We start from the raw sequence: 115,343 nt of genomic DNA, 5'->3' as shown, positions 1-115,343 counted from the left end.
GGGGAAGAGGGGGCGCAGCACGATGAGCACCGATTCAGCGGCAACGCCGGCGAGCCGGATCGCGGACGGCTACGCCGTCGACGGCCAGGCACTGGAATTGGGCACCGTCGTGGTCGACGGCGCCGCCGATCCGACGGCGCAGATCCGCATTCCGCTGGCGACCGTGAACAGGCACGGGCTGGTGGCCGGCGCCACCGGAACCGGCAAGACCAAGACGCTGCAGCTGATCGCCGAACAGCTCAGCGCCGCGGGTGTACCCGTGCTGATGGCCGACGTGAAGGGCGACCTGTCCGGGTTGTCCGCACCGGGGAAGGGCGACGACAAAACCGCCGCGCGTGCCCGCGACACGGGAGACGACTGGACTCCGACGGGCTTCCCGGTTGAGTTCCTGTCGCTGGGCACCGGTGGGCTCGGCGTGCCGGTTCGGGCCACCGTCGACAGCTTCGGCCCGGTTCTGCTGTCAAAGGTGTTGGGGCTCAACGCCACTCAAGAGTCCACCCTGGGCCTGATCTTCCACTGGGCCAAGGAATCGAATTACCAGCTGGTCACCCTGGCCAACCTGCGTGATGCCATCACTCACCTGACCAGCGACGAGGGCAAGGCCGACCTGAAATCCCTTGGCGGTGTGTCGTCCACGACGGCCGGCGTCATCCTGCGCGCGCTGGTGAACCTCGAGGGCGAGGGCGGCGACACGTTCTTCGGCGAGCCGAAGCTCGACCCGAACGACCTGCTGCGCGTCGAGGGCGGCCGCGGCATCATCTCGCTGCTGGAGTTCGGCGGACAGTCGTTGCGCCCGGTCATCTTCTCCACCTTCCTGATGTGGTTGCTGGCCGACCTGTTCACCGTCCTGGACGAGGTCGGCGACATCGACAAGCCCAAGCTGGTCTTCTTCTTCGACGAGGCGCACCTGTTGTTCGCCGATGCGTCCAAGGCCTTCCTCGAGCAGGTCGAGCAGACCGTCAAGCTGATCCGCTCGAAGGGCGTCGGGGTGTTTTTCTGCACCCAGTTGCCCACCGACCTGCCAAACGACGTGCTGTCCCAGTTGGGCGCGCGGATTCAGCACGCGCTGCGGGCGTTCACGCCCGACGACCAGAAGGCCCTGTCCAAGACCGTGCGCACCTACCCGAAAACCGATGTCTACGACCTGGAGTCGGCGTTGACGTCGCTCGGGATCGGCGAGGCCGTCGTGACCGTGCTCTCCGAGAAGGGCTCGCCCACCCCCGTCGCGTGGACCCGCATGCGGGTGCCCCGCTCGCTGATGGCGTCGATCGGCAACGAGGCCATCGGGGCCGCGGCCAAAGACAGTCCGCTGCAGGAAAAGTATGGCCACACGGCTGAGCCCCCGGCGCGACCCCAGCCGTCCCCCCAGGATCCGCAGGCGCCCCAAGCCCAGTCCGACTACCCGCCCGTCCCCTCGAACGAACCCGTCCCGCCGATGCCGGAGCCGGCGGAACCCAAGGGGGAAAAGGGGCCGTCGATGTGGGAGGAAGTGCTGCAGAACCCGACGGTGAAAAGCGGCATCAACACGGCGATACGCGAAGCGGTGAGAAGCATTTTCGGTGGCACCGGCGGTCGCCGCCGCCGGAAGTAGTGGGGTGCCTCCGTCGCCGTCGATCGCGGGCGTAACGCCACGGCGAAGAATCGCGCGCAAAACCGCCGCTGCGTTACGACCGTGAGCGGAGGGGCCGGCCCGAACCGTGAGCGGAGGGCCAGCACGACCGTGAGAGGAGGGCTGCCCAACCCGCCCCGCGCTTAGCCGCCGCCGAGCTTTTTGTAGAACGCGCCCACGATGGGCGCCACGATGGCGCGCGGGGCGTACCCGCTCGCCACCGACATGGCCTTGGACGTCAGGCCGGGAACGACGCGCATTTTGTTGCGGTCCAACGCATCCAGCGACACCCGGGCGGTGTGCTCCGTCGAGATCCACAGGAAGTCCGGCACCAGCCGCTCCACGATCGACGCTTCGGTGTCGGCGGGCAGGTCGGTGCGCACCGGGCCGGGGGCGAGCAGCGTCACGTTGACCCCCGACCCGCGCAACTCGCCGCGCAGCGATTCGGTGAAGGTATTCACGAACGCCTTGGTGGCGGCGTAGGTGGCGTTGTAGGGGATCGGCGAATTGCCCGCGGCCGAACCGGAAATGAGGATGCCCCCGGCCCTGCGTTCGACCATGCCGGGCAGCACCGCCAACGTAAGGTCATGCACCCCTAGGACATTCAGCTGCAATTGGGCCTTCTCGCCGGCCGGATCGAGCGTCGCCACCGGACCGAACGTCGCGGTGCCCGCATTGGCGCACAGGATCGAGATGGGGCGGGCGGCCAGCTCGTCGCACAGTTTCGCGCGGTCGCCCGGGTCGGCCAGGTCGGCGGGTCGCACGTCGACGGTGACGTGATACTGGTCGCTCAGGCGGGCGGCCAGATTCTTCAGCAGGTCCTCGCGTCGCGCGGTGACGATCAGATTGTGTCCGCGGGCGGCGAGTTCGGTGGCCAGCGCTTCACCGATGTTCTGCGAAGCTCCGGTGACAACTGCGCGCGCCTCGGGGCTTGGAGCGGGTACCGGCATGCGCCAATCGTAGACAGCCGACGAAAGGCGATCCGCAGCCGATCGGTGGCGCCGCTAGAGTGCCGGGCATGAGTCAGCCGGAGTTGCGTTCCGCCGCCCCCGTGCGATCTCGCGTCGTCGCGTGGGCGCTGTGGGACTGCGGCTCGACCGGCCTGAACGCGATCGTGGCCACCTTCGTCTTCGCCGTGTATCTGACCAGCAGCGTCGGGGTGGGCATCGGGGGCAGCACCACGCCGGCGAGCTGGCTGGGCCGGGCCGCGGCCATCGCCGGGCTGACCGTCGCGATATTGGCGCCCGCCGTCGGCGTGTGGGTGGAGTCACCGCATCGCAGGCGGGTCGCCCTGAGCGTGCTGACGGCCGCGGCGGTGACGCTGACCGCCTCGATGTTCTTCATCCGCGACCGGCCCGGCTACCTGTGGGCCGGCCTGGTGCTGCTGGGGGCGACGGCGGCCTGCGGCGACTTGGCCAGCGTCCCGTACAACGCCATGCTGCGCCAGCTTTCGACACCGCAGACCGCCGGCCGGATATCGGGATTCGGCTGGGCGGCGGGCTACGGCGGCAGCGTCCTGCTGTTGCTGGTGATCTACACCGGATTCATCTCGGGATCGGACTCGGGACCGGGCGCGACGCGCGGACTGCTGCGAATTCCCTTGCAGGACGGGCTTTATGTCCGCGAGGCGATGCTGGTGGCGGCGGCCTGGCTGGCGGTGTTCGCGCTGCCGTTGCTGTTCGTGGCGCAACGGCTGAGCGGGCCGGCCGAGCTGTATCAGCCCACGAGCATGCTGGGCGGTTACCGCAAGCTGTGGACCGAGGTTTCCGCGGAATGGCGCCGCGACCGCAACCTGGTGTACTTCCTGGTCGCCAGCGCGCTGTTCCGGGATGGGCTGGCGGCGATCTTCGCGTTCGGCGCGGTGCTCGGCGTCAACGTGTACGGCATCTCCCAGGCGGACGTGCTGATCTTCGGGGTGGCGGCGTGCGTCGTCGCCGCGGTGGGCGCCGTGCTGGGCGGGTTCGTCGACCACCGGGTCGGATCGAAGCCCGTCATCGTGGCCTCGCTGGCCGCGATCATCACCCTGGGACTGACCCTGATGGCGTCGGCGGGCCCGGCGGCCTTCTGGGTGTGCGGGCTGCTGCTGTGCATGTTCATCGGGCCGACGCAGTCGTCGTCGCGCGCCCTGCTGCTGCAGATGGCCAAACACGGCCGGGAAGGCGTCGCGTTCGGCCTCTACACCATGACCGGGCGGGCGGTGGCGTTCCTGGCGCCGTGGCTGTTCTCGGTGTTCGTCGACGTGTTCGGCGCCGTGCGCGCCGGCCTGGGCGGGATTTCGCTGGTCTTGATCGCCGGGTTGGTGGCGATGCTGGTGGTCCGCGTCCCGCAGCGCGGGGTCCCGGTCACCGAAGCCGTGTGACGGGTTCGCCTCGAGCGGGCCTCAGCCCCGAGCGTCGCAGATCGTCAGCCCCCCGCCGACGCGCTTGCTCACCTGAACCCCGTTGACGGTGACGGTGCAGGTGACGCTGTGCCCGATGTTGACGATCGTGACGTTGGCCGGGTGCGCGGCCGACTTCGCCAGGCTGACCTGCTTGCTCCACGGCAGCTCGACGTTGAATTCGGTCTGGATGAGGTCGCCGGTGTCGATGTACATGATGCTGATCGCGCGGCCTTCGCCCGTGACGGTGTAGACGACGTCTTGCATTGCCGCCGGACCCGTCGTCGAGGTGGGCAGCTCGGGGCCGCTCGTCGGGGGTATCGGCGCCGGGATGAGGGTCGGCGACTTACGCGCCGACGGGGTCGGGCTCTCCGGCGTCGTTTCTGGCATCGCCGGCAACGGCGGAACGGCGGTCTGGGTCTTGATCGCGTCGTTGGCGAGCGCCAGCGCAATCACCAAGGCGACGACCAGCAGCACCGCGGCACCGGCGGCGATCCACAGCCAGCGCGGCGATTTCGGCCCCTCGGGGGGTGGGGGAGCCATGCCCCGCGAGTGCGGGTCGTCCGACGGCGGCAGGTCTTGCTGCCAATACGCCGGTAACCGCTTTGTCGTGTTCGTCTCGTTGGCGGTGGCCGCCCAGGGCGGCATCGTCCCGCCATAGGTGGGCGCGTACGGCGTCTGATCGGCGTACGCGGGGTCGGCGGGCGGCGCGTACCCGCGCTGTTGCGGCCCCGGTAGCGATGGACTAAACCGCTCGGTGGGACGTGAATCGTTCATGTCCACCTCATGGCTTGCAGGGTACCTGTGCGGGGCGCTGAAGCGCTTACTCACCTTGTGGCGGGGAGCTCAGGGGCACTGGTTTCCGGCCTCGAGCGCGGCGATCGTCATCGCCCGCATGACTGCGCGCGATCGTGCGGCGCGCGCGCCCTTGCTGCGCGACGTATCGGGGGATTTCATGCTGTGCGGCGTCGAATTCAGCAGGCCGAACACGGCGTGCGCGGTCAGCCGGGCGTCGGTCTCGGCCAGCTCGGGGTTCAGTTCGCGCAGGACCCCGACCCAGACCTCGACGTATTGACGCTGCGCCTTGCGCACCTGCTTCTCGGCCGCCCCGGGCAGGTACGCCAGGTCGCGGTCCTGGATGCGGATCAGGTCGGGTTCGGTCAGGGCGAAGTCGAGGTGGAAGTCGATCAGGCCGTCCAGCGCGGCGGAAGCATCGGAGTTTCGGGCGCGCACCTGCCGGGCGCCGGCGAGCAGCCGGGTGCTGATGCCCACCAGCAATTCGACCAGAAGCGATTCCTTATTGGGGAAATGCCGGTAGATGGCGGGACCGCTGACGCCGGCCGCGGCGCCGATGTCCTCCAGTCGGACCGCGAGAAATCCGCGCTCGGCGAACAGCCGCTCGGCGGCGGACAGCAATTGTAGGCGGCGGTCGGATTTCAACTGGCTCCGACGATTTGGGGCCTCAGCGCCAGCGGCGTGGCCGTCGGAGGTAGACGTTGTCATGACGGACCTCCGTGTGGTGAATCGTCACCAACGTAGCACGAGTTATTCGCTATTAACTCGCGTTATTCGCCGGGGACGGTGCCCCCTGGACCGGCAACGCCGGCAATGGTATTCTCAGGCCCCGAGTTAATGATCATTAACTCAAAAGCTGGACCGCCCGACGGCAAGGAGGCTGCTGCGGCGATGGACAAGGTGATGACCTCGCCCGCGAAGGCTCCCGAGGCGTCGTTCGCCGATGAGCACCGCCGGCTGGTCGGCGAGCTGAACACCAGGCTGGCCGCGGCCGCGCTCGGCGGCAACGAGCGCGCGCGGGAACGCCACGTCAGCCGCGGGAAGCTGTTGCCGCGCGAACGGGTGGACCGGCTGCTCGACCCCGGCAGCCCGTTCTTGGAGCTCTCACCGCTGGCCGCCGACGGCATGTACGACGACGAATCTCCCGGCGCCGGCATCATCACCGGGATCGGCCGGGTGTCGGAGCGCGAGTGCGTGATCGTCGCCAACGACGCGACGGTCAAGGGCGGCACCTACTACCCGATGACCGTCAAGAAGCACCTGCGCGCGCAGGAGGTGGCGCTGCAGAACCGGCTGCCGTGCATCTACCTGGTGGACTCCGGCGGGGCCTTCCTGCCGCGCCAGGACGAGGTCTTTCCCGACCGCGAGCACTTCGGCCGCATCTTCTTCAACCAGGCGACCATGAGCGCCAAGGGAATTCCGCAAGTCGCCGCGGTGCTGGGTTCGTGCACCGCGGGCGGCGCCTACGTGCCGGCGATGAGCGACGAGGCCGTCATCGTGCGCGAGCAGGGCACGATCTTTTTGGGCGGCCCGCCACTGGTCAAGGCGGCGACCGGCGAGATCGTGTCGGCTGAGGAACTCGGCGGCGGCGACCTGCACTCCCGGGTGTCCGGTGTCACCGACCACCTCGCCGACGACGATGAACATGCGTTGCGGATCGTTCGCTCGATCGCGGCCACCTTCGGCCCGCGCGAGCCCAGCCCGTGGCAGGTGCGATCCCCGGTCCCGCCGCCGTGCGCGCAGACGGAGCTCTACGACGTGGTGCCGCCGGACCCGCGGGTGCCCTACGACGTGCATGAGGTCATCGTGCGCCTGGTCGACGGCGGCGAATTCAGCGAATTCAAGGCCAACTACGGCAAGACCCTGGTGACCGCGTTCGCCCACATCCACGGCCACCCGGTGGGGATCGTGGCCAACAACGGGGTGCTCTTCAGCGAATCCGCTTTGAAGGGCGCGCATTTCATCGAATTGTGCGACAAGCGCAAGATCCCGCTGCTGTTCCTGCAGAACATCGCCGGGTTCATGGTCGGCCGGGACTACGAGGCCGGCGGCATCGCCAAGCATGGCGCCAAGATGGTCACCGCCGTCGCCTGCGCCCGGGTGCCCAAACTGACCATCGTGATCGGCGGATCCTATGGGGCCGGCAACTATTCGATGTGCGGACGGGCGTACTCGCCGCGGTTCTTGTGGATGTGGCCCAACGCCCGGATCTCGGTCATGGGCGGCGAGCAGGCCGCCTCCGTGCTGGCCACCGTGCGCGGTGAGCAGCTCAGCGCGGCGGGCAAACCATGGTCGGCCGACGAGGAAGAGGCGTTCAAGGCGCCCATCCGCGGGCAGTACGAGGACCAGGGCAACCCGTACTATTCGACGGCCCGGCTGTGGGATGACGGGATCATCGACCCGGCCGACACGAGAACATTTGTCGGGCTTGCCCTTTCGGTGTGCGCCCAAGCACCGTTGGAACCCGTCTCCTACGGCGTCTTCCGGATGTGAGTGCAGTGTTCGAGACAGTATTAGTGGCCAACCGCGGCGAGATCGCCGTGCGGGTGATCCGGACGCTGCGCCGCCTGGGCATCCGTTCGGTGGCCGTCTACAGCGATCCCGACGCCGGCGCGCGGCACGTCCTCGAGGCCGACGAGGCCGTCCGATTGGGACCGGCCGCGGCGCGCGAGAGCTACCTGAACATCGACAAGGTCGTCGAGGCGGCCGTGCGCACCGGATCTCAAGCGATCCACCCGGGGTACGGATTCCTCTCCGAGAACGCCGATTTCGCGGCCGCCTGCGAGCGGGCCGGTGTGGTGTTCCTGGGGCCTCCCGCCCAGGCGATTCAGGTGATGGGCGACAAGATCACCGCCAAGAACGCGGTCGCCGCCTTCGACGTGCCGGTGGTCCCCGGCGTGGCCAAACCGGGGCTGAACGACGACGCGCTGGTCGCGGCCGCCGACGACGTCGGATACCCGGTCTTGATCAAGCCCTCGGCGGGCGGCGGTGGCAAGGGCATGCGCCTGGTCGAGGAGCCGGCCAAGCTGCGCGAGGCACTCGTCAGCGCCCGCCGCGAGGCCGCCTCCGCGTTTGGCGACGACACCTTGTTTTTGGAGCGGTTCGTGTTGCGCCCCAGGCACATCGAAGTGCAGGTGCTCGCCGACACGCACGGCAACGTCGTGCACCTCGGCGAGCGGGAGTGCAGCCTGCAGCGGCGCCACCAAAAGGTCATCGAGGAGGCGCCCTCGCCGCTGCTCGACGAGGCCACCCGGGCGCGCATCGGCGCGGCCGCCTGTAACACCGCGCGCAGCGTCGACTACGTCGGCGCGGGCACGGTCGAGTTCATCGTCTCCGCCGAGCGTCCCGACGAGTTCTTCTTCATGGAGATGAACACCCGCCTGCAGGTGGAGCATCCGGTCACCGAGGCCGTCACCGGGCTGGACCTGGTGGAGTGGCAGCTGCGGGTCGCCGCCGGCGAGAAGCTGACGTTCGCCCAGGACGACATCGAACTGCGCGGGCACGCGATCGAGGCGCGGGTGTACGCCGAGGATCCGGCGCGCGGATTCCTGCCCACCGGAGGCCGGGCGCTGCGGGTCTTCGAACCCTCCGGCGACGGCGTGCGGGTCGACTCGTCGCTGCTGCCCGGCACGCTGGTCGGCAGCGACTACGACCCGATGCTGAGCAAGGTGATCGCCCACGGGGCCGACCGGGACGAGGCGCTGGCGACACTCGACCGGGCGCTGAGCCAAACCGCGATCCTGGGCGTGCAAACCAACATCGAATTTCTGCGGTTCCTGCTCGCCGACGAGCGGGTACGCGCCGGCGACCTGGACACCGCCCTCCTGGACGAGCGATTGGCGGACTTCGCGCCGCTGCCCGCCCCCGACGACGTGCTCGCGGCGGCCGGGCTCTATCGGCAATCGGCCCTGGCGTCGCGGGCGCGCCACTTCGCCGGCAATCCCTGGGCGGCGCCCACGGGATGGCGCGTGGGCGGCAGCGCGGCGCCGGTTCGCACCGACATGCGCACCCCGCTGCGCAGCGAGACCGTGTCGGTGTGGGGGCTTCCCGAGGCCGCCACGGTGCAGGTCGGCGACGGGGAAACCTGTTCGGCCGCTGTGCAAGTCGAGCCGGCACGAATGAGCGCGGTGATCGACGGCCTGCGCCGCGACTACCGGTGGGCCGAAGCCGACCGGCACCTGTGGATCGCCGACGAGCGGGGCACCTGGCACCTGCGCGAGGCCGAGGAGAACAAGATCCATCGCGCCGCGGGCGCGCAGCGGGCCGAGATCCTCAGTCCGATGCCGGGCAGCGTGATCGCCGTCCAAACCCCCTCCGGCACCGACGTTTCCGAAGGCGACGTGGTGGTCGTCGTCGAGGCGATGAAGATGGAACACTCGCTGGCCGCACCCGTTTCCGGGCAGGTGGAGGTGCTGGTCTCCGTGGGTGATCAGGTGACCGTGGATCAGGTGCTGGCCCGGCTGATCCCGGAAGAAGAAAGCAAGGACGAGACATGACCACATCCATAACCGCGGGGACCCTCCCCAAGGAATACGAGGACCTGCGCGACACGGTCGCCGAGTTCGCGCGCACCGTGGTGGCCCCGGTGTCGGCCAAACACGATGAGGAGCACAGCTTTCCGTACGAGGTCGTCGCGAAGATGGGGGAGATGGGCCTGTTTGGCCTGCCGTTCCCCGAGGAGTACGGCGGCATGGGCGGCGACTACTTCGCGCTGTCGCTGGCGCTCGAGGAACTCGGCAAGGTCGACCAGTCGGTGGCGATCACGCTCGAAGCCGGTGTGGGTTTGGGCTCGATGCCCATCTACCGGTTCGGTACCGAGGAGCAGAAGACCAGGTGGCTGCCGGACCTGACAGCCGGCCGGGCGCTGGCCGGCTTCGGGCTCACCGAGCCCGGCGCGGGCTCCGACGCGGGCGCGACCCGCACCACCGCCCGCCTCGAGGGCGGTGAGTGGGTGATCAACGGCAGCAAGCAGTTCATCACCAACTCGGGCACCGACATCACCTCACTGGTCACGGTCACCGCGGTCACCGGCAGCGTCGGGGGAGACAAGAAAGAGATCTCGACGATCATCGTGCCCAGCGGCACACCGGGTTTCACCGTCGAACCGGTCTATAGCAAGGTGGGCTGGAACGCGTCGGACACTCATCCGCTGAGCTTTGCCGACGCCCGGGTCCCGGAGGAGAACCTGCTGGGCGAGCGTGGACGGGGCTATGCGAACTTCCTGTCGATCCTGGACGAGGGCCGCATCGCGATCGCCGCGCTGGCGACGGGGGCGGCGCAGGGCTGCGTCGACGAGAGCGTCAAGTATTCCAAGGAACGTCAGTCGTTCGGCCAGCCGATCGGCTCGTACCAGGCGATCAGCTTCAAGATCGCGCGAATGGAAGCGCGTGCCCACGTCGCCCGCACGGCGTATTACGATGCCGCTGCAAAGATGTTGGCGGGCAAGCCCTTCAAGAAGGAGGCGGCCATCGCGAAGATGATCGCGTCGGAAGCGGCGATGGACAACGCCCGCGACGCAACGCAGATCCACGGAGGCTATGGCTTCATGAACGAGTACCCGGTGGCGCGTCACTACCGCGACAGCAAGATCCTCGAAATCGGTGAGGGCACCACCGAGGTGCAGCTGATGCTCATCGCGCGATCGCTCGGACTGTCATGACGGACGGCAACGAGGGCGGCAAGTCGGTTGTCCAGCGGGGCTTGTGGTTTGAAGAGTTCGAGATCGGCACCACGTACCTGCACCGCCCCGGCCGCACGGTCACCGAAGCCGACAACGTCTTGTTCACCACGCTGACCATGAACACCCAGTCGCTGCACCTCGACGCGGCCTGGGCGGCCGAGCAGCCGGGCTTTCGGGGCGAGCGCCTGGTGAACTCCATGTTCACCCTCTCCACCGTGGTCGGACTGTCGGTGTCGCAGCTGACGCTCGGCACCATCGTGGCCAATCTCGGCTTCTCCGAGGTGTCCTTCCCCAAACCCGTCTTCCACGGCGACACCCTGTACGCCGAAACCGTGTGCACGGCCAAGCGGGAATCGAAGAGCCGGCCCGGCGAGGGCATCGTCACCCTCGAGCACACCGGACGCAACCAGCACGGCGACGTCGTCGCGCGCGCCGCGCGCACCACGCTGGTCCAGAAGCGCCCGTCCAACCAGGAGGCCAAGTGAACCTGCACGCCGCCGGTCCCGCATGGCTGTTCTGCCCGGCCGACCGGCCCGAACGTTTCGCGAAGGCCGCGGCCGCGGCCGACGTGGTGATCCTCGACCTCGAGGACGGGGTGGCCGAGGCGGACAAGCCCGCCGCCCGCAAGGCGTTGCAGGAGACGCCGCTGGACCCCCAGCGCACCGTCGTGCGCATCAACGCCGCCGACACCGACGAATACCCCCGCGACCTCGAGGCCCTGGCCGCGACCGCCTACACCACGGTGATGCTGTCCAAGACGGAATCGGCGGCGCAGGTGGAAGCGTTGGCGCCGCGCGAGGTGATCGCGCTGCTGGAGACGCCGCGCGGCGCGGTCTTCGCCACCGAAATCGCGGCGGCCCGGGGCACGGTTGCGCTGATGTGGGGCGCCGAGGACCTGGTCGCCACGCTCGGTGGTAGCTCCAGCCGCCGGGCCGACGGCACGTACCGGGACGTCGCCCACCATGTGCGGTCGACGGCGCTGCTCAACGCGTCCGCCTTCGGCCGGGTGGCGCTCGACGCGGTCCACCTGGATATCCGCGACCTCGACGGCTTGCGGGCCGAGGCCGAGGACGCCGTCGCGCTGGGGTTCGGCGGGACCGTGTGTATCCACCCGAGCCAGATCCCGGTGGTGCGCGAGGCGTATCGCCCCAGCGAGGACCGGCTGGACTGGGCGCGACGGGTGCTGGCGGCCGCGCGCAGCGAGCGCGGGGTCTTCGCCTTCGAAGGACAGATGGTCGACTCGCCGGTGCTCAAGCACGCGCAGATGACGTTGCGCAGGGCGGGTGAGACCGCCCCCGGCTGACCGTTTGATGGCTGTGCAGCGACACGTCGTTTGGGGCTCGCGCGACACGCTCCGCAGTCTTCGCAATCAACGCGGTGTCTTCTCATTTGAGGGCATAATGGGAAATACGCCAGTGTCGCGGCGAGCGAAGCCTTTCGTGTAGCTGGCGATCGACTTCCGCTCGCGGTAGGTCTCGGCTGACCGTTTGCTGTGACCCGCTGTGGCTCGCGGGGCCACGCGGCACCCAGCGAGGGAGGCGGTGTGGCGCAGATGTCTTCGATGCGCATGGCGGTCGACCTCGAGCCGGTCCAACTCGTGGCCGCCGATGGCTCGCCGACACCCGAACGCCGTTATGGCCGCGACCTTCCCGCGGAGACGCTGAGTTGGCTCTACGAGCTGATGGTGATCACCCGGGAACTCGACGCCGAATTCGTGAACCTCAAGCGCCAAGGCGAACTGGCGCTCTTTGCGTCGTGCCGCGGTCAGGAAGCCGCCCAGATCGGTGCGGCGGCGTGCCTGCGCAAAACCGACTGGTTGTTCCCTCAATATCGCGAGCTGGGCGCCTTTTTGGTGCGCGGCATCCCGCCCGGGCACGTCGGGGCCGTGTGGCGCGGAACCTGGCATGGCGGCCTGGAATTCACCAAGAAGTGCTGCGCCCCGCTCTCGATTCCGATCGGCACCCAGACCCTGCACGCCGTGGGCGCCGCGATGGCCGCGCAACGGCTGGGCGAAGATTCGGTGACGCTGGCCTTTCTCGGTGACGGCGCCACCAGCACGGGAGACGTGCACGAGGCGCTGAACTTCGCCGCCGTGTTCACCACGCCCTGCGTGTTCCTCGTGCAGAACAACCAGTGGGCGATCTCGACGCCGATCCACAAACAGACCGCCGCACCGTCGCTGGCGCACAAGGCGATTGGTTACGGCATGCCCGGAGTCCGGGTAGACGGAAATGACGTCTTGGCCTGCTACGCCGTGACGGCCGAGGCCGCCGCCCGTGCCCGCGCCGGCGGCGGCCCGACATTGATCGAGGCGATCACCTACCGGATGGGCCCACACACCACCTCCGATGACCCGAGTCGATACCGGACGCAGGACGAGGTCGATCACTGGGCGGCGCTGGACCCGATCGCGCGGTACCGCTGCTACCTGCGGGCCCAGGGCCTGTGGTCGGAACGCTTGGAGGAACGGGTCATTGGCCGCGCACAGCGGATGCGCACCGAATTGCGCGACGCGGTGGTCGATGCGCCCGATTTCGACATCGACGAGGTGTTCACCTCGGTGTACGCCGAAATCACGCCGGGACTGCAGGCACAGCGACAGCAGCTTCGGGCCGAACTCGACCGAAGCGATTGAGAGGCGTCAATGACTCAGCTCGCTGATCGTCCCACCGGCCATGACGAAACACTCACCGCGGCAGTGGAAAACGTTGCCCTCGGTGCGCAGTCGCTGACCATGGTCCAAGCGCTCAACCGGGCCCTGCACGACGCAATGGCGGCCGACGACCGGGTGTTGGTGTTCGGCGAGGACGTCTCCGTCGCCGGTGGGGTGTTCCGGGCCACCGAGGGACTGGCCGAGGCGTTCGGCGAGAGCCGCTGCTTCGACACGCCGCTGGCGGAGTCCGCCATCATCGGGATCGCGGTGGGGCTGGCGCTGCGCGGATTCGTGCCCGTGCCCGAGATTCAGTTCGACGGGTTTTCCTATGCGGCCTTCGACCAGGTGGTCAGCCACCTGGCGAAGTACCGCACCCGCACCCGCGGCGAGATTAATATGCCGGTGACCGTCCGCATCCCTTCGTTCGGGGGAATCGGTGCCGCAGAGCATCATTCGGATTCCACCGAGTCGTACTGGGCGCACACCGCCGGATTGAAGGTGGTGGTGCCCTCCAGCCCCGCCGATGCGTATTGGCTGCTGCGCCACGCGATCGCCTGCCCGGATCCGGTCATGTACCTGGAACCGAAGCGACGCTACCAGGGCCGCGGCTTGGTCGACGCCTCCCGGCCCGAACCACCGATCGGGCGAGCGATGGTGCGCCGGCAGGGCACCGATGTCACCGTCGTGACCTACGGCAGCCTGGTCGGCACCGCCGTGGTCGCGGCAGAAGAGGCTCAGCGCCAACGCGGTTGGAGCCTGGAGGTCATCGACCTGCGCTCGTTGGTGCCCCTGGACTTCGACACCGTCGCCGCGTCGATCCACCGGACCGGGCGCTGCGTGGTGATGCACGAGGGACCCCGCAGCCTGGGGTTCGGCGCGGAGCTGGCCGCCCGCATCCAGGAGGAGATGTTCTACGAGCTGGAGGCGCCGGTGTTGCGCGCGTGCGGATTTGACACCCCCTATCCGCCTGCGCGGTTGGAGAAGTGGTGGCTGCCCGGCCCCGACCGGCTGCTGGACTGCGTCGAGCGCGCGTTGGAACAGCCGTGAGCGCCCCGTCCGCGCAGGAGCGGGTCAAGCCGTTTCGGGTCCCCGACCTCGGCGAGGGGCTGGAAGAGGTGACGGTGACGCATTGGAACGTCGCGGTGGGTGACGACGTCGAGCTCAACCAGGTGTTGTGCACGGTGGAGACCGCCAAGGCCGAGGTCGAGATCCCCAGCCCGCACGCCGGACGGGTCGTCGAAACCAACGGCGCCGAAGGCGATGTGCTCAAGGTGGGGGAGGTGCTGGTGCAGATCGACACGACACCGCGCAGCGACGACCCACCGGCGGCTGAAACGGCGCCGCCCACACTGGTCGGCTATGGCGCCGATGCCGGCGTCGACAGCAGCCGGCGGAGCGGCCGCCCGCTGGCCGCCCCTCCGGTGCGCAAACTGGCCAAAGAATTGATGGTCGACCTGGCCTCGTTACCGCACCGCCCCGGTGCCGTCATCACCCGCGAGGACGTGCTGTCGGCGGCCGGCGGGACCGGGAACGGCGCCGATGTCCGATCGGTTCGTGGCGTGCAGGCCCGGATGGCAGAGAAAATGGCCCTGTCGCACAAGGAGATTCCGCCGGCGAACGTCACCGTCGAGGTGGACTGCACCGAGTTGGTGCGGCTGTCCGATCGACTCGGCGCGACGGACCAGAAGATCACACCCTTCGTGCTGACCTTGCGGCTGCTGGTCATCGCGTTGCGGCACAACGAGATCCTGAATTCGGCCTGGGTGGAGTCCCCGCAGGGTCCGCAGCTGCGCGTCGAACACCGAGTGCATTTGGGCATCGCCACGGCCACCGAACGCGGTCTACTCGTCCCGGTCCTCGCCGACGCCCACGCCAAGACCACCCGCGAATTGGCCGCTCGCGCAGCAGAATTGGTCGCCGGCGCGCGTGCGGGCACCCTGACGCCGGGTGAGTTGCGGGGCTCGACGTTCACCGTCTCGAACTTTGGGGCGCTGGGTGTGGACGATGGCGTACCAATGATCAACCACCCCGAAGCGGCCATCCTCGGGATGGGAGCGATCAAGCCGCGACCGGTGGCCCTCGGCGCCGAGATCGTGGTGCGCCCGACGATGTCGCTGACCTGTGTGTTCGACCATCGCATCGCCGATGGCGCACAGGCGGCCCGATTCGTCTGCGAGTTACGGGATCTGATCGAGTCACCCGAAATCGCGCTGCTCGATTTGTGACCCGTCGGTCCGCCGGCTACCTGCGTTGCGCGGCGGCCAATCGCTGTGCGAATTCGGGTGATTGGATCGAGTGCGCCTGCGGCCCAAGCTCGGCGCGCATGGCTTGCTGGTGTTGCTCGTGGTCCAGCGAACCCGGACTGATGGTGGCGCGCATGGTCGCCTTGGTCGCCAGCACGACCTCGCGCGGCGCGCCCGCCGGCCCGGCGGCGAGCTCCAGCGCCGCGGCCACCGGATCGTCGGCGACACTGAGCGCCAGGCCATGGCGCACCGCGGCCTCGGCGTCGAAGCGCATGCCGAACAGCAGGGCCGCGCGGGCGGCCTGCGGCCCGACCGCGCGCTGCAACATCCACGTCGCACCGCCGCCCGGGTGGAGCCCCAGCTTCTGGAACCGCGCATCGAACAGCGCCGCGGGTCCGGCGATGCGCACGTCGGCGGCCAGGGCCAGATTCAGACCGGCGCCGACGGCCGCCCCGTTGACGGCGGCGATGGTGGGCAGCCGGCAACTACCGATGGCCATGAAGCCGTCGTACAGCTGCTGCAGGCCGGTTTCGGCCGCCCCGCCGCCGGCGGCGCCCAGGGCGCTGAGGTCGGCTCCCGCGCAGAACGCCTTGCCGGCCCCCGTGACCACCACCGCGTGCACGTCGTTATCGGCTTCGACCCGCTCGACGGCGTCGCGCAGCAGCCCCGACATCTCGGCGGTCACCGCGTTGCGCCGGTCGGGATCGTTGACCGTGATGAGCGCGACGCGGTTGTCGATATCGAGCAACACCAGATCGGACTGGGCCATGTCGGGCACCTCCGGCTTGGGGTTTGGTTTGCGGGACCGTCTGCCCGCCGGTTCGTTCGGCGGCGGAGTGACGGGCGAGGTAAGGGTACTGCGCGGCCGGTTGTCCGGCTCGGCCGGTGTGAGCGCGATTAGCGAAGGATGCGCGAGAAAGCGCGCTACGAAGAACATCGGCCACCGGCCTTATTGGACATCTCCCCGGCCGAACGCCATTCACGGCTCGCCTGAGTACGTGCAGCCCGAAGTGGCGGTAACCCGCCAATCTTTGCGGGTGCACAAGGGGAGTCGGAATCTACAACTAATGCTGTGTTTATGAAATCGTTATCTGCAACTTTTGGGACTCTTCGTCTAGTCTCCGGAAAGACCAGCGCATACGCATGACCTGCCGGCCCTGCGGCAGACCGGGGGTAGCGGCCGTCACCGGCCCGCCCGGCACCGCGCGGACTTGCGGAAACCTAAGACTCGGGTTTCGCCAACTTCTTAGCTAGCTCATCGAGTTCGGCCTGACGCTCACGCACCGCACACGCCCGCTTATCGAAGCCCGCCCCCTGGAGGACGGTCCTCGGCATGGCATCGCTACGCAACTTGAGGTTGGCGTAATGGATTGCGGCGTCGATCATTTCGATGTAACGCTCCGCTTCATGCTCTGGGCAGGAGCCCTCGATGCGCTGAACTTCGTCCCAGCAAGGATAGGCGGAGTACCGGGCATCAAGTTGTTGCTGTGATACCTGCGATCCGAAATAACATCGCCAGTCCCGGCTCAGCCATCCCCTTGTCTTCACTTCGACTTTGATCCGACTACCGACGCCAGCTATGAACCTCGGCTCTCCGACGCGGACTACCGGCTGCCAGTCATTCACCGCCATAATTCGCCAACCCCTCGAAGAGAAGACGCCCTAACTAATGATCTCCCCGAGGGCGTCAACTGCTCGTCGTGACACGCTGTGCCTAGAATACTGAATCGGCAAACTTTTGGAAGTCACTTCGACTTCTTCGGGCGACTGCACGGTATGGGAAGCGACCGGAAAGCCATTACCGCCGGTCCCGTGCATCCGCTTTGCGGTCCGTGATTTCCGTCGGAAGTATCGCCGTTGACCTGCGTCACCACGCCGTTTGGAGCGCGTGGGCGAAGGTGTGTCGGACGGCGGTGACGAGGCCGGGCGGAGTGGATGGCCCTGGCCGGGCGACGCCCGCGACCAATGGTCCATGCAGAATCCACCAAGGCCGACTCCGCAAACTTACCTCGGCTCGGAAGAGCGCCCATTCGGTCTGACGCGGGAAGCGCCTCGTGCGAATGCTCTGAAGGTCGTTCGCCAAGCGAGCTCGCGTAGTTGCCTCCGACCGCGGCAACTAGACGGCAATTGCAGGGCCTCGACACGGGACGGACTAGTCCGAGGGCTCCCGAGGGTTCGTTACGACTTCGTGCCTTGGCCGGTCGACCGTCGTGCCTGAAACAGCCTCGTTCGGCCTCGGACGCCCTTGAGTCGTGGTGCTCCGATAAAAGACCACGCGAACGTCTCCGCATCGCCGACCGCGTCTTGCGCAGATCCTGCTACCAGCACAGAGCCCGGTAGGGCAACCTGTGTGACGCGGCTGGCAACATTGACTGGACTGCCGAACCAGTCCCGGGCGCGGCTCACCGCCCAGCCCGACGCAATACCGATCCGCAGTGCCGGCAGGGTCTTGTCGCGGTCGGCCGCGTCCGACAATTCCAGCATCGCGTCGATCAACTTTGCAGGATCCGGACAGACCAGCATCACCGCGTCGCCGATCGTCTTAACCAATCGCACTGGGGGGTTGACGATTTCGCGTGCCAAATCAGCCAGCCGTTCAACCAGTCGGACCAGTTCCTCCGGCGGCACAGCCTCGCCCAGGCGAGTGAATCCAACCATGTCAGCGAACGCGACGGCAAGGTGACGAGCCCCGGGGAGCGCCGTGCCTTCCGCGCGTTCGTTGGCGTTGAGCTCTTCACCTTCCACTGCGCGGCGCAGCTGTACGAACAGGATGTCGCAAATCATCGGTCCTAGGAGCGGTGCGATCTGGCGCGTTAACGCCTCGTGCGCTTTGGCAACCTGAAGCTCGGTGATTCCGGGATACAGGACCGCCGACATCGCGCCGTATCGCATTGCCGGGACCGCGCGCGAAAGCCCCTCAGCGATCCTGCGAACAATTAAGACCACGCGGTCGGGATCGAGACCAATTTCAATAAGCTGCTGCTGGCGTGCCGCGGCCTCAACATCCGCGCTCAGGTAGACAGCCGCATCTGGATCGTCCATCCGGGGCAGCCCTAATGCCCGCATGATGCGCTGCAGCAGCTCCATGTTGACGCCGTGAGCTTCGCTGATTGCGCGGGCCGACACGCGGCTGCCGTCATCGCCCAGCGCCCGGCGTGCCGGCAGCAGCATCGGAGCGGCCTCACTTCGGATCTGCTCGACGTCAAAGCCTCGCTCCAGTAGCCAGGCGATGAGTTCAGACCGCTCGATGCGGATGCTGTCGTCCAAACCCTCCAATAGGCCCGTTTCCTCTATTGCGTCGATATCGCTCACCGCGTCATCATCGTTCGTGTCGCAGAGGGCTACCTACAGAACGCTGTTCGGATTTTTCACCGAGTACGAGGGCACTCGGTAAAGACCCGGACGCCGCCTATGTGGCCGCGGTCTGACAGCGCTCTGCCGAGACGTAATGAACCTTAAAACCATAGCATCACACCACATTTCATGCGTAGTGCCGACCGAAGGTTGCCAACCGACTATCCCAAGTTCCGGTATTATCTGCGCGCCTGAGATCGGCTAGCTAGGTTTTCTGGTCAGTCGAGCTGGCGCAGCCGCAGGCGAAGTTGCAACAGATCCAGCCACGCAGATAGGTGACCGTGGATGTTCTAGATCGCCTGCGCTGTCCCTGTGCATCGTCGAGTTCGTTGACCTCCTGGGCAGTTCACGCTTTTGAATGCAGACAAGTGGGTGGCGACTCCGCGTTAGCCGCAGGGCGGCCCAGGTAAACCACCGGCCGCCGAGCGGATTACGATCAGGGTTTGAGAATGAGCTTGCCTATCGATGAACCGCTTTCGAGAAGGCGATGTGCTTCAGCCGCATCGGTCAGCGGCATGGTGTGGATCTTGGGACCGGTGATCCTGCCCTCGGCGACCCAGCCGATCAGCCGCCCCAGACCGCCGATCGCCGTTTCAGGGCGCCGCGCAAACCACACGCCGAGGTTGAACCCAGTGAGCGACTGTCCGGGTGCGGGGTCGTAGATCAGGGGAATCAGGGCGTCACCATCAAGGTGATGCCCTTCTAAACCGGCGACCGCTCCATAGGTGATCAGCCGACCGAAGGGTGCGAGCGCTGCCAGCGTTGTCGGGATGTGCTTCGGGCCGATCATCTCCAAGGCCACGTCGACGCCCTTGCCGTCGGTCAACTCGCGAACCTGATCAGGCCAATTCTGGTGGTGGTAGTCGATGGCGTGGTGAGCGCCCTTGTTTCGGGCGATTTCACGTTTCGCCGGCGTTGATGCACCAGCGATGATCGTCTTGGCGCCGAGCGCTTTTGCGATCTGGACGGCATAGCTGCCCACCCCGCCGGCGGCAGCCGGGATGAATACAGTCTCCCCGTCGGTAAGTTTGGCCGCTTCAGTCAGGATCAGTGTCGCGGTCAATCCGACAGCCAACAGACCGGCCGCCAGATCGAGATCAACTCCAGGGGGGAGCGGGATCACATTGGTCTGCTGCGCCAGTGCCAACTCCGCGTAGCCACCGTTGGCATAGTGTCCTACTGTGCCGAATACGGGTGCCCCGATCTCGTACCCTACGACGCCGTCGCCGACGCTGGCGATGGTGCCGGCCACTTCGATCCCTGGAGTGAATGGCATTGGCGTAGGGTCGGGATACCGATCGCCACGCCGACGTGCGACGTCGGCGAAATTCACCGCAGCCGACTGGACGTGGATTACCACCTCGCCGGCTGCCGGAACCGGGTCCGGGAGTTCGACGTACTTCAGCACGTCGGCCGCACCGGTCTCGGTCATCTGGATTGCCTTCATGGTCATACTCCTCTTCGTGTTAATAGTCCACTCTGGTGGCTAGCCACAGATATTATGTGGCTAGCCACGTACTTAGCCAACGTTCGTCGCGAGTCATTCATTCCAGGAGGTACGGTGCGGACGAATCAGTCACCCATCGAGGCCATTCGGCGTGCCGACACGGTGAAGCGAGCGCCGATCGCATTCGGCATGTTCGCGATGTTCCGCGCATTTCACGGATACGGAGCTGAGTTGCTTCTCGATCTGGGCTTGCATCCCGGGCAAGAGCTCATCCTGATGCAGCTCTACGACCGGGATGGTCAGAATCAGACAGAGCTGCAACAGGCTCTCGGCCTGGATCATTCGACGATCTCCCGGGCTATCAAACGCATGCAGCAAAGCGATCTGGTCGCCCGGGCGGCTTCCGATACCGATCGCCGCGCCAAAGAGGTGTGGCTGACCGACAAGGGCGCCGCGTTGCGCAAGCCTCTTGAACGGCTGTGGATGTCGCTCGAACATTGTGCCGAAGAAGCCGTTCCGCCTAGTAGGCGCGCCGAATTCATAAAGACGGTCAACAAACTCGAGCAGACGTATGGGTCCGCACGCCGCACTCGAGAGCGCTAGCAGTCAAGCTCAAATTCGCATCAGCTCCTCTGCGTTGCGGTGACCGATCGCATGGCGCTGGTCGTCGGTGAGGTCGGCTTGAATTAGGAAGTCCGACACATCCTCGCGCACGAGGTAGGGGAAATCTTCGGAGTGAATGATCCGATCGGCTCCGACTTCGGCCAGCATGAAGTTCAGCTGATTGTGGGAGTACATGCCTGATGGCGTCACCCAAACGTGGTCGCGGTAATAGTCACTCACCCTGCGCTCGAGATATTTGGTCTTCGCAAAGGTCCCGTCGAGGCGGTCGAGCCATCCCGCCGCGAACTCGCCCCAGTGGCCGCTCAACAGCTTCAGATTCGGGTGACGGTCCAGCGCTCCCGACAGGATGAGTCGCAGTACATGGATGCCTGCTTCCATATGCCAGCCGAAGGCATGGGTTGCAAACGTGAAATGCACTGCCGCCGGCCAATTTCCGGCGTAGTAGTTCGGCGATGCGGGATTTCCTGGCATGCCTGGGTGAACATAGATCGGGAGATCCACCTCTTCGGCGGCGGCCAGGACCGGGTCGAAGCGCGTGTCATCGAGGAAGCGTCCACCGCAGGCGCCCGTGATCAAGGTTCCCACGAAACCGAGTTCGTTCACACATCGCTTCATCTCGTCAGCCGCCGCGACTGGATCGTGCAGGGGTATGGTGGCGAACCCGCGAAACCGCGTGGGATGCTCTGAAATCTGCTGGGCAAGACGGTCGTTCACCCGACGGCAGAGATCGACTGCCTCGGGCCGGTCAAGGTTGTTGGGACTGAAAGCTCCATGCGACACAACCTGGACGTCGATTCCAACCTTGTCCATATGGGCAAGCCGTCTTCCGCCGAGCAGCTCGGCGGAATCCTGGTCGGGTAGGAACTCTTCTTGGATGAACGTGGCGAAGCCGTCATCAGGGGCCACCGGCAACGGTCCCGATAACGCCAGCACTTCGGCGCTGACCTCAGGATGGTGGAAGTGCTCCTCGACAGTGATGACTCGCAGCGCTTTCATGGTTGATAGGATAATCAAGAATATTGATTATGCAAACAACCATTCCGGGAGCTGGCCTTCGCTTGCATGCCAAACTGTCGCCGCGCCCTCGGCTCTGCCATTCTGAGAAGGCCTGAACCGAGGAGGAGATCGATGTCAGCTGCATCGTCACGGAGCGGCCGCGGCGGCAAACTGGCAAAGTCGACAGAACCGTCGCAGCGCGGCACCGCAACCCGAGACGCGATCTTGGAGACTGCCATCGACTGTTTCGCGCGCTCTGGCTACGAAGGCACCTCCATGTCCGCCGTGGCGCGCAGCGCCGGCGTCGCGCAACCGCTGATGCACTATTACTTCACGTCGAAGGATGATCTCTGGCGAGCCGCGATCAGCAAGGCGTTCAGCGAGATGCTGGTGCAGCAAGAACTCAATCACGAACTCCAGGAGCTAGACCCGATATCGGCATTACAGGTGCTAATCCGACGGCACATCTCCTTCCTCACCAGACATCCCAATGTCGCGCCACTGCTTGCGAGCGAATCCCAATTCGCGACGGACCGGGTGAACTGGCTGTGCGACACCTACATCGCGCCCCTCGAGGAGCACCTGGCGAAGTTAATCAAGCTCGGACAGCAGGAGGGCCGCATCCGCGACGACCTTCCGATCCCATTCGTGGCACGCTTCATCATCGGCAGCGCGACGGCGTTCTTCATGACCGGTGCATTGATGCAGCGGATGTACGGTATCGACACCACGGACGCCACCGCCGTGGAGACCTACACGCGGACCACGATCGACCTGACGCTGGAAGGCCTGTTGAATACCGGGCAGGGTTGATCACGGTGCCGCGACCGGGTCGCCGATCGAGTGGTACGCGACCACCCGGTTACTTAGCGTCCCGATACCCTCGACCTCGATTTCGACGACGTCGCCCGGCGTCAGGAAGCGGCCAGCCGCCGCCCCGACCCCAGACGGTGTGCCCGTGCAGATCAGATCTCCCGGTAGCAATGTGACCATCCGCGAGACCGCCGACACGAGTGTGGGGACGTCGAAGATCAAGTCGGTTGTCCTGCACTGTTGTTGAATCTCTCCGTTCACTGTGGTCGTCAGGCCGATATCCAGTGGTAGGGAGAACGAATCCGTCGTCACGACCGCGGGGCCGATCGGCTTGAACGTGTCCATTGCCTTCGAGAAACCAAGGCCTGCCGATCCGGCTTCGCTCAGAGCGGCCGCCTGTAAATCTCGCGCGGACACGTCGTTGGCACACGTCAACCCGCCGACGAAATTCCAGGCGTCTTCGACTGGCACGTTGTAGGCGGCGCGTCCGATCACCACACCGACCTCGCCTTCGTAGTCGACATAGTCCGGCGCCGCCGGCGGAAGGATGATCGGGTCGCCCGGCCCAACCACTGGTCCACCGTCAACGCAGAAGAACGTCGGCTCAGCGGGAATCTCGGCACCGGTCTCTGCGGCATGGGCGCGATAGTTGAGCCCCACCACGACTACGCGGCACGGTTTATCAACTGGCGCAAGCAAATCGACTTCATCGAATGTGGTGCGTGCTCTGACGGGCGCCGTCAAAGCGCACTCAAGGCCCGCTTTGAACAGGGCCGCAACATCCGGATAGGGCAGGTCGAGCAACAGCAAGCCGTCCCCGTCGTTGCGAGCGAGTCCTTGAGACGTTCTGTAGAGGTGCATGTCGTCCTTGCCTTCCAAGCGAGTCCAGATGGGCGGCTTTCTGCGACGCAACCCTCTCCGGGCCTTGACGCAGATATCGATGCCCCCTAGATTGATAGATCTATCAGAAAAAATGATACAGTAAACAAATTCCACACAGAACAGGAGGCCGCGTGCCAGAGGACGCTCCACCGCAACCCGTGGGGGCCAACGCACCCATCCGTCCCGCACGGCTCGCTCACGTCGTTTTGCGGACGAGGCAATACGAGGCAATGGTCACTTGGTACAAGACGGTGCTGTGTGCTTGGTCGACCTTCGAAGCCCCAGGGGCCCTTTGCTTTCTGACCTATGACGACGAGCACCACCGCATCGCGGTCGCCAACGTCCCGACGTTGGCGGAACGCCCAGCCATGGCCGTCGGTCTCGAGCACATAGCGTTCACCTACGCCACACTCGGAGATCTCGTAGCGACCTACGAGAGGCTGAAGGCACTGGGGGTCGAACCGTACTGGACGATCAATCACGGCCCGACAATTTCGTTTTACTACCGCGACCCAGACAACAATCAGATCGAACTGCAGGTCGACAACTTCGCCACGATCGAAGCGACCAACGCCTTTCTCGCCGCAGAATTTCCCAAGAATCCCATTGGTGTAGAGATCGACCCCGGTGACTTCGTGCGCAGATTTCACGAGGGGGCGCCCGAATCCGAGCTGCGCAAGCGGCCCGGTACCGGACCGGTCAGGCTCGACGCCGTCCGCACGATGTGAGGAGTAACCGTATGCGCGCCGACCTTAACCCCGGCATCGACGACGAAACGCGCCGCGCGATCGAGGCTCTGTCCACCGAATACTCGTGGCTCGTCGACCATGGGTACGCCGACCAAGCGGCAGACCTGTTCACCGATGACGCAGTCCTGTCGGCCGGGGGAAGTGAGGTCAGCGGGATCGCAGGCATTCGCCGCCATTTGGAGGAGCGGGCGCAAAATCGCGACATCCGGTCTCGCCATGTCGTGACCAACGTCCGGTTGCGCAGTGAAAGTCCCGACCAGGTACGCGGGACGACCATCATGACGATCTACCGAAGTATCGGCGAATCCGTCCGGCCTCAGTTGATCGTCGGCGACGTCGAGGACCTGTACCGACTCGGAGCCGACGGACGTTGGCGGCTGGCTCAACGCAAGCTTGTGCCAGCTTTTCTCATCAACGAACTCTAGCGCCGACGATCGGCCCAAAACCTATATATCCATGCTATTTCGGCGTCTCAAAAGGAGATTGCGGTGGCGCACTTTGATGTACCCGTACTAATCGTTGGCGGCGGCGGTACCGGTCTGATGGCATCAATTATGTTGTCAGACTACGGAATTGACCACGTATTGCTAGAGCGCCACGGTTCGACGTCGGAACTTCCCAAAGCGCATTATCTGAATCCGCGCACCATGGAGATCTTCCGGCAGTTCGGCATCGCCGATGCGGTCTACGCACAAGGCATCCCGCTCGAACACATGTCAAAGGTCGAGTGGCGCACAACGCTGACCGGCGCGGGCCCATTCGACGGCAGACAACTCTTCGAGATGGAGTGCTTCGGCGCCGGCGGCTCCACGGCAGAGTACCGGCGCAATTCTGTATGCCCGCCCACGAATCTCCCGCAACTGCGCCTCGAGCCAGTGTTGCGTGCTGCAGCGCAGTCCCGTAACGCAGGCGCGGTGAAGTTCGGGCACGAGCTGGTGAACTTGACCCACGACGATCAGGGCGTCAACGCATCGGTGCGCGAGCTCGACAGCGGCGAAATCCACTCCGTACACGCGGAATATGTGGTCGGCGCCGATGGTGGCAAGACGCTCGGTCAACTTCTCGGAATAGAAATGGTGGGTCCGTCCAAGATCTTCGAGACGATCACTGCGCACATCTGTGCAGATCTCTCGCCATGGTGGAACGAGGGCGTCATCATCTCCCACTTCCTGCCGAGCGGTGGACGCTTGGTTCCGATGGGACCGACCTGGGGGCCGAGTTCGCAGGAGTGGACGGCGCACTTCGCCGTACTTCCTGGCGAACCCGTGCCCGACGACGTGGCGATCGTGTCGAAAATCGGCGAGTTGATCGGGGCCGACGTCGACATCGCGGTGAAGAAGATCAGCCACTGGTGGGCCGAGTCCGTGATCGCGGAGCGCTATCAGGACGGTCGCATTTTCCTGGTTGGCGATTCCGCTCATCGTCTCCCGCCAACGACCGGCCTCGGTCTCAACACCGGTATCCAGGACGTGCATAACCTCGCCTGGAAACTCGCCACTGTCATTCGAGGGGACGCGCCGCCACGGCTCCTGGACAGCTATACAAGCGAACGTCAGCCGGTCGGCCTGCGCAATGTTGAGTGGGCCATGTTCGCCGCGCAGAACCACCTCGCAATTGATGCCGGATTTGGGCTCATCCCGTTTCCGTTACCACCCGGAGTTGACGAACTGATCGTCAGCGGATTCTTCGCCGACGGTCTGGTTGGGGAGGCGCGACGGGCGCGCTTCCGCACAGTCGTCGCGACGCAGTGCATCGAATTCTGCGCACAAGAACTCGAGATGGGCTTTGCGTATGCGAGCGGGGCGCTGATACCGGACGGGGCCACTCCATCCACCGGTGACCCTCTCGGTCAGGTCTACCGTCCTACGACTCGCCCTGGCCATCGACTGCCCCATGCCTGGCTGGAGCACGCCGGCAAGCGGTCGTCAACCCATGACCTCGTCGGCGCCGGTGATGCCATCGCACTGATCACGGGCAGGCGTGGCGGCGCATGGGTCGCGGCCGCCGTAGAGGTGGCTGAGAAGCTGGCCGTCAACATCGCGACAGCGCAAATAGGCACAACTCACCGCGACGTTGACGGCCAATGGGAGGCCGTGCGCGAAATTGCCGAGGACGGTGTGGTGCTCGTCCGCCCCGACAACCACGTTGCGTGGCGCAGCTCGTCACACGACGACCAGCCTGGCTTGGTGCTCGCCGCAGCTGTTGAAGAGGTCCTCGCACGGTGACCGGTAAACGGTCCGCCGCGCCTGACGCGAGGGAAACGCGGTGGCGCGTCGAGCCAGCAGGAACTGAGATTATGTTCGAAGCACGCTGGATGTTCGGGATATGCACGGCCACAGGCGTTTTCGAACGATGCGATGGCTGGGCACTGCTACCAGGCAATGGCTCACTGGTCGGCGAACTGAGCATCGACTCATCAAGCGTGAACACGGGCAATCGGCTACGGGATCACGATCTGCAGAAAAAGCTCTTTCTCGACTCGAGGAACTATCCGGTCATTACGCTCACTTCGGGTGACGTCACTATCGCGGGTCGGTCGATCGCGGGCGCTGGACACCTTACGGTCCGCGATCGAAGTGTCGAGGTTCCTGTCTGCGGAACAGCTTGCGTCGACGCCGACCGCTTGATCCTCAAAGGCAGTGCCACTCTTGACGTCCGGCGGTTCGGGTGGCCCACGGCCTTCGGCTATATCCGGCGTTCGCTCATCGTCAACGCTGCGGTGTCACTGGTGCGTCATGGATAACATGGTGTACAAACCCTTGGGCCAGAGGCTGTCGACCAGGCGCGCGGAGAATCTGGACGACCGCTATCTACTTTCCGACGGTGTCGTTTACCTCACCGGTATTCAGGCACTAGTGCGCATGCTCCGCGACCGCGCCGTTGTCGATGCGCACCGCGGGCTTCGGTCGGCAAGCTTCGTGGCCGGATATGAAGGATCCCCGCTCGCCGGTTACGACATAGAGTTGGCGCGGCGGCTCAAGCTCTTCGCCGATGTCGAGATCGTTCACCGGCCGGCTGTCAACGAGGAACTCGCCGCCACGGCCGTCGCTGGGACGCAACTCGCGCGTCAGGCTGGATCCTTGCGGCCTGAGGGCATTACCGGATATTGGTACGGCAAATCGCCGGGCCTGGACCGTGCCTCCGACGCCATCCGGCACGCCAACCTGATCGGCACTGATCCCGCCGGTGGCGCCGTAGCCCTCATTGGAGACGATCCAGCAGGAAAATCCTCGACCTACCCGTGTTCGTCCGAAGCGGCCATCGCCGATCTATACCTGCCGACTCTGTACCCCGCTGATTCTCAAGACATTCTGGATTACGGGGTCCACGCGGCTTTTCTCTCACGGTTCACGGGGACGTGGTCGGCACTAAAAATCACCACGGCTGTCGCCGACGGCGCGAGTACCGTCGTCGTCCACCCTGATCGCATAGATCCGACGATCGCGGATTTCGAGGTAAGCCGGCATAGGCCCTCCGCCATGCTGATCGGCACGAACCTCGCTGCACTCGAAGACAGTCTGATCACCCAGCGTTTCCCGCGGGCCCTGGACTACGCACGAGCCAATGGACTCAACGTCATCACCGAGGCGACCAGTGACGACCGCATTGGCATCATCGCGACAGGCAAGACCTACCTCGACGTCCGCGAGGCGCTGTCGGGGCTGGGACTGGGAGATTCAGCAAGCTTGGCTCGTCATGGCATCAGGCTGATCAAGCTGGGCATGGTGAATCCTGTCGATCCGCTGATCGTCCGCCGTTTCGCGATCGGTCTCGAAGAGATCATCGTGGTCGAAGAGAAGCGCCCTTTCATCGAGGTCGCGGTCAAGGAAGTCCTCTACCGGCATGCGCATGCTCCGGTCGTGGTCGGAAAGACCGACCACGCCGGCCAATCGCTCTTCTCGCCATCCGGTGAGCTCGACGTGGACCGAGTGATGGCAGGTTTAGCGCGCAGGCTCGGCGGGTTCCACCACATCGAACCGGCGGTGCGATGGACCGAACGATCACGGCCACCCGCTCGTATCGAATTGCCGGTGATTGCGCGCACACCTTACTTCTGTTCGGGCTGCCCACATAACAGCTCAACCCGCACCGACAAGGAGACCTTGGTCGGAGCCGGTATCGGATGTCACGGCCTAGTCATGGTTATGAACGAGGAGCAGGCCGGAAACGTCCTTGGCGTCACTCAAATGGGGGGTGAAGGCGCGCAGTGGATCGGCATGGAACCGTTCATCGACCGAGACCATCTCGTGCAGAACATCGGGGACGGCACCTTCATGCACTCCGGCAGCCTTGCGGTGCGTGCTGCGGTCGCCTCTGGCATCAACATCACCTATCGACTGCTGTACAACTCCGCTGTCGCGATGACCGGGGGGCAGGCCCCCGCCGGGGCAATGCCGCTGGCTCGCCTGATTGATTCTTTGTGGGCGGAAGGGGTTTCCGACATCGTCGTCACCACTGACGATGTCCGGCGAACCCGCAAGCAGGCTCGGCTTGGGCGTGATGTCACCGTTAAGAGTCGTGACGAGCTCGAAAGGGAGCAGGCCCGCTTGGCATCCGTCAAAGGGGTCACCGTGCTGATACACGATCAGGAGTGCGCGGCGGAGAAGCGTCGAAAGCGCAAGCGTGGCTTGATGTCAACACCTGATGAGCGCGTCGTTATCAACCAGCGCATCTGCGAAGGCTGCGGCGACTGTGGCGTCCAATCGAATTGTCTGTCCGTCAGACCCGTACAGACAGAATTCGGCCGCAAGACCGAAATACACCAGTCTTCATGCAATCTCGACTTCTCATGCCTAAACGGTGACTGTCCTTCTTTCGTCACCGTCATTCCAGATGAGCACATGAATCCAGGAGTGACCCCGACAGCTGACGTCATCGAAGCCGACTCGATTCCTTTACCACCCGGCGCCCCGCCGGCAGAAGCACAGATACGCATCGTAGGAATCGGCGGCACCGGAATCGTCACCATCGCACAACTTCTGGCGACCGCAGCTGCCATGGAGGGAAAGCATGTACGCAGCCTCGATCAGACCGGGCTGGCGCAGAAGGGGGGCGCCGTCATTTCCGATCTCAAGATCTCGGCGGATCACTACATACGCCCGGGCAAGCTCAGTGAAGAGTCCTGCGACCTCTACCTGGTGTCTGATCCTTTGTCAGGCACCGACCCCACGAATCTGCGGGTGCTGTCTCGGCGGCGGACTGTGTCGGTCGTATCTTCTGCACAGATCCCGACCGGTCATATGGTGATCGACACATCGCTGGAGTTTCCAGACTTCGCCGACATGCATACGGCGATCGCACAACGAAGTAGCCGCACCGTGTCGCTGAATGCCGACCAACTGGCGCGCGAAGTGCTCGGAGATGAGCGGTTCAGCAACGTCCTCATGCTGGGTGCAGCGTTCCAGACCGGCCGATTGCCCGTGTCGAGCGAAGCCATCGAACGCGCCATCGACGTCAACGGCATTGACATCGACCGCAACCATCAGGCGTTCCGCGTGGGCCGGTGGCAGGCGGCGAAGGCAATGTCGGTCCGTGATGCTGATAACGGTGCATTGACTGACACCCACAGCCAGGCCTACCAGAACACGTCCGAGGTTGACCTGCAACGCCTCATCGATGCCCGAGTTGCCGATCTCGTTGATTACCAAAGCGTCCAATACGCCGAGATCTATCAAAAGCAGATCGAGCAGGTGCGGGAGGCGGAGCGCCACATCTCACAAGACTCGACGGAGTTGGCCGAGGCTGCAGCACTCTACCTCTACAAGCTGATGGCCTATAAGGACGAATACGAAGTCGCCAGGCTCGCACTTGATCCCGTGTTCAAGTCGGAACTCGCGCGGCAGTTTGGTGCGAGCAGCAAGGCTTACGTTCACTTGCACCCGCCACTGCTTCGCGCCTTGGGTATGCGAAACAAGCTTCGACTGGGTCGTTGGTTCACCGTTGCCTTTCATGTACTGAAGGCGATGCGGCGACTACGCGGGACTTCATTGGACCTGTTCGGTTACACCAGAATTCGTCGGTTGGAACGTGGCCTTGTCGAGGAGTACATCACGATCCTGCGGACGGTGACCGCCGCGTTGACGACCCGCAATCATGCCACTGCCGTGGCGATAGCAAAGCTTCCGGACGGAATTCGCGGCTACGAACAGGTCAAACTTGACAACGTTGACCGCTATCGCAGGCAGGTCGCCGCGCTCCTGGAGGAGTTCGATTCGCAATGAAACCAGACTCCCTGCACCAGCCCAACCACAATGGACACCTGCTCATCGAGGCTCTGCGTCGACACGCGGATACACCGGTACTCTCGTGTCAACTCACCAGCCGGACCGGAGGCCAGTTAAGCGACGAAATCAGCAGGTACATACAAGCATCCGAATCGCTAGGCGCTGGGTCCAACTCATCCGTGGCAGTGCTTGCGCGCAATCGCCCTGAGGTACTGATCGACATCGCCGCCATGCACATCCGCGGCTATCGGCGCGTGGCGTTGCATCCTCTTGGCTCACTGGACGACCACGCCTACATCCTCGAAGACGCCGGCGTCACAACGCTGCTGATCGAACCCACGCCTATCTATGTTCAGCGCGCACTGACACTCATCGATCGCGTCGAATCACTGCGTCAAATTCTGACGTTTGGTCCGGTGCCATCGGAGCTGTCAAACGTCGCAACAGACATCGTCGCCCATGCGGCGCTGTTCCGATCGGAGCCTCTGGTTGCTGCTTCGTTGCCACCTCGCCACGTCACCAGCCTGGTATATACCGGGGGCACCACAGGATGCCCGAAGGGCGTACAGCTCACGGCGCAAAGCTATTTCACGATGACGACGATACAGCTGGCCGAATGGGAATGGCCCGACCGTCCTCAGTTCCTCAGTTGTACGCCGCTCTCGCATGCCGGGGCTGCCTTTGTAACCCCAGTGATGGTCAAGGGCGGAACGCTATTTCTATTACCGAAGTTCGATGTGGCAGACGTGTTGGAGACCATCGAGAAGAAGCGGATCACGGCCATGATGCTCGTTCCGTCGATGATCTATGCGCTCCTGGATCACCCTGATTTGCGTACCCGCGATGTGTCGTCGCTCGAGACCATCTACTACGGCGCCTCAGCAATCAACCCCACACGGCTAGATGAGGCGATCGATCGTTTCGGACCGAAATTTGCTCAGTTTTATGGCCAATCCGAAGCTCCCATGGCTATCACCTACCTACCCATGGACAAACACCAGGGCCGGCGGCGCACGTCTTGTGGGCGGCCAACACAGTTCTCTCGATGCGCGATTCTGGGTGAAGACGGCGAACCGGTACGGCAAGGCGAGGTAGGCGAAATTTGCGTCAGAGGGCCGCTACTCAGTGACGGTTACTGGAATCAGCCCCAGATAACCCAGGACACCTTCCGTGATGGCTGGCTTCACACGGGAGACCTCGCTCATGAAGATCAGGACGGGTATTGGTACATCGTGGACCGGATCAAAGACATGATCGTCACCGGTGGATTCAACGTCTTTCCGCGGGAAGTCGAAGACGTCGTCTCCGAACATCCCGCGGTGGAACAGGTTTGCGTCGTTGGAACGCCAGATGATAAGTGGGGCGAAGCTGTGACCGCGGTGATCGTGCTGCGTTCGTCCGCTCACCGTGACGACGGGTTCATCAACGTACTCACGTCCGAGATCCAGGCAGCTGTCCGTGATCGGAAGGGGCCGGTGCACTCACCGAAGCGCGTCGTGGTGATGGACGCCATACCGTTGACCGGGTTGGGAAAGCCAGACAAGAAGGCTATACGCAGAGTCCTCGAAAGCGCGACGCCGGCAAAGCAATTCGCTAACAACGCACCGTGTGAACGATGATAGGAGTACACGAAATGAGCACGCTCGACATCGCGACGAGCCCGGTCGTTCCCGCCCGGCATTGGATTAACTCGCAATGGACCGAATCCGCAAAAATTGGGCAATCGATCAATCCGTCGACCGGCGAGGTGGTCGGCCATTACCAAGATGGAGGCACCGATGAGGCGGCAGCCGCCATAACAGCAGCGAGTGCAGCTTTCGCGGCAGGGGAGTGGGCCCGCGATGTAAACCTACGGGCGCGGGCCATATCTCAGATCGCCGACGGGGTGGAGGCAAGAAGTCACGAACTCGCGGCGATGACGAGCCAAGAGAACGGCATGCTGCTGTGGCAGACGATGTTCCAGGTCGCCACTGCGGTTCAGTGGCTGCGCTACAACGCCGCAGCGTGCCTCATCAGCTCTGATGTGGGGCGTCACGCGGACATCGGCTCCGATGTGCACTTTCGCTCCAGTCCTGAGCCGCTCGGAGTTGCAGCGATCATCGCACCGTGGAACGGGCCGATCACCCTGACCGCCAGAGCGCTGGGGCCGGCATTGGCCGCGGGATGCACAGCGGTCGTCAAGATGCCAGCCCAGACAGCACTGACCAACAACCTCTTCGCCGAGATTGTCGCGCAGTGCTCGGCAGTTCCAACCGGAGTGGTGAACATCTTCACGGAGTCGGGCAGTCAGGGCGCGGAGCTAATGGTGAGCTCTCCGGAAGTGGCGGTGATCAGCTACACGGGAAGTACGGCGGTTGGCCGGAAGATCGTTGAAGCGAGCGCGACCACCCTCAAGAGACTCAACCTCGAGTTGGGCGGAAAGACTCCGCTGATTCTTCTCGACGATGCCGACCTCGACGCGGCAATCCCGACCGTGGTATCTGCCGCAACGATGTCCAACGGCCAGTTCTGCGTCACCGGGTCACGGGTACTCGTGCACCGCGAGATCGCCGACGACGTCCGTACTCGACTCAGCGCGGCATTGGCCGCGGTACAGCCCGGCCCAAGCGATGACCCCGCCAGCCAGATTGGCCCACTCATAGACAAGGCCAGCGCTGAGCGTCTCGACCGACTGGTAGACGCCGCCCTCGAGTATGCGGTGCCATTGGTCCGCGGCGGACTGATCACCGACGGCCCACTGGCGGCCGGAGCGTTCTACCGACCCGCCCTGCTCGAAGTCGAGCGCCTCGATGCCCCGGTGGTCCAAGAGGAACTATTCGGACCCGTGCAGACATTCGAAGTATTCGATTCCGACGCTGAGGCTGTTCACCGGGCAAATGCGACCGAATATGGTTTGGGTGCAGCAGTATTCACCCGCAACCCCGGTCGTGCCCGCGCCATCGGCCGCGACCTGCAGTCCGCCGGAGTGTGGATCAATACGTGGGGACTGCTGAATGAGAAGTTCGAGCAGGGCGGATATAAGTCCAGCAGCAATGGGGGTTATCTCTGCGGGCCGCGCGCACTCGAGCAGTTCCAACAGATCAAGGTGTATGGGGAATTGACTTCCGCACAGTCCAGGTGGTGACCGATATCGCGTCGGCCGCCGCGGTGGGTGCGGGCGGCGGCGCCGGGTTGGGCGCGATACGCATCGGCGACGAAATCGCGGCTCTGGAAGTGATGGGCATCAAGTCGATTTCGTTCGTGGCGACCATCCGGAGTTTCTCGCTGGTGTCGGTGCAGGTTGTTGTGTTGGCCGCCGCGTTGGCGTTTTATGGCGTCAACCCCAACTTCGCGCTCACGGTGTAACCGCCATGTCAGCGCCGATCCAGACCAACGCCGCCCGGACCCCCCCGTACAAGTGGGTCGGGCTGGCGGCGCTGGTGATCGCGGCGCTGGTCTTAGGGTTCGTCTACGGGCAGTTCCGGGGCGACTTCACCCCCAAGACCAACCTGACGATGCTGGCCGCGCGGGCCGGGTTGGTGATGGATCCGGGGTCGAAGGTGACCTATAACGGGGTGGAGATCGGCCGGGTCGGCAGCATCGCGGAGACGGTGCGTGATGGCAAGCCGGCGGCGAAGTTCACGCTCGAGGTCTATCCGCGGTATTTGGCGTTGATTCCGTCGAATGTGAATGCCGATATCAAGGCGACGACGGTGTTCGGCGGTAAGTATGTGTCGTTGACGACGCCGGCGCATCCGTCGCCGCAGAAGATTTCGCCGCACACGGTGCTGGATGCGCGTTCGGTGACCACCGAGATCAACACGCTGTTTCAGACGATCACCTCGATCGCGCAGAAGGTCGATCCGGTCAAGTTGAATTTGACGTTGAGCGCGGCGGCGCAGTCGCTGGCGGGGTTGGGGGAGAAGTTCGGGCAGTCGGTGGTGAATGCGAACGCGGTTTTGGATGAGGTGAATCCGCGGATGCCGCAGGCGCGCAAGGATATTCAACGGTTGGCGGCGTTGGGGGATACCTATGCGGATGCGTCGCCGGATTTGTTCGACTTTTTGAGTGATGCGGTGGTGACCTCGCGCACGATCAACGCGCAGCAAAAGGATTTGGATCAGGCGTTGTTGTCGGCGGCCGGGTTCGGTAACACGGGTGCGGATTTGTTCACCAAGGGTGGGCCGTATCTGGCGCGTGGGGCCGCCGATCTGGTGCCCACGGCCCAACTACTCGACACCTACAGCCCCGAAATCTATTGCACCATTCGAAATTTCCACGACGTCGAACCCAAGATCTATGCGGCAAACGGCGGCACGAACGGCTATTCCAGCCAAGCCAACACCGAGCTCCTATCGGGTGCGGGGCTTCTACTGTCCCTCCCCGGACTCGCCACGACCGCAGCCACGATGGGTGTTGGCGGCGCGGTGGGTTTGGTCGGTGGGGCGCCCAACCCCTACATCTGGCCCGAGAACCTGCCCCGGGTGAACGCCCGCGGCGGCCCCGGCGGCGCCCCCGGCTGCTGGCAGGAGATCACCCGGGACCTGTGGCCCGCGCCCGAACTGGTCATGGACACCGGCAACAGCATCGCGCCGTACAACCACCTCGACACCGGATCGCCGTACGCGATCGAGTACGTCTGGGGCCGCCAGATAGGGGATAACACGATCAACCCATGACAATCACATATGAAACACGAAGGCTGATGCAGAATGTCGAACCGCGAACTTGCTACGACGGTCAACGTACCGCGCAATCGAAAGGGCGCTACACACCGCGTTGTCTGGATCAAAACGTGTGGGGTGCTGAGCGAGAAGCTCGAAGACGGCGGGTCAAAGGGCAGCGCGTGTGAATCCTACGAAACTCGCGTAACGGAACGGGTTCCAGCAGATCAAGGTCTACTGCGAGCCCGGCACCGACTTCGGAGTTTGGCCACAGGACCCCATCAAGCTGCAGGCCTACCCGATTGAACAACGACATTCAAAGGAGTTGAAGCTAAATGGATCTGCGGGACAAGGTGGCAGTACTAACTGCAGCTGGTGCGGGAATAGGGCGCTCGGTCGCAAAGAGGTTTGGGCACCTAGGCGCTCATGTGGTCGTATCCGATCGCGACAGTGCCGCCGCCAAGACCGTAGCCGACGACATTGTTGCGGACGGCGGCAAGGCAATTGGCGTAACATGTGATGTTTCGATCGATGAAGACATCGCTTCGTTAGCCAACGCGGCGGAGCAAATCGGGCCCATCGAAGTGCTCTTCAACAACGCCGGCGTGGCCGTTGGGGGCCCGATCGGCAAAATTCCACTCGATGACTGGCGCTGGGTTTTCGAGGTCAACGTGCTAGGGCAAGTTCGCGCGATTAACGCGTTCCTCCCGGGCATGGCCCATCGCGGGTCGGGCTTGATCATCAACACGTCGTCCAGCCTCGCACTGTTCCCTGAGGCTCCCTTGCTTCTACCGTATATCTGTTCCAAGGCAGGGATTTTCGGGTTCACCGAAGCACTAACTTTGATGTGCGCGCCGCTGGGTGTCCGGGTAATGGTGCTCGCCCCTCACATCACGGAGACCAACTTTCTGTTCAGTGCTCGACTGAGTGGGATCGATCCCGAGCAGGCAATGAAGGCACTGCCACTATCGGAGCTGCAACCGCCTGAGGCGGTAGCCGATGCGCTGTTTCGTGCGATAGAGACAGGCCAATTCCTCGCCACCAATGCTCCACACGCTGACTCGTTACTGTTGGATCGAGCAGCCGAAGGCTTCGAACCGAAAGTTCGGTCGTGTCCTAGTTTGGCCGACCCGATCGCAGGCATGGCTAGGTTGCTCGCTGGGGCGCGGAACCCTGAGCCCACGACCGACGCACGTGACTCGCTCAGCATCCGAGACAACCGGTCCAGGCCATGACTCCCGCACGCGCTCTTCACGTCGATAGGTAGCGCTGGTCAGGCGACAGCGCCCAAACGCAAAGCGACAGCTCTGCAGTCTCACATACTTAGAAAGAAGATCGCCATGACCACGACAAGCTGGCCACCTTTTGATTTGTTCCAGTTGCCCGAGGAACACACCGAATTGCGGGCGGCGATCCGGGCGCTGGCCGAAAAAGAGATCGCCCCGCACGCCGCCGACGTCGACGAGAATGCCCGCTTCCCGCAGGAGGCGTTGGAGGCCCTGAACGCCTCGGGGTTCAACGCCGTGCACGTGCCCGAGGAGTACGGCGGGCAGGGCGCTGACTCGGTGGCGGCGTGCATCGTCATCGAGGAGGTCGCCCGCGTCGACGCGTCGGCGTCGCTGATTCCCGCGGTCAACAAGCTGGGCACGATGGGGCTGATCCTGCGCGGCTCCGACGAGCTGAAAAAGCAGGTGCTGCCCTCGATCGCGGACGGCTCGGCGATGGCGTCCTACGCGCTGTCCGAGCGCGAGGCCGGCAGCGACGCCGGATCGATGCGGACCCGGGCCAAGGCCGACGGGGACGACTGGATCCTCAACGGCGCCAAGTGCTGGATCACCAACGGGGGCCAGTCGAGCTGGTACACGGTGATGGCGGTGACCGATCCGGACAAGGGCGCCAATGGGATTTCGTCGTTCATGGTGCACAAGGACGACGAGGGATTCAGCGTCGGGCCCAAGGAAAAGAAGCTGGGTATCAAGGGTTCGCCGACCACCGAGTTGTACTTCGAGAACTGCCGCATTCCGGGTGATCGGATCATCGGCGAGCCGGGCACCGGGTTCAAGACGGCGCTCGCGACGCTGGATCACACCCGGCCCACCATCGGCGCGCAGGCGGTCGGCATCGCCCAGGGCGCGCTGGACGCGGCGATCGCCTACACCAAGGACCGCAAGCAGTTCGCGCAGTCGATCAGCAGCTTTCAGGCGGTGCAGTTCATGCTCGCCGACATGGCGATGAAGGTGGAGTCGGCCCGGCTGATGGTGTACCACGCCGCCGCCCGCGCCGAACGCGGCGAATCGCATCTGGGCTTCATCTCCGCGGCGTCGAAGTGCCTGGCCTCCGACGTCGCGATGGAGGTCACCACGGACGCGGTGCAACTGTTCGGCGGCGCCGGCTACACCGTCGATTTCCCCGTCGAGCGGATGATGCGCGACGCCAAGATCACCCAGATCTATGAGGGCACCAATCAGATTCAGCGCGTGGTGATGTCGCGGGCGCTACTGCGCTAATGGCGATAACGTAGTTGTCTCGTCGTTCGACCCGGGCGCGCTGCAACTTCTAGTTGGTTGAGGCAGCCGCAGCCGCAGGCGGCGGTGCAACCGTTGGGCGACGACCGTCGCAAGCCACGTGGCGTCGGATCACACGGCTAAATTGGCGCATGCTCCCCGTGACCGGAGATCGTCGTTTGCCCGCATCGGCGCTGGTCATCTAGGGCACGCGGATCTCGCGGTGACGATGGCGGTGTACGCCGACCACATCCCCGAGAGCCCACCGCGAACACCTTGCCGGCGCCGCCGCGCCCGGTAGCTCCGGCGACGAACGTGGTCAGTTTGGTTGGCTAGCAGCCGGTTACGGCTGCACTTTGCCGGTCTCGAACCAACCGACGAGCGTAACGGCGAGCAGCACCGCCGTCTCTGCCTCTTCCTGGGTGACGTCATCCGGTAGAGGCGATGCTTGCAATCCGCCGTGTCGGTCGTACTGCCCCCACCAAAGCTGCTTCAGGTTATAGAGCAGGACGTCGTGCGAGGTCGTGCCGCCCGGCTCTTCACGAAGATGTGGAAGCCTGAATTTCCCGCCCTGCTCGATGCGCTGGTTCACCTTGCCGAGCGTGGGGCTGGGATCGTTCGGAATGACCACTGGCGCGCTGGCGTCCTCCACAGCCTTGACGGCGAAGCGGTACGCCTCCGACGGATTTGGGTTCATGCCGAACGCGGCCTCCCACGCTTCTGCGAGGCGCTTTCCAGCTCTGCCGTGGTGAACAGTGGCCTCTGCTGCATCTACAACACCATGCGGAAGCCGCTGCACGAGACCAGGTTTACCCGCCCTGGTGCCTACCCTCCAACCGGACCCGGATTCGATTAGCCGTTCCTCCAGCGCCTCAAGAAGGCTGTGATCTTCAGGCAGGTCCGACATCAGGAAGTCCACGAACGTCAGAAGGGCCGCTGGTCCGACTTTTTTGTAGTGCTTCCGCAAGGCATCGGGACCGCTGTCGACGTGGTATTCCTCCAAGGATGGCAACTCGGCGTGAAGCTTGCGCTCCGCCCTGCGAAGTAGGTCTACTCTGAGGAATCGATCGCTGTTGTAGCTGCGCCCGATGAGGTCGGCGTCGATCCAGTCCCAAAGGGACTGTTGGAAATAGTGCGGTATCTCGGTCCATGGCGCCGTAAAGGTGGCCACCTGGTTGCCATCAACGCCTAGGGGTAGCCACTGTTCGTCTGTGTCGTCAGTCGTTGTCATAGTGCAGAGTCATTCTCGGCGGTGATCCTGGGCTGCAGGACGCCGCCAGTATGTTCGAATAGCGTGCCGGCCATGTTATGGCCCTAGGCCGACGCACAAGGGGCGCGACACGCCGAGCCACATCCCCCACTTGGGGTGCAATTCTGCTCCAATATTTGGCCGGTGTGACAGGTGGGGATGATGTGGTCCTGTTATGCCGGGCGCCCTCGCCGAATAATCGCCCGCTCGCCGGGGTAACGCCGGGGCGACCCACGGTGCGCGGCCGACCCAGTGGCCGCCACGCCAACTACCAGCCACCGCTCCGTGCCCCCGGCAGGATTCGAACCTGCGACCTAGGGATTAGAAGGCCCTTGCTCTATCCACCTGAGCTACGGAGGCAATGTGCAGGTCAGTCTATCCAACCGCACCCCCCGGCCCGATTCCCCGCCGCCACGCGCACGAAAAGCCTTCCCGCGCCGCGTTTATCGGTTATCGTGATGGACCTCGACACACGTACAACATCGGCCGGCAATCGGCCGTTAACCGCAGCGAGGCGTGTGCCTGACGTCGAGAGGTGACGTTGTCATGAGCGTGGCCAGTGACCTGACTTCGCGCTGTTCGTGGGCCGGCGCCCAGGCATCACGCCTGGCGGCCGACGCCAAAGTCGCCTATCGGGCCGGCAGCCTGCTGCTGCGAGGCGGCCCACTCGCGCTGGGCTTTTTCACCGGCTGGCTCTTCACCGAGTTCCCGCCGCACGTCGTCACCGGTCATGCGCTGTCGCGGGTCGCGCATCCGTCGATCGGACGGGTCGGCAAGACGTTGGCCGCCCAGCGGGCGGATCAAACCCTCACCACCGCGCTCGAGGAGGCCTTCGGCCCCGGCTTCCGTGAACAGGTATGCCACCCGACCACCGTCGGGACCGTATGTGCCCCCCGCAGTGGCCTGTTGGGCAGGCCCGGGCCCCACCGCCGGTATGCGGCACAGACTTCCGACATCTCCTACGGCCCCCGCGGCCGCGACAACCTGCTCGACATCTGGCGGCGCGACGACCTGGCCCCCGGGTGCAGGGCGCCCGTGCTCATCCAGGTGCCGGGCGGAGCATGGGCGCTGAACGGCAGGCGCCCGCAGGCCTACACGCTGATGAGCCGCATGGTTCAACTGGGCTGGATCTGCGTGTCGATCGACTACAGCAAGAGCCCGCGCAGCGCCTTCCCCGCGCATCTCATCGACGTCAAGCGGGCGATCGCATGGGTCCGGGAGAACATCGCCGACTACGGCGGCGACCCCGACTTCATCGCGATCACCGGCGGGTCCGCGGGCGGGCACCTGGCCTCCCTGGCGGCGCTCACCCCGAACGACCCAGATTTTCAGCCCGGTTTCGAAGACGCCGACACCACCGTCCAAGCGGTCGCCCCCTACTACGGCGTCTACGACTTCACCGACTTCGACAACATGCACGAACTGATGCTGCCGTTCCTGGAGCAGTTCGTCGTGAAGGCCCGCTACGCCGACGAGCCGGAGCGGTTCACCGCGGCGTCGCCGATTTCCTATGTGCACCCCGACGCGCCGCCGTTCTTCGTGCTGCACGGCGAGAAAGACGAACTGGTTCCCAGTGGCCAGGCCCGCGCCTTCTGCGCGGCGCTGCGCGGGGCCGGTGCCGCCACGGTGGCGCACGCCGAACTCGCCAACGCCCATCACGCTTTCGACATCACCCCGACGGTTCGGTCGCGGCTGGCCGCCGACGCGGTCGCCGACTTCCTGGGTGTCGTCTACGGGCGGCGCGTCAGCTCGGTCCTGGATTCGCTGCCGCTGTCGGCCACTTCCGCCAGCTGACGGCCGGCTGAGCGCGCGCTGCAGTCCTCGCATCTCCTTTCACCAGCGGGGTAACCCGACTAGCGTTGTGGTGACCATCAGGGTTCGCGGACCAAGGCGGGAGCGTGATCGACGGTGACAAGGTTGGTTCGTCGAGTTGATGACCATGACTGAGTCCGTCGAGGCGATCAAACTGTCCGACGAGCTCGGGCCGGTCGACTACCTCATGCACCGGGGCGAAGCGAATCCCCGCACCCGCTCGGGGATCATGGCGCTGGAGCTGTTGGACACCACACCGGACTGGCAGCAGTTCCGGGCCCGGTTCGAGAACGCCTCCCGGCGGGTGCTGCGGCTGCGGCAGAAGGTCGTCGTCCCGACGTTGCCGACGGCCGCGCCGCGCTGGGTGGTCGATCCCGATTTCAACCTGGATTTCCATGTGCGCCGGGTGCGCGTGTCCGAACCCGGGACCCTGCGTGACGTCTTCGACCTCGCCGAGGTCAACCTGCAATCACCGATGGACATCTCCCGGCCGCTGTGGACGGCCACCCTGGTCGAGGGCTTGGCGGACGGGAAGGCGGCGACCCTGTTGCATGTCAGCCACGCCGTCACCGACGGCGTCGGCGGGGTCCAGATGTTCGCCGAGATCTATGACCTCGAGCGCGACCCGCCCGCGAAGCCGACGCTGCCGCTGCCCATCCCTCAAGACCTGACGTCGAATGACCTGATGCGCCAAGGCATTAACCACCTCCCGCTCGCTGTGGTCGGCGGCGTCCTGGGCGCGCTGTCGGGGGCGGTGTCGGCGGCCGGGCGCGCGGTGCTGGAACCGGCGGCCACCGTCTCGGGAATCGTCGGATACGCCATGTCGGGCATGCGGGTCCTCAACCGGGCCGCCGAGCCGTCGCCGCTGCTGCGTCGGCGCAGCCTGACCACCCGCACCGAGGCGATCGACATCCCGCTCTCCGACCTGCACAGGGCCGCCAAAGCCGGCGGCGGATCGATAAACGACGCCTACCTCGCCGGACTGTGTGGAGCCTTGCGCCGGTACCACGAGGCGTTCGGCGTGCCGATCAGCACGCTGCCGATGGCGGTGCCGGTCAACCTTCGGGCCGAAGCGGACAACGCCGGCGGCAACCGGTTCACCGGTGTCAACCTGGCCGCGCCGATCGGCACCGTCGATCCGGTCTCCCGCATGAAGAAGATCCGCGCGCAGATGACCCAGCGCCGCGACGAGCCCGCGATGAACATCATCGGTTCTTTTGCGCCGGTGCTCAGCGTCTTGCCCACCGCCGTGCTGGAGGGCCTCACCGGCTCGGTGATCGGTTCGGACGTGCAGGCCAGCAATCTGCCCGTCTTTCCGGGAGACACCTACCTCGCGGGCGCAAAAGTCTTGCGGCAGTATGGTATCGGCCCGCTGCCGGGCGTGGCGATGATGGTGGTGTTGATCTCGCGTGGCGGGTGGTGCACCATCACCGTGCGCTACGACAGGGCCTCGGTACGCAACGACGCGCTGTTCGCCCAGTGCCTGCTCGACGGTTTCGACGAAATCCTGGCGCTGGCCGGTGATCCGCCGCCGCGCGCGGTCCCCGCCTCGTTCACCGAGTCGGCCGTGTCGTCTCGATCGGCGTCGGGCTCATGAGCGCATCCAAAGAGCGGGCCGACGACACCCCGGAAAGCGGGGCGGACATGCGACTGCCCGGCTCGGTGGCCGAGATCATGGCCAGCCCCGCCGGCGCGAAAATCGGCGCGTTCTTCGACCTGGACGGCACCTTGGTCGCCGGGTTCACCGCGGTCATCCTGACCCAGGAGCGGCTGCTGCGCCGCGACATGGGCGTGGGGGAACTGCTCGGCATGGTCCAGGCCGGCCTGAGCCACACCCTGGGGCGCATCGAGTTCGAGGACCTCATCGGCAAGGCCGCCGCGGCGCTGGCGGGCCGGTTGATCGACGACTTGGACGAGATCGGCGAGCGGCTGTTCGTCCAGCGCATCGAGTCGCGGATCTACCCCGAGATGCGCGAGCTGGTGCGCGCTCACATGGCCCGCGGGCACACCGTGGTGCTCAGCTCGTCCGCGCTGACCATCCAGGTCAATCCGGTCGCGCGGTTCCTCGGCATCCCCAACACGCTCACCAACAAATTCGAGACCACCGAAGACGGCATACTCACCGGCGGTGTCCAGAAGCCGATCCTGTGGGGTCCGGGCAAAGCCGCTGCGGTGCAACGCTTTGCGGCCGAGCACGACATCGATCTCAAGGACAGCTACTTCTACGCCGACGGCGACGAGGACGTCGCGCTGATGTATCTGGTCGGCAATCCGCGGCCGACGAATCCCGAAGGCAAGATGGCGGCGGTGGCCAAGCGCCGCGGCTGGCCGATTTTGCGGTTCAGCAGCCGCGGTCCGGTGGGCCTGCGGCGCCAGGTGCGCACGCTTGCCGGGGTCGGCTCGATCGTCCCCGTCGGGGCCGGGGCGGTGGCGATGGGTGTGCTGACCGGAAGCCGGCGGCGCGGCGCCAATTTCTTCACCTCCGTGTTCTCCCAAACGGTGCTCGCGACCACCGGAGTGCATCTCAATGTCGTCGGGAAAGAGAACCTGACCGCGCAGCGTCCGGCCGTCTTTATCTACAACCACCGCAACCAGGTTGACCCCGTCATCGCCGGAGCGCTGGTCAACGACAACTGGGTCGCCGTGGCCAAGAAGGAGCTGCAGAAGAACCCGATCATGGCCCTGCTCGGTAAGGCCCTGGACGGGGTGTTCATCGACCGGGACGACTCGGCCTCCGCGCTCGAGACGATGCGCACGGTCGAGGAGAGGGCCAAGAACGGGCTTTCCATTTTGATGGCCCCGGAGGGCACCCGGCTCGACACCACCGAGGTCGGTCCGTTCAAGAAGGGGCCGTTCCGCCTCGCGTTGGCCGCGGGCATTCCGATCGTCCCGATCGTGATCCGCAATGCCGAGCTCGTTGCCGCCAGGAACTCGGCCATCATCAACCCCGGCACGGTCGACGTCGCGGTCTTTCCTCCGATCTCGGTGCAGGACTGGACAGTTGACACACTCCCCGAGCGCATCGAAGAGGTGCGTCAGCTGTATCTGGACACGCTCGCCAACTGGCCCGTCGGCGAACTGCCCGAGGTCGACCTGTACGCCGAAAAGAAGGCGGCCGCCCAAGCCCGCAGCCGGGCCGCCAAGACCACCGCCAAGAAGGCCGGCGCCAAGAAGGCCGCCGCGAAAAAGGGCGCCGCGAAAAAGGGCGCCGCGAAAAAGGCCCCGGCCAAAGCGGCGAGCAAGTCCCCCGCGAAAAAGGCTGCGCCCAAGGCGAATCCGAACGCATCCGAGGTTGCTCTCAAGGACGGTGAGGTGCAACAGCCCGCCGCGGACGGAACCGTCGGCGCCGAATCACCGGAATCGCCGCCCCGAGGGCATCCATGACCGAACCGGCGGCAGATACCAGCGCCATCCTCGCCGAAACCGACTCGCTGGTATTGGCGTCGATGGCCTCGCCGATCGAAATGGAACTGGTCACGACGTGGCTGGATCAACGGCGTGCCGCCCACCCGGGCGCGAACTTCGACCTGGTCACGCTGCCCGCGCTCGACGCGCCGCCCGAAGCGATGACATCTTTGGCCGAGCAGCTCGAGTCGGGGGAGGACCGTTCGATCGTGCCGGTGCGGGTGTTTTGGCTACCCCCGCCGGATCGCGGGCGTCTCGCGAGGCTGACCGGCCTGCTGCCCGGCCGGGATCCCTACCACCCCAACCAACGCATGCAGGCCCAGATCCTGCGCGACGCACCCCAGCGGGCGCGGGTGGTGGCCGGGGAATCGGCCACGGTCTCCGAACTCCGCCGGCAGTGGCGTGACACCACCGTCGGGGACGACAAGAGCGACTTCGCCCAATTCGTGATCCGCCGCGCGATCTTGGCGATGGAACGCGTCGAGTACCGGATCCTCGGGCCGCAGTACAAGTCGCCACGCCTGGTGAAGCCGGAGATCTTGGCGTCCAACCGGTTTCGCGCCGGCCTGGCAAAGATCCCGGGCGCTACCGTCGACGAGGCCGGGAAGATGCTCGACGAACTCGCCACCGGGTGGAGCAGGGCGTCGGTCGACCTGGTCTCGGTGCTCGGCAGGATGATCAGCCGCGGGTTCGATCCCGAGATCGACTACGACGAGTACCAGGTCGCCGCGATGCGCACCGGCCTGGAAGCCCACCCGGCGGTGCTGTTGTTTTCCCATCGGTCCTATATCGACGGCGCCGTGGTGCCGGTGGCCATGCAGGAGAACCGGTTACCGCCGGTGCATGTCTTCGCCGGGATCAACCTGTCGTTCGGGGCGATGGGGCCACTGCTGCGGCGTTCCGGTGTCATCTTCATCCGCCGCAACATCGGCAACGACCAGTTGTACAAGTACGTGCTGCGCGAATACGTCGGCTACATCGTCGAAAAGCGGTTCAACCTGAGCTGGTCCATCGAGGGCACCCGCTCGCGGACCGGAAAGATGCTGCCGCCCAAGCTCGGTCTGCTGGCCTACGTCGCCGACGCGTACCTGGATGGGCGCAGCGAAGACATTCTGCTGCAACCGGTTTCGATCAGCTTCGACCAGCTGCACGAGACCGCCGAATACGCCGCCTACGCCCGAGGCGGGGAGAAGACCCCCGAGGGTGTCGGCTGGTTGTACAACTTCATCAGGGCGCAGGGCGAACGCAACTACGGCAAGATTTACGTCCGGTTCCCCGAAGCGGTGTCGATGCGCCAGTACCTCGGCGCCCCGCATGGCCCGCTCACGCAGGACCCGGACGCCAAACGGCTTGCCCTGCAGAAGATGTCGTTCGAGGTCGCCTGGCGGATCCTGCAGGCGACGCCGGTGACGGCGACGGGTCTGGTGTGCGCCCTGCTGTTGACCACGCGCGGCGCGGCGCTGACGCTGGGCCAGCTGCACCACACGCTGCAGGACTCGCTGGACTATCTGGAACGCAAACAGAATCCGATGTCCACCAGCGCATTGCGCCTGCGCTCGCACGACGGTGTCCGGGCGGCGGTCGACGCCCTGTCCAACGGGCACCCAATCACCCGGGTCGACGGCGGCCGGGAGCCGGTGTGGCACATCGCGCCCGAACACCAGCACGCCGCCGCGTTCTACCGCAACTCGGTGATCCACGCCTTCCTGGAGACCTCGATCGTGGAGCTCGCGCTGGCCCACGCCAGGCACGCCGAGGGCGACCGCATGGCGGCGTTCTGGGCCCAGGCGACGCGGCTGCGCGATCTGCTGAAGTTCGACTTCTATTTCGCGGACTCGGCGACCTTCCGGGACCACATCGCCGAAGAGATGGCGTGGCACGACAACTGGCAAGCCCACGTCGCCGCCGGCGGCGAGGAGATCGACGCCCTGCTGTTCGCCAAGCGTCCGCTGATGGCCGACGCGATGCTGCGGGTGTTCTTCGAGGCCTACGAGATCGTCGCCGACGTGCTCCGCGACGCCTCGGCCGACATCGGCCACCAGGAACTGACCGACTTGGCGCTGGGCGTCGGCCGGCAATATGTGGCCCAGACCCGGGTCCGCAGCAGCGAATCGGTTTCGACGCTGTTGTTCGCCACCGCGCGCCAGGTTGTCGAGGATCAGGACCTGATCGGCCCCGCCCCGGACCTGGCCGAACGGCGAGCCGCCTTCCTGCGCGAATTGCGCGACATTCTCCGGGACTCCAACTACGTCGGACGCATTGCCCGGGATCAGTTCGTGGCCCGCGAGCTCAAGGCGCGTCAGGACCGGCTGGGCAGCCGACCCGGGTAGCCGGCAGCCGCGCCCATACCCTGGGTGTATGACCGTCGCTCCGCCGGCCGGCACGGCCACGACCGCGGCCTCGTCCCAGCGCCGCGCGCTGGTGTGGCCGGCGCTGGCCGGCGTCGCGGCCCTGGCGGGCTGCACGGCCGCCGGGATCGGGACGCTCTCGCTGGCAAGCGCGCTGACCGCGACGGGCCTGCCCGACCCGGGCCCGGTGACCACGCTGGGGTTGCCGTTCGTTCGTGCGGCGGGGGAGATCGCCGCGGTCCTCGCGGTCGGGTCGTTCCTGTTCGCCGCCTTCCTGGTGCCGCCGCAACGCAGCGGCGTCCTCGACGCCGACGGCTACCGCGCGCTGCGGTTGGGGACGGTGGCGTCGGGGGTGTGGGCGGTGTGTGCGGCCCTACTGGTCCCACTGACCATCTCCGACGTGTCCGGTCGCGCGGTCGTCGACATCGGCCCGGCGCGCATCTGGTCGTTGGCGGGTCTGATCGCCACCGCCTCGGCCTGGCGCTGGACCGCGATCCTGGCCGCCGTGATCACGGTGGCGAGCCTGTCGGTGCTGCGCTGGTCGTGGACGCCGGTGTTGCTCGCCGCGTCGGTGCTGACGCTGATCCCGCTCGGCCTGACCGGTCATTCGTCGGCCGGCGGCTCGCACGACCTGGCCACCAACGGCCTGCTGATCCACCTGGTCGCCGCCAGCCTGTGGGCCGGTGGCCTGCTCGCCTTGCTCGCCCACGCCCTGCGTGGCGGCGCCCACACCGGCCTGGCGGCGCGGCGCTTCTCGTCGATCGCGCTGTGGTGTTGGGTGGCGATGGCGTTGAGCGGACTGGTCAACGCCCTGGTGCGGGTCCAGCCCGGCGATTTGCTCACCACCGGTTATGGGCGCCTGGTGGTCGCCAAGTTCGTCGCGCTATGCCTGTTGGGTGGCGTCGGCTGGCGCCAGCGGCGCGTGAGTGTGGCTGCGCTGCAGGCGGATCCGAGCCCGTCGCGGGCGCGCGCCGCGCTGGCCAGGCTGGCGCTGATCGAGGCCGCGCTCTTCGGCCTCACGTTCGGCATCGCCGTCGGGCTGAGCCGCACCGCGCCGCCGCCCCCGCCGGCCCGGCTGCCGTCGGTCCCCGAAGCCGAGATCGGTTACGACTTCGACGGGCCACCGACCGTGGCACGCATTCTCTTCGACTGGCGCTTCGATCTGATCTTCGGCACCGCGGCCATCGTCCTCGCCGCGCTCTATGTGGCAGGCCTGGTGCGGCTGCGCCGGCGCGGCGACAGGTGGCCGCCGGGCCGGACCGTGTCCTGGCTGCTCGGCTGCCTGGCGTTGCTGTTCGTGACGTCCTCGGGAATCGGGCGCTACATGCCGGCGATGTTCAGCATGCACATGGTGGTCCACATGTGCCTGTCGATGCTGGTGCCGATCCTGTTGGCGCTGGGCGCTCCGGTCACCCTGGCGTTGCGGGCGCTGCCCGCGGCGGGGCGCGACGATCCGCCGGGCATGCGGGAGTGGCTGCTGGCCGGGCTGCACAGTCGCTTCTCGCGATTCCTCACCAACCCCGTGGTGGCCACGGTGCTGTTCGTCGCCGGGTTCTACGGGCTGTACCTGTCCAACCTCTTCGACATCACCGCGAGCAGTCACGCCGGGCACCTGGCGATGAACCTGCACTTCCTGCTGAGCGGCTACCTGTTCTATTGGGTGGTGATCGGGGTGGACCCGACACCGCGACCGATCCCGCCGCTGGCCAAGGTGGCCGTGGTGTTCGCGTCGCTACCGCTGCACGCGTTCTTCGGGGTGGTGTTGATGGGCACCAAGAAGGTGCTCGGCGCCGACTACTACCGCTCGCTGGGTCTGAGCTGGCACACCGACCTGCTGGGTGACCAGCGGCTGGGCGGCGGCATCGCCTGGTCGGCGGGGGAATTTCCGCTGGTGATCGTGATGCTGGCGCTGCTGGTGCAGTGGGCGCGCAGCGACCGTCGCACCGCCAAACGATTGGACCGGGCCGCCGACCGCGACGATGACGCCGAGCTGGCGGCCTACAACGCGATGCTGAGCCGGCTGGCGCAGCGCGAGGGGTCGGGACCGGCGCGCGAGGGGTCCGCCACCGACTAGGTGTGGTGATACCGGGCCTGGAGGATCTGTAGGTCATTGCCGACGACCCGATAGACGAGCCGGTGTTCGTGGGTAATTCGCCGAGACCAGGCGCCGACGAGCCCGTATTTCAGCGGCTCAGGCTTGCCGATGCCCGCCTGCGGCGACCGGCAAGCCTCCGCGATGAGCCTGTTGATCCGCTCGGGCACGGCCCGGTCGGCCGTCTGCCAGTGCAGGTAGTCGTTTCACGCCTTCCAATCATCGGCGGATATCAGCATCGATCCACAGTCACGGTTTCGTCCACAGGGCGGATGGGCCGGCGCCCGTTGCCCCGTCGAGCCGTCGGTGCCGCCGCGCTTACTGGCAGCCATAGCCACAAAAGCAATCGAAAGGGATCAACCCATGTTTGAAACACCGCTCACCGTCGTCGGCCACATCGTCAACAACCCGGAGCGACGGCAGGTCGGCACCCAGGAGGTCATGAAGTTCCGCGTGGCCAGCAATTCGCGCCGGCGCACGGCCGAGCGCGGCTGGGAGCCCGGCAACTCGCTGTTCATCAACGTCAATTGCTGGGGCAAGTTGGTCACCGGAGTGGGGGCCGCGCTGGGCAAGGGCGCACCGGTGATCGTGGTGGGCCACGTCTACACCAGCGAGTACGAGGACCGCGACGGCAACCGCCGCTCGTCACTGGAGATGCGGGCGACCTCCGTCGGGCCGGACGTGTCGCGCGCGATCGTCCGGATCGAGAAGCCCGGATACACCGGTCCGACCACCGCGGATGCCATTGCGGCGAGCGGACCGGCGGACGCCGACGGCGACACCACCGAGGCCGACGACGGCGCGGGCGGTGACGGACTGCCTCTCTCGGCTTAGCCGTCCCCCGGCGGTGCCTAGGATGGTCCGCGGGGATCCCCCCGATACCCGCAAGACCAGAAAGGCACAACCGCGGCATGGCTGAGTTCATCTACACGATGAAGAAGGTCCGCAAGGCGCACGGCGACAAGGTGATCCTGGACGACGTCACGTTGAGCTTCTATCCAGGCGCCAAGATCGGCGTCGTTGGGCCCAACGGCGCCGGCAAGTCGAGCGTCTTGCGGATCATGGCGGGCCTGGACAAGCCGAACAACGGTGACGCCTTCCTGGCCAACGACGCGACCGTCGGCATCCTGCTGCAGGAGCCGCCGCTGAACGAGGAGAAGACCGTTCGCGGCAACGTCGAAGAGGGCCTGGGCGAGATCAAGGTCAAGCTCGACCGCTTCAACGAGGTCGCCGAGCTGATGGCCACCGACTACTCCGACGAGCTGATGGAGGAGATGGGCCGGCTGCAGGAGGAGCTCGACCATGCCGACGCGTGGGACCTCGACTCGCAGCTCGAGCAGGCCATGGACGCGCTGCGCTGCCCGCCGCCCGACGAGCCGGTGACCAACCTGTCCGGTGGTGAGCGCCGCCGCGTCGCGCTGTGCAAGCTGCTGCTGTCCAAGCCCGACCTGCTGCTCCTCGACGAGCCCACCAACCACCTCGACGCCGAGAGCGTGCAGTGGCTCGAACAGCACCTCGCCTCATATGCGGGCGCGATCCTGGCGGTCACCCACGACCGGTACTTCCTGGACAACGTCGCCGAATGGATCCTGGAACTCGACCGCGGCCGCGCCTACCCGTACGAGGGCAACTACTCCACGTACCTGGAGAAGAAGGCCGAACGGCTCGCGGTGCAGGGGCGCAAGGACGCCAAGCTGCAGAAGCGGTTGACCGAGGAGCTGGCGTGGGTGCGCTCCGGGGCCAAGGCGCGCCAGGCCAAGAGCAAGGCACGGCTGCAGCGCTACGAGGAGATGGCCGCCGAGGCCGAGAAGACGCGCAAGCTCGACTTCGAGGAGATCCAGATCCCGGTCGGTCCGCGGCTGGGCAACGTGGTGGTCGAGGTCGAGCACCTCGACAAGGGCTACGGCGGGCGCACCCTCATCAAGGACCTGTCGTTCACCCTGCCGCGCAACGGCATCGTCGGGGTCATCGGCCCCAACGGCGTCGGAAAGACCACGCTGTTCAAAACCATCGTCGGTCTCGAGGAGCCGGACAGCGGCACGGTCAAGGTCGGCGAGACGGTCAAGCTGAGCTACGTCGACCAGACCCGCGCGGGCATCGATCCGAAGAAGAACGTCTGGGAGGTCGTCTCCGACGGGCTGGACCACATCGTCGTCGGCCAGACCGAGGTGCCGTCGCGGGCCTACGTGTCGGCGTTCGGGTTCAAGGGCCCAGACCAGCAGAAGCCGGCCGGCGTTCTCTCGGGCGGCGAGCGCAACCGGCTCAACCTCGCGCTGACGCTCAAGCAGGGCGGAAACCTCATCCTGCTCGACGAGCCCACCAACGACCTCGACGTCGAAACCCTGAGCTCGCTGGAGAACGCCCTCGAGCAGTTCCCCGGCTGCGCGGTGGTGATTTCGCACGACCGGTGGTTCCTGGACCGCACCTGCACCCACATCCTGGCGTGGGAGGGTGACGACGACAACGAGGCCAAGTGGTTCTGGTTCGAGGGCAACTTCGGGGCATACGAGGAAAACAAGATCGAACGGCTGGGCGCCGAGGCGGCGCGGCCGCACAGAGTGACCCACCGCAAGCTGACGCGCGACTAGTGTCGGCTCTGCCCCCCGCCGCGCGGGAACGGGGCGTTTGAGCGCAGTGACAACCGTCGCCAGTTGGGAGCAGTCGGCATGACGATCGATCCCGGAGCCAAACAGGACCTCGAGCCATGGACGACGTTCACCCAGCAGCAGGACATTCCCCAGTGGATCTCCAAAGCCTATGTGGAGAGCTATCGCGGTCCGCATAGCGACCAGTCCGGCGGCGCGGAGACCAGGCCCATCGACCTGACGGTCCCGGCGGCGATCGTCACCCCGGCCATGCTGAGCGCGCACTACCGGCTCGGCCAGCACCGCCCCGACGGCGAAAGCCGCGTCGCCGTCTACCCCGCGGAGGACCCCGCCGGGTTCGGGCCGGCGCTGCAGGTCGTCACCGACCACGGCGGCATGCTGATGGATTCGGTCACCGTGCTGCTGCATCGGCTCGGCGTTCCCTATACGGCGATCATGACGCCGGTGTTCGACGTGCACCGCAATCCCGCCGGCGATCTGCTCAGCGTCGAAGCGAAGCCCGAGGGGGCATCGCAATACGCCGGCGAGGCGTGGATCCACGTGCAGCTCCTGCCTTCCGTCGACAGCAAGGGGCTCACCGAGGTCGAGCGGCTGCTGCCCCGGGTTCTCGCCGACGTGCAACAGGTCGCCAGCGACGCGTCGGGCCTGATCGCCGCGCTGAATGACCTCGCCGCCCAGGTCGAAGCCAACGCGCAGGACCGCTTCTCGGCGCCGGACCGCGACGACGTCGCGGCCCTGCTGCGCTGGCTGGGCAACGGGAATTTCCTGCTGCTCGGCTATCAACGCTGCCACGTGCACGACGGCCGCGTCTCGGGTGACGGGACGCCCGGGCTCGGCGTGCTGCGCACCCGCACCGGCTCGCGCCCCCGGCTGACCGACGACGACCGGCTGCTGGTCCTGGCGCAATCCGTGGTGGGCAGCTACCTGCGCTACGGCGCCTACCCGTACGCCATCGCCGTTCGCGAATACGCCGACGGCGGCGTGCTCGAGCACCGCTTCGTCGGGCTGTTCACGGTTGCCGCCATGAACGCCGACGTCCTGGAGATCCCCACGATCTCGCGCCGGGTCCGCGAGGCGCTGGCGATGGCCGACAGCGACCCGATCCACCCCGGCCAGCTTTTGCTCGACGTCATCCAAACCGTTCCGCGCTCGGAACTGTTCACGCTCAGCGCCGAACGGTTGTTGGCGATGGCCAAAGCGGTGGTGGATCTGGGTCCGCAGCGAAATGCGTTGTTGTTCCTGCGCGCCGACAGCCTCCAGTACTTCGTTTCCTGCCTGGTGTATCTGCCCCGCGACCGCTACACCACGGCGGTGCGGCTGCAGATCGAAGACATCCTGGTACACGAATTCGGCGGCACCCGCCTGGAATTCACCGCGCGGGTCAGCGAATCACCGTGGGCGCTCATGCATTTCATGGTGCGCCTGCCTTCCGATGACCCCGGCGCCACGCCGGTCGACGTCTCCGAGGACAACCGGATCCGCATCCAGGGCATGCTGAGCGAAGCGGCGCGCACCTGGACCGACCGGCTGATCGCCGCCGCCGCCGAAGGCTCCGTCGGGCACGCCGACGCGGAGTACTACGCGGACGCCTTTCCCGAGGTCTACAAGCAGGCCGTCACACCGGCCGATGCCATCGATCACATCGCGATCATCAAAGAGCTGCACGACAATTCGGTCAAGCTGGTGTTCCTCGAAGGCGAGGACGGATCCGCCCAGCTGACCTGGTTCCTGGGCGGGCGCACCGCCTCGCTGAGCCAGCTGCTGCCGATGCTACAGAGCATGGGCGTGGTGGTGCTCGAGGAGCGGCCGTTCACGGTCACCCGCTCCGACGGGCTGCCGGTGTGGATCTATCAGTTCAAGATATCCCCGCACCCGACCATCGAGTCGGCGTCGACGCAAGCCGAGCGCGACGAGATGGCCGAGCGATTCGCCGACGCCGTCACCGCGATCTGGCAGGGACGCCTCGAGATCGACCGCTTCAACGAGCTGGTGATGCGCGCGGGGCTGCGCTGGCAACAGGTCGTGCTCTTGCGCGCCTACGCAAAGTACTTGCGGCAGGCCAGCTTTCCCTACAGCCAGTCCTACATCGAATCGGTGCTCAACGAGCACCCGTCGACCGCGCGGTCCCTGGTCGCGCTGTTCGAGGCGCTGTTCGACCCGAACCCGAGTTCCTCGACCGGCCGTGACGCGCAGGCGGCCGCCGCCGCGGTCGCCGCCGACATCGACGCCCTGGTGGGTCTGGACACCGACCGCATCCTGCGCGCCTTCGCGTCGCTGGTGCAGGCGACGCTGCGCACCAATTACTTTGTGACACGCGAAGGTTCGGCCCGGGCCCGCAACGTGCTGGCGATCAAACTAGACGCTCAGCTGGTCGACGAGCTGCCGTTGCCGCGCCCCAAGTACGAGATCTTCGTCTATTCGCCGCGGGTCGAAGGCGTGCACCTGCGGTTCGGCCCGGTGGCCCGCGGCGGCCTGCGCTGGTCGGACCGTCGCGACGACTTCCGCACCGAAATCCTGGGCCTGGTCAAAGCGCAAGCGGTCAAGAACGCGGTCATCGTGCCCGTCGGGGCCAAGGGCGGATTCGTCGTCAAGCGGCCACCGTTGCCCACCGGGGACGCCGCGGCCGACCGGGACGCCACCCGCGCCGAGGGCGTCGCCTGCTATCAGCTGTTCATCTCCGGCCTGCTCGACGTCACCGACAACGTTGACCACGCGACCGGAAAGGTCAACCCGCCAACGGAAGTCATCCGTCGCGACGGCGACGACGCCTACCTGGTGGTGGCGGCGGACAAGGGCACCGCCACGTTCTCCGACATCGCCAACGACGTCGCCAAGTCCTACGGCTTCTGGCTGGGCGACGCGTTCGCGTCCGGCGGCTCGGTCGGCTACGACCACAAGGCCATGGGCATCACCGCCAAGGGCGCGTGGGAGGCCGTCAAGCGACACTTCCGGGAGATGGACGTCGACACCCAGACCGAGGACTTCACCGTGGTCGGCATCGGCGACATGAGCGGTGACGTCTTCGGCAACGGCATGCTGCTGAGCAAGCACATCCGCCTACTCGCCGCCTTCGACCACCGGCACATCTTCCTCGACCCCGACCCCGATGCCGCGGCCTCGTGGGAGGAACGCCGGCGGATGTTCGAGCTGCCGCGCTCCAGCTGGGACGACTACGACACGTCGCTGATCAGCGAGGGCGGCGGGGTGTACAGCCGGGAGCACAAGTCCATTCCGGTCAGCCCCCAGGTCCGCGACGTGTTGGGCATCGGCGGTGACGTCACCGAGATGACCCCGCCCAACCTGATCAAGGCCATCCTGCAGGCGCCGGTGGACCTGTTGTTCAACGGGGGGATTGGCACCTACATCAAGGCCGAGTCCGAATCCGATTCCGACGTCGGTGACCGCGCCAACGATCCGGTGCGGGTCAACGGTTCTCAGGTTCGCGCCAAGGTGATCGGCGAGGGCGGCAACCTCGGGGTGACCGCCTTGGGCCGCGTCGAGTTCGACCTGGCCGGCGGCCGGATCAACACCGACGCGATGGACAACTCGGCCGGCGTGGACTGCTCCGACCACGAGGTCAACATCAAGATTCTGATCGACTCCCTGGTCACCGCCGGCAAGGTCAAGCCGGAGGAACGCAAGCCGCTGCTGGAGTCGATGACCGACGAGGTCGCCCAACTGGTGCTCACCGACAACGAGGACCAGAACGACCTGATCGGCACCAGCCGGGCGAACGCGGCCAGCCTGCTTCCGGTGCACGCCAGGCTGATCCAGTACCTGGTCGACGAGCGCGGCATCAACCGGGAACTCGAAGCGCTGCCGTCGGAAAAGGAGATTCAGCGGCGGTCCGAGGCCGGCATCGGGCTCACCTCACCGGAGATGTGCACCCTGATGGCGCACGTGAAGCTGGGGCTCAAAGAGGAGATGCTCGAAACCGAACTGACCGAACAGGACGTGTTCGCGTCCCGGTTGCCCCTGTACTTTCCGAAACCGTTGCGGGAACGGTTCACCGGCGAGATCCGCACCCACCAGCTGCGCCGCGAGATCGTCACCACCATGCTGATCAACGACCTCGTGGACGCCGCCGGCATCAGCTACGCCTTCCGGATCACCGAAGACGTCGGGGTCGGGTCGGTCGACGCGGTGCGCACCTACGTCGCCACCGACGCCATCTTCGGCGTGAGCGAGATCTGGCGCCGCATCCGCGCGGAGAATCTGCCGGTCGCCCTGTCGGATCGGCTCACCCTGGACACCCGACGCCTGATCGACCGCGCCGGACGCTGGCTGCTCAACTACCGCCCACAGCCATTGGCGGTCGGCGCCGAGATCAACCGGTTCGCCGCCAAAGTGAAGGCGCTGACGCCGCGGATGTCGGAATGGCTGCGCGGTGACGACAAGGCCATCGTGGAAAAGGAAGCCGCGGAATTCGCCTCCCAGGGCGCGCCCAAAGACCTGGCCTACACGGTGGCCGCCGGGCTCTACCACTTCAGCCTGCTCGACATCATCGACATCGGCGACATCAACGACATCGACGCCGCCGAGGTGGCCGACACCTATTTCGCCCTGATGGACCGGCTCGGCACCGACGGCCTGCTGACGGCGGTCTCCGAGCTGCCCCGCAGGGACCGCTGGCACTCGTTGGCGCGCTTGGCAATCCGTGACGACATCTACGCCTCGCTGCGGTCGCTGTGCTTCGATGTGCTCGCCGTGGGGGAGCCCGACGAAAGCGGTGAAGAGAAGATCGCCGAGTGGGAGCACCTGTCCGCGTCCAGGGTCGAGCGGGCCCGACGGACGCTCCTTGAGATCCAGGAAAACGGGGACAAGGATCTCGCGACGCTGTCCGTCGCCGCGCGACAAATCCGTCGCATGACCCGCACGAGCGGAAGAGGTTCATCGAGTTGAGCATCGGCTTCGTCGCGCCCGTGCTGGTGCGCTGGTCGGACATCGACATGTACCAGCACATCAACCACGCCACCATGGTCACCATCCTCGAAGAGGCGCGGGTGCAGTTCCTGCGCGAGGCGTTCGAGGTCGACATCTTGACGATCGGGTTGCTCATCGCCGAGGTCAAGGTCACCTACAAGGGTCAGCTTCGGCTGGCCGATTCTCCGCTGCAGGTGACGATGTGGACCAAGCGGTTGCGGGCGGTCGACTTCACGCTGGGCTACGAAGTGCGTTCGGTCAACGCGGATCCGGACTCGAAGCCCGCCGTCATCGCCGAGTCGCAACTGGCCGCCGTCCACATCGAGGAGGAGCGGCTGGTGCGGCTCTCGCCGCAGCATCGGGAGTATCTGCAGCGGTGGATCAGGTAGCCGACCGCGGCCTGTGGCTGGGCGCGCAATTTCGGGCCGAGCACCGCCGGGATCTCGCCGCGTTCCTCGAGCGCGCGCTGCGACTCGACGATGCGGCGATCATTCGCTTGCGGACCCGATCCGAAGGGCTCCTGACCGCCTGGGTCGCAACGGGTTTCGACGTGCTGGCCAGCAGGGTGGTGCCGGGCGAGGTCCGGCCCTCGGACCTGTCCGTGGGTGCGGATGCGCTGGCGCGCGGCCTGGCCGCGATGGACGACTCGGGTTACGTCGATCCCGGATTCGCGATGGACTCGGCGTGGCGGGGCGCCCTGCCCCCGGAATCCGGATTCACCCACATCGAGGACATCCCGGCCAGGGTGGTGCTCGGTCTGGCCCAAAGCGGCGCGCGACTTGCCAAGGAGCACAGCAGCTCTCACGGCCCGCCGGTGTCGCTGCTCGACCAGGAGGTCATCCAGGTGAGTTCCGCCGACGTACACGTGGGGCTGCCGATGCGCTGCGTGTTCGCGCTGACCGCGATGGGTTTCCTGCCGCAGTCACCCGATGCCGTCGACGCCCAGGAATTGATCCGGGTCCGCATCACGCCGACGTGGCTGCGCCTGGACGCCCGGTTCGGTTCGGTGTATCGCCGCCGCGGCGACCCGGCGCTGCTGCTGGGCTGACGCCCGGGTTTGGGAACGAAATCAGGCTGAGTTTAAACGCGGCGTCGGCGGTCCAGCGGCGCGGAGATCAGGGGCCGTAACTCAGCCACAGCGGCAGCACGGCATCCAGGTAGTCCATGAACTTCTTGAGCCCCACCCGGAATTGCCCGTACCCGTAGCGGTCCTGCGCGTACTGCGGAAACGCGATCCCGACCCCGAACAGGCCGGGAGCAAGGATTCCGTTGGTGCGGTTGTAGTCCAGTTGCCCAAACTGCGGTGTCTCGGGCAATCGTCGGCGTTCGAAGCCGACGGTGTAGACCACCCGGTCACACCGGGCCAGCTGCCCGGAGAACTCCGGCGCCGATACCAGGCATCGCTCCAATCGTTCCGGCGGCACCCCGTCGATGTTTTCCCGCGCCCACACCGCCGCCTGGCCCTTGAGCCCGGTGTCATCGAACAGGATCCAATCCTCAAAGTACACAGCGTATTTCAGTGGGCTTCGGTAAAAGTTGATCACCCGCTCGACGGGATGGCGCAGCAGATTCGGCAGCACGATCATGGACGAGTGCGACGAGCCGAACACGCCGACCGTCGCACCCCGCAGCGGCTCACGCGCGAGCTTCTCGGGATCGAGGGCAACCTCCACCGGAATCTCGTCGAGCTCCGGGTAATGAAGCTTCTTGGCGACCGCCCCGACGGCCAGGATCACGTTGCTAGCCACGATGTCGTCCCGTTCGGTCTCGATGCGCCATCGCCGGTTTTCCAGGTACAGCGCGGTCGCGGTCGTCGTGAAGGTGGCGACCTGCTCACGAAGCTGCCCCGTGATCCACACCAGCGGCTCGGCGACCAGGCCCAGCGCGCACGTCTCCTGGGGGTCGATCTCGCGCAGCGGCAGGGGCGGCGCTTCGTCGAACCGAAATGACTTGGAGCCGTTGAAGTATTCGAGGAACAGACCCACGTGCGTGTTGCTCGACACCGACCGCCACTTTTGCCCGATGTCGCCGCCGGCGAAGGCGGGATCGATCCACGCGATCCTTTCGGCCGCGACGCCGTGATCCAGCAGCCTCCCCACCGCGGCGACGCCCGCCGGCCCGGCCCCGATCACTGCCCACGCGTAGGAAGTCATGCACCACATATAGAGCAGTGCGCGGCGAAACGCCCACCGGGACTCGGGCCGTGAGGCCCGAACCGGCTACGCCAGCCAGGCCGCGGAGTCCGGGGGGAGTTTCGCGTCGAGCAGCGGCGCGCTGGCCAGGACGAGTTCCCCCGGCGGCACGGGCACCGGCTGTGCGCCGCAGTTGAGCGCGCACACCAGGCCGCCGGGACGCCGGAAGATCACCGCGTCGCCGGAGGCGTCCAGCCATTCGACATCGTCGCCGTCGAACTCGACGCGACGCTTGCGCAATTCGAGCGCGCGCCGGAAAAACGACAGCGTCGAGTCGGGATCGGCGCTCTGCTTGTTAACGGTCAGCGCCGCCCACTCCTTCGGCATCGGCAACCAGGTCTCGGCGCAGGACGAGAACCCGAACGGGGGCTCATCGCCCGACCAGGGGATGGGCACCCGGCATTTGTCGCGGCCGCGCTCGGTGTGTCCCGAGCGTTCCCACGTCGGGTCCTGCAGCACCTCGTCGGGCAGCTCGACGTCGGGCAGCCCCAGTTCCTCGCCGTTGTAGATGAACACCGCGCCCGGCAGGGCGAGCATCACCATCGCCATCGCGCGGGCCCGGCGCAGGCCGAGGTCGCCGCCGCCGTAGCGGGTGACCTCCCGGCCGACGTCGTGGTTGGACAGCGTCCAGGTCGGGACGGCGTCTTGCAGGGCGGTGGCGGCGAGCGAGTTCTGGATCGCGTCGCGGATCTCGGCGCCGTCGAATTCGATCCTCGCCAGCCGGAAGTTGAACCCGAGGTGCAGCTCATCGGGCCGCAGGTACTCCGCCCAGCGGGCGTTGTCGGTCACCCACACCTCGCCGACGGTCACCGCCCCCGGGTAGTCGTCGATCACCCTGCGGATGTCGCGGTGGATGTCGTGCACGCTCGGGTTGTTGAAGCGCGGGTCGTCGTCGGTGTGGTGCAACACCTTGGACTCGACGTCGGGCGCATCCGGCAGGCCGGCCGGCTTGGCCATGCCGTGCGCCACGTCGATGCGGAAGCCGTCCACGCCGCGTTCCAGCCAGAAGCGCAGCGTCTTCTCGAAATCGTCGAAGACGTCCGGGTGCTCCCAATTCAGGTCCGGCTGCTCGGTGTCGAACAGGTGCAGGTACCACTGGCCGGGTTGACCGTCGGGTTCGACCACCCGGGTCCAGGCGGGGCCGCCGAAGACGGAGGTCCAGTTGTTGGGCGGCAGCTCCCCGTCGGCGCCGCGGCCGTCGCGGAAGAAATACCGCACCCGCGCGTCGGTGCCCGGCCCGGCGGCCAGCGCCGCGGCGAACCACGGATGGGCCGAACTGGTGTGGTTGGGCACCACGTCCATGGTGATCTTCATGCCCCGGCGGTGCGCCGCGGCGATCAACCGTTCGATGGCCGCCATCCCGCCGAACAACGGGTCGATGTCGCGCGGATCGGCGACGTCATACCCGTGGTCGGCCATCGGGGAGACCGTGACCGGGTTGAGCCAGATCGCGTCCACGCCGAGCTGCTCGAGGTGGTCCAGGCGGGCCGTCACTCCGTCCAGGTCGCCGACGCCGTCGCCGTCGCTGTCGGCGAACGACCGCGGATACACCTGATAGAACACCGCGCTCGACCACCACGCTGCCGGGCTCATGCTGCTCCGTTCGGTTCGCTGGGCATCAGAACTGGGCATCAGAACGACGAGTTCACCAGCGAGTCGGCGGCCATCTCCAGATAGCTGAGCAACTCGCGGCGGTGCTCGTCGTCGAGTGTCGCCGAATCGATGGAGGCCACGGCCGTGTGCATGCAGCGCAGCCACGCGTCGCGCGCCAGGGGAGTGATCCGGAACGGGACGTGCCGCATCCGCAGCCGGGGGTGTCCGCGCCGGTCCGAGTAGGTGCGCGGGCCGCCCCAATACTGCTCGAGGAACATCCGCAAGCGCTCCTCGGCGCCCTCGAGGTCATCCAGGGGATACAGCTCGCTCAAAATCTCGTCCTCGGGCACCTGAGCGTAAAACCGCGACACGATCGCGTGGAAGGTCTCGGCACCGCCGACGGCGTCGTAGAAGGACTGTCCTACCTCATCCATCGCCGTCCATTGTGGGGCATCGTCGCGACGGCAAGCCGCGGCGGCCCGACGCCGCTCTCGCTGTTCACCGGTTGGACACGGCGTTTCACCTGCAATAGGGGTGCGATTGGCGGCGAATCATGGTGGACTGTTCGCGGAGGATCTATGGCGCAGGGCAAGAGACGCCGCAGCCACCGCAGTAGTCAGGTGGCCGCGGCAGGGTCAACCGGGCCCACAACCGTGTCATCGCTGCACAGTGTCGAGATCCATCCGCCGGCCCGCCCGGAGAGCGCTTCCATCTGGAGTCGCCGGCGGGTGTTGCTGCTGAATTCCACCTACGAGCCGCTGACCGCGCTGCCGATGCGGCGCGCGATCGTCATGGTGATCTGCGGCAAGGCCGACGTGGTGCATCACGACCCGGCCGGGCCCGTCATCCACTCGGCGACCCGCTCGATCGTCGTGCCCTCGGTGATCCAGCTGCGCTCGTATGTCCGCGTTCCCTACCGGGCGCGCGTTCCGATGACCCGCGCCGCGCTGATGCACCGCGACCGGTTCTGCTGCGCCTACTGCGGGGCGAAGGCGGACACCGTCGACCACGTGGTGCCCCGCAGCCGCGGCGGCGACCATTCCTGGGAGAACTGCGTCGCCTGCTGCTCGACCTGCAACCATCGCAAGGGCGACAAGCTGCTCAGCGAGCTCGGCTGGGCGCTGCGGCGGCCGCCGATGCCGCCGACCGGCCAGCACTGGCGGCTGTTGTCGACGGTCAAGGAGCTGGACCCGGCCTGGGCCCGATACCTCGGCGAAGGCGCGGCCTGAGCCACAATCTGGTGTCCGGTCGCGCCGGTGGATCGCTTGGTGGGATACGGTTTGCGTCGTGAGTCCTATGCATCTCCACCTGATCATCGTCGGTATACCCGTGTTGCTGGTGGTCGCGCTGTCGGTGCTGATCTGGTCCCGCAAGGGGCCGCACCCGGCGTCCTACAAGCTGGGCGAGAAGTGGACGCATCCGCCGATCCTGTGGGCCGCCATCGGCGAAGAGGTCGGCCACAGCCATGGGGGGCACGGCACGTCGGAATTCTCAGTCGGAGGTGGCGCCAGTGGCACGTGGTGAGGTAGCGACGAGGGAACCCGCCGAGCTGCCCTACGGCTCGGTGATCACCGCCAGCGGACGGATCTCCGGGGTCACCGAGCCCGGCGAACTCTCGGTGCAGTTCCCGTTCTCGACCAAAGATCTCGTCGCGGTGGACGACGCGCTGAAATTCGGGTCGCGGTCCTCCAAGACGCGTTTCGCGATCTACCTCGGCGACCTGGGCAACGACACCGCCGCGCGGGCCCGCGAGATCCTGGCCGACGTGCCGACGCCGGACAATGCGGTGCTGCTGGCCGTCTCGCCCGACCAGAAGGTCATCGAGGTGGTCTACGGTTCCGCTGTCCGCGGCCGCGGCGCCGAATCGGCCGCACCGCTGGGTGTGGCCGCCGCTTCCTCGGCATTCGAGCGCGGCGACCTGGTGGACGGGCTGGTCAGCGCGATCCGCGTGCTGAGCGCCGGCATTTCGCCGGCTTAGCTACTCGGCGTCGAAACGGCGCGCCCGCAACGATCGCTTCACCCCGGCCTGGCCCTCGAGCACCAGGCGGCGCAGCGCCGCCGGCACCTCGGGGTCGGACAGGAACTCGTCGGCTGCGGCGATGCCGTCCTCGCTGATGTCCCAGTGCGGGTACAGGCCGATCACCACCGTCTGCGCCACTTCGCTGGACCGGCGCGCCCACACCCCCGAGATCGCCTCGAAATACCGCGCGGTGAACGGTTTGAGCAGCTCATGCTGCGCCGGCGGGGCGATGCCCGCGATGATCGCGCGGGCGGTGATGTTGGCCAGGGTGTCGTCCTCGACCACCCTCGTCCACGCCTCCTCCTTGACCTGCAGTTGGGGCCGCGCCGTCGCGGCCTGGGCGCCGTGCCGCTTGCCGGCGGCGGTCGGATCCCGCTGAACCTCGGCGTCGATGAACGGCGTGGCGGGCCCGTCGGCGTCGATGTCGCCGGCGGTGGCCAGCGCGGTGACAATCCGCCACCGCAGGTCGGTGTCGATCTCGAGGCCCGGCAATCCCAGGTCTTCGGGGGAGCGGTCGAGCAGGTCGGCCAGCGTCACCACATGGCGCGTCGACAGCACCGACGAGCACAGCGTGTTGACGAAGGCGAGCTGGTGATCCGATCCGGGCTGCGCGGCGCGCGCCAATTCCAGCAGCCGGTCGGCGAACTGCGGCCAGCCCTCCTCGCGCGCCCAGCCGGGCTCGGCGTAGGACGTCAGCGCCGTCTGCGCCTGAAGCAGCAGCCGCTGCGCCACCCCGACCTCGGTTTCGGCGTGCACGCCGCCCGCCACCAGGGCCACGAAATCGCGGGCCCGCAGCTCGGCCTCGCGCGTCATCTCCCAGGCCGCCGACCAAACCAGCGAGCGGGGCAGCGGCTCGGCGATGTCGGCGATGCGACCCAGGGCGGTGCGCAGGGACTCGGCGTCCAGCCGCAACGAGCAGTACGTCAGGTCATCGTCATTGACCAGAACCAATTGGCCCCGCGAAACCCCAACCAACGCAGGCACTTCCGTCACCGGGCCCTCGACGTCGAGCTCCTCGCGGCGCACCCGCACCAGCTTTCCCGACCCGTCATCGTCGTAGACGCCGATGGCCAGCCGGTGCACCCGGGTCTCGCCGGCGCCCGGGGCGGCTCCGCTCTGGGTCACCGCGAACCGCGTGAACCTGCCGTCACCGTCGACGTCGAAATCGGGCCGCAGCGTGTTGAGCCCGGTCGTCTTCAGCCACTGCTGCCCCCAGTCGGACAGGTCGCGCCCCGACGCCTTCTCCAGCGCGGCGACCAGATCGTCGAACGTGGCGTTGCCGAACGCGTGGGTGCGGAAGTAGTCGCGCAGCCCGGCCAGGAAGTGCTCGAGCCCGACGTAGGCGACGAGCTGTTTGAGCACCGACGCGCCCTTGGCGTAGGTGATGCCGTCGAAGTTCACCTCGACCGCGGCCAGGTCCGGAATGTCGGCGGCGATCGGATGGGTCGAGGGCAACTGGTCCTGACGGTAGGCCCACGACTTTTCGACCGTCGCGAACGTGGTCCATGCTTCGGTGAATTCGGTTGCCTCGCTTTGGCATAGCACCGACGCGAACGTCGCGAAGGACTCGTTCAGCCACAGGTCGTCCCACCACGCCATGGTGACCAGATCCCCGAACCACATGTGGGCCATCTCATGCAGCACGGTCTCGGCGCGACGTTCGTAGGACGCCCTGGTGACCTTGCTGCGGAAGACGTAGTCCTCCAGGAAGGTCACCGCGCCGGCGTTTTCCATTGCGCCGGCGTTGAACTCGGGGACGAACAGCTGATCGTATTTCCCGAAGGCGTAGGGCAAGCCGAAGTTCTTGTGGTAGAAGCCGAATCCCTGCTTGGTCTGGGTGAAGAGCCGCTCGGCATCCATGTAGGGCGCCAGCGACGCCCGGCAGTAGATGCCCAGCGGAATTTCGCCGTGTTCGTCGGTGTAGGCGTCCTTCCACTCGGCGTACGGGCCGGCGATCAGGGCGACCAGGTAGGTGCTCATCCGCGGGGTGGTGGCGAAGGTGTGCAGGCCGTCGGTCACCGACACCGTCGCGCCGTTGGAGATCACCTTCCAGTGCCGGGGCGCGGTCACCCGCACGTCGAAGGTCGCCTTGAGGTCGGGCTGGTCGAAGCAGGCGAACATGCGCTTGGCGTCGGCGGTTTCGAATTGGGAGTACAGGTAGGTCTCGTTGTCGACCGGGTCGACGAACCGGTGCAGACCCTCACCGGTGTTGGAGTAGCGGCAGTCCGCGTCGACCACGACGACGTTGCGGTCGGCCAGGCCACGCAACTCGATGCCGGTGGATTCGTCGTATCCGGAGACGTCGAGGTCGCGACCGTTGAGCGTGGCGCCGCGCACCGTGTCGGCGGCGATGTCGATGACCGTGTCGGCGCCGGCGAGGGCGTCGAACACCACCGTGGTCACCGAGCGGAAGGTCCGTTCGCCGGGACCGCCGTGGGAGTCGGTGAGGTCGAGGTCGATCTGGTAGCTGGCGACGGTGATCAGCGAAGCGCGCTCGACGGCTTGTTCGCGGGTGAGGTTGGGGAGTGCCACGTGTCCAACTTACGGGTCGGGCGAACCGGGAACAGGAGCGAGAGGCCTACGGTTGTGCAGATCAGACTTTCAACCGACGAGAGGACAGGACATGCCCGACAACGCGCCCGCGAAGAACAAGGCCGATTTCTGGTTCGATCCGCTGTGCCCGTGGGCGTGGATCACCTCGCGCTGGATCCTCGAGGTGGAAAAGGTTCGCGACATCGAGGTGAACTTCCACGTGATGAGCCTGGCGGTGCTCAACGAAAACCGCGAGGGCCTGCCCGACGAATACCGCGAACGCTTGGCGAAGGCCTTCGGCCCGGTGCGGGTGGCGATCGCGGCCGAACAGGCCCACGGCGCCGAGGTGCTGGCGCCGCTGTACACCGCGATGGGAACCCGGATTCACAACGAGGACAACAAAGAACTGGACGACGTGATCAAGCAGTCGCTGGCCGAGGTGGGCCTGCCGGCCGAGTTGGCCGACGCCGCCGACAGCGACGCCTACGACGAGGCGCTGCGCAAGAGCCACCACGCCGGGATGGACGCGGTCGGCGATGATGTCGGCACGCCCACCATCCACGTCAACGATGTGGCGTTCTTCGGTCCGGTGCTCTCGAAGATTCCGCGCGGTGAGGAAGCGGGCAAGCTGTGGGACGCCTCGGTGGCCTTCGCGTCCTACCCGCACTTCTTCGAGCTCAAGCGCAGCCGCACCGAGAAGCCCGACTTCGCCTAGCGCGCTCGGGCCGTCGCGCGGCTGTGTAAGGATTGCGGGCATGCGCGTCTACCTCGGCTCTGACCACGCCGGATTCGAGCTCAAGCAGCAGATCATCGAGCACCTCGCAAAGTCCGGCCACGAGCCGATCGATTGCGGCGCCTTCACCTACGACGCCGACGACGATTACCCGGCCTTCTGCATCGCGACCGCGACGCGCACGGTGGCCGACCCGGACAGCCTGGGCATCGTGCTGGGCGGGTCGGGCAACGGCGAGCAGATCGCGGCCAACAAGGTGCCCGGCGCCCGGTGCGCGCTGGCCTGGAGCGTCGAAACCGCAAGCCTGGCCCGCGAACACAACAACGCGCAACTGATCGGCATCGGCGGTCGCATGCACACGGTGGCCGAGGCGCTCGCCATCGTCGACGCCTTCGTGACCACGCCATGGTCGAAAGCCGAACGCCACCAACGGCGTATCGACATCCTCGCCGAATACGAACGCACCCACCAAGCCCCGCCGGTACCCGGCGCGGCGGGCTGACGCTGGAAAGGTCCGCGCGTGCCCGAAGGGCATACCCTGCACCGGCTGGCCCGGCTGCACCAACGCCGCTACGCCGGCGCGCCGGTGTCAGTGTCCAGCCCGCAGGGCCGCTTCGCCGACGCGGCCGCGGCGGTCGACGGCCGGGTGTTGCAACGCACCAGCGCGTGGGGCAAACACCTGTTTCACCACTACGCCGGTGGCCCCATCGTGCACGTGCATCTCGGCCTGTACGGCGCCTTCACCGAATGGGAACGTCCCGACGACGGGTCGTTTCCCGAGGCGGTCGGGCAGGTGCGGATGCGCATGATCGGCGCCGACTACGGCACGGACCTGCGCGGCCCGACGGTGTGCGAGGTGATCGACGAAGGGCAGGTCAGCGACGTGTTGGCCCGGCTGGGTCCCGATCCGCTGCGCGGCGACGCCGATCCGTCGTGGGCGTGGAAGCGAATTGCCAAGTCGCGCAGGCCCATTGGGGCACTGTTGATGGATCAGACCGTCATGGCCGGCGTGGGCAACGTGTACCGCAGCGAGTTGCTGTACCGCCACGGCATCGACCCCTTCCGCCCCGGCCGCGACGTCGGCGAGGACGAATTCGATGCGGCCTGGATTGATCTGGTGGCACTGATGAAGGTCGGGTTGCGCCGGGGCAAGATCATCGTGGTGCGGCCCGAACACGACCACGGCGCGCCCTCGTATCGCCCCGACCGCCCCCGCACCTACGTCTACCGGCGCTCCGGCGAACCGTGCCGCGTGTGCAAAGCCCCGATCCGCACGACCGTGCTGGAGGGCCGCAACGTGTTCTGGTGTCCGACCTGCCAAAAATAATGGCGAAACATCGCCGCCTCCGGTTTGAATTCAATCGGGGTGGGCATGTGTTGTCTCCATGAAGACTCTCGCTCGATCAGCAGCAACGATTTCCGCCATCGCGGGTCTGGGCTTGGCGGGGCTGGGCGTCGCGACCGACGCGCAGGCGCATCCCGCTCCGTTCCCGCAGTGGTGCCCCGGCGATTTCTGGGACCCCGGCTGGGGCGACAACTGGGACACCGGGAATTGCCACGACAATTGGCGCGGACCCGGGCCTAATCCGTACCTCAACCCCGGCGGACCCGGCGGTCCCGGTGGGTTGGGCGGTCCCGGTGGGCCCGGCGGACCGGGTGGGCCCGGCGGTCCCGGTGGCCCCGGCGGGGGTGGCCCCGGCGGTGGTGGACACGGCGGCGGTGGCGGCGGTGGCGGCGGCCATTAACGGCGCCGCTAGATGACACCCAGCACGGAGTAGACCGCGTTCGACAGGACCAGGCTGCGGGGGTCGGCGTTGGCCTTGGTGGGGTCGAAGTGATTCGCCACATAGGCGTAGCCGATGCGGTGCTCGAGATCGACGAACCCGAACGAGCCGCCCAGCCCGCCGTGGCCGAAGATCCGCGGGTTGGGTCCGTTGACGCAGCGTTGGTTGAGCATGTATCCGAGACCCCAGCCGTGGTCGGCGACCCGCGGCCCCAGCACCAGGTCGGTTTCCAGCCCGCCCTGACAGACCCGCACCAGGTCCATGTGCTCGCGGCTGAGCACCTTCTCCTGGGCGAGCGCGTTGTAGAAGGTCGCCAACCCCAGCGCCGACACCTGACCGTTGGTGCCGGGGAACTCGAGTTCGCGCCACAGGCCCAGATCGTGTGAGCCGAGCTCGTCGTCGGGGGCGAATCCCATCGAGACGGACAGGCCCGCCTTGGGGTGCTCGGCCAGGCTGGTCGGCCAGCCCGGCGCCTTCGCGTCGGCCAGCAGGTCCCGGGCGTGCGGCTTGTTGATCCGCTCGGCGCAGCGGTGCTGTTCGGCCAGCGGCAGCCCGATGTGGACGTCGGCGCCGAACGGTTCGGCGATCTCGGTCCGCAGGTACTGACCGATCGTGCGGCCCGTGACCCGGCGGAACACCTCGCCCATGATGAAGCCGAAGGTGGTCATGTGGTAGCCCTGCGCGGTGCCCGGCTCCCACCAGGGCTCGGCGGCGGCCAGCTGTTCGCAGACGTAGTCCCAATCCGCGACCTGCTCCCAGCGCATCCGGGTGCGCGGCCCGATCACGCCGGAGCGGTGGCTCATCACCATCGCCAGCGTGATGTCCTGTTTGCCCGCCTGAGCGAACTCGGGCCAGTAGTGGGCCACCGGCGCCTGCAGGTCCAGCTCGCCGCGGTCGGCCAGTTGGTGCACGCAGGTGGCCGACAGGCCCTTCGTGCCGGACAACACCGTGGTCAGGGTGTTCTGCTGCCAGGGCCGGGTGCGGGCCGCGTCGGCCCAGCCGCCCCACAGGTTGACGACGAGAGACCCGTCCACCCACACCGCGACGGCCGCACCGACCTCGTCGCGCAGGGTGAAATTGCGCTCGAACGCGTCGCGAACCCCGACGAAATCCGACGCGCATGAGCCATGGATCGACGGGTCCGTCGTCAGGTCGCTCATGGCGCCTCTCTATCGAGCAGATAGTTAGCCCCGAGCGGGCGACGGGAATCGAACCCGCGTAGCTAGTTTGGAAGACTAGGGCTCTACCATTGAGCTACGCCCGCATGTATTTAGTCGAGCGTGACTGTAGCTGGCGACGAAGATCAAATCTAATCGACGCGGCTTTGTGATCACTCCGTGAGGTCCGCGAGGTCGCCGCCCAAGCCTGTGACGGACCTGGCTTTGCGGGGCCTTAGGATCATCGAGGTCAGCGCGGGGTGTAGCGCAGCTTGGTAGCGCATCCGCTTTGGGAGCGGAAGGCCGCAGGTTCAAATCCTGTCACCCCGACCAGCACGACCGGCCGCACGCTGCGCGGCCCACCGACGACCAGGAACGAGCACCGAGGAGCACACCCGTGAAGAGCACCGTCGAGCAGTTGAGCCCCACCCGGGTGCGCATCAATGTGGAGGTCCCGTTCTCCGAACTCGAGCCGGACTTCCAGCGGGCCTACAAGGAGTTGGCCAGGCAGGTGCGCTTGCCCGGCTTCCGGCCCGGCAAGGCGCCGGCGAAGTTGCTGGAGGCCCGCTTCGGCCGCGAGGCGATGCTCGACCAGGTCGTCACCGACGCGCTGCCCGCGCGGTACGGACAGGCGGTCGCCGAGTCGGAGGTGCACCCGCTGGGCCAGCCCGAGATCGAGGTCACCAAGAAGGAGTACGGCGAGGAGCTGGCGTTCACCGCCGAGGTCGACATCCGGCCCAAGCTCACCCTGCCGGACCCGGGTTCGCTGACCATCTCGGTGGACCCGATCGAGATCAGTGACGACGACGTCGACGCCGAACTGCAGTCCCTGCGGGCCCGATTCGGCACCCTGACCGGGGTGGACCGGCCGGTCGCCGACGGCGACTTCGTCTCCATCGACCTGTCGGCCACCATCGACGGCGAAGAGGTGCCGGGCGCCACCGCGCAGGGGCTGTCCCACGAGGTCGGCTCCGGCCGGCTCATCGCGGGCCTCGACGAGGCGCTGGTCGGGTTGTCCGTCGACGAATCCAAGGAGTTCACCGCGCAGTTGGCCACCGGCGAGCACGCCGGCAAGGACGCGCAGGTGACCGTCACGGTCAAGTCGGTCAAACAGCGCGAGCTGCCCGAGCCCGACGACGAGTTCGCCCAATTGGCCAGCGAATTCGACACCATCGAGGAGCTGCGGTCCAACCTGCGCGAGCAGGTCGGCCGGACCAAGCGGGCGCAGCAGGCCGAAGCCATCCGCGACGCCGCGATCGACACGCTGCTCGAGCAGGTCGACATCCCGCTGCCCGAAGCGATCGTGAAGGCGCAGGTCGACAGCGCGCTGCACAACGCCCTGCACAGCCTCGACCACGACGAATCCAAGCTCGACGAGGTGCTCGCCCAGCAAGGGAAGTCGCGCGAGGAGTTCGAGACCGAGACGCGCACCGCCGCCGAGACCGACGTCAAACGGCAGCTGCTGCTCGACGCGCTCGCCGACGAGCTCGAGGTCCAGGTCGGCCAGGACGACCTGACCGAGCGGCTGGTGGCCACGTCGCGCCAGTACGGCATCGAGCCCCAGCAGCTCGTCGCCTACCTTCAGGAGAACAACCAGCTGCCGGCCATGTTCGCCGATGTGCGCCGGGCGCTGGCCATCGCCGAGGTGATCCGCGCGGCGACGGTCACCGACACCGCCGGAAACACCGTCGACACCGACGAGTTCTTCGGCAAGCGCGCGGGGGCGGACGAGGCCGCCGATGACGTCTCCGGTGACGCCGAAGAATCCACGAAGGCCGACGCCGAGGAGTGACCGCGCGATGACGCTGTGAGCGAACGCGCCCGTTTCAGGGGCGCGTGGCCGCGAAACGGCGGGCCCGGTTGGTTAGTGTCGGTGTAGACAGATCTGACAGAAAGCAGGTACCCCGGTCGTGACTGACATGCGTTCAAACTCGCAGGGTCTCAACCTCACGGACTCCGTCTATGAGCGCTTGCTGTCCGAGCGCATCATCTTCCTGGGTTCGGAGGTGAGCGACGAAATCGCCAATCGGCTGTGCGCGCAGATTCTGCTGCTCGCCGCCGAGGACTCCACCAAAGACATCTCGCTCTACATCAACTCGCCCGGCGGCTCGATCAGTGCCGGCATGGCGATCTACGACACCATGGTGCTGGCGCCGTGCGACATCGCCACCTACGCGATGGGCATGGCCGCCTCGATGGGCGAGTTCCTGTTGGCCGCGGGCACCAAGGGCAAGCGGTACGCGCTGCCGCACGCCCGCATCCTGATGCACCAGCCGCTGGGCGGGGTGACCGGGAGCGCGGCGGACATCGCCATTCAGGCCGAGCAGTTCCACGTCATCAAGAAGGAAATGTTCCGGCTGAACGCCGAATTCACCGGCCAGTCGATCGAACGCATCGAGGCGGATTCCGACCGCGACCGCTGGTTCACCGCGCAGGAAGCCCTGGAATACGGCTTCGTCGACCACATCATCACCCGCGCCGCCCACATCACCAATGGAGAAGCCCAGTGAACCCCGAAACCCAGCCCCAGGCGCGCTACATCCTGCCGTCGTTCATCGAGCACTCCAGCTTCGGCGTCAAGGAGTCGAATCCCTACAACAAGCTGTTCGAGGAACGCATCATCTTTCTCGGCGTCCAGGTGGACGACGCGTCGGCGAACGACATCATGGCGCAGTTGCTGGTGCTCGAGTCGCTGGACCCCGACCGCGACATCACCATGTACATCAACTCGCCCGGCGGCGGATTCACCTCGCTGATGGCGATTTACGACACCATGCAGTACGTGCGCGCCGACATCCAGACGGTGTGCCTGGGGCAGGCCGCCTCGGCGGCCGCGGTGCTGCTGGCCGCCGGGACCCCGGGCAAGCGGATGGCGCTGCCCAACGCCCGGGTGCTGATCCACCAGCCTTCGCTGCAGGGCGTCATCCAGGGGCAGTTCTCCGACCTGGAAATTCAGGCCGCCGAGATCGAGCGGATGCGCACCCTGATGGAGACCACGCTGGCCCGCCACACCGGCAAGGACGCCGCGACGGTCCGCAAGGACACCGACCGGGACAAGATCCTGACCGCCGAAGAGGCCAAGGACTACGGGATCATCGACACCGTGCTGGAGTACCGGAAGCTTTCCGCCCAGAGCGCGTAGCCTCTTTTCGCCGAGCGTGCACTCACGGCGAGTTTTCGGCTGATTTTTCGCCCTGGTTGCACGCTCGGCGCAAGGGGGCCAGCTCGGCGATGTCCACCGGGCCGACCCGGCAGCAGCCGCCGACAATGCGGGCGCCCGCCGAAACCCACTGCGCCGCAAGCCCCGTCGCGAACGTGCGCGGGCCGACCCACGCGCGACCGTCCCAGCGTTCGCCGCTGTTCGGATAGACGATGACGGGCTTGCCGATCTCCGATGCGCTCGCGATCGCGGGCAACACGTCGTCGGGCGCGCAGCAGTTGACCCCGACGGCCACGATCTCGTCGACGCCCGCGGCCACCGCGAAGGCCTCGGTCAGCGGTTGCCCGGCGCGGGTACGGGCCCCGTCGATGGTGTAGCTCAGCCACGCCGGCATCCCGACCGAGCGCACCACGTCGACCAACGCTTCCGCCTCGTCGACGTCGGGAACGGTCTCGCAGGCGAGGACGTCGGCCCCGGCGTCCGCCAGGGTCTCCAGCCGGGGCCGATGCCAGCGCGCCAAGGCCCCGACCGACAGGCCGTAGCGTCCGCGGTATTCCGAGCCGTCGGCCAGCGCCGCGCCGTACGGTCCGACCGAGGCCGCGACGAGCAGGCCCGCCGCGCCGGCCTCGTCCCGCGCGGCCTTCGCGAGCTCGACGCTGCGGCGCAACAGCAGGTCGGTTTCCCGACGATCCAGTCCGCGCGCCGCGAAACCCTCGAACGACGCCTGGTAGCTGGCCGTCGTCGCGATCGTGGCCCCCGCGCGAAAGTAGGCGGCGTGGACGGCGACGATCTCGCGTGGGGCGTCCGCGAGCAGCCTGGCCGACCACAACCGGTCGGACAGGTCATGGCCGCGCGCTTCCAGCTCGGTGGCCAAGCCGCCATCGAGCAGCACGGTTCCGCTGGGCCACCGCAAGCCCACGGCCAAACCCACGTGGCCACTGTAGGGTGATTTCTTGGGGGTTCACCCACGCCTCGTGTGATCGTCTCGGGGTCGGGTCGGCACCTCCGTCGGAGGCGGGATCGGGCGGCCGCCGGACTCGGTCGCATTACAACCGCGACACGCCAAAGACACGCAAAGCGCGTCTTTCGCGAGCGACGGGCACCGTCTGGCTATATCTTTCCTCCATACGGAAGCGGCATGAACTCCCGCAAATACCATGGGCGCGATTCGGCGTTTATGGTCGCGGCGGGCCCGATCAAGCGGGTAGCGTCGGTGAATACATGCGGGACAGGGAAGTCCAACGGCGAAGAGGAAGTAGGCACTGACGCACCATGGCACGCATCGGAGACGGCGGGGACCTGCTGAAGTGCTCGTTCTGCGGGAAGAGCCAGAAGCAGGTCAAGAAACTCATTGCTGGCCCCGGTGTGTACATCTGCGATGAGTGCATCGATCTGTGCAACGAGATCATCGAAGAGGAGCTTGCCGACGCCGACGACGTGAAGCTCGATGAGCTCCCCAAACCGATCGAGATCCGGGAGTTCCTCGAGGGCTACGTCATCGGGCAGGACACCGCCAAGCGGACGCTGGCGGTCGCGGTCTACAACCACTACAAGCGGATCCAGGCCGGGGAAAAGGGCCGGGACTCGCGCCACGAGCCGGTCGAGTTGACCAAGTCCAACATCTTGATGCTCGGTCCCACCGGCTGCGGCAAGACCTACCTGGCCCAGACGCTCGCCAAGATGCTCAACGTCCCGTTCGCCATCGCCGACGCGACCGCCCTGACCGAGGCCGGCTACGTCGGTGAGGACGTCGAGAACATCCTGCTCAAGCTCATCCAGGCCGCCGACTACGACGTGAAGCGCGCCGAGACGGGCATCATCTACATCGACGAGGTCGACAAGATTGCCCGCAAGAGCGAGAACCCGTCGATCACCCGCGACGTCTCCGGGGAGGGCGTGCAGCAGGCCCTGCTGAAGATTTTGGAGGGCACCCAGGCGTCGGTTCCCCCGCAGGGCGGCCGCAAGCACCCGCACCAAGAGTTCATCCAGATCGACACCACCAACGTGCTGTTCATCGTCGCGGGGGCGTTCGCCGGCCTGGAGAAGATCATCTACGAGCGCGTCGGCAAGCGGGGCCTGGGCTTCGGCGCCGAGGTCCGCTCGAAGGCCGAGATCGACACCACCGACCACTTCGCCGAGGTCATGCCCGAGGACTTGATCAAGTTCGGCCTGATCCCGGAGTTCATCGGCCGGCTGCCGGTGGTCGCCTCGGTCACCAACCTGGACCGCGAATCGCTGGTCAAGATCCTGTCCGAGCCGAAGAACGCGTTGGTCAAGCAGTACCTGCGGCTCTTCGAGATGGACGGCGTGGAGCTCGAGTTCACCGACGACGCCCTGGAGGCGATCGCGGATCAGGCGATCCACCGCGGCACCGGCGCGCGCGGCCTGCGCGCCATCATGGAAGAGGTCCTGCTGCCGGTGATGTACGACATCCCGAGCCGCGACGACGTCGCCAAGGTCGTGGTGACCAAGGAGACCGTGCAGGACAACGTGTTGCCGACGATCGTGCCGCGCAAGCCGTCGCGCACCGAGCGTCGCGACAAGAGCGCCTAACTAGCTCCTGGAGCTCCCCAGCACGCCCCGCCAAGGCCGATTCCTGGGGCCGCAAGCCGATCTTTTTGGCCGGGTTCGCCGTCCTGGGCGCCCGTGGCTTTCTCTACACGCTCTCGGACAATCCCTATTGGCTGGTGAGCGTGCAGATGCTGGACGGCGTCGGGGCCGGCGTGTTCGGCGCGCTGTTTCCCCTCGTCGTGCAGGACGTGACGCACGGGACCGGTTGCTTCAACGTCAGCCTGGGCGCGGTGACGGCCGCGACGGGCGTCGGCGCGGCGGTGTCGAACCTCGTCGCGGGCTCGATCGTGGTCGCGGCCGGCTACAACGTCGCCTTCGCGTTCTTGGGTGCTCTGGCGGGCGCCGGGTTCGTGTTGTATCTGGTTGCGATGCCGGAAACGGCGGCGGCCAAAAGCGGCGGCGGAGGCGCGGCATCCGGAAGCAGACACGGTATGAACGACGGTTGGGTAACGCGCAAGACGTGACCAACACCACAGTTTGCTGGGCTACTCGTCAGTAGACGGCGCTGACGTCGCCTTTTGCCCGAGAACGCGGCCGAGATGACGCGGCGGAGTCGGCCATGGCGATCGAAAATCAGTGCCATAATTGGTACCGCCAGTGACATAAAACCGTGATGGCCGGAGACTCCCTTCGCCGACGCGTAACCTGAAGCTGCGCGAACTGTCTGTCCGGTGAACAAATGGAGGGCAAAGACGTGGATCCGAACGGCAGCGGAGCCGGATCAGACTCACAGAACGGGGCTTCCCCGAACGGATCTGCCCGTCAGCGCCTCGAACAGGTCGTCATTCGCTTCGCCGGTGACTCCGGAGACGGCATGCAGCTCACCGGCGACCGGTTCACTTCCGAGGCAGCGCTTTTCGGCAACGACCTGGCGACCCAGCCGAACTATCCCGCCGAGATCCGCGCCCCCGCAGGCACCCTGCCCGGCGTCTCGTCCTTCCAGATTCAGATCGCCGACTACGACATCTTGACCGCCGGCGACCGGCCGGACGTGCTCGTCGCGATGAATCCGGCTGCGCTCAAGGCCAATATCGGCGACCTGCCCCGCGGCGGCGTGGTGATCGCGAACTCCGACGAGTTCACCAAGCGCAACCTGACCAAGGTGGGTTACGTCACCAACCCGCTCGAGACCGACGAGTTGTCCGACTACGTCGTGCATTCCGTCGCGATGACGACGCTGACGCTCGGCGCGGTCGAGGCCATCGGCGCGACGAAGAAGGATGGCCAGCGCGCCAAGAACATGTTCGCGCTGGGCCTGCTGTCGTGGATGTACGGGCGGCCGATCGAAACCAGCGAGAAGTTCATCCGGGAGAAGTTCGCCCGCAAGCCCGAGGTCGCGGAGACCAACGTGCTGGCGCTGAAGGCCGGCTGGAACTACGGCGAGACGACCGAGGCGTTCGGCACCACCTACGAGGTGTCCCGGGCGACCCTCCCGTCGGGCGAATACCGCCAGATCTCGGGAAACACCGCACTGGCGTACGGCATCGTCGCGGCCGGCCAGCTCGCGGACATCCCGGTCCTGCTCGGCAGCTACCCGATCACGCCGGCCTCCGACATCCTGCACGAGCTGTCCAAGCACAAGAACTTCAACGTGCTGACCTTCCAGGCGGAGGACGAAATCGGCGGCATCTGCGCGGCGATCGGCGCCTCCTACGGCGGCGCGCTGGGCGTAACCACCACGTCGGGGCCGGGCATTTCGCTCAAGTCCGAGGCGCTCGGGCTGGCCGTGATGACCGAACTCCCGTTGCTCGTCGTCGACGTGCAGCGCGGCGGGCCCTCGACCGGGCTGCCCACCAAGACCGAACAGGCCGACCTGCTGCAGGCGCTGTACGGCCGCAACGGCGAGTCGCCGGTGGCGATCCTCGCGCCCCGCTCGCCGTCGGACTGCTTTGAAACCGCGCTCGAGGCCGCGCGCATCGCGGTCTCGTACCACACCCCGGTGATCGTGTTGTCCGACGGCGCGATCGCCAACGGCTCGGAGCCCTGGCGCATTCCGGACGTCAGCACGCTGCCGCGCATCACGCACGCCTTCGCCAAGCCCGACGAACCGTTCCAGCCCTACGCCCGTGACCCGGAGACGCTGGCCCGGCAGTTCGCCGTTCCCGGCACGCCGGGGCTCGAGCACCGCATCGGCGGTCTGGAAGCGGCGAACGGCTCGGGCAACATCTCCTACGAGCCGGTCAACCACGACCTCATGGTCCGGTTGCGGCAGGCCAAGATCGACGGCATCTCCGTTCCCGATCTCGAGGTCGACGATCCGACCGGCGACGCCGAGCTGCTGCTGATCGGATGGGGCAGCTCCTACGGCCCGATCGGCGAGGCCTGCCGCCGCGCCCGGCGCAAGGGCATCAAGGTGGCGCACGCGCACCTGCGCTACCTCAACCCCTTCCCGGCCAACCTGGGCGAGGTGCTGCGGCGCTACCCGCAGGTGGTGGCGCCCGAAATGAACCTGGGCCAACTGGCGTTGGTGCTGCGCGGCAAGTACCTGGTCGACGTGCAGTCGGTCAGCAAGGTGCAGGGTGTCGCGTTCCTGGCCGACGAGATCGGCCGCGTCATCCGCGCCGCGCTGGGCGGGACGTTGGCCGAAGTCGAGAACGACAAGACGATGGTCGCCAGAATGGCGGCGGCAACGGTTGGGGCGGGCGCATGATTCGCGCCGGCGCCGACGCAGAGCGAAGCGATGAGGAGGAGCGGCGCTCGTGACTGACGTGATCGGCAATCTGGCGGGCAAAGACCTCGGTGTGACCCCGAAGTTGACCAAGAACGACGGGGTCCCCACCTTGTCCGCCGAGGACCAGCCCCAGAAGTCCAAGGACTTCACCAGCGACCAGGAGGTGCGTTGGTGCCCGGGCTGCGGGGACTACGTCATCCTCAACACCATCCGCAACTTCCTGCCGGACCTCGGGTTGCGCCGCGAGAACATCGTGTTCATCAGCGGCATCGGCTGCTCGAGCCGCTTCCCCTACTACCTCGAGACCTACGGATTCCACTCGATCCACGGCCGTGCACCCGCCATCGCCACCGGCCTGGCGCTGGCCCGCGAGGACCTGTCGGTGTGGGTGGTCACGGGCGACGGCGACGCCCTGTCGATCGGCGGTAACCACCTGATCCACGCGCTGCGCCGCAACGTCAACATCACCATCCTGCTGTTCAACAACCGGATCTACGGGCTGACCAAGGGGCAGTACTCGCCCACCTCGGAGGTCGGCAAGGTCACGAAGTCGACCCCGATGGGGTCGCTGGACCACCCGTTCAACCCGGTGTCGCTGGCCCTGGGAGCCGAGGCGACCTTCGTGGGCCGCGCGCTGGACTCCGACCGCAACGGCCTGACCGAGGTGCTGCGCGCCGCCGCCGGGCACCGGGGCGCCGCCGTCGTCGAGATCCTGCAGGACTGCCCGATCTTCAACGACGGCTCCTTCGACGCGCTGCGCAAGGAAGGCGCCGAGGAGCGGGTCATCAACGTCCGTCACGGCGAGCCAATTGTGTTCGGCGCCAACGGCGAATACTGCGTGGTGAAGTCAGGCTTCGGCCTGGAGGTGGCCAAGACCGCCGACGTCTCCGTCGACGAGATCGTGGTGCACGACGCGCACAGCGACAACTCGGCCTACGCGTTCGCCCTGTCGCGGCTGTCGGATCAGAACCTCGAGCACACGGTGCTGGGCATCTTCCGCAACATCAACCGGCCCACCTACGACGACGCGGCACGCTCGCAGATTCAGGCGGCCCAGTCGGCGAAGCCGTTCGACTCCGCGGCACTGCAGTCGCTGCTGCGGGGCCGCGACACCTGGACCGTCGACTGACGTGGCCGAGCGGGTGCCGGACACCACAGTGTCCCTGGCTGGAATAGTGCTGGCCGGTGGCGAATCGCGGCGAATGGGCCGCGACAAGGCGACTCTGCCGGGTCCCGGCGGGGCCGCCACGCTGCTCGAGCACGTGGTCGGGGTGGTCTCCCAGCGCTGCGAGCCGATCTTCGTGATGGCCGCGCCGGGGCAACCGCTGCCCGAGGTGCCGGCGCGCGTGCTTCGCGACGAGGTGCGCGGCCAGGGGCCACTGCCGGCGACCGGGGGCGGCCTGCGCGCCGCGGCGGAAACGGGCGCACGCTTCGCCTTCGTCTGCGCCGTCGACATGCCGCTGCTGTCAGCGAGTTTGATCGACGACCTGATCGGGCTGGCCACCGAGACCAACGCCGAAATCGTGCTGCCGTGGGACGGCCGCAGTCACTACCTCGCCGCGGTGTATCGCACCGATCTGGCCGAGCGGATCGACGGCCTGGTCGCCGCCGGTGCCCGCTCGATGCGTGCCTTGATCGACGCCTCCGACGCCCAGCAGATCGTGCTGCCGGAATCGCGTTTCCTGGCCAACGTCAACTCGGAGAGTGACCTGCGCGCTCTGGCGCAGCTGCAGGCCTGACGCCGTCCGCTGCGCCGGTCTGTAAGCCGTCGTGATCCGTTGGGGCAGTCTCGATTTGAGGATTCCTCGCGGAAATGCCCGCGGCCGTCTTGACGTCGTCCGGGTGCATCCGCCCCAGGCGATCCCGGCCTGCGGCAACGTCGCCTCCATTCCTGAAAAATTTTGTCGCTGAACACGTTTAGCGAAAGTTATTGCCAGAAGGCGCAATCCACGACGTCTGACCGACCGACTCGGCTGGGTGGGACTGTGACGGACGAATATCTCTGTAAGACACCGTAATTCGGCGGCTCTCGACTTTTTCTTGCCTTTCCCGCGTGGCAACGTGAGAAGCGGTGCCGGCATGCGGTACGCTGCGCCCCCTTCCGACGGGGACGGCAGATGCGTTGTCACTGCGGCGAATCGGCAATATCGACCCGAATAATCGTGCGCCAGCTCACAAAATACGCGTGATTAGGCTCACCATTTGTTTGCGGATCCGGTCGACGCGCCCGCGCCGAAAATCCGACCGTGACCTGCGTGAATGGGCCTGCTATCACCGCGTGATCGCGTCGTTACCGAAACGAGATCTGCGATTTCCGAAGATGACGAACGCGCCGGCGTTCTCTACGGTCCCTGTTAGCCCGCAATGGGTTACGGAAAAGTAATCAACAAAACTGAATCCACGGACCCGCGTGTGAGCGGCGCCACGGACGGCGAGAGCCCAACCGTGGTCGGTGGGTGACAACCCGCCGGGCATACCTGGCCCGCCGCTGTCGTGCCTGACCCAGACGGCACGTTCCAAAGCAGGCATTCAAGCCAACACCTTCAGCCCACCTGCGTGGGCTTGCTTTGGCGCGCGCGCAGCGAAAGGAAAGATATTGCAGAACGTCCGTAAGACGCTCATGCTTGCCGCGGTCACGGGCACGCTCGTGACCATCCCGTCGGCCACCGCCCACGCAGACGAAGCGGTGAGCTTCGACCCGAACATTCCTGCTGCCGCCCCGGACGCCCCCGCGCCGGACGCCCCGGCGCCGGACGCGCCTCCGGCCCCGGAAGCCCTGCCCCCGGCCCCGGACGCGCCTCCGCCCCCGGCTCCGGATGCCCCTCCGGCTCCGGATGCCCCGCCGGCGCCCGTGGGCTTCGACCCGAACGTTCCGCCGCCTCCTGGCCCGGACGTCCCGCCGCCCCCGCCCGTCAGGGCGTACAGCGTCAACTGGGACGCCATCGCGCAGTGCGAGTCGGGCGGTAACTGGAGCATCAGCACCGGCAACGGCTACGCGGGCGGCCTGCAGTTCACGCCCAGCACCTGGCGCGCGAACGGCGGTAGCGGTTCCCCGTCCGGCGCGAGCCGCGAGGAGCAGATCCGCGTCGCCGAGAACGTGCTGCATTCTCAGGGCATCGGCGCCTGGCCGGTGTGCGGACGCCGCGGCTGACCGACGGCTTCTGGCATACATATAAGCCGCACATATAAGGAGTGCCGGGCCCCGTGCCCGGCACTCCTTGTCTCCAGCGGTCGCCACCCCCGTAGTCGGGTAGCGTCGGGCCCGTGACCGCAACGCCGCGCGAATTCGACATTGTGCTGTACGGGGCGACCGGCTTCGTCGGGAAGCTCACCGCCGACTACCTGGCCCGCTCGGCACCGGACAAACGGATCGCCCTGGCCGGCCGGTCGCCCGACCGGCTGCGCGCCGTCCGCGACACGCTGAGCGAAACCGCGCGGTCGTGGCCCGTCCTGAACGCGGACGCCTCATCGCCCTCGACGCTGAACGAGATGGCGGCGCGCACCCAGGTCGTCATCACCACGGTCGGGCCCTACACGCGCTACGGGCTGCCGCTGGTGGCCGCCTGCGCAGCGGCGGGCACCGACTACGCCGACCTGACCGGCGAGGCGATGTTCGTCCGCGACAGCATCGACCAATTCCACAAGCAGGCCGCGGATACCGGCGCCCGCATCGTGCACGCGTGCGGATTCGATTCCGTGCCTTCGGACCTCAGTGTGTATGCGCTGTACCGCGCGGCGCGCGACGACGGCGCCGGCGAGCTCGCCGACACCGACCTGGTGGTCCGTTCCTTCTCGGGCGGGGTGTCCGGCGGCACCGTCGCGTCGATGCTGGAGGTGCTCGACACCGCGTCCCGCGATCCCGAGGCCCGCCGCCAACTCGCCGACCCGTACACGCTCAGCAGCGACCGCGGCGCCGAACCCGACATCGGTCCGCAGCCCGACCTGCCCTGGCGTCGCGGTCGTCGGATCGCGCCGGAACTGAGCGGGCTGTGGACCGCGGGCTTCGTCATGGCGCCCTACAACACCCGGATCGTGCGGCGCAGCAACGCACTGCTGGACTGGGCCTACGGCCGCCAGCTGCGCTACAGCGAAAGCATGAGCCTGGGCTCGTCGCCGATCGCGCCGGTGGCCTCCGCCGTGGTCGGCGGGGTGGGCGCCGCGACCTTCGGGTTGGGCAGCCGCTATTTCCGGCTCCTGCCGCGCCGGCTGGTGGAGCGCATCGTGCCCAAACCGGGCACCGGCCCGAGCGAGTCCGCCCGCGAGCGCGGCTACTACCGCATCGAGACCTACACCACCACCAGCACCGGGGCCCGCTACGTGGCGCGCATGGAACAGCGCGGCGACCCGGGCTACAAGGCGACGTCGGTGCTGCTGGGGGAGTGCGGCATGGCGCTGGCATTCGACCGTGACAAGCTCCCGGACCTGCACGGCGTCCTCACGCCCGCCGCCGCGATGGGCGACGCGCTGCTGGACCGGTTCCCCGCCGCAGGTGTGTCCTTGCAGGTTGAACGGCTCGCGGGGTGACCCGGCTCACGGTTCGGGCACTTACACGAGGGTAAACGGCGCTCCCTAGAATTGACGGGTGACCGCCAGCCCCAGCCCCGCCACCGACCTGCCCAAGTCGTGGGACCCCGCTGCGGCCGAGGGCGCGATCTACCAGAAGTGGGTCGACGCCGGATACTTCGCGGCGGACCCGGCCAGCGCCAAGCCCGGCTACTCGATCGTGTTGCCGCCCCCGAACGTGACCGGCAGCCTGCACATGGGTCACGCGCTCGAACACACCATGATGGACGCCCTGACCCGCCGCAAGCGCATGCAGGGATATGAGGTGTTGTGGCAGCCGGGAATGGACCACGCCGGCATCGCCACCCAGAGCGTGGTGGAAAAGCAGCTCGCGGTCGACGGCAAGACCAAGGAGGACTTCGGCCGGGAGCTGTTCGTCGAGAAGGTCTGGGACTGGAAGCGCGAGTCCGGCGGCGCCATCGGCGGCCAGATGCGCCGGCTCGGCGACGGGGTCGACTGGAGCCGCGACCGGTTCACCATGGACGAGGGCCTGTCGCGGGCCGTCCGCACCATCTTCAAGCGGCTCTACGACGCCGGGCTGATCTATCGGGCCGAGCGGCTGGTCAACTGGTCGCCGGTGCTTCAGACCGCGATTTCCGACATCGAGGTCGACTACCTCGACGTCGAGGGCGAGCTGGTGTCGTTCCGCTACGGCTCGCTCGACGACTCGCAGCCGCACATCGTGGTCGCGACCACCCGGGTCGAGACGATGCTCGGCGACACCGCGATCGCCGTGCACCCCGACGACGCGCGATACCGCCACCTGGTCGGCACCACACTGGCGCATCCCTTCGTCGACCGTGAGCTGGTCGTCGTCGCCGACGAGCACGTGGACCCCGAATTCGGTACCGGCGCAGTCAAAGTCACGCCCGCACACGACCCGAACGACTTCGAGATCGGGCTGCGGCACGGGTTGCCGATGATCTCGATCCTGGACACCAAGGGCCGAATCGTCGATACCGGAACGCAATTCGACGGGATGGACCGCTTCGAGGCCCGCGTCGCGGTCCGCGAGGCGCTGGCCGCCGAGGGCCGCGTCGTCGAGGAGAAGCGCCCATACCTGCACAGCGTCGGGCACTCCGAGCGTAGCGGTGAACCGATCGAACCGCGGCTGTCGCTGCAGTGGTTTGTCCGCGTCGAGTCGCTGGCCAAGGCGGCCGGCGACGCGGTGCGCAACGGCGACACCGTGATTCACCCCGCAAGCCTGGAGCCGCGTTGGTTCGCCTGGGTCGACGACATGCGCGATTGGACGATCTCGCGGCAGCTGTGGTGGGGCCACCGCATCCCGATCTGGTACGGGCCCAACGGGGAGCAGGTGTGCGTGGGTCCCGACGAGACGCCGCCGGAAGGCTGGGAACAGGACCCCGACGTGCTGGACACCTGGTTCTCCTCGGCGCTGTGGCCGTTTTCCACCCTGGGCTGGCCGGACAAGACCCCCGAGCTCGAAAAGTTCTACCCCACAAGCGTTCTGGTTACCGGCTACGACATCTTGTTCTTCTGGGTGGCCCGGATGATGATGTTCGGCACGTTCGTCGGCGACGACGACGCCATCACCCTGGACGGTCGCCGCGGCCCGCAGGTGCCGTTCACCGATGTCTTCCTGCACGGGCTGATCCGCGACGAATCCGGGCGCAAGATGAGCAAGTCCAAGGGCAACGTCATCGACCCGCTGGACTGGGTGGAACTCTTCGGCGCCGACGCCCTGCGGTTCACGCTGGCCCGCGGCGCCAGCCCGGGCGGTGACCTGGCGATCGGCGAGGACCACGTCCGGGCGTCGCGCAATTTCTGCACCAAGCTGTTCAACGCCACCCGCTACGCGCTGCTCAACGGCGCGCAGCTGGCGCCCCTGCCCCCGCCGGCCGAACTCACCGACGCCGACCGATGGATCCTCGGGCGACTGGAAGAGGTTCGCGCGGAAGTCGATTCGGCGTTCGACAACTACGAGTTCAGCCGCGCCTGCGAAGCGCTCTACCACTTCGCCTGGGACGAATTCTGCGACTGGTACGTGGAATTGGCCAAGACGCAACTGGCCGAGGGGGTCGCGCACACGACGGCGGTGCTGGCGGCGACGCTGGACACCCTGCTGCGGCTGCTGCACCCGGTGATCCCGTTCATCACCGAGGCCCTCTGGCAGGCGCTGACCCACAACGAGACCCTGGTGATCGCCGACTGGCCGCAGCCGTCCGGGATAGCCCTGGATCAGGTTGCCGCGCAACGCGTTACCGACATGCAGAAGCTGGTGACCGAGGTGCGCCGGTTCCGCAGCGATCAGGGGCTGGCGGACCGCCAGAAGGTGCCGGCCCGGATGACGGGCGTCGAGGGAGCCGATCTGGGCACCCAGGTGAGCGCGGTGACGTCGCTGGCGTGGCTGACGGCCGCCGGGCCGGAATTCCGCCCGTCGGCGTCGGTGGAAGTCAGGCTGAGCGGCGGCACCGTCGTCGTCGAACTGGACACCTCGGGCACCATCGACGTCGCCGCCGAGCGTCGCCGGCTGGAAAAGGATCTGGCCGCGGCGCACAAGGAACTGGCGTCGACCACCGCCAAATTGGCCAACGAGGACTTCCTGGGCAAGGCCCCCCAAAACGTCGTCGACAAGATCCGGGACCGTCAACGCCTGGCCCAGGAGGAAACCGAGCGGATCAACGCGCGGCTAGCCGGGCTGCAATGACCGAGCCGCCCGAGTGGGCTGAGGACCCCGAAGTTCCCGGCGCGGTTCCCACCCCGGACCCCACCCCGGACGAGATCGCTGCCCTGTTGCAGGTCGAGCACCTGCTGGACCAGCGCTGGCCCGAAACCAAGATCGAGCCGAGCCTGACCCGCATCACCGCGCTGATGGACCTGCTGGGTTCACCGCAATTGGCCTACCCGTCGATCCACGTCGCGGGCACCAACGGCAAGACCTCGGTGGCCCGGATGATCGACGCGCTGATCACCGCGCTGCACCGGCGCACCGGGCGCACCACCAGCCCCCACCTGCAATCGGCGGTGGAACGCATCTCGATCGATGCCAAGCCGATCAGCCCCGCGCAGTACGTGGCGACCTACCGCGAGATCGAGCCGTTCGTGCAGATGGTCGACGCGCAATCGCAGGCCGCCGGCGGGCCCGCGATGAGCAAGTTCGAGGTGCTGACCGCGATGGCGTTCGCCGCGTTCGCCGACGCCCCCGTCGACGTCGCCGTGGTCGAGGTGGGGATGGGTGGGCGCTGGGACGCCACCAACGTGATCAACGCCCCGGTGGCGGCCATCACCCCGATCGCCCTCGACCACGTCGACTACCTGGGCGACGACCTCGCCGGCATCGCGGGGGAGAAGGCCGGCATCATCACCCGGGCGCCCGAGGGCGCACCCGACACCGTGGCGGTCATCGCGCGTCAGGCGCCCGAGGCGATGGAAGTGTTGTTGGCCCAAACCGTTCAAGCCGACGCCGCGGTGGCCCGCGAGGATTCGGAGTTCGCCGTGCTGGGCCGCCAGGTCGCCATCGGCGGGCAGGTGCTGCAGCTGCAGGGGCTGGGCGGGGTGTATTCCGACGTCTACCTGCCGCTGCACGGAGAACACCAGGCGCACAATGCGGCCCTGGCGCTGGCCGCCGTCGAGGCCTTCTTCGGCGCCGGCGCGCAGCGTCAGCTCGACGTCGAGGCGGTTCGCGCGGGTTTCGCCGCCGTCGTCAGCCCCGGCCGGCTGGAGCGGATGCGCAGCGCGCCCACGGTGTTCATCGACGCCGCGCACAACCCCGCCGGTGCCGCCGCGCTGGCGCAGACGCTGGCGGGCGAATTCGACTTCCGCTATCTGGTCGGGGTGCTCAGCGTGCTGGCCGACAAGGACGTCGACGGCATCCTCGCCGCCCTGCAACCGGTGTTCGACGCCGTCGTGGTCACCCACAACGGGTCCCCGCGGGCGGTCGATGTCGAATCGCTGGCCCTGGCGGCGCGCGAGACGTTCGGGCCCGACCGGGTGAGCACCGCCGAGAACCTGCGCGACGCCATCGACGTCGCGACCGCGCTGGTCGACTCCGAGGTGGAGGGGGCCGCGCTCGACGGCCACGCCGAGGACTTCTCCGGGACCGGGATCGTCATCACCGGCTCGGTCGTCACCGCCGGCGCGGCGCGCACCCTGTTCGGGCGTGATCCGCAGTGACCGACCAGAACCGGCCCGACCCCTGGCGCAGCTTCGGCGCGGTGATGGCCCTCACGCTGTTTCTGGAAGCGATCGTGGTGCTGCTCGCGATCCCGGTGGTGGGCGCGGTCGGCGGAGGCCTCACGACGGCGTCGCTGGCCTACCTGATCGGCCTGGCCGTACTGCTGATCCTGATGGGAGGGGTGCAGCGCAAACCCTGGGCCATCTGGGCCAACCTCGGAGTGCAGGTGATCCTGCTCGCCGGCTTCGCCGTGTATCCCGGCGTCGGGTTCATCGGCGTGTTGTTCACCGGGTTGTGGGGCTTGATCGCCTACTTCCGGGCCGAGGTCCGGCGCAGGCAGGGGTAGCCCGGCGGTACGCTGTCCGCCGTGACCGAACGGACATTGGTACTGATCAAGCCGGACGGCGTCCAGCGACAGCTGGTGGGGGAGATCATCGGCCGGATCGAGCGAAAAGGCCTCACCCTCGCCGCGCTGGAACTCCGGCACGTCAGCCAAGACCTCGCCGCCCAGCACTACGCGGAACACGAGGGCAAGCCCTTCTTCGAGTCGTTGCTGGCATTCATCACCTCGGGGCCGGTGGTCGCGGCCATCGTGGAGGGACCGCGCGCGATCGCGGCGTTTCGGCAGCTCGCGGGCGGTACCGACCCGGTCGAGAAGGCGATCCCCGGCACGATCCGGGGCGATTTCGGGCTCGAGACGCAGTTCAATCTGGTGCACGGCTCGGATTCGATCGAGTCGGCCAAGCGAGAAATCGGGCTCTGGTTTCCCGACGCCTAGAGCTGCGACGATCGGCCCCGCGGCGCGTTGCGGACCGGGGTTCGTCCGACCGGGCTGCATCAGGTGTGGCTTGGGCGCCGACGTGATGTGGGATACTGATGTCGGGTGAACGTCGCCGGACCGGCGTCAGACACCCGAATGAAGACTTAGACAAGCGCGACCATAGCCCCGTCGCCTTGGTTCGCTGCATGTCAGGCCGTCATTCAGCACGGCGCCGAGTGGGTTCTAACCTGAGCCGCTCGGGGCGAGACCATCACAAGCCCGGGAGAAGTGACCCGGGCCCATAGCGAAGCCCTCGCGTGGCCGCGTCGCAACGACGCGCCCGGGGGCTTGAGGAGAATACGTGGTAGACGGTGCACCAACTGCAGACCCATCAGAAGAATCGGCCCGGTCCGGGGAGCTGCCCGACCGGTTGAGGGTCCATTCGTTGGCCCGGACGCTGGGAACCACCAGCAAACGGGTCCTGGACGCGCTCAGCGAGCTGGACGGGCGGATTCGCAGCGCACACTCCACCGTGGACCGCGCCGACGCGGTGCGGGTGCGTGACCTGCTGGCCGCCCAGCCCCAGGAATCCCCGGACGCCGCCACCGAACCCGTCGTGGATGCCGGCGAACCCGAATCCCGGCTGATGCTGGAAACCCCCGACAACGCCGCCGAGCGGCCGCATTACATGCCGCTCTTCGTCGCGCCGCAGCCACTGGACAGCGACGATGACAGCGACACCGACACCGACACCGACGAGAGCGCCGACTCCGACGATTCCGACGGCGACGACGACGAGCAGGCCGACCGCCCGTCGAACCGGCGGCGCCGTCGCGGCCGCCGGGGCCGCGGCCGCGGGCGCGGCGAGCAGGGCGGACCCGAGGGCCAGAACGACGGCGACGACGACGACGAGCCGCAGGGCCGGGGCAAGAAGGGCGCCCAGTCCGACTCCGGCGATTCCGACGACGCCGACGACGAGGACTCCGACGACGGCGACGACTCCGAGGGCGGTGACGACGGTTCGGCGGATGGTGGCAGCCGTCGCCGCCGCCGGCGCCGGCGCCGCAAATCCGGATCGGGCGACGACAACGACGAAGGGCCTTCACCCGACGACCCGCCCAACACGGTCGTGCACGAGCGGCCGCCCCGCAATGGCAAGAACGGCGGCGACGGCGGCAGCGCGAGCAACGAGATCAAGGGCATCGACGGCTCGACTCGGCTGGAGGCCAAGCGCCAACGACGCCGCGACGGCCGCGACGCCGGGCGGCGCCGCCCCCCCGTGCTGACCGAGGCCGAATTCCTGGCCCGCCGCGAGGCCGTCGAACGCGTCATGGTCGTCCGGGACCGGGTCCGCAGCGAGCCGCCACACCAGGGTTCGCGGTATACCCAGATCGCCGTCCTCGAGGACGGCATCGTCGTCGAGCACTTCGTGACCTCGGCCGCGTCGGCGTCCCTGGTCGGCAACATCTACCTCGGCATCGTGCAGAACGTGCTGCCCTCGATGGAGGCGGCCTTCGTCGACATCGGCCGCGGCCGCAACGGCGTGCTCTACGCCGGCGAGGTCAACTGGGAGGCCGCCGGACTCGGCGGGTCCGACCGCAAGATCGAACAGGCGCTCAAGCCCGGCGACTATGTCGTCGTCCAGGTCAGCAAGGACCCGGTCGGGCACAAGGGGGCGCGGCTCACCACGCAGGTGTCGCTCGCGGGCCGCTACCTGGTCTACGTGCCGGGGGCGTCGTCGACCGGGATCAGCCGAAAGTTGCCCGACACCGAACGCCAGCGCCTCAAGGAGATCCTGCGCGAGGTGGTGCCGTCCGACGCGGGGGTGATCATCCGGACCGCGTCCGAGGGCGTCAAGGAAGACGACATCCGCAACGACGTCACCCGCCTGCAGGAGCGCTGGAAGCAAATCGAGGCCAAGGCCATCGAGATCAAGGAGAAGGCCGCCGGGGCCGCCGTGGCGCTCTACGAAGAGCCCGACGTGCTGGTCAAGGTCATCCGCGACCTGTTCAACGAAGACTTCGCGGGCTTGGTCGTCTCCGGGGACGAGGCCTGGAACACCATCAACGAATACGTGAATTCCGTTGCGCCCGACCTTGTTTCGAAGCTGAGCAAATACGAGCCGCCCGCCGGGCCGGACGGGTCGAGCGGGCCGGACGTGTTCGCCGTGCACCGCATCGACGAGCAGCTGGCCAAGGCGATGGACCGCAAGGTCTGGCTGCCCTCGGGCGGCACCCTGGTGATCGACCGGACCGAGGCGATGACGGTGGTCGACGTCAACACCGGCAAGTTCACTGGCTCCGGGGGGAACCTCGAGCAGACGGTCACCAAGAACAACCTCGAGGCGGCCGAGGAGATCGTGCGCCAACTGCGGCTGCGCGACATCGGCGGCATCGTCGTCATCGACTTCATCGACATGGTGCTGGAATCCAACCGCGATCTGGTGCTGCGCCGGCTCACCGAGGCGCTGGCCCGTGACCGCACCCGCCATCAGGTGTCCGAGGTGACGTCGCTCGGTTTGGTGCAGCTGACCCGCAAGCGGTTGGGCACCGGACTGGTCGAGGCCTTCTCGACGTCGTGCCCGAACTGTGGCGGCCGCGGCATCCTGCTGCACACCGACCCGGTGGATTCGGCCCCGTCGAACGGCCGCAAGTCCGAGTCCGGGGGCCGGCGCGGCCGGCGCAAGAAGAACAAGGCCGAGGAGCCGGTCGTGGCCAAGGTGCCCGTCCATTCGCCCGGCGAGCACCCGATGTTCAAAGCGATGGCGGCCGGCTCGTCCACGCAGACGGCATCCGAGGACGACGAATCCGACGAGGCCACCGAGGAAACCAGCGACGAGTTCGACGAGAAGAAGGCGCGGCGCGACGAGGACGTCTCCGACACCGACCAAGAGGACTTCGACGACACCGACGACGACTCGGACGACGATTCCGACGACGACTCGGACGACGACACCGACGACGACTCGGACGACGATTCCGACGACGACTCGGACGACGACTCGGATGACGACGACCTCGATGACGAGGAAGACCTGGGCGACGACGACGAGGACCTCGAACTCGACGACGACGACGACCTGGACACCGAGGACTCCGACGATTCCGACGATGACGACGGCGGTTCGGCCACGGCGGACCAGGGCGGCCCAACCCAGGGCCGCCCCCGGCGCCGACGCGCGGCGGGCAGGCCCGCCGGGCCGCCGATCCACGCGGACTGAGCCCCGACAGCCAGGTCGTGTCCGGTTTGACCCTGTAGCCGCTGGTCACGTACCCTTGGACAGTTGTCGTCAGGCCGGGCGACTAAGCTTTGGCCGGCGGCAGCGGGACTCCCGGGGAATCGGAGCAGGCCCGCAACCCAGACCCACCACGTGCACCGCGGCTGGTTCGCGCGCGACGCGCCGAGCAGCGGCTAGAAGAAGGAGCAGAGCAACGATGGCGACCTACGCAATCGTCAAGACGGGCGGCAAGCAGTACAAGGTCGCCGTCGGGGACGTGGTCAAGGTCGAGAAGCTCGACTCTGAGCCGGGTTCGAATGTGTCGCTGCCGGTCGCACTGGTGGTGGACGGCGCCAAGGTGACCACCGACGCGGCGGCGCTGGCCAAGGTCGCGGTCACCGGCGAGGTGCTCGAGCACACCAAGGGCCCCAAGATCCGCATCCACAAGTTCCGGAACAAGACCGGCTACCACAAGCGTCAGGGCCACCGTCAGCAGCTGACGGTCCTGAAGGTCACCGGCATCAAGTAGTAAAGGCGAAGGCATGGCACACAAGAAGGGCGCTTCTAGCTCGCGCAACGGTCGCGATTCCGCCGCACAGCGGCTGGGCGTGAAGCGATTCGGCGGCCAGGTCGTCAAGGCCGGCGAGATCATCGTTCGTCAGCGCGGCACCAAGTTCCACCCGGGCGTTGGTGTCGGGCGCGGCGGCGACGACACGTTGTTCGCCAAGGAAGCCGGCGCCGTCGAATTCGGAATCAAGCGCGGCCGCAAGACCGTCAACATCGTCGCGGCCGGACAAGCCACCGACTGAGCGCCGCGAGCGTGCACCCACTGCGATAATTTGAGGCAATTCTCGCAGTAGCCGCACGTTCGGCGAGCGAGACGGGTGAGAGGACCCACGATGCCTCGGTTCGTCGACCGCGTCGTCATCCATGCGCGCGCCGGTTCCGGGGGCAACGGCTGCGCCTCGGTCCATCGCGAGAAGTTCAAGCCACTCGGCGGCCCCGACGGCGGCAACGGCGGCCGCGGCGGCAGCATCGTCTTCGTCGTCGATCCCCAGGTCCACACCCTGCTCGACTTCCATTTCCATCCCCACGTCACCGCGCCGTCGGGCAAGCAGGGGATGGGCAGCAACCGCGACGGCGCCGCCGGCGCCGACCTGGAAGTCAAAGTCCCCGACGGAACCATCGTCCTCGACGACAACGGCCGGCTGCTGGCCGACCTGGTGGGCGCGGGCACCCGCTTCGAAGCCGCCGCCGGTGGTCGCGGCGGCCTGGGCAACGCCGCGCTCGCCTCCCGCGCGCGCAAGGCTCCCGGTTTTGCGCTGCTGGGTGAGCAGGGCGAGACCCGCGACCTGACGCTGGAACTCAAGACCGTCGCCGACGCCGGCCTGATCGGCTTCCCGTCGGCCGGCAAGTCGTCGCTGGTGTCCACCATCTCGGCGGCCAAACCCAAGATCGCCGACTACCCCTTCACCACGCTGGTCCCCAACCTCGGCGTCGTGTCGGCCGGCGAGCACACCTTCACCGTCGCCGACGTTCCCGGCCTGATCCCCGGCGCCTCGCAGGGCCGCGGCCTGGGCCTGGACTTCCTCCGGCACATCGAGCGATGCGCCGTGCTGGTGCACGTCGTCGACTGCGCCACCGCCGAGCCCGGCCGCGACCCGATCTCCGATATCGACGCGCTCGAGGCCGAACTCGCCGCGTATACGCCCACCCTGCGGGGGGACGCGACGCTGGGCGATCTCGCCGACCGGCCCCGCGCGGTGGTGCTCAACAAGATCGACGTCCCCGAGGCGCGCGAGCTCGCCGAATTCGTTTACGACGAGATCGCCGAGCGCGGATGGCCGGTGTTCTTGGTGTCGACCGTCGCGCGAGAAGGTCTGCAGCCATTGATCTTTGGGCTGTGGACGATGATCTCGGAATACAAGGCCGCCCAACCCGAGATCGTGCCGCGCCGCCCGGTGATCCGTCCGATCCCCGTCGACGACAGCGGCTTTCGCGTCGAGCCGGATCCGCAGCAGCCGGGCGCCTTCGTGGTCAGCGGCGCGCGGCCCGAACGCTGGGTGCGTCAGACCAACTTCGACAACGACGAGGCCGTGGGGTATCTCGGCGACCGCCTGGCGCGCCTCGGAGTCGAGGAGGAACTGCTGCGGCTGGGTGCGCGCGCGGGGTGCGAAGTGACCATCGGCGACATGACGTTCGATTGGGAGCCGCAAACGCCTGCGGGACAGCAGGTTACGCTGTCGGGCAGGGGAACCGACGCGCGGCTCGAGCGCAGCGAGCGGGTCGGGGCCGCGGAGCGCAAGGCCGCCCGGCGGCAGCGCCGCACCGGCGACGATGCAGAGCGCAGCGATGCGGAGGGGCGGCGCAGAACCAGAGGCGGCGGTGAGGAGTCATGACCCCGCAGCGCGACGCCATCCGGAACGCGCGCAGCCTGGTGGTCAAGGTGGGCACCAACGCGTTGACCACCGAAGCCGGCGTATTCGACGCCGGCCGGCTGGCCGGTCTCGCCGACGCGATCGAGACGCGGATGAAGGCGGGCACCGACGTCGTCATCGTGTCCTCGGGTGCCATCGCCGCCGGCATCGAACCTCTCGGATTGTCCCGTCGCCCACGGGATTTGGCGACGAAGCAGGCCGCGGCCAGCGTCGGTCAGGTCGCGCTGGTGAATTCGTGGAGTGCCGCGTTTGCCCGGTACGGCCGCACGGTCGGGCAGGTGCTGCTGAGCGCGCACGACATCTCGATGCGCGCCCAGCACACCAACGCTCAGCGCACCCTGGATCGGCTGCGGGCCCTGCATGCGGTGGCCATCGTCAACGAGAACGACACGGTGGCCACCAACGAGATCCGGTTCGGCGACAACGACCGGCTTTCGGCGCTGGTGGCGCACCTGGTCGGCGCCGAGGCGCTGGTGTTGTTGTCCGACATCGACGGGCTGTACGACTCCGATCCACGCAAAACCGAAGGCGCCCGGTTCATCCCGGAGGTATCGGGTTCGGCGGATCTGGTCGGTGTGATCGCCGGGCCCGGCAGTGATTTGGGCACCGGCGGCATGACCTCGAAGATGTCGTCGGCGCTGCTGGCCGCCGACGCCGGCGTCCCGGTGCTGCTGGCCGCGGCGTCCGATGCCTCGACCGCGCTCACCGACGCGTCGGTCGGCACTGTGTTCGCCGCGCGGCCGGCCCGGATGTCGGCGCGGCGGTTCTGGGTGCGTTACGCCGCCGAGGCCGCCGGCGCGCTGACCCTCGACGAGGGGGCGGTGCGCGCGGTCGTCGGGCAGCGCCGCTCGCTGCTGCCCGCGGGGATCACCGCGGTGTCCGGCCGGTTCTTCGGCGGCGACGTCGTCGAATTGCGCGGGCCGGACGCGGCGATGGTGGCCCGTGGCGTGGTCGCCTACGACGCGACGGAACTGCTCACCATGATGGGCCGCTCCACCAGCGAGCTGCCCGGCGAGCTGCGCCGGCCCGCGGTGCACGCCGACGATCTGGTGGCGGTGTAGCAGAGCCCGGCGCGGTCCGGACCGACGCGATCAATGCTCCGAGGCGGGCTTGAGATACAGTGCGCCCCAGACGATCTCGGCCAGGGTGGTGGCCAGCTCGGCGTCGTAGTCGGGCGGCTGCGCCGGCAGGTTCTGCTGGCAGGCGCGCTCGACCATCCAGGTCAGCGCGCTGGCCGTGGTGAGCGCCGCCAGCTCGGGGCGGATCGAGCCGTCGGCCTGGCCCTCTTCGATGACCCGGGTGAGCTGTTCGGAGATGCCGGTCAGCAGTTCGCGATACGCCTCCCCGGTCAGTGGGTCATAGGCGGCCATCTCGTTGAGCGCGACCAGCACCGCTTGGTGCCGTCGATAGATGGCGATGATGCTGCTCATCGCCGCGCGCACGTCGTCGGGGTCGTGCCGCCCGGCCACCGTCCACCAGCGCCGCGCGCCGTCGGCCAGGTCGCCGAACACCTGGCCCGCGAGCCGGCGAAGCAGATGGCCCTTGTCCTCGAAGTAGATGTAGAAGCTGGCGCGGGAGATGCCCGCCTCGCCGGAGAGCCGATCCACGCTGAGCTCGGTGAAGCTCGCGCCGTCGCGCATCAGCCGTTCGGTGGCGTCGAGCAGCCGGCGCTCCATTTGCTCGCGCCGCTGCTCGCGCCCCACGCTTCGATGGCCTGGCGGCTTGCGGGTGAGCGACGGCATGCGCCGAGCATAGCCGAGCTTTCGACATCTTGACTAGACATACTGTCTAGGCATATCGTCGCGTGGAGTTTGTGACCGGCGTCATACAGGAGGGGACAGCGCCATGGCCGTGATGACGGGTACACCCGGGGCCGAGAAGTCCGGCCGCGCCTACGACGAGATCGACCTGTCCTCGCGGGCGTTTTGGTCCACGACGGCGGCGGATCGCGAACGCTCCTTCGCCGTGCTGCGCGCCGAGCGCCCGGTCAGTTGGCATCCTCCGGTCGAAGACTCGCTGATGCCCGATCCCACCGATCCCGGCTTCTGGGCGGTCACCCGGCGCGCCGACATCGTCGCGGTCAGCCGCAACAACGACGCCTTCCTGTCCGGCCAGGGGGTGATGTTCGAGAGCATTCCCGTCGAGCTGCTCGAGGCGTCGCAGTCGTTCTTGGCGATGGATCCGCCGCGGCACACCAAGTTGCGCAAGCTGGCCCACGCCGCGCTGAGCCCGCGGCAGGTGCGCCGCATCGAAGACTCGATCAAGGCCAACGCCAAGACCATCGTCGAAGAACTGCGGACCGCCGGCAGCGGTGCGGATTTCGTCGACCACTGCGCCAAGGAGCTGCCCATCCGGACCCTCTCGGACATGATGGGAATCCCGGAATCCGAGCGCGAGCGCATGGCGCACGCCACCGACGCCCTGGTCTCCTGGGCCGACCCGGAATTCCTCAACGGACGTCCGGCGATGGAAGTCCTGGTCGAGAACCAGCTGTACCTTCACCAGGTCGTCGGCACCCTGGCCACGGAACGCCGCGAGCGCCCGGGCGACGACCTCATCAGCAGCCTGGTCACCGCCGAAGTCGATGGGGACCGCCTGGAAGACGCGGAGGTGGCCGCGTTCTTCGTGCTGCTCTCGGTGGCGGGCAACGACACCACCCGCCAGACCATCAGCCACACCCTGAAGGCGCTCACCGATTTTCCCGACGAAAAGGCTTGGCTTCTCCATGATTTCGACAACCGGATCGGTACCGCCGTCGAGGAGTTCATCCGGTGGGCGACCCCGGTCATGACCTTCCGCCGCACGGCGGCAACGGATATCGAGCTGGGCGGTCAGACCATTCTGGCGGGGGAGAAGGTGGTGATGTTCTACCCGTCCGGCAACTGGGACACCGACGCGTTCGACCATCCCGAACGCCTGAACCTGGCGCGCGACCCCAATCCGCACGTCGGTTTCGGCGGTGGCGGGCTGCACTTCTGCCTCGGGGCGCACGTCGCCCGCGCGCAGCTGCGCGCCATCTTTCACGAGCTGTTTCGTCAGCTGCCCGGCATCCAGGCGGGCGAGCCGACGTACCTGGCGGGCAACTTCGTGCACGCCGTGCGCAGCATGCCGTGCACCTTCTAATGCGTTGTCAGCGGCGATAACTCGTCGGCGAGCAGCGCGAGCAGTTCGGAGCAGCCGCCGTCGACCTTCACCGTGGCCAGGTCGTCGCCGCGGGTGCTGCCGCGGTTGATGATGGCGACCGGGATGCCCAGGGCGGCCGCGTGCCGCACGAATCGATAACCGGAGAACACCGTCAGCGACGACCCCGCGACCAGCAGCGCGTCGGCCTCGTCGACCATCCTATAGGCTGCTGCCACAACGTCTTTGGGAACGCTGTCGCCGAAATAGACGATGTCGGGTTTGAGCATGCCGGCGCAGCGCACGCAGTCGAGATAGCGGAACGACGCGGTATCGGCGACGACGGCGTCGGCGTCGGGAGCCACCGCCAGCCCGCCGATCGCCTCGGCGCGCTCGATGAATCCGGGGTTGAGCGCCTCCAGCTGCTCGGCCAGCGCCGCGCGGCTCACGGTGTGGCCGCAGCTCAGGCAGATCACCCGCGCGTAGGTGCCGTGCAGGTCGATGACGTTGCGGCTGCCGGCCTTGGTGTGCAGCAGGTCGACGTTCTGGGTGATGACGCCGGTGACCACCGACGCGTCCTCGAGCGCCGCCAGCGCCCGATGTCCCGCGTTGGGCAGCGTGTCGGCCATGTGCCGCCAACCGACGTGGTTGCGCGCCCAGTACCGCTGCCGAAACGCCGCGTCACCGGTGAACTGCTGGATGGTCATGGGGTTGCTGGGCGGGGAATCGGGCCCGCGGTAGTCGGGGATGCCGGAATCGGTCGATACGCCCGCGCCCGTCAGCACCGCGATCCGGCGCCCGGCCAGCAGCGTGACCAACTCGGGGGATTCTGCGCGGGAGACGGTCACCTGCCCAGGGTACGGATCAGGCCGGGTCCAGGCAGTCCGCCGCGGTCGTGAGCTCGGCGGACATGTTCTGCTCCATCATCTTGCAGGCCGCCGCGCCCAGGTCGGCGTCGATGTGGGCGACCGCATCGGTCGGGATCACGACGGGGAAGTGCCGCACGTACGCGTCCAGGGCCGTGTACAGGATGCATTGCTCGGTGACCTGGCCGGTGATGATCAACCGCTTGGTGTCCAGCCGGCTCAGCAGGTACGCCAGCGCGGTCGAATAAAAGGCGCTGTGGCGGACCTTGGTCATCAGCCGGCTGCCTTCGGCGGGCGCGATCGGCTTCACCAGATCGGGCCGCGCGCCGTCGAGCGCCGAGCGGACGATCCCGGAGAACTCGGCGGTGAAATCGCCGTAATTGTCGTTGACATAGATCAGGTCGACCTCGTCGGACGTGCGTGCCCGCCGGACCAAATCGGTCAAAGGCTCGATGATCTTCTCGACATTGGGTATTAGATCGTCAGCGTCGGGATGTTGATAGGTATTCATCATGTCGACGACCAGGACCGCAGTGTCGCTCATGGCGTTGGGGATACCCGGCGGCGAGGAGTTGACACCCCCGAGGCGACAATGGAAGGGCGATGGACTTTTACAACGCTTACAGCCAGGGCTTTGCCCGCGTCGCCGCGTGCACGCATCACACCGTCATCGGTGACCCCGCGGCGAACGCCGAGGCGGTCCTGCGGATGGCCCGGGAGTGCCACGACGACGGCGTAGCGCTGGCCGTTTTCCCGGAGCTGACGCTGTCCGGTTACTCCATTGAAGACATCGTCCTGCAGGACCTGTTGCTCGACGACGTCGACAGGGCCGTCGCGGACATCGTCGCGGCCTCCGCCGAGTTGTTGCCGGTCCTGGTGGTCGGCGCGCCCGTCCGCCACCGGCACCGCATCTACAACGCCGCCGTGGTCATCCACCGCGGCGAGGTGCTCGGCGTGGCGCCGAAGTCGTACCTGCCCACCTATCGGGAGTTCTACGAGCGCCGCCAGATCGCGCCCGGCGACGACGAGCGCGGCACCATCCGGCTCGCGGGGGTCGAGGCGCCGTTCGGTCCCGATCTGCTGTTCGCCGCCTCCGACGTGCCCGGCCTCGTGCTGCACGTGGAGATCTGCGAGGACATGTTCGTGCCGATTCCGCCCAGCGCCGAGGCCGCGCTCGCGGGTGCGACGGTGCTGGCCAACCTTTCCGGTAGCCCGATCACCATCGGCCGCGCCGAGGACCGCTGCCTGCTGGCTCGTTCGGCCTCCTCTCGTTGCCTGGCCGCCTACGTGTATTCGGCTGCGGGCGCGGGCGAATCGACGACCGATCTGGCCTGGGACGGGCAGACCATGGTGTTCGAAAACGGTGTCCTGCTGGCCATGTCCGAGCGCTTTCCGATGGGGGAGCGGCGCAGCGTCGCCGACGTCGACCTCGAATTGCTTCGCTCGGAACGGCTCCGGATGGGCACGTTCGACGACAACCGGCGCCACCACCGGACGACGGCGGAGTCGTTCCGGCGCATCGAGTTCCGGCTTGACCCGCCTGGCGGCGACATCGGGCTGTGGCGTGAGATCGAGCGGTTCCCCTTCGTGCCCGCCGACCCGCAACGGCTGGAACAGGATTGCTTCGAGGGCTACAACATCCAGGTAGCCGGCCTCGAACAGCGTTTGCGCGCGCTGGATTTCCCGAAGATCGTCATCGGGATATCCGGTGGGCTGGACTCGACGCACGCGTTGATCGTCGCCGCGCGGGCGATGGACCGCGAACAACGCCCGCGCAGCGACATTCTGGCGTTCACCCTGCCGGGCTTCGCCACCGGGGACCGCACCAAGCGCAACGCGATCGAGCTGTGCCGCGCCCTGGGTGTGACGTTCGCCGAGATCGACATTCGCGAGACCGCGCAGCTGATGCTCAAGGAGATCGATCACCCGTTCTCGCGCGGTGAGAAGGTTTACGACGTCACCTTCGAGAACGTCCAGGCCGGCTTGCGCACCGACTACCTGTTCCGGCTGGCCAACCAGCGCGGTGGCATCGTGCTGGGCACCGGCGACCTGTCCGAGCTGGGCCTGGGCTGGTCGACTTACGGTGTCGGCGACCAGATGTCGCACTACAACGTCAACGGCGGCGTGCCCAAGACGCTGATCCAGCACCTGATCCGCTGGGTGATTTCCTCGCAGCAGTTCGAGTCGAAGGTCAGCGAGGTGCTGCAGTCCGTGCTCGACACCGAGATCACGCCTGAGCTGGTTCCCAGCGGCGAAGAGGAAGAGCTGCAAAGCAGCGAGGCGAAAGTCGGCCCGTTTGCGCTGCAAGACTTTTCACTGTTCCACGTGCTGCGGTATGGATTCCGGCCGTCAAAGATCGCGTTTCTGGCCTGGCATGCGTGGAGCGATCCCGAGCAAGGCAACTGGCCGCCGGGATTTCCCGAAGACAAGCGTCCGTCGTACTCGCTCAAGGAAATCCGGCACTGGCTGCAGGTATTCGTGCAGCGGTTCTACTCGTTCAGCCAGTTCAAGCGTTCGGCATTGCCCAACGGGCCCAAGGTGTCGCACGGCGGCGCGCTGTCGCCGCGGGGTGACTGGCGCGCCCCCTCGGACATGTCCGCGCGCATCTGGCTCGACGAGATCGAACGCGAAATCCCCGAGGACTAGGGCGCGGCCGCCGCGGGCAAAGCGGCTAGGACGCGTTCTGAAGCGCCTTGTCGATCGCCTCGGCGTCCGGTGCGCAATCACCGGCGCCGGGAACCAGCGTCGCCAGCGCGCCGGCCGCGCAGGCGCGGCGTAGCGCGAGTCGCCGCTCACCCGCCGAGCCGGGATTGGGCGGCCAGTTCGCGGCCAGCACACCGGCGAACACGTCGCCGGCGCCGGTGGTGTCCACCGCGTCCACCGCGGGGGAGGGCACCGAGTACTCGCCGTCGGCGCCGGCGTAGCGCGCGCCGCGCGAACCCAGGGTGACCACCAGGTGTGCTGGGCGCCAAGGCCATTCGTTGGCCTCCTCTTCGTTGGTGATCACCACGTCGGCGGCGGCCGCCAGCTCGCCCAGCGAAGCGGGATCCTGGCCGGCCGGTGAGGCGTTCACGACGACGACCGCTCCGGCCGACCGGGCGTGTTGCGCCGCCGCGATCGCCGTGTCGACCGGAATCTCCAGCTGGGTCAACAGCACATCGCAGTCGGCGACCACGCCGCGCGCGCGGTCATCGGTCAGCGTGAACCGCCCGTTGGCTCCCGGCGCCACGACGATGGTGTTCTCGGCGTTGGCATCGACGACGACGACGGCGGTGCCGCTGGGCCCGGGGATTTCCACGGCCCCGTCGAGCCCGACACCGTTGGCCCGCAGGTGGGCGCGCAACTGCTCGGCGGCCGGGTCGTCGCCGACGGCCCCGACGAACTGCACGCGCGCGCCCGCGCGCGCGGCTGCCACCGCCTGGTTGCCGCCCTTGCCGCCGGGGGCTTGTGTCATCGACGACGCCAACACCGTTTCGCCGGGCCGCGGGAGGGCGCCGACGCCCAGCGACAGATCGATGTTCACGCTGCCCACTACGCATACCCCTGCCATGGGGCCCGACGTTAGTAGCGTCGCGATGGCGATGCACACGTGGGGCACCGGCGCTTTGACGCCCAATCGCGTCACGGCAAACGCATCAATATCTCGGCGTGCGCGCGCTAGTCTGCTGCGTGAGGAGCTGGATCCCGAGAAAAGGGGCAGGCAATTGACGACCAGCGAGCTAACCGATGCCGCACCCCGCATCGAACCCGGCCCGGCTCACCAGCCCGTCACGCGTACGCGCCAGCCGCGCAGCCGTTTCCGGTTCGGCATCCAATCCAAAATCCTGATCACCATGCTGCTCTCGAGCATTTTGGGCGTCGCGGTGATCGGTCTCATCGGAGCCGTGTCCGGCCGCACCGCATTGCGGGAAGTCGAATCCGAACGGCTCATCGAGATGCGCGAGTCCCAGAAGCGGGCAGTGCAGGCGTTGTTCAGGGAGCTGACGAGTTCGCTGATCGTGCAAAGTGGCGGTTTCGGCATCAACGAAGCGACGGCGAACCTCAGCACCGCCTTCGCCCAACTGGCCAACGCGAACATCACGCCGGCCGAAGAACAGACCCTGGTCAATTACTACGAAAACGACATGATCAAACCGATCAAACGGATCACCGGTAACGCGATCGATCTCAAGGCGGTGCTGCCGAGTTCCAACGCGCAGAAATACCTTCAGGCGCACTACACCGCGGCGCCCAGGCCGACGGCCGACTCGCCGCCCGCCGAGGACGCCGGCGACGGCAGCGCGTGGTCGGCCGCCAACGCCCGCTTCGACTTTTTCCTGCGCGGCATCGTCACGCGTTTCGATTACCGGGATGCGCTCCTGCTGGACATGCAGGGCAACGTCGTCTACAGCGTCATGAAGGGTCCGGATCTGGGGACCAACATTCTCACCGGTCCCTATCGCGGATCCAACCTGCGTGGCGCCTACCAAAAAGCCGTGGCGTCCAACGATGTCGACTTCGTCTGGATCACCGACTTTCAGCAGTATCAGCCGCAACTGGACACCCCCACCGCGTGGGTGGTGTCGCCGGTCGGCATGAACGGCAAATTCGAAGGGGTCATGGCCCTGCCGGTGCCGATCGGGAAGATCAACACGATCATGACCGCCAACAAGCATTGGGAAGCCGCGGGGATGGGTCCGGCCACCGAGACCTACCTGGCCGGCCCCGACGACCTGATGCGTTCCGACTCAAGGGTATTCATCGAAGACCCGAAACAATACCGGCACGAGGCCATCGAGGCCGGCACCCCGCCCGACGTCGTGGACCGGGCCCTGCGGCTGGGGGGCACCACGTTGGTCCAGCCGGTGCCGACCGCGGGTCTTCGCGCCGCCCAGCGCGGGGAGACCGGCGTCATGAGCGCCACCGACTACACGGGCAACCGAGAGTTGGAAGCCTACGCGCCGCTGGACATCCCCAACTCCGATCTGCACTGGTCGATCCTGGCGACCCGCGACAACTCCGACGCTTTTGCGCGGCTGGGCCGGTTCAGCAAGAACCTCGTCATCGCGGTCACGGCAATGATTTTCGCCATCTGTGTGGCCTCGATGTTCGTCGCCCAGGCGGCGGTGCGCCCGGTCCGGCGCCTCGAGGAGGGAACCCGAAAGATCAGCTCCGGCGACTACGACATCAACATCCCGGTGCGCACCCGCGACGAAATCGGCGATCTCACGGCGGCTTTCAACGAGATGAGCCGCAACCTCGCGATCAAGGAGGAGCTGCTCAACGAGCAGCGCCGCGAGAACGATCGCCTGATGCTGGCCCTGATGCCCGAGTCGGTGCTGCAGCGTTATCGCGAGGGCGAGGAGACCATCGCCCAAAAACATCAGGACGTCGCCATCATCTACGCCGACATCGTCGGCCTCGACGAAATGTTCACCGAGATGCCGGAAGACGAATTGGTGGGCACCGTCGACGAACTTTTCCGGCAGTTCGATTCGGCCGCAGAATCCCTTGGTGTCGAACGGATCCGCACGTTCCACAACGGTTATCTCGCCAGCTGTGGGGTCGTCACCCCGCGACTGGACAGCATCCACCGTGCCGTGGACTTCGCCCTCGAAATCGGCCGCATCATCGATCGGTTCAACAGCCAAAGCCGCCATCAGCTGGGCCTTCGCGTCGGCGTCAACACCGGCAACGTGGTCAGCGGATTGGTGGGCCGCTCCGGCCTGGTCTACGACATGTGGGGCGGCGCGGTGAGTCTGGCCTACCAAATGCACAGCGGCGCACCGCAGGCCGGCATTTATGTCAGCTCGCAGGTGTACGAAGCGATGCGCGATGTCCGGCAGTTCACTGCGGCGGGCACGATTTCGGTCGGCGGGACCGATCAGGCCATCTACCGGTTGCTGGAGCGGTGATGAACATCTTCGGCTCGTCATGGTTCTACTGGGCGGTCGGTATCGCGATCGGATTGCCGGTCGGGATGATCCTGCTGACCGAACTACACGATGCGCTGCTGCGCAGGCAAAGCCCCCTGGCCCGGCAGGTCGGATTGCTGCGCAACTACCTGCTGCCGCTCGCCGCGCTGTTGTTGCTCCTGGTTCAGGCCTCGGGGATTCCGGCCGGCGACATCCCGGTGCGCATCCTCACCACCGTGTTCGGCCTGCTGGTGGTGGTGCTGCTGTTGTCCGGGCTCAACGCGACCGTGTTCGAGCGGGCTCCCGAAAAGAGCTGGCGCAAAAGGCTTCCCACCATCTTCATCGACGTGGCCCGCATAGCGCTGATCTGCGTCGGCCTGGCGGTGATGTCGTCGTACATCTGGGGTGTGCGGATCGGCGGGGTGTTCACCGCGTTGGGCGTCACGTCGGTCGTCATCGGTCTGATGCTGCAGAACTCGGTCGGGCAGATCGTCTCGGGCCTGTTCATGCTGTTCGAGCAACCGTTCCGGATCGACGACTGGCTCGACACCGGCACCGCGCGCGGACGCGTCGTCGAGGTGAACTGGCGCGCCGTACACATCGACACCGGCAGCGGAATCCGGATCATGCCGAACGCGGCGCTGGCCACCACGTCGTTCACCAACCTCAGTCGCCCGCCCGGGCCGCACAAAGTGGCGATCACGACGACCTTCTCCGCCGCCGACGCGCCCGACCGGGTGTGCGCGGTGCTGTCGCGGGTGGCCCGGGCGCTGCCACAGCTCAAGCCCGGCAGCGTGCCTCGCTCGGTGCCCGTGGGCGCCGGCGAGTATCGCACGACGATCGGGTTGGACTCACCCGCCGACGCCGGCGCCGCGACGGCCACGTTCCTGCGGTGGGCCTGGTACGCCGCCCGACGGGAGAATCTGCACCTCGACGACGCCGATGACGACTTCTCGACGGTCGAACGCGTGGAGCACGCGCTGCACGAGGTGGTGGCGCCGGCGCTGCGGCTCAGCACCGAAGAACAGCGGTCATTGCGCTCCTCGGCGCGAATCGTCCGATACGGCACCGACGAGCTCGTGGAGGACGCCGGACAGGTGCCCACGGCGATGACGTTCCTGGTGGCCGGCCGGGTGCAGCTCACCGCCACCGCCGACGACGGGACGGTCGTGCCCATCAGCACCCTGTCCGAGGGGGCGTTCCTCGGACTGACGGCGTTGACCCGCCAACCCAACCTGGCCAGCGCGTATGCGGTCGAAGAGGTCACGGCGCTCGAAATCGACCGAGAACACATCGAGCATCTCGTGATGCGCGCACCGGCGCTGCTGCAGAACTTCGGCACCATCCTCGAGGAGCGGCGCAGCAAGGTGCGCACCGCCCGGCGCGGCGAGCGCGTCGGGTAGATCGGCCCGCGTCACCCGGGCTTTTGCGGCCGGATACCCTGGTTCAATGAGTCTGCAGGCACCATTGCGCAGCGGAGCGGCCCAACAGCGGGAGCCTGATTTGCGCCGGGAGGTGCACGACGCCGCCCGCCGCGCCCGCGTCGCCTCCCGTGTGCTGGCATTGTTGCCGACCGTCGCCAAAGACCAAGCGCTGCGCTCGGCGGCCGACGCCGTCACCGCCCACGCGGAATTGATCCTGTCCGCCAACGCCGAAGACGTCGAGGCCGCCCGCGCCGCCGGAACGCCGACCGCGATGCTCGACCGACTGGCCTTGGATACCAAGCGAGTTGAGGGCATCGCGGCGGGCCTGCGTCAGGTCGCCGGGCTCCCCGATCCCGTCGGGGAGGTGTTGCGCGGCTACACGCTGCCGAACGGGCTGCAGCTGCGCCAGCAGCGGGTCCCGCTCGGCGTCGTCGGAATGATCTACGAGGGCCGACCCAACGTGACCGTCGACGCGTTCGGCTTGGCGTTGAAGTCCGGCAACGCCGTGCTGTTACGCGGCAGCTCGTCGGCGACCCGGTCCAACCAGGCGCTGGTGCAGGTGTTGCGGGCGTCGCTGGTCAGCGAGGACCTGCCGGCCGATGCGGTGCAGCTGCTTTCGTCCGACGACCGCGCCACGGTGACGCATCTGATCCAGGCGCGTGGCCTGGTCGACGTGGTGATCCCGCGCGGCGGAGCCAACCTGATCAACGCAGTGGTCCGCGACGCGCAGGTGCCCACGATCGAAACCGGGGTCGGCAACTGTCACGTATACGTCCACGAGGGCGCCGATCTGGACGTCGCGGAGCGGATCCTGCTGAATTCCAAGACGCGTCGGCCGAGCGTCTGCAACGCCGCGGAGACGCTGCTCGTCGACGCCACGATCGCCGAGGAGGCGTTGCCGCGTCTGGTGACCGCCCTGCAAGACGCCGGCGTGACCGTGCATGGGGGCTTTTCCCAGGACGCACACGAGGACGATCTGCGGCGCGAGTACTTGTCGATGGACATCGCGGTGGCGGTGGTCGACGGTATCGACGCCGCGATCGCCCACATCAACGAGTACGGCACCGGCCACACCGAGGCCATCGTGACCACCAATATGGCTGCGGCGCAACGGTTTACCGACGCTATCGACGCCGCGGCGGTGATGGTGAACGCGTCCACGGCGTTCACCGACGGGGAGCAATTCGGTTTCGGAGCCGAAATCGGCATCTCCACCCAGAAATTGCACGCCCGCGGTCCCATGGGGCTGCCCGAACTGACCTCGACCAAATGGATCGCGTGGGGAGACGGACAGACGCGTCCGGCCTGAGATCCCCGTGCAGAAAGCGTTTTAGGAGAACCGATTGTGAGTGTGCCCGCCCGGTCAAAGCCGCTGTTCGAGGACATCGACGACGTCTCGCGGCGGTTGGCCGAGACCGGCTACCTGCCCGACACCGCCACCGCGACGGCCGTGTTCCTGGCCGACCGCCTCGGCAAGCCGTTGTTGGTGGAGGGCCCGGCCGGCGTGGGCAAGACCGAATTGGCCCGCGCCGTGGCCCAGGCCACGGGGTCGGGCCTGGTGCGCCTGCAGTGCTACGAGGGGGTCGACGAGGCCCGCGCGCTCTACGAATGGAACCACGCCAAGCAGATTTTGCGCATCCAGGCCGGCTCCGGGGACTGGGACCAGACCAAGGACGACGTGTTCAGCGAGGAGTTCCTGCTGCAGCGTCCGCTGCTGACCGCCATTCGGCGCACCGAGCCCACGGTGCTGCTCATCGACGAGACCGACAAGGCCGACATCGAGATCGAGGGCCTGCTGCTGGAGGTGTTGTCCGACTTCGCCGTGACCGTGCCCGAACTGGGCACGATCACCGCCGAGCGCACGCCCCTGGTGGTGCTGACCTCCAACGCGACCCGCGAACTGTCCGAGGCGCTCAAGCGTCGCTGCCTGTTCCTGCACATCGACTTTCCCAGCCCCGATTTGGAACGCCGCATCCTGTTGTCCCGCGTTCCCGAGCTGCCCGCACACCTGGCCGAGGAGCTGGTGCGCATCATCGGCGTGCTGCGCGGGATGCAACTCAAGAAGGTGCCGTCCATCGCCGAGACCATCGACTGGGGCCGCACGCTGCTCGCGCTGGGCCTGGACACCATCGACGACGCGGTCGTCGCCGCCACACTGGGCGTGGTGCTCAAGCATCAATCCGACCAACAGCGCGCGGCCGGCGAGCTGCGGCTTAACTAGGAACACCGCCATGGCCGCCCGCCGCATACGCCCCTCCCGGCCGCTCGCCCCGCACGGGCTGCCCGGGCACCTGGTCGGCTTCGTGGAAGCGCTTCGGGCAGCGGGGATTTCGGTCGGCCCGTCGGAGACGGTGGACGCCGGCCGGGTGATGGCCACCCTCGGTCTGGGCAACCGCGAGGTGCTGCGCGAGGGGATCGCGTGCGCGGTGTTGCGCCGGTCGGATCATCGCGAAACGTATGACGCCATGTTCGACCTGTGGTTCCCGGCGGCGCTGGGCGCGCGCGCGGTGGTCGCCGAGGACGAGGCCGACGACACCCCAGACGACAACGCGTTGCCACCCGACGACGTCGAGGCGATGCGCCAGATGCTGCTGGATCTGCTGGCCGACAACCCCGATCTGGCCGACATGGACGAGCGCCTGGTGGCGATGATCGCCCGCATCGTAGAGGCCTACGGGAAATACAGTTCCAGCCGGGGCCCGTCCTTCTCGTCCTACCAGGCGCTCAAGGCGATGGCCCTGGACGAACTCGAGGGCAAGCTGCTGGCCGGGCTGCTCGCCTCCTACGGCGACGAACCCACACCCACACAGGAGGAGATCGCCAAAGCCCTTGCGGCGCAGCGGATCACCCAGCTGCGCAAGATGGTCGACGCTGAGACCAAGCGGCGGACCGCGGAGCAACTGGGCCGCGATCACGTCCAGATGTACGGCATACCCCAGCTTTCCGAGAACGTCGAATTCCTGCGCGCCTCCGGCGAGCAGCTGCGCCAGATGCGCCGGGTGGTCGCGCCGTTGGCGCGGACCCTGGCGACCCGGCTGGCCGCGCGCCGGCGGCGCAGCCGCGCCGGGTCGATCGATCTCCGCAAGACGCTGCGCAAGTCGATGTCCACGGGCGGGGTGCCGATCGACGTGGTGCTGGCCAAGCCGCGCCCCGCCCGGCCCGAACTGGTGGTGCTGTGCGACGTCTCCGGCTCGGTCGCCGGCTTCAGTCACTTCACCCTGCTTCTGGTACACGCTCTGCGCCAACAGTTCTCGCGCGTTCGCGTGTTCGCGTTCATCGACACCACCGACGAAGTGACCCACATGTTCGGGCCCGAGGCCGACCTGGCCGTGGCCATCCAGCGGATCACCCGCGAGTCGGGCGTCTACAGCCGCGACGGCCATTCCGACTACGGCAACGCGTTTGCGTCTTTCGTGCAGGCGTTCCCGAACGTGCTCTCCCCGCGCACCTCGCTGTTGGTGCTGGGGGATGGCCGCACCAACTACCGCAACCCGGAAACCGAGCTGCTGTCGCACATGGTGACCGCCAGCCGGCACGCACACTGGCTGAACCCCGAGCCCAAGCATCTGTGGGGAAGCGGCGACTCGGCGGTGCCGCGCTATCAAGAGGTCATCGCCATGCACGAATGCCGGTCCGCCAAGCAGTTGGCCGCGGTGATCGACCAGCTGCTGCCCGTGTGAGGTCGCTGCTGCCCGTGTGAGGCCACGGCTGCCCGTGGGAGGTCCTGGCCGCACCTCTTGTCACACCAGTCACGGCAGTCTCCGTCCGAGACGACACTGCTTGCGCCCACCTCCGAGCGACAAGCCGGCCCGCCTCCGGTGTTGTCGCTCGGAGGTGGGCACAAGGCATGCGACCCCGAGCGGGGACTGATGGGGCGCATGTGACGACAGCTCGGACAGGCCCTGATCACCGCCTCAAGTAAGCTGGCACATCGTGCAAAAGCAGCTTCGCAGGTTAGGAGTGATGGGTGGGACGTTCGACCCCATCCATTACGGCCACCTGGTTGCCGCCAGTGAGGTCGCCGACCTGTTCGACCTCGACCAAGTCGTGTTCGTGCCCAGCGGCCAGCCCTGGCAGAAGGACCGCGACGTCTCCGCCGCCGAGGACCGCTATCTGATGACGGTGATCGCCACGGCGTCCAATCCCCGGTTCTCGGTGAGCCGGGTCGACATCGACCGCGCCGGCCCCACCTATACCAAGGACACGCTGCGCGACCTGCGCGCGCTGAACCCGGATTCCCAGCTGTTCTTCATCACCGGCGCCGACGCGCTGGAATCCATCCTGTCCTGGCAAGGCTGGGAGGAACTGTTCGACCTGGCCCGCTTCGTCGGCGTCAGCCGCCCCGGCTACGAGTTGAGCCACGACCACATCACCGGCGTCCTGGGCGAGCTCGCCGATGACGCGTTGACGCTCGTCGAGATTCCGGCGCTGGCGATTTCGTCGACCGACTGCCGCCGCCGCGCCGAGGAGCACCGTCCGCTGTGGTACCTGATGCCCGACGGCGTCGTGCAGTACGTCTCCAAGCGGCGGCTCTACAGCAAGCCGGGCGGCGAGGAGCCCAGGTGAGCGCCACGCGGGAAGCCATCGACATGGCGACGGTGGCCGCCGGCGCCGCCGCCGCGAAGCTCGCCGACGACGTCGTCGTCATCGACGTCTCCGCCCAGCTCGCCATCACCGACTGCTTCGTGATCGCCTCGGCGTCCAACGAGCGACAGGTCAACGCCATCGTCGACGAGGTCGAGGAGAAAATGCGCAAGGCGGGCTACAAACCCGCGCGGCGCGAGGGCACCCGCGAAGGCCGCTGGACGCTGCTGGACTATCGCGACATCGTCGTCCACATTCAGCACCAGGACGACCGCGACTTCTATGCCCTGGACCGGTTGTGGAGCGACTGCCCGGTGGTGCCGGTGGACCTGGACGAGCGCGGCGGGGACTCCGAAGACTCGAGCGCGCAATGAAGATTCGTCGGCTGATCATGTTGCGGCACGGGCAAACCGAGTTCAACGCCGGCAGCCGGATGCAGGGCCAGCTGGATTCCGAACTCAGCGAACTCGGACGGGCGCAGGCCATCGCCGCCGCCGAGGTGCTGGGCAAGGTGCAGCCGTTGCTGATCGTGTCGTCGGACCTGCATCGCGCCTACGACACCGCGGTCAGGCTGGGGGAGGTGACCGGCTTGGCGATCCGGGTGGATCAGCGGCTGCGGGAGACGCATCTGGGTGACTGGCAGGGATTGACCCATACCGAGGTCGACGCGCAGGCCCCCGGCGCCCGATTGGCCTGGCGCGAAGACGCCACCTGGGCCCCGCATGGCGGCGAAAGCCGGGTGGACGTCGCGGCGCGCAGCGTGCCGTTGGTCGCCGAACTGGCCGCCGCCGAGCCGGAATGGGGTGATCCCGACGGGCCGGACCGCCCGGTGGTGCTGGTGGCCCACGGCGGGCTGATCGCCGCGCTGTCGGCCGCGTTGTTGAAGCTTCCCGTCGGCAACTGGCCGGTTCTGGGTGGCATGGGCAACGCCAGCTGGGTTCAGCTTTCCGGCCATTCCGGCGACGAGGACGACGAATTCGAGAGCATCCGCTGGCGTCTGGACGTATGGAACGCCTCGGCGCAGGTGTCCAACGATGTCCTCTGAACAACGTCCCACACTGCTGATCTTCGCCGACTCGCTGGCCTACTATGGCCCCACCGGCGGCCTACCAGCCGACGATCCCCGTATCTGGCCGAACATCGTTGCCGCCCAATTGGATTGGGATGTGGAACTGATCGGTCGCATCGGCTGGACGTGTCGGGACGTCTGGTGGGCGGCAACCCAGGACCCGCGGGCGTGGGCGGCGCTACCGCGCGCGGGAGCCGTCATCTTCGCCACCGGCGGCATGGATTCGCTGCCGTCGGTGCTGCCCACCGCGCTGCGTGAGCTGATCCGCTACGTGCGACCGCCGTGGCTGCGACGGTGGGTGCGCGACGGCTACGGGTGGCTGCAGCCCAGGCTCTCCCCGGTGGCCAGGCCCGCCCTGCCGCCGCACCTGAGCGCCGACTATCTCGAACAGACTCGTGGGGCAATCGATTTCAACCGCCCCGGGATCCCGATCGTGGCCTCGCTGCCGTCGGTGCACATCGCCGACACCTACGGCCGGGCCCACCACGGTCGGGCGGGGACCGTGGCCGCCATCACCGCGTGGGCGCAAAGCCACGATGTACCGCTGGTCGATCTCAAAGCCGCTGTCGCAGAACACGTGATGAACGGACGGGGAAACCCCGACGGAATCCATTGGAATTTCGAGGCCCACCAGGCGGTCGCGGAGCTGATGCTCAAGGCGCTCGCCGAGGCCGGCATCTCGAACGAGAAACCCCGCGGGTAGCGCTCGTGACTGTCGTGGTGGTGACCGACTCGTCGGCCCGTCTGCCGGCCGACCTGCTCGACAAGTGGGGGATACGTGTTGTGCCCCTGCACATCCTGCTCGACGGCACCGACCTGCGTGACGGCGTGGACGACATTCCGGGTGACATCCACAAGCTGGCGGCGACCACCGCGGCGGCGACCCCGGCCGAACTCGCCGACGCGTACCAACAGGCGCTGGCCGACAGCGGCGCCGATGGTGTGGTGGCCGTGCACATTTCGTCGGCGCTGTCGGGAACCTGCCGGGCCGCCGAGCGCACCGCGGCCGACCTGGATCCCAACGTGCGGGTCATCGACTCCAAATCGGCGGCGATGGGCACCGGATTCGTTGCCCTGGCCGCCGCCCGGGCGGCGGCCACGGGCGGTGACCTGAACACCGTCGCGGATGCTGCCCGCGAGGCCGTGGCCCGCGGACACGCCTTCATCGTGGTGCACCGGCTGGACAACCTGCGCCGCAGCGGCCGCATCGGGGGCGCCAAGGCCTGGCTGGGCACCGCGTTGGCGCTCAAACCGTTGTTGCGTATCGATGACGGGAAACTCGTTCTGGCCCAACGGGTCCGGACTATCAGTCACGCGACGGAGGCGATGATCGACCGGGTCTGCCAGGTCGTCGGCGACGGCACCGCAGCCCTGGCGGTGCACCACGTCAACAACCCGGACGGCGCCACCGAGGTGGCGACGGCGCTGGGCAAGCGGCTACCGGCGTGTGAGCCCGCGATCGTCACCGAGCTGGGACCGGTGCTGGCGCTGCACGTCGGCGCGGGCGCGGTCGCGGTGAGCGTGGCGCTCGCCGAAGCTTAGTGGCGATCGCAAGCGCGGCGTAGCCGGGCGCTGCGGGTCGCCACCATCGGCCTAGGCGCTAACCGGCCGTCGCGCGTTGTCGCCGCGCGGGTGAACAACCTGCGGCCACCAGAACCACCGCCCGAGCAGGGTAGCGATCGACGGCATCAGCAGTGTGCGCACGATCAGCGTGTCGAGCAGCAGACCGATGCAGACCGTCGACCCGAACTGACCGAGCACGCGCAGATCGCTCCCCAGCATGGACGCCATGGTGAACGCGAACACCAGACCCGCGGCCGTCACCACCCCACCGGTCCCGGCCATCGACCGAATGATCCCGGTCTTGAGGCCGTGATGGATCTCTTCCCTGAACCGGGACACCAGCAGCAGGTTGTAGTCGGATCCCACGGCCAACAGGATGATGACCGCCAGCGCCATCACGATCCAGTGGATATTGATGCCGAACAAATCCTGCCAAATCAGCACGGACAGACCGAAAGACGCCGCGATCGAGCTGGCAGCGGTGCCGACGATGACCAGCGCGGCCACCACGCTTCGGGTCAGCAGCAGCATGATCATGAAGATCAGCGTCAGTGACGCGATGACGGCGATCATCAGGTCGTACTTCTCACCGTCAGCCATGTCCTTGAACGTCGCGGCGGTTCCGCCGAGATACACCTTGGCGTCGGCCAGCGAGGATTGCTTCAGCGCCTCCTGCGCGGCGGTGCGTTCGGCCGCCACCCGTTCGATTCCCTCCGGCGTCATCGGATCGTCCTGGTGGGTGATGAAGAATCGCGCCGACTTACCGTCCGGCGACAAGAACATGCGCAGACCCGTCTGGAAGTCGGGGTTGTCAAAGGCTTCTGGTGGCAGGTAGAAGAAGTCGTCGTTCTTCGACTGATCAAAGCTCTGACCCATGACGATCCCGGTGTTGCTCATCGCCTCCATCTGGTCGATCATCGCCTTGAACGTCTGATAGAGCGTCAGCGTGATGCCTCTGGTCGTTTTCAAAGTGGCGATCAGCGTGGGAAACAGCTCGGTCAGGTCGCGTGACGCTTTGGCGGTGTGCGTGATGTCGGTCGTCAAATAGTGGAACTGCTCGGCCAATTGGTCGAACCCGTCGAACGTGTCGAACAAAGATCGCAGCCCGATGCACACGGGAATGTCGTAGCAGTGCTTCTCCCAGTAGAAGTACGTGCGGACCGGCCGGAACGTGTCGTCGAAATCGGCGATGTGGTCGCGCAGGCTGTCGGTGATCTGCGACGTCACCTGCGTGGTCTTGGCGCTGTCGTCGGCGGCGTTGGCCAAATCGAGCGACACCTCGTACTGGCGCTGCGTGGTGTCGATTTGGGTCTGCAAGTCATCAGCCATTTTGAGGATGTCGTTCATGCGCTCCTTGAGAAAGCCCATGTTCTGCATCGTCGTCTGGCTCTGGACGCTGTTCTGGAACGGAATCGAGCTGTGCTGAATCGGGATGCCCAGCGGCCTGGTGATGTCCTGAACCATGGCGATGCCGAGCGTGCGCATCTCGTTTTTCGCCACCCGGTCCAATACCAGCATGTCGGCCGGGTTTCGCATGTCATGGTTGGATTCGACCATCAACAAGTCGGGGTTCATCCGGGCCTCGGAGAAGTGCCGATTCGCGGCTTCTTGCCCTTGATTGGCGGGGGCTGACAACGGCAGGTAGTGACGGTCGTTGTAGCTGGGCTTGAAGCCCGGCAGTGCCACCATGCCGACCAGGACGATGGCGGCGCTGACGGCCAAAATCGGTGCGGGCCAACGCACTACCGCGGTGCCCACCCGGCGCCACAGTCGCCCTCGCTTCGCCTGCCTTTCGAAGAAGTGGAAGCGACTGCCGACGAAGACGACCGCGGGGCCGAGGGAAAGCCCGGCGAGCACCACGACCAGCATGCCGATCGCCACCGGCGCGCCCATGGTGTTGAACCAGGGCAGGCGGGTAAAACTCAGGCAGTAGGTCGCTCCCGCGATCGTCAGTCCGGAGCCCAGGACGACCGGGGCGACGCCCTTGAATGTGGTGTAGTAAGCCGTTTCTCGGTCCTCACCGGCGGCCAACGCTTCTTGATATCGCCCGACGAGGAAGATGCCGTAGTCAGTTCCCGCGGCGATCGCCAGCATGGTGAGGATGTTGGCGGCGAACGTGGTGAGCCCGAATGCGTTGTTATAGGCCAGAACCGCGACGACGCCCCGCGCACACGCCAGCGCCACGAAGGTCATGAAAAGCTGGATCAGCGTCGTGACGATCGACCGGTAGACCAGCAGCAGCATGATCGCGATCGCGCCCAGAGTGAACAGCGTGATCTTGGCCAGGCTGGCGTTACCGATGATGTGCATGTCGTCGGATAGCGCCGCGGGGCCGGTGACATAGGCCTTCACGCCGGGTGGCGCCTTGTTCTCATCGATCACCTTGCGGACGGCGTCCACGGAGTCGTTGGCCTGCGTGGTGCCCTGATTACCGGCGAGGTTCACCTGCACGTACGCGCCCTTGGCGTCGGCGCTCTGCGCTCCCGCAGCGGTCAGGCGGTCGCCCCAGAAGTCCTGGATGTGCTGGATGTGCGCGGGATCCTTGCGCAGGTCTCGGATCAGCTTGTCGTAGTACTTGTGCGCGTCCGGGCCCAGCGGCTGCTGACCCTCCAGGACGATCATCACGGTGCTGTTCGAGTTGAATTCGTGGAAGTTACTGCCCAGCCGCATCATCGCCTTCATCGACGGCGCGTCCAGGGGAGTCATCGGCGCCGAATGCGCCTCGCCGACCACTTCCAGGGAGGGGACCAGGACGTTCACCAAGACGGTGATCACTAACCAGCCCAGGATGATCGGGATCGCAAAGATGCGGATCGCGTGGGGGAGGTAGGGGCGGTGGCCGCGCTCGGCCTTCGACAGGCCGCGAGTGCTGATCGGGCCGGTGGCTGCGTCGTCTTCGGCGCTTCTGGCGCCGGAATCGGTCTCGTTGTTCACATTGCTCATGCGGACTTCACCAGGCAGAAGGTCTGGGCGTTATGGCCGTCGGAGTTCTGGTTGTCGCGGACGACGCCGTCCACGGTGATCTTGCAGTTGATCGTGGGGCCGTTGCTTTGCGCCATGATGTTGGCGCTCACCGAGGGCAACGTGGTCGAGATCGTCGTCGACCACGGCAGCGGCGCGTTGTCGACCTGATGCGTGTTGGCGTTCTCGTCCCAATAGTTGATGTTTGCCGTGGTGCCCGGGGCGCCGGAAATCTCGTAGACGACGACCTTCGGGTTGAACTGCACGATTTCGATCCCCTTGCCGGCGTTCGCGTTGAGATCTTCCGAGCCGAAGAGCTTGTGCAGCCGTGACACCACGAGTGCAGACAAAGCCAAAACGACCACCAGCAGCAGCGGGATCCACGCCTTTTGCAGCACGCGGGTCAAGACACCGGGGCGAGGACTTGATTTCGGATCAGCCATCACCCGACCGCCTTTCGCCCACCGCTTCGGGCCTCGCCGCAAAGCTCACCAACCATCGCCGACGACATCGATGTCAACGGAAAATTTGCTCAGCTACGCATCCTAACCATAGTGCACGCAAGCGTTCCTCCTGGGGCGGCCGGCTGTGGCGAACGGCATAGGCCCTATCGGGCGAGCCGGCCGGTGACCGGCGGCAAATCCGCCAGCGTCACGATGCCCGGCCTGGCCGCCACCACCGCCGGGACGGCGTTGGTCACCGGCATCGCGGTGTAGATCATTCCCAATCCCATGAACCCGGGCTCCGTCCAGTCCTTGGGCGGCAGGCAGTGCAGAACCGTGCGCATGTTGGGCAGGCCGAACACCTGAATGACGTGCCCGTGCTCGAGTGGTTTGGGCGGGACGACATGGTTGCCCATGGTCCAGTTGAACCCGACGCTGACGACGTTGCGATCGCCGACCCAGCCGCGGTGGTAGCCGTAGACGCTGCCGACGGTTCCGGCGGGAATCTTCATGAACCCCAGATCCGAGTCGCCGGTCGCCGCGGTGAACGTGACGTCGAAGGTCATCTTGTCCAGCTTCGCGCCGATCTCGTCGGCCATCATCGCGGCCGACTCGGCGAAGACCTCGCTCTCCCGGCGCACACTGTCGGCCAGCCCCGGGGTGTCGGGGTCTTGCGAGAACCCCATGGCGGTTTGGGTTTCGGCCGATTCGTAGGTCGAGCAGTCCACCGACTCGGTGATGCGAATCTCGTCGACGCGCTCGCACGAGGCGGACAGCACCATGCCGACCATGTTGGTCATGCCCGGGTGCGCGCCGCTGCCGAAGATCGTCGAATTGCCGCGTCGGCAGGCGTCTTCGATTCGCTTGCGGTCCTGCGGCGTCTGCTTGCCGCCGGTGATCCAGGCCGCGCTGGTGCACACGTTGACCCCCGATTCCAGCAGCCGCACCAGCTCGTCGATGTCGGGCCACAACGGGTTGTAGCAACACGCGTCGGCGCCCAGGGCGATCAGCGCGTCGATGTCGTTGGTGGCCTGCACCCCGGTCGGCTCCGGCCAGCCCGCCAATTCGGCGGCGTCGACCCCGACCTTCTCCTCGCCGTGGGCGTACACGCCGACGAGTTCCATGTCGGGCCGCCCGATGATGGCGTGCAGCGAGCGCCGCCCGATGTTCCCGGTCGTCCATTGGATGACGCGTAGGGGACGGTCAGTGCTGGTTGCGCTCATCGTGGCTCCTTTGCCGCTGCGGGGGTGGAACCATTATGCGAAGCGCGCTACCGGCCGGCGCGCGCGCGTCCACCGGGCGGGCTCAGGCGTCCAAACGGGCGAATTGGTGCTGGCTGTACTGCTCCACACAGGCGGCGCGCCGGATCTTGCCGCTTGTCGTGGTCGGAATGGACCCGGGCGGTACCAGGACGAGGTCCCCGACATTCACGCCGTGGTTATTGGAAATCGCCGAGGTGACGTCGGTTTTGATGGAGGTGAGCCAGTGCCTGACGTCGGGGGTCTCCCCGCTGGAATCGCCACGCTTCTTCAGCTCGATGACCGTGACCAGCTTCTCGGTGCTGTTCACCGGCACCGAGATCGCCGCGACCCGACCACCCGTGATCTCTTGGACTGTCGCCTCGATGTCCTCGGGATAGTGGTTGCGCCCGCGGATGATCAGCAGGTCCTTCATGCGGCCGACAATGAACAGCTCGCCGGAGTGGATGAAACCCAGGTCGCCGGTCCTCAGCCAGGGACCGTCGGGCGTCCCCGGCGACGGGTCGACGAGCGTGGCGCCGAAGCATCGCTGCTCGGCCGGCGTTTTGCGCCAGTATCCGTCGGCGACGTTCTCGCCGTGCACCCAGATCTCGCCGACCGCGTCGG

The 115,343-nt window shown here is 66.9% G+C and carries 94 protein-coding genes, 3 tRNA genes and 2 pseudogenes (1 of these 99 running past the window's edge); 72 read left to right on the top strand and 27 right to left on the bottom strand.

From position 1 onward, the window contains the following. Positions 1-22: 22 nt before the first annotated feature. Positions 23-1,591, top strand: coding sequence for a helicase HerA-like domain-containing protein (locus QGN30_RS20260; RefSeq protein ID WP_009957504.1), 1,569 nt, complete (start codon positions 23-25; stop codon positions 1,589-1,591). A gap of 161 nt (positions 1,592-1,752) precedes the next feature. Here the strand turns inward: QGN30_RS20260 and cmrA are convergent, their stop codons facing one another. Then, positions 1,753-2,559, bottom strand: coding sequence for a mycolate reductase (gene cmrA / locus QGN30_RS20255; RefSeq protein WP_009957503.1), 807 nt, complete (start codon positions 2,557-2,559; stop codon positions 1,753-1,755). Between the two features lie 68 nt (positions 2,560-2,627). On the opposite strand from cmrA, the gene QGN30_RS20250 reads away from it, so the two are divergent. Then, complete coding sequence (locus QGN30_RS20250) at positions 2,628-3,968, top strand: MFS transporter (protein ID WP_009957502.1); 1,341 nt, start codon at positions 2,628-2,630, stop codon at positions 3,966-3,968. A gap of 21 nt (positions 3,969-3,989) precedes the next feature. Here QGN30_RS20250 and QGN30_RS20245 read toward each other — a convergent pair whose 3' ends face one another. Together QGN30_RS20245 and QGN30_RS20240 are read right to left on the bottom strand one after the other, a co-directional pair. After that, positions 3,990-4,769, bottom strand: a complete 780-nt coding sequence (locus tag QGN30_RS20245) for an MmpS family transport accessory protein (protein ID WP_014379654.1) — start codon at positions 4,767-4,769, stop codon at positions 3,990-3,992. 63 nt (positions 4,770-4,832) lie between these two features. After that, the gene (locus QGN30_RS20240; RefSeq protein WP_009957499.1) at positions 4,833-5,489 is read right to left on the bottom strand and encodes an SACE_7040 family transcriptional regulator; all 657 of its coding nucleotides are present in this window, start codon (positions 5,487-5,489) and stop codon (positions 4,833-4,835) included. A 195-nt stretch (positions 5,490-5,684) separates the two neighbouring features. Between QGN30_RS20240 and QGN30_RS20235 the strand changes: the two genes are divergently transcribed. The 8 genes from QGN30_RS20235 (at position 5,685) to QGN30_RS20200 (ending at position 15,339) form a co-directional block, all read left to right on the top strand. Beyond that, positions 5,685-7,274 (top strand): carboxyl transferase domain-containing protein, encoded by a 1,590-nt coding sequence (locus QGN30_RS20235; RefSeq protein WP_029385536.1) that lies wholly within the window; start codon positions 5,685-5,687, stop codon positions 7,272-7,274. A gap of 5 nt (positions 7,275-7,279) precedes the next feature. Next, positions 7,280-9,277, top strand: a complete 1,998-nt coding sequence (locus tag QGN30_RS20230; protein WP_029385533.1) for an acetyl-CoA carboxylase biotin carboxylase subunit — start codon at positions 7,280-7,282, stop codon at positions 9,275-9,277. Beyond that, the gene (locus tag QGN30_RS20225; RefSeq protein WP_008255120.1) at positions 9,274-10,440 is read left to right on the top strand and encodes an acyl-CoA dehydrogenase family protein; all 1,167 of its coding nucleotides are present in this window, start codon (positions 9,274-9,276) and stop codon (positions 10,438-10,440) included. The genes QGN30_RS20230 and QGN30_RS20225 overlap by 4 nt, the downstream gene beginning before the upstream one ends. Next, the gene (locus QGN30_RS20220; protein WP_009957496.1) at positions 10,437-10,946 is read left to right on the top strand and encodes a MaoC family dehydratase; all 510 of its coding nucleotides are present in this window, start codon (positions 10,437-10,439) and stop codon (positions 10,944-10,946) included. Before QGN30_RS20225 ends, QGN30_RS20220 begins: the two co-directional genes overlap by 4 nt. Further along, positions 10,943-11,764, top strand: a complete 822-nt coding sequence (locus tag QGN30_RS20215) for an HpcH/HpaI aldolase/citrate lyase family protein (RefSeq protein ID WP_038535650.1) — start codon at positions 10,943-10,945, stop codon at positions 11,762-11,764. Before QGN30_RS20220 ends, QGN30_RS20215 begins: the two co-directional genes overlap by 4 nt. Positions 11,765-12,013: 249 nt before the next feature. Beyond that, on the top strand, positions 12,014-13,096 hold the full coding sequence (gene pdhA / locus QGN30_RS20210; protein WP_248913646.1) for a pyruvate dehydrogenase (acetyl-transferring) E1 component subunit alpha: 1,083 nt from the start codon (positions 12,014-12,016) through the stop codon (positions 13,094-13,096). A 9-nt stretch (positions 13,097-13,105) separates the two neighbouring features. After that, positions 13,106-14,161, top strand: coding sequence for a 3-methyl-2-oxobutanoate dehydrogenase subunit beta (gene bkdB / locus QGN30_RS20205; protein WP_014379657.1), 1,056 nt, complete (start codon positions 13,106-13,108; stop codon positions 14,159-14,161). Further along, entirely contained in the window at positions 14,158-15,339 is a 1,182-nt protein-coding gene (locus tag QGN30_RS20200) for a dihydrolipoamide acetyltransferase family protein (protein ID WP_038535656.1), read from the top strand. Before bkdB ends, QGN30_RS20200 begins: the two co-directional genes overlap by 4 nt. Before the next feature lie 16 nt (positions 15,340-15,355). Here QGN30_RS20200 and QGN30_RS20195 read toward each other — a convergent pair whose 3' ends face one another. From QGN30_RS20195 to QGN30_RS20180, 4 genes are all read right to left on the bottom strand, one after another. After that, complete coding sequence (locus QGN30_RS20195; RefSeq protein ID WP_036458548.1) at positions 15,356-16,126, bottom strand: enoyl-CoA hydratase; 771 nt, start codon at positions 16,124-16,126, stop codon at positions 15,356-15,358. 452 nt (positions 16,127-16,578) lie between these two features. Beyond that, positions 16,579-16,989, bottom strand: coding sequence for a hypothetical protein (locus tag QGN30_RS20190; protein ID WP_038535659.1), 411 nt, complete (start codon positions 16,987-16,989; stop codon positions 16,579-16,581). Positions 16,990-17,535: 546 nt separating this feature from the next. Further along, positions 17,536-18,669, bottom strand: coding sequence for an adenylate/guanylate cyclase domain-containing protein (locus QGN30_RS20185; RefSeq protein WP_042792252.1), 1,134 nt, complete (start codon positions 18,667-18,669; stop codon positions 17,536-17,538). A 478-nt stretch (positions 18,670-19,147) separates the two neighbouring features. Further along, entirely contained in the window at positions 19,148-20,158 is a 1,011-nt protein-coding gene (locus QGN30_RS20180; RefSeq protein WP_042909714.1) for a quinone oxidoreductase family protein, read from the bottom strand. A 114-nt stretch (positions 20,159-20,272) separates the two neighbouring features. On the opposite strand from QGN30_RS20180, the gene QGN30_RS20175 reads away from it, so the two are divergent. Next, positions 20,273-20,761, top strand: coding sequence for a MarR family winged helix-turn-helix transcriptional regulator (locus QGN30_RS20175; protein ID WP_051473026.1), 489 nt, complete (start codon positions 20,273-20,275; stop codon positions 20,759-20,761). A gap of 9 nt (positions 20,762-20,770) precedes the next feature. Here QGN30_RS20175 and QGN30_RS20170 read toward each other — a convergent pair whose 3' ends face one another. After that, complete coding sequence (locus QGN30_RS20170; RefSeq protein WP_134770550.1) at positions 20,771-21,778, bottom strand: amidohydrolase family protein; 1,008 nt, start codon at positions 21,776-21,778, stop codon at positions 20,771-20,773. A gap of 132 nt (positions 21,779-21,910) precedes the next feature. Between QGN30_RS20170 and QGN30_RS20165 the strand changes: the two genes are divergently transcribed. Beyond that, positions 21,911-22,591 (top strand): TetR/AcrR family transcriptional regulator, encoded by a 681-nt coding sequence (locus tag QGN30_RS20165; RefSeq protein ID WP_165576449.1) that lies wholly within the window; start codon positions 21,911-21,913, stop codon positions 22,589-22,591. Here QGN30_RS20165 and QGN30_RS20160 read toward each other — a convergent pair whose 3' ends face one another. Beyond that, entirely contained in the window at positions 22,592-23,470 is an 879-nt protein-coding gene (locus QGN30_RS20160; RefSeq protein WP_082278470.1) for a fumarylacetoacetate hydrolase family protein, read from the bottom strand. It lies immediately after the preceding gene. Positions 23,471-23,631: 161 nt separating this feature from the next. Here QGN30_RS20160 and QGN30_RS20155 point away from each other — a divergent pair, with 161 nt between their 5' ends. From QGN30_RS20155 to QGN30_RS20105, 11 genes and pseudogenes are all read left to right on the top strand, one after another. Beyond that, positions 23,632-24,201 (top strand): VOC family protein, encoded by a 570-nt coding sequence (locus QGN30_RS20155; protein ID WP_042792254.1) that lies wholly within the window; start codon positions 23,632-23,634, stop codon positions 24,199-24,201. 11 nt (positions 24,202-24,212) lie between these two features. Further along, positions 24,213-24,647, top strand: coding sequence for an SgcJ/EcaC family oxidoreductase (locus QGN30_RS20150; RefSeq protein ID WP_042792255.1), 435 nt, complete (start codon positions 24,213-24,215; stop codon positions 24,645-24,647). 63 nt (positions 24,648-24,710) lie between these two features. Then, on the top strand, positions 24,711-26,447 hold the full coding sequence (locus QGN30_RS20145; protein WP_042792256.1) for an FAD-dependent monooxygenase: 1,737 nt from the start codon (positions 24,711-24,713) through the stop codon (positions 26,445-26,447). Between the two features lie 71 nt (positions 26,448-26,518). Further along, a complete protein-coding gene (locus QGN30_RS20140) occupies positions 26,519-26,965 on the top strand; it encodes a YceI family protein (RefSeq protein ID WP_082278471.1) in 447 nt (148 codons plus the stop codon). Beyond that, positions 26,958-30,443, top strand: a complete 3,486-nt coding sequence (locus tag QGN30_RS20135; protein ID WP_248923574.1) for an indolepyruvate ferredoxin oxidoreductase family protein — start codon at positions 26,958-26,960, stop codon at positions 30,441-30,443. Before QGN30_RS20140 ends, QGN30_RS20135 begins: the two co-directional genes overlap by 8 nt. Then, entirely contained in the window at positions 30,440-32,065 is a 1,626-nt protein-coding gene (fadD8, locus tag QGN30_RS20130) for a fatty-acid--CoA ligase FadD8 (protein WP_051473029.1), read from the top strand. The genes QGN30_RS20135 and fadD8 overlap by 4 nt, the downstream gene beginning before the upstream one ends. A 14-nt stretch (positions 32,066-32,079) precedes the next feature. Further along, on the top strand, positions 32,080-33,570 hold the full coding sequence (locus QGN30_RS20125; RefSeq protein WP_042792257.1) for an aldehyde dehydrogenase family protein: 1,491 nt from the start codon (positions 32,080-32,082) through the stop codon (positions 33,568-33,570). After that, a pseudogene (locus QGN30_RS20120) lies at positions 33,564-33,791 on the top strand (ABC transporter permease); the annotation flags it as partial. The gene QGN30_RS20125 and the pseudogene QGN30_RS20120, both read left to right, overlap by 7 nt. 5 nt (positions 33,792-33,796) lie before the next feature. After that, entirely contained in the window at positions 33,797-35,104 is a 1,308-nt protein-coding gene (locus QGN30_RS20115; protein WP_248923575.1) for an MCE family protein, read from the top strand. 320 nt (positions 35,105-35,424) lie between these two features. Further along, on the top strand, positions 35,425-36,324 hold the full coding sequence (locus tag QGN30_RS20110; RefSeq protein ID WP_082278472.1) for an SDR family NAD(P)-dependent oxidoreductase: 900 nt from the start codon (positions 35,425-35,427) through the stop codon (positions 36,322-36,324). 105 nt (positions 36,325-36,429) lie between these two features. After that, entirely contained in the window at positions 36,430-37,596 is a 1,167-nt protein-coding gene (locus tag QGN30_RS20105) for an acyl-CoA dehydrogenase (RefSeq protein ID WP_042792259.1), read from the top strand. Between the two features lie 340 nt (positions 37,597-37,936). Here the strand turns inward: QGN30_RS20105 and QGN30_RS20100 are convergent, their stop codons facing one another. Both QGN30_RS20100 and QGN30_RS20095 read right to left on the bottom strand, forming a co-directional pair. Beyond that, positions 37,937-38,824: a hypothetical protein gene (locus QGN30_RS20100; protein ID WP_042792260.1), complete on the bottom strand. Its 888-nt coding sequence runs from the start codon at positions 38,822-38,824 to the stop codon at positions 37,937-37,939. Between the two features lie 304 nt (positions 38,825-39,128). Continuing rightward, positions 39,129-39,202: transfer RNA gene (locus QGN30_RS20095), tRNA-Arg, on the bottom strand. A gap of 186 nt (positions 39,203-39,388) precedes the next feature. Here QGN30_RS20095 and QGN30_RS20090 point away from each other — a divergent pair. From QGN30_RS20090 to QGN30_RS20070, 5 genes are all read left to right on the top strand, one after another. Then, positions 39,389-40,636, top strand: a complete 1,248-nt coding sequence (locus tag QGN30_RS20090; RefSeq protein ID WP_009955409.1) for an alpha/beta hydrolase — start codon at positions 39,389-39,391, stop codon at positions 40,634-40,636. A 145-nt stretch (positions 40,637-40,781) separates the two neighbouring features. Next, positions 40,782-42,251, top strand: a complete 1,470-nt coding sequence (locus tag QGN30_RS20085; protein WP_085977683.1) for a WS/DGAT/MGAT family O-acyltransferase — start codon at positions 40,782-40,784, stop codon at positions 42,249-42,251. Further along, on the top strand, positions 42,248-44,038 hold the full coding sequence (locus QGN30_RS20080) for an HAD-IB family hydrolase/lysophospholipid acyltransferase family protein (protein ID WP_248923576.1): 1,791 nt from the start codon (positions 42,248-42,250) through the stop codon (positions 44,036-44,038). Before QGN30_RS20085 ends, QGN30_RS20080 begins: the two co-directional genes overlap by 4 nt. Further along, positions 44,035-46,389, top strand: coding sequence for a glycerol-3-phosphate 1-O-acyltransferase (locus QGN30_RS20075; RefSeq protein ID WP_014379663.1), 2,355 nt, complete (start codon positions 44,035-44,037; stop codon positions 46,387-46,389). The genes QGN30_RS20080 and QGN30_RS20075 overlap by 4 nt, the downstream gene beginning before the upstream one ends. Before the next feature lie 28 nt (positions 46,390-46,417). Further along, on the top strand, positions 46,418-48,481 hold the full coding sequence (locus QGN30_RS20070; RefSeq protein ID WP_014382166.1) for a cytochrome c oxidase assembly protein: 2,064 nt from the start codon (positions 46,418-46,420) through the stop codon (positions 48,479-48,481). Here the strand turns inward: QGN30_RS20070 and QGN30_RS20065 are convergent. After that, complete coding sequence (locus QGN30_RS20065) at positions 48,478-48,696, bottom strand: Txe/YoeB family addiction module toxin (protein ID WP_080588088.1); 219 nt, start codon at positions 48,694-48,696, stop codon at positions 48,478-48,480. The two genes, QGN30_RS20070 and QGN30_RS20065, sit on opposite strands and share 4 nt — an antisense overlap. A 166-nt stretch (positions 48,697-48,862) precedes the next feature. Between QGN30_RS20065 and QGN30_RS20060 the strand changes: the two genes are divergently transcribed. From QGN30_RS20060 to QGN30_RS20040, 5 genes are all read left to right on the top strand, one after another. After that, complete coding sequence (locus QGN30_RS20060; protein WP_014382168.1) at positions 48,863-49,333, top strand: single-stranded DNA-binding protein; 471 nt, start codon at positions 48,863-48,865, stop codon at positions 49,331-49,333. A gap of 77 nt (positions 49,334-49,410) precedes the next feature. Next, positions 49,411-51,087 (top strand): energy-dependent translational throttle protein EttA, encoded by a 1,677-nt coding sequence (gene ettA, locus QGN30_RS20055; RefSeq protein ID WP_009955480.1) that lies wholly within the window; start codon positions 49,411-49,413, stop codon positions 51,085-51,087. Between the two features lie 78 nt (positions 51,088-51,165). Then, a complete protein-coding gene (locus QGN30_RS20050; protein ID WP_009955478.1) occupies positions 51,166-56,007 on the top strand; it encodes an NAD-glutamate dehydrogenase in 4,842 nt (1,613 codons plus the stop codon). Continuing rightward, positions 56,004-56,417 (top strand): acyl-CoA thioesterase, encoded by a 414-nt coding sequence (locus QGN30_RS20045; RefSeq protein ID WP_008255151.1) that lies wholly within the window; start codon positions 56,004-56,006, stop codon positions 56,415-56,417. Before QGN30_RS20050 ends, QGN30_RS20045 begins: the two co-directional genes overlap by 4 nt. Next, positions 56,405-57,076, top strand: coding sequence for a hypothetical protein (locus QGN30_RS20040; RefSeq protein ID WP_014382170.1), 672 nt, complete (start codon positions 56,405-56,407; stop codon positions 57,074-57,076). The genes QGN30_RS20045 and QGN30_RS20040 overlap by 13 nt, the downstream gene beginning before the upstream one ends. Positions 57,077-57,143: 67 nt before the next feature. On the opposite strand, the gene QGN30_RS20035 is transcribed toward QGN30_RS20040, so the two are convergent. From QGN30_RS20035 to QGN30_RS20025, 3 genes are all read right to left on the bottom strand, one after another. Further along, entirely contained in the window at positions 57,144-58,160 is a 1,017-nt protein-coding gene (locus QGN30_RS20035; RefSeq protein WP_082278473.1) for a pyridine nucleotide-disulfide oxidoreductase, read from the bottom strand. 87 nt (positions 58,161-58,247) lie between these two features. Further along, positions 58,248-59,852 (bottom strand): glycoside hydrolase family 13 protein, encoded by a 1,605-nt coding sequence (locus tag QGN30_RS20030; RefSeq protein ID WP_326565387.1) that lies wholly within the window; start codon positions 59,850-59,852, stop codon positions 58,248-58,250. After that, positions 59,852-60,247, bottom strand: a complete 396-nt coding sequence (locus QGN30_RS20025) for a globin (RefSeq protein ID WP_008255158.1) — start codon at positions 60,245-60,247, stop codon at positions 59,852-59,854. Before QGN30_RS20025 ends, QGN30_RS20030 begins: the two co-directional genes overlap by 1 nt. A gap of 144 nt (positions 60,248-60,391) precedes the next feature. Between QGN30_RS20025 and QGN30_RS20020 the strand changes: the two genes are divergently transcribed. The 3 genes from QGN30_RS20020 (at position 60,392) to QGN30_RS20010 (ending at position 61,791) form a co-directional block, all read left to right on the top strand. Beyond that, on the top strand, positions 60,392-61,042 hold the full coding sequence (locus tag QGN30_RS20020; RefSeq protein WP_026071535.1) for an HNH endonuclease: 651 nt from the start codon (positions 60,392-60,394) through the stop codon (positions 61,040-61,042). Between the two features lie 67 nt (positions 61,043-61,109). Further along, positions 61,110-61,337, top strand: coding sequence for an aa3-type cytochrome oxidase subunit CtaJ (ctaJ, locus tag QGN30_RS20015; RefSeq protein WP_008255162.1), 228 nt, complete (start codon positions 61,110-61,112; stop codon positions 61,335-61,337). After that, positions 61,324-61,791 carry a DUF5130 domain-containing protein gene (locus QGN30_RS20010; protein WP_008255165.1) on the top strand — a complete coding sequence of 156 codons (468 nt, stop codon included), beginning with the start codon at positions 61,324-61,326 and terminating at the stop codon, positions 61,789-61,791. Before ctaJ ends, QGN30_RS20010 begins: the two co-directional genes overlap by 14 nt. Here QGN30_RS20010 and pepN read toward each other — a convergent pair whose 3' ends face one another. After that, complete coding sequence (gene pepN / locus QGN30_RS20005) at positions 61,792-64,365, bottom strand: aminopeptidase N (protein WP_014379669.1); 2,574 nt, start codon at positions 64,363-64,365, stop codon at positions 61,792-61,794. A gap of 91 nt (positions 64,366-64,456) precedes the next feature. Between pepN and QGN30_RS20000 the strand changes: the two genes are divergently transcribed. From QGN30_RS20000 to QGN30_RS19985, 4 genes are read left to right on the top strand one after another with little or no spacing between them, the layout of a single operon-like run. After that, a complete protein-coding gene (locus QGN30_RS20000; RefSeq protein ID WP_008255169.1) occupies positions 64,457-65,080 on the top strand; it encodes a mycothiol-dependent nitroreductase Rv2466c family protein in 624 nt (207 codons plus the stop codon). A gap of 40 nt (positions 65,081-65,120) precedes the next feature. Next, positions 65,121-65,600, top strand: coding sequence for a ribose-5-phosphate isomerase (locus tag QGN30_RS19995; protein WP_009955467.1), 480 nt, complete (start codon positions 65,121-65,123; stop codon positions 65,598-65,600). Between the two features lie 18 nt (positions 65,601-65,618). Further along, on the top strand, positions 65,619-66,425 hold the full coding sequence (locus tag QGN30_RS19990) for an Fpg/Nei family DNA glycosylase (protein ID WP_009955466.1): 807 nt from the start codon (positions 65,619-65,621) through the stop codon (positions 66,423-66,425). 58 nt (positions 66,426-66,483) lie between these two features. Further along, positions 66,484-66,843, top strand: coding sequence for a hypothetical protein (locus tag QGN30_RS19985; RefSeq protein WP_074020979.1), 360 nt, complete (start codon positions 66,484-66,486; stop codon positions 66,841-66,843). 8 nt (positions 66,844-66,851) lie between these two features. Here QGN30_RS19985 and QGN30_RS19980 read toward each other — a convergent pair whose 3' ends face one another. Together QGN30_RS19980 and QGN30_RS19975 are read right to left on the bottom strand one after the other, a co-directional pair. Continuing rightward, positions 66,852-68,042, bottom strand: a complete 1,191-nt coding sequence (locus QGN30_RS19980; protein WP_009955465.1) for a serine hydrolase domain-containing protein — start codon at positions 68,040-68,042, stop codon at positions 66,852-66,854. Positions 68,043-68,075: 33 nt separating this feature from the next. Further along, positions 68,076-68,146, bottom strand: a tRNA-Gly gene (locus QGN30_RS19975). Positions 68,147-68,295: 149 nt separating this feature from the next. Here QGN30_RS19975 and QGN30_RS19970 point away from each other — a divergent pair. The 4 genes from QGN30_RS19970 to clpP2 all read left to right on the top strand — a co-directional run bounded on the left by QGN30_RS19970 (position 68,296) and on the right by clpP2 (position 71,181). Then, positions 68,296-68,372, top strand: a tRNA-Pro gene (locus QGN30_RS19970). Positions 68,373-68,436: 64 nt separating this feature from the next. Continuing rightward, positions 68,437-69,831 (top strand): trigger factor, encoded by a 1,395-nt coding sequence (gene tig / locus QGN30_RS19965; protein ID WP_038535667.1) that lies wholly within the window; start codon positions 68,437-68,439, stop codon positions 69,829-69,831. 127 nt (positions 69,832-69,958) lie between these two features. Further along, the gene (clpP1, locus tag QGN30_RS19960) at positions 69,959-70,549 is read left to right on the top strand and encodes an ATP-dependent CLP protease proteolytic subunit ClpP1 (protein ID WP_008255177.1); all 591 of its coding nucleotides are present in this window, start codon (positions 69,959-69,961) and stop codon (positions 70,547-70,549) included. Further along, positions 70,546-71,181 (top strand): ATP-dependent CLP protease proteolytic subunit ClpP2, encoded by a 636-nt coding sequence (gene clpP2, locus QGN30_RS19955; protein WP_008255179.1) that lies wholly within the window; start codon positions 70,546-70,548, stop codon positions 71,179-71,181. The genes clpP1 and clpP2 overlap by 4 nt, the downstream gene beginning before the upstream one ends. Positions 71,182-71,203: 22 nt before the next feature. Here clpP2 and mmuM read toward each other — a convergent pair whose 3' ends face one another. Continuing rightward, positions 71,204-72,112, bottom strand: a complete 909-nt coding sequence (gene mmuM, locus QGN30_RS19950; RefSeq protein WP_198139482.1) for a homocysteine S-methyltransferase — start codon at positions 72,110-72,112, stop codon at positions 71,204-71,206. 359 nt (positions 72,113-72,471) lie between these two features. On the opposite strand from mmuM, the gene clpX reads away from it, so the two are divergent. From clpX to proB, 16 genes and pseudogenes are all read left to right on the top strand, one after another. Next, a complete protein-coding gene (gene clpX / locus QGN30_RS19945; protein ID WP_008255183.1) occupies positions 72,472-73,752 on the top strand; it encodes an ATP-dependent Clp protease ATP-binding subunit ClpX in 1,281 nt (426 codons plus the stop codon). Positions 73,753-73,784: 32 nt separating this feature from the next. Beyond that, positions 73,785-74,234 (top strand): annotated as a pseudogene (locus QGN30_RS19940) (MFS transporter); the annotation flags it as partial. Between the two features lie 230 nt (positions 74,235-74,464). Beyond that, positions 74,465-76,420, top strand: coding sequence for a 2-oxoacid:acceptor oxidoreductase subunit alpha (locus QGN30_RS19935; protein ID WP_095563018.1), 1,956 nt, complete (start codon positions 74,465-74,467; stop codon positions 76,418-76,420). A 49-nt stretch (positions 76,421-76,469) separates the two neighbouring features. Continuing rightward, positions 76,470-77,570: a 2-oxoacid:ferredoxin oxidoreductase subunit beta gene (locus QGN30_RS19930; RefSeq protein WP_009955456.1), complete on the top strand. Its 1,101-nt coding sequence runs from the start codon at positions 76,470-76,472 to the stop codon at positions 77,568-77,570. Between the two features lies 1 nt (position 77,571). Continuing rightward, entirely contained in the window at positions 77,572-78,180 is a 609-nt protein-coding gene (mobA, locus tag QGN30_RS19925) for a molybdenum cofactor guanylyltransferase (protein ID WP_009955455.1), read from the top strand. An 857-nt stretch (positions 78,181-79,037) separates the two neighbouring features. Continuing rightward, positions 79,038-79,592, top strand: a complete 555-nt coding sequence (locus QGN30_RS19920) for a transglycosylase family protein (RefSeq protein WP_026071537.1) — start codon at positions 79,038-79,040, stop codon at positions 79,590-79,592. 113 nt (positions 79,593-79,705) lie between these two features. Beyond that, positions 79,706-80,965, top strand: coding sequence for a saccharopine dehydrogenase family protein (locus tag QGN30_RS19915; protein WP_009955950.1), 1,260 nt, complete (start codon positions 79,706-79,708; stop codon positions 80,963-80,965). A 58-nt stretch (positions 80,966-81,023) separates the two neighbouring features. Continuing rightward, positions 81,024-83,672: a valine--tRNA ligase gene (locus tag QGN30_RS19910; RefSeq protein WP_038535672.1), complete on the top strand. Its 2,649-nt coding sequence runs from the start codon at positions 81,024-81,026 to the stop codon at positions 83,670-83,672. Further along, the gene (gene folC, locus QGN30_RS19905) at positions 83,669-85,138 is read left to right on the top strand and encodes a bifunctional tetrahydrofolate synthase/dihydrofolate synthase (RefSeq protein WP_038535674.1); all 1,470 of its coding nucleotides are present in this window, start codon (positions 83,669-83,671) and stop codon (positions 85,136-85,138) included. Before QGN30_RS19910 ends, folC begins: the two co-directional genes overlap by 4 nt. Positions 85,139-85,182: 44 nt before the next feature. Beyond that, on the top strand, positions 85,183-85,485 hold the full coding sequence (locus QGN30_RS19900) for a DUF4233 domain-containing protein (protein WP_263645441.1): 303 nt from the start codon (positions 85,183-85,185) through the stop codon (positions 85,483-85,485). 21 nt (positions 85,486-85,506) lie between these two features. Continuing rightward, entirely contained in the window at positions 85,507-85,917 is a 411-nt protein-coding gene (ndk, locus tag QGN30_RS19895; protein ID WP_038535678.1) for a nucleoside-diphosphate kinase, read from the top strand. A 343-nt stretch (positions 85,918-86,260) separates the two neighbouring features. Continuing rightward, complete coding sequence (locus QGN30_RS19890; RefSeq protein WP_095562570.1) at positions 86,261-89,119, top strand: Rne/Rng family ribonuclease; 2,859 nt, start codon at positions 86,261-86,263, stop codon at positions 89,117-89,119. Between the two features lie 214 nt (positions 89,120-89,333). Further along, positions 89,334-89,645 (top strand): 50S ribosomal protein L21, encoded by a 312-nt coding sequence (rplU, locus tag QGN30_RS19885; RefSeq protein WP_009953572.1) that lies wholly within the window; start codon positions 89,334-89,336, stop codon positions 89,643-89,645. A gap of 13 nt (positions 89,646-89,658) precedes the next feature. Then, positions 89,659-89,925, top strand: coding sequence for a 50S ribosomal protein L27 (gene rpmA, locus QGN30_RS19880; protein ID WP_008255217.1), 267 nt, complete (start codon positions 89,659-89,661; stop codon positions 89,923-89,925). Between the two features lie 90 nt (positions 89,926-90,015). Next, a complete protein-coding gene (gene obgE / locus QGN30_RS19875) occupies positions 90,016-91,515 on the top strand; it encodes a GTPase ObgE (protein WP_014384173.1) in 1,500 nt (499 codons plus the stop codon). Next, the gene (proB, locus tag QGN30_RS19870) at positions 91,512-92,615 is read left to right on the top strand and encodes a glutamate 5-kinase (protein WP_014384174.1); all 1,104 of its coding nucleotides are present in this window, start codon (positions 91,512-91,514) and stop codon (positions 92,613-92,615) included. Before obgE ends, proB begins: the two co-directional genes overlap by 4 nt. A gap of 30 nt (positions 92,616-92,645) precedes the next feature. Here the strand turns inward: proB and QGN30_RS19865 are convergent, their stop codons facing one another. Continuing rightward, positions 92,646-93,296: a TetR/AcrR family transcriptional regulator gene (locus QGN30_RS19865; protein ID WP_014384175.1), complete on the bottom strand. Its 651-nt coding sequence runs from the start codon at positions 93,294-93,296 to the stop codon at positions 92,646-92,648. 103 nt (positions 93,297-93,399) lie between these two features. Between QGN30_RS19865 and QGN30_RS19860 the strand changes: the two genes are divergently transcribed. Further along, on the top strand, positions 93,400-94,677 hold the full coding sequence (locus QGN30_RS19860; protein WP_014379681.1) for a cytochrome P450: 1,278 nt from the start codon (positions 93,400-93,402) through the stop codon (positions 94,675-94,677). Here the strand turns inward: QGN30_RS19860 and QGN30_RS19855 are convergent. Next, positions 94,674-95,522, bottom strand: coding sequence for an NAD-dependent protein deacetylase (locus tag QGN30_RS19855; RefSeq protein WP_014379682.1), 849 nt, complete (start codon positions 95,520-95,522; stop codon positions 94,674-94,676). The genes QGN30_RS19860 and QGN30_RS19855 overlap by 4 nt on opposite strands. A 16-nt stretch (positions 95,523-95,538) precedes the next feature. Then, positions 95,539-96,084: a cysteine hydrolase family protein gene (locus tag QGN30_RS19850; protein ID WP_008255223.1), complete on the bottom strand. Its 546-nt coding sequence runs from the start codon at positions 96,082-96,084 to the stop codon at positions 95,539-95,541. Between the two features lie 59 nt (positions 96,085-96,143). On the opposite strand from QGN30_RS19850, the gene QGN30_RS19845 reads away from it, so the two are divergent. Further along, a complete protein-coding gene (locus tag QGN30_RS19845) occupies positions 96,144-98,186 on the top strand; it encodes an NAD(+) synthase (RefSeq protein WP_014382185.1) in 2,043 nt (680 codons plus the stop codon). 25 nt (positions 98,187-98,211) lie between these two features. Here QGN30_RS19845 and QGN30_RS19840 read toward each other — a convergent pair whose 3' ends face one another. Next, entirely contained in the window at positions 98,212-99,090 is an 879-nt protein-coding gene (locus tag QGN30_RS19840) for a ribokinase (RefSeq protein WP_080588112.1), read from the bottom strand. 154 nt (positions 99,091-99,244) lie between these two features. On the opposite strand from QGN30_RS19840, the gene QGN30_RS19835 reads away from it, so the two are divergent. The 10 genes from QGN30_RS19835 (at position 99,245) to QGN30_RS19790 (ending at position 110,053) form a co-directional block, all read left to right on the top strand. Further along, the gene (locus QGN30_RS19835; protein WP_008255227.1) at positions 99,245-101,434 is read left to right on the top strand and encodes an adenylate/guanylate cyclase domain-containing protein; all 2,190 of its coding nucleotides are present in this window, start codon (positions 99,245-99,247) and stop codon (positions 101,432-101,434) included. Next, complete coding sequence (locus QGN30_RS19830) at positions 101,434-102,837, top strand: mechanosensitive ion channel domain-containing protein (protein WP_009953582.1); 1,404 nt, start codon at positions 101,434-101,436, stop codon at positions 102,835-102,837. Before QGN30_RS19835 ends, QGN30_RS19830 begins: the two co-directional genes overlap by 1 nt. A 46-nt stretch (positions 102,838-102,883) precedes the next feature. Beyond that, positions 102,884-104,167, top strand: a complete 1,284-nt coding sequence (locus QGN30_RS19825; RefSeq protein ID WP_026071540.1) for a glutamate-5-semialdehyde dehydrogenase — start codon at positions 102,884-102,886, stop codon at positions 104,165-104,167. Between the two features lie 36 nt (positions 104,168-104,203). Further along, positions 104,204-105,079 (top strand): AAA family ATPase, encoded by an 876-nt coding sequence (locus tag QGN30_RS19820; RefSeq protein WP_008255233.1) that lies wholly within the window; start codon positions 104,204-104,206, stop codon positions 105,077-105,079. Positions 105,080-105,089: 10 nt separating this feature from the next. Continuing rightward, complete coding sequence (locus QGN30_RS19815) at positions 105,090-106,538, top strand: vWA domain-containing protein (RefSeq protein ID WP_009953585.1); 1,449 nt, start codon at positions 105,090-105,092, stop codon at positions 106,536-106,538. 283 nt (positions 106,539-106,821) lie between these two features. Beyond that, positions 106,822-107,424, top strand: a complete 603-nt coding sequence (nadD, locus tag QGN30_RS19810) for a nicotinate-nucleotide adenylyltransferase (protein ID WP_009953587.1) — start codon at positions 106,822-106,824, stop codon at positions 107,422-107,424. Beyond that, positions 107,421-107,816, top strand: a complete 396-nt coding sequence (gene rsfS / locus QGN30_RS19805; protein ID WP_008255239.1) for a ribosome silencing factor — start codon at positions 107,421-107,423, stop codon at positions 107,814-107,816. The genes nadD and rsfS overlap by 4 nt, the downstream gene beginning before the upstream one ends. After that, the gene (gene gpgP, locus QGN30_RS19800; RefSeq protein ID WP_008255240.1) at positions 107,813-108,487 is read left to right on the top strand and encodes a glucosyl-3-phosphoglycerate phosphatase; all 675 of its coding nucleotides are present in this window, start codon (positions 107,813-107,815) and stop codon (positions 108,485-108,487) included. Before rsfS ends, gpgP begins: the two co-directional genes overlap by 4 nt. Further along, complete coding sequence (gene octT / locus QGN30_RS19795) at positions 108,477-109,214, top strand: diglucosylglycerate octanoyltransferase (RefSeq protein ID WP_008255242.1); 738 nt, start codon at positions 108,477-108,479, stop codon at positions 109,212-109,214. Before gpgP ends, octT begins: the two co-directional genes overlap by 11 nt. A 5-nt stretch (positions 109,215-109,219) precedes the next feature. After that, positions 109,220-110,053 carry a DegV family protein gene (locus QGN30_RS19790; protein ID WP_014711134.1) on the top strand — a complete coding sequence of 278 codons (834 nt, stop codon included), beginning with the start codon at positions 109,220-109,222 and terminating at the stop codon, positions 110,051-110,053. Between the two features lie 51 nt (positions 110,054-110,104). On the opposite strand, the gene QGN30_RS19785 is transcribed toward QGN30_RS19790, so the two are convergent. The 4 genes from QGN30_RS19785 to QGN30_RS19770 all read right to left on the bottom strand — a co-directional run. Further along, the gene (locus QGN30_RS19785) at positions 110,105-113,017 is read right to left on the bottom strand and encodes an MMPL/RND family transporter (RefSeq protein WP_009953589.1); all 2,913 of its coding nucleotides are present in this window, start codon (positions 113,015-113,017) and stop codon (positions 110,105-110,107) included. Beyond that, positions 113,014-113,478 (bottom strand): MmpS family transport accessory protein, encoded by a 465-nt coding sequence (locus QGN30_RS19780; protein ID WP_172417500.1) that lies wholly within the window; start codon positions 113,476-113,478, stop codon positions 113,014-113,016. Before QGN30_RS19780 ends, QGN30_RS19785 begins: the two co-directional genes overlap by 4 nt. 164 nt (positions 113,479-113,642) lie before the next feature. Next, positions 113,643-114,701 (bottom strand): NAD(P)H-dependent amine dehydrogenase family protein, encoded by a 1,059-nt coding sequence (locus QGN30_RS19775; RefSeq protein WP_009953591.1) that lies wholly within the window; start codon positions 114,699-114,701, stop codon positions 113,643-113,645. Between the two features lie 82 nt (positions 114,702-114,783). Continuing rightward, positions 114,784-115,343, bottom strand: the final stretch of a protein-coding gene (locus tag QGN30_RS19770; RefSeq protein ID WP_225346106.1) for an AMP-binding protein. The gene runs 1,207 nt beyond the window's last position; 560 of the gene's 1,767 nt are visible here — the last part of the coding sequence; its start codon lies beyond the right edge, outside the window; its stop codon occupies positions 114,784-114,786.

The organism is Mycobacterium sp. 3-98, assembly GCF_035918355.1.
Lineage (GTDB): Bacteria > Actinomycetota > Actinomycetes > Mycobacteriales > Mycobacteriaceae > Mycobacterium > Mycobacterium intracellulare.
This window is presented reverse-complemented; position numbering and strand designations above follow the sequence as displayed.

What these genes read in the sequence shown, in the direction of transcription:
- QGN30_RS20260 (WP_009957504.1), top strand. Translation starts at nt 23, where the DNA reads ATGAGCACCGATTCAGCGGCAACGCCGGCGAGCCGGATCGCGGACGGC.
- cmrA (WP_009957503.1), bottom strand. Translation starts at nt 2,559, where the DNA reads ATGCCGGTACCCGCTCCAAGCCCCGAGGCGCGCGCAGTTGTCACCGGA.
- QGN30_RS20250 (WP_009957502.1), top strand. Translation starts at nt 2,628, where the DNA reads ATGAGTCAGCCGGAGTTGCGTTCCGCCGCCCCCGTGCGATCTCGCGTC.
- QGN30_RS20240 (WP_009957499.1), bottom strand. Translation starts at nt 5,489, where the DNA reads ATGACAACGTCTACCTCCGACGGCCACGCCGCTGGCGCTGAGGCCCCA.
- QGN30_RS20235 (WP_029385536.1), top strand. Translation starts at nt 5,685, where the DNA reads ATGACCTCGCCCGCGAAGGCTCCCGAGGCGTCGTTCGCCGATGAGCAC.
- QGN30_RS20225 (WP_008255120.1), top strand. Translation starts at nt 9,274, where the DNA reads ATGACCACATCCATAACCGCGGGGACCCTCCCCAAGGAATACGAGGAC.
- QGN30_RS20220 (WP_009957496.1), top strand. Translation starts at nt 10,437, where the DNA reads ATGACGGACGGCAACGAGGGCGGCAAGTCGGTTGTCCAGCGGGGCTTG.
- pdhA (WP_248913646.1), top strand. Translation starts at nt 12,014, where the DNA reads ATGTCTTCGATGCGCATGGCGGTCGACCTCGAGCCGGTCCAACTCGTG.
- bkdB (WP_014379657.1), top strand. Translation starts at nt 13,106, where the DNA reads ATGACTCAGCTCGCTGATCGTCCCACCGGCCATGACGAAACACTCACC.
- QGN30_RS20195 (WP_036458548.1), bottom strand. Translation starts at nt 16,126, where the DNA reads ATGGCCCAGTCCGATCTGGTGTTGCTCGATATCGACAACCGCGTCGCG.
- QGN30_RS20190 (WP_038535659.1), bottom strand. Translation starts at nt 16,989, where the DNA reads ATGGCGGTGAATGACTGGCAGCCGGTAGTCCGCGTCGGAGAGCCGAGG.
- QGN30_RS20180 (WP_042909714.1), bottom strand. Translation starts at nt 20,158, where the DNA reads ATGAAGGCAATCCAGATGACCGAGACCGGTGCGGCCGACGTGCTGAAG.
- QGN30_RS20170 (WP_134770550.1), bottom strand. Translation starts at nt 21,778, where the DNA reads ATGAAAGCGCTGCGAGTCATCACTGTCGAGGAGCACTTCCACCATCCT.
- QGN30_RS20165 (WP_165576449.1), top strand. Translation starts at nt 21,911, where the DNA reads ATGTCAGCTGCATCGTCACGGAGCGGCCGCGGCGGCAAACTGGCAAAG.
- QGN30_RS20150 (WP_042792255.1), top strand. Translation starts at nt 24,213, where the DNA reads ATGCGCGCCGACCTTAACCCCGGCATCGACGACGAAACGCGCCGCGCG.
- QGN30_RS20140 (WP_082278471.1), top strand. Translation starts at nt 26,519, where the DNA reads ATGTTCGAAGCACGCTGGATGTTCGGGATATGCACGGCCACAGGCGTT.
- QGN30_RS20135 (WP_248923574.1), top strand. Translation starts at nt 26,958, where the DNA reads ATGGATAACATGGTGTACAAACCCTTGGGCCAGAGGCTGTCGACCAGG.
- fadD8 (WP_051473029.1), top strand. Translation starts at nt 30,440, where the DNA reads ATGAAACCAGACTCCCTGCACCAGCCCAACCACAATGGACACCTGCTC.
- QGN30_RS20125 (WP_042792257.1), top strand. Translation starts at nt 32,080, where the DNA reads ATGAGCACGCTCGACATCGCGACGAGCCCGGTCGTTCCCGCCCGGCAT.
- QGN30_RS20115 (WP_248923575.1), top strand. Translation starts at nt 33,797, where the DNA reads ATGTCAGCGCCGATCCAGACCAACGCCGCCCGGACCCCCCCGTACAAG.
- QGN30_RS20110 (WP_082278472.1), top strand. Translation starts at nt 35,425, where the DNA reads ATGGATCTGCGGGACAAGGTGGCAGTACTAACTGCAGCTGGTGCGGGA.
- QGN30_RS20105 (WP_042792259.1), top strand. Translation starts at nt 36,430, where the DNA reads ATGACCACGACAAGCTGGCCACCTTTTGATTTGTTCCAGTTGCCCGAG.
- QGN30_RS20100 (WP_042792260.1), bottom strand. Translation starts at nt 38,824, where the DNA reads ATGACAACGACTGACGACACAGACGAACAGTGGCTACCCCTAGGCGTT.
- QGN30_RS20090 (WP_009955409.1), top strand. Translation starts at nt 39,389, where the DNA reads ATGAGCGTGGCCAGTGACCTGACTTCGCGCTGTTCGTGGGCCGGCGCC.
- QGN30_RS20085 (WP_085977683.1), top strand. Translation starts at nt 40,782, where the DNA reads ATGACTGAGTCCGTCGAGGCGATCAAACTGTCCGACGAGCTCGGGCCG.
- QGN30_RS20080 (WP_248923576.1), top strand. Translation starts at nt 42,248, where the DNA reads ATGAGCGCATCCAAAGAGCGGGCCGACGACACCCCGGAAAGCGGGGCG.
- QGN30_RS20075 (WP_014379663.1), top strand. Translation starts at nt 44,035, where the DNA reads ATGACCGAACCGGCGGCAGATACCAGCGCCATCCTCGCCGAAACCGAC.
- QGN30_RS20070 (WP_014382166.1), top strand. Translation starts at nt 46,418, where the DNA reads ATGACCGTCGCTCCGCCGGCCGGCACGGCCACGACCGCGGCCTCGTCC.
- QGN30_RS20060 (WP_014382168.1), top strand. Translation starts at nt 48,863, where the DNA reads ATGTTTGAAACACCGCTCACCGTCGTCGGCCACATCGTCAACAACCCG.
- ettA (WP_009955480.1), top strand. Translation starts at nt 49,411, where the DNA reads ATGGCTGAGTTCATCTACACGATGAAGAAGGTCCGCAAGGCGCACGGC.
- QGN30_RS20050 (WP_009955478.1), top strand. Translation starts at nt 51,166, where the DNA reads ATGACGATCGATCCCGGAGCCAAACAGGACCTCGAGCCATGGACGACG.
- QGN30_RS20030 (WP_326565387.1), bottom strand. Translation starts at nt 59,852, where the DNA reads ATGCCCAGTTCTGATGCCCAGCGAACCGAACGGAGCAGCATGAGCCCG.
- QGN30_RS20025 (WP_008255158.1), bottom strand. Translation starts at nt 60,247, where the DNA reads ATGGATGAGGTAGGACAGTCCTTCTACGACGCCGTCGGCGGTGCCGAG.
- QGN30_RS20020 (WP_026071535.1), top strand. Translation starts at nt 60,392, where the DNA reads ATGGCGCAGGGCAAGAGACGCCGCAGCCACCGCAGTAGTCAGGTGGCC.
- ctaJ (WP_008255162.1), top strand. Translation starts at nt 61,110, where the DNA reads ATGCATCTCCACCTGATCATCGTCGGTATACCCGTGTTGCTGGTGGTC.
- QGN30_RS20000 (WP_008255169.1), top strand. Translation starts at nt 64,457, where the DNA reads ATGCCCGACAACGCGCCCGCGAAGAACAAGGCCGATTTCTGGTTCGAT.
- QGN30_RS19995 (WP_009955467.1), top strand. Translation starts at nt 65,121, where the DNA reads ATGCGCGTCTACCTCGGCTCTGACCACGCCGGATTCGAGCTCAAGCAG.
- QGN30_RS19985 (WP_074020979.1), top strand. Translation starts at nt 66,484, where the DNA reads ATGAAGACTCTCGCTCGATCAGCAGCAACGATTTCCGCCATCGCGGGT.
- QGN30_RS19980 (WP_009955465.1), bottom strand. Translation starts at nt 68,042, where the DNA reads ATGAGCGACCTGACGACGGACCCGTCGATCCATGGCTCATGCGCGTCG.
- clpP1 (WP_008255177.1), top strand. Translation starts at nt 69,959, where the DNA reads ATGCGTTCAAACTCGCAGGGTCTCAACCTCACGGACTCCGTCTATGAG.
- clpX (WP_008255183.1), top strand. Translation starts at nt 72,472, where the DNA reads ATGGCACGCATCGGAGACGGCGGGGACCTGCTGAAGTGCTCGTTCTGC.
- folC (WP_038535674.1), top strand. Translation starts at nt 83,669, where the DNA reads ATGACCGAGCCGCCCGAGTGGGCTGAGGACCCCGAAGTTCCCGGCGCG.
- QGN30_RS19900 (WP_263645441.1), top strand. Translation starts at nt 85,183, where the DNA reads ATGGCCCTCACGCTGTTTCTGGAAGCGATCGTGGTGCTGCTCGCGATC.
- rplU (WP_009953572.1), top strand. Translation starts at nt 89,334, where the DNA reads ATGGCGACCTACGCAATCGTCAAGACGGGCGGCAAGCAGTACAAGGTC.
- rpmA (WP_008255217.1), top strand. Translation starts at nt 89,659, where the DNA reads ATGGCACACAAGAAGGGCGCTTCTAGCTCGCGCAACGGTCGCGATTCC.
- obgE (WP_014384173.1), top strand. Translation starts at nt 90,016, where the DNA reads ATGCCTCGGTTCGTCGACCGCGTCGTCATCCATGCGCGCGCCGGTTCC.
- proB (WP_014384174.1), top strand. Translation starts at nt 91,512, where the DNA reads ATGACCCCGCAGCGCGACGCCATCCGGAACGCGCGCAGCCTGGTGGTC.
- QGN30_RS19865 (WP_014384175.1), bottom strand. Translation starts at nt 93,296, where the DNA reads ATGCCGTCGCTCACCCGCAAGCCGCCAGGCCATCGAAGCGTGGGGCGC.
- QGN30_RS19860 (WP_014379681.1), top strand. Translation starts at nt 93,400, where the DNA reads ATGGCCGTGATGACGGGTACACCCGGGGCCGAGAAGTCCGGCCGCGCC.
- QGN30_RS19850 (WP_008255223.1), bottom strand. Translation starts at nt 96,084, where the DNA reads ATGAGCGACACTGCGGTCCTGGTCGTCGACATGATGAATACCTATCAA.
- QGN30_RS19845 (WP_014382185.1), top strand. Translation starts at nt 96,144, where the DNA reads ATGGACTTTTACAACGCTTACAGCCAGGGCTTTGCCCGCGTCGCCGCG.
- QGN30_RS19840 (WP_080588112.1), bottom strand. Translation starts at nt 99,090, where the DNA reads ATGGCAGGGGTATGCGTAGTGGGCAGCGTGAACATCGATCTGTCGCTG.
- QGN30_RS19830 (WP_009953582.1), top strand. Translation starts at nt 101,434, where the DNA reads ATGAACATCTTCGGCTCGTCATGGTTCTACTGGGCGGTCGGTATCGCG.
- QGN30_RS19825 (WP_026071540.1), top strand. Translation starts at nt 102,884, where the DNA reads ATGAGTCTGCAGGCACCATTGCGCAGCGGAGCGGCCCAACAGCGGGAG.
- QGN30_RS19815 (WP_009953585.1), top strand. Translation starts at nt 105,090, where the DNA reads ATGGCCGCCCGCCGCATACGCCCCTCCCGGCCGCTCGCCCCGCACGGG.
- nadD (WP_009953587.1), top strand. Translation starts at nt 106,822, where the DNA reads ATGGGTGGGACGTTCGACCCCATCCATTACGGCCACCTGGTTGCCGCC.
- gpgP (WP_008255240.1), top strand. Translation starts at nt 107,813, where the DNA reads ATGAAGATTCGTCGGCTGATCATGTTGCGGCACGGGCAAACCGAGTTC.
- octT (WP_008255242.1), top strand. Translation starts at nt 108,477, where the DNA reads ATGTCCTCTGAACAACGTCCCACACTGCTGATCTTCGCCGACTCGCTG.
- QGN30_RS19785 (WP_009953589.1), bottom strand. Translation starts at nt 113,017, where the DNA reads ATGAGCAATGTGAACAACGAGACCGATTCCGGCGCCAGAAGCGCCGAA.
- QGN30_RS19780 (WP_172417500.1), bottom strand. Translation starts at nt 113,478, where the DNA reads ATGGCTGATCCGAAATCAAGTCCTCGCCCCGGTGTCTTGACCCGCGTG.
- QGN30_RS19775 (WP_009953591.1), bottom strand. Translation starts at nt 114,701, where the DNA reads ATGAGCGCAACCAGCACTGACCGTCCCCTACGCGTCATCCAATGGACG.